A 115,343-nucleotide genomic window follows, 5' to 3' on the forward strand; every position below is an offset into this window, starting at 1 on the left:
GCATTTTATCCGTTTACCAAAACAAAAAGCAGGAATGTTTGTTTCGAATGAGGATAAGATTTATGCTTATTTGAAATACGAAGAAGACAAACGCGAAAAACCGTTTACATCGATTCGTAAAGATATGATTGCGCAGCGAACAGCAAACGGAACCCGAAAAGATTCGGCTGTAGCGATTGTAGAAGATTATCCGATGAAGTCGGTTAAGAAAACGAAAATCAAATATTATACTGTAAAACGCGGGGATAACCTTTCGGAAATTTCTTCAAAAAACAATGTGACTATTGCTGAGTTGAAGAAATGGAATAAACTGAAAAAGAATACAGTTAATGCCGGACAAAAATTAAAGATCGAATACGATACCAATGTTATGGTAGCTGATCGATCGGCAGCTAAAAAGAAAGCTCCTGAACCGAAAATTGCAGAACCGAAAATTGTTGAGCCAAAAGCCGGTGAAAATGATTTATATGTTGTTCAAAAAGGAGATAACCTAACGGCTATCGCTGAAAAACACAAAGTAAGTATTGATCAGTTGAAAGACTGGAACAATATGGAGAGCAATGAAATCCAGGCCGGCCAAAAGCTAACGATTCAGGAACCGGCTAAGGAAACCGTAGCGGTTGTGGAAAAAGAAGTAAAAAAAGAAATTATAAATAGAGATTCCAGTAAAGAACGCAATTACAACAAAGAAAGAATGTATGTTGTTCAAAAAGGGGATTCACTGTTTAGTATCGCTAAAAAACATCCGGGGATAACCGTTGCCGAAATAAAAAAATGGAATAATATCGATAACGAAAATATCAAACCGGGAATGAAACTTAAAATAAACGGATAGTTATTCGTCCTCAAAAAAATCTGTGAAAAAAGCAATCTTTTTTGCAATACTCTTACCAATGCTTTCTCTTGTTTCCTGTAAAGACAGATCGAAACAAGGGGAAGCATTTTTGCCTGAATCAAAAGGAAATAGCAATGAAATAGCAATTGTAATTGATGATGTGTTATGGAGTGGAGAAGTAGGTGACAGTCTACGTAAAAAACTAGCCTATCCTATTGACGGATTGCCGCAGGAAGAACCGATTTTCACGATTAACCAGTATTCGCCCCGAATTTTTGAAGGTGCCGTAACTCAAAGCCGAAATATCATTGTGGTATCCAAAGGACTCAATAAGGAGTTCAAACACGTTGAAAACAAATATGCTAAACCGCAAAATGTTTTCTATCTCACCGGTTATTCCGTTCACGAAATTCTGGATCTGATCGAAACTCATACCGAAACACTGACTTCGATCATTAAGTTTTCGGAAATCCATTATGTCCAGGGAAAAATTGAGAAAGCCCGACTTAAGGATGATAAGCTTCGCGGTGTTTTTATGATTAATATTGAGATTCCGGATACGTACCGCTATGCCGATGAAAAAGAATATTTTTACTGGATAAAAAAAGACATCCCTTCCGGTAGTTCCAGTCTCCTGGTCTATCAGGTTCCGATTTCACAGATTGAAAAGAACAATGATATTGTGGGGAATATCGTAAAAGTTCGCGATTCTGTCGGCGCTTTATATATTCGCGGTACGATGGAACATTCATCCATGATTACAGAAGAAGGTTATTCGCCCTATTTTATGAGTACGCGTATCGATGGGAAACCGGCCTATGAAACCAAAGGAACATGGGAACTTCAAAACAACTTTATGAGTGGTCCTTTTCTGAATTATGCGATTCGCGATGAAAAAAACCATCGTTACCTTATCCTCGAAGGATTTGTTTATGATCCGTCTAATGCAAAAAGGGATCTGGTTTTTGAACTGGAAGCAATCATGAAATCGGTACATATTCTACACTAATTTTTTTAAACCATACAGAAATGAATTTAAAATTCGAAATAAAGCGATTTAACGAACTTTCGCTGGGCGAACTGTATTCGATATTACAACTGCGTTCAGAAATCTTTGTAGTGGAGCAGGATTGCGTTTATCAGGATATTGACGGTAAAGACGAGAAAGCATTGCACGTAATCGGAACTTTTAACGGTGAAGTAGTGGCTTATTGCCGTTTATTTCAATCCGGCGATTATTTTCAAAATGCAGCATCGATCGGTAGAGTAGTGGTGAAACAAACGTATCGTGACCGTAAATGGGGACATGACCTTATCAGTGAAGCTAAAAAAGGAATTGAAACGTATTACGGAACAGATAAAATAACGATCTCAGCACAATTGTACCTGAAACGATTTTACGAATCACACGGATTTGTTAAGGCTTCGGAGGAATACCTGGAAGATAATATTCCGCATATTGAAATGCGGATCGAATAAACTTAAATTTTTGTAATCACTAATTCTACACGACGGTCCTGATCCGGGCCGTTTCCTAGTGGTTGTGTATTCCCGTAACCTTTAAACGTCATTCGTTTTTTGTCTATTTTTTTCTGAATCAGAAATTTATACACTGCCTGAGCCCGGTTATGGGATAACATTCTTTTTTTGGTGTCTTTGTCGATAGCTTCTTTCTGGAATGTTGGCGTACAACAAATATGCCCCTGAATTTCGAATTCCAGATTTTTATATTTGTGAAGTAGTTTAGCAACCCGCTCCAATTCGTTTTTGGATTTCAACGTTAAACGGCTACTGCCTTTGTCAAAAAGAATTTTCTCAAGGTAAATCCGGTCACCGACAATCATGTCTGCTTTAATGGTTGAATGAATGCCCGGTATCGGTTTCGGCGGTACGGGTTTAAAGTTCATTACAACGTCAACACGTCTGTTTTTCTGACGTACTTCTGGAAGATTGTCTACAATATCATCATCAATTAAAACGCGGCCTTTGCCTTCAATTGTTACGATAATCTTGTTTTTAATTCCCTTTTCAATCAACTTGCTTTTGATCGTATTAGCACGGTTATTCGACAGCTTATAATTATAGGCATCTTTACCGCGATCATCGCAATATCCGTAAATCTGAATGCTTTCGACACGGGAAGTATCAATCGCTTTTACGAACGCAACAACATCATTGGCCTGTTTTTCTTCCAGATTGTACTTGTCAAATACAAAATACACGGAGTGAACGACTTCTTCCTGAGCTTTCAGGAATTGTGTGGTCAGCAATAAAAGAAAAACAAGCGCAATACGTTTCATATTCAAATGTTATTTTCGGTCTTTAATTCGGGTAAGGCTTATATCTTCCGGCGGATGAATTACAATCGGGTATTGTTCGATTTTTACAGAACTACTATCCAATCCGAAAGCTTGTTCTTCTGAAAGACTGATCTTTTTCAGGAAGAAATAAATATCCAGGATAATACGTTGGTACCAAGGGAAATCATTGTCATAAGACATGAATTTTTCGATCAGTACAAATTTAAAATCACCCAATACATTGTTTCGGTTTAACGATTCATAACGACTGGTAATATCTACTTCTCCGTTTTTAACCATATCCTGAACTACTTTTTTAAACAGCAGGTTAATACGCGGTGCTACCCGGAATCCAAGATAAAAATCAACACGGATAATATCATCTTTCACTATTTCGCGAACGCGGTATTCCATTTCATAGGGTTCATCGACTACATTTACGTGAATCATCCAGTAAATATCCGCTCGCTTAGGGCGTTTCTGCAAGATAGAATAAATAATTTTAGATTCTACCTCATCACCGTGGCTGGCATTGGTCATATAAACCAAATGCGTGGCATATTTTGGAATCGAAAGATCATTACTCAATTCGGAAATGACATTCTTGAATTTGTCGATTTTAACGAATTCGGTATAATCTTTTCGGATCTTTTTAGCGGTAAACCATGCAATCATTATAATAGCAAGCAATCCGGCGATAAATACGGATACATAACCACCGTGCGGGAATTTTTCAATGTTTGCCAGGAAGAACGAAATCTCAATTGTAAGATATAGCGCGATAACCAGAACGATAAAAATCGGATTATAACGTTTTAGGACCATATAGAAGCCTAATAAAATAGTGGTCATGATCATACACATCACAATGGCAAGTCCGTATGCCGCTTCCATGTTTCCGGATTCTTCAAAATGAACAACGATAAATACACACCCGATAAATAACAACCAGTTAATCGAAGGGATATATAATTGTCCTTTTAATTCCGTTGGATATTTGATACGTACTTTCGGCCATAAGTTCAGACGCATAGCCTCACTGATCAATGTAAAAGATCCGCTGATTAATGCTTGAGATGCAATAACCGCAGCCATAGTAGCGATAGCGATTCCGAAAGGTAAAAACCAATCCGGCATAACCAGATAAAACGGGTTTCCGGGATTACTGGCGTTTCCGCTTAATTCAACCAATGTGCTTCCGGTATTTGAAATCAGGTAAGCACCTTGTCCGAAATAGTTCAGTACCAGCATACTTTTTACAAAAATCCAGCTGATACGGATATTTTTAATTCCACAATGTCCCAAGTCACTATATAGCGCTTCAGCTCCTGTGGTACAAAGGAATACATAACCTAAAACATAAAATCCCTCGTGGTGTATTTTTAATAAATGAAACGCATAATAGGGATTAATCGCTTTTAAAACGGAAACATTTCCTAATAAGTGAATAACGCCCAATGTTCCTAACATTCCGAACCAAAGCAGCATTAAAGGGCCGAAGAATTTTCCGACCAGTTTGGTTCCGAAACGCTGAATAAAGAACAATACAAACAGAATTCCGATTACGATCGGTATGGTGTTCAGTTCCGGATTATAGGTCCGAAGTCCTTCAATGGCTGATGATACGGAAATGGGAGGAGTTATAATACCATCGGCGAGCAAGGCACTTCCTCCGAGAATGGCCGGCACGATTAGCCAACGCTTTTTGAGTTTTTTAACCAGTGTATAAAGAGAGAAAATTCCTCCCTCGCCTTTATTGTCGGCACGTAAAGTAAGAATTACGTATTTAAAGGTTGTCTGAATGGTCAGTGTCCAGAAAATACAGGAAATCGCACCAAGTACTACATCCGGATCAATAGCCTGTTTGCCGACTATGGCTTTCATTACGTATAATGGAGAAGTTCCGATATCTCCATAAATAATTCCTAATGTGACAATTAGACCACCTAAAGTCACTTTGTTAAGGTGGTTACTGCTGTGTGTAGAACTCACGATGTGAAATATTTTAAATCACAAAATTATCATAAAAAACGAAAGTCATACACAATTCTTACGAAAATTAATTTTTAAGGATTTTATTGTATTCTACCGTATTATTCAATAAAGATTGCGCTTTTGTTATCTCAACATTACTTTTTGTATAATATTGATACAAACCTTCTTTATATTGATAGCGTTTTATGATTTCGTCGATGATAATTTTTCTGATTTCAGCTTTGTTTTTGTCGAGCTCTTTTTCTTCACTTCGTTGTAAAGCAGCTAGTAATTGCTGGTATTCGGTATTGATGCTTTCTTCTATTTTTTCTTTTTTGGCTGTAGCCAATGTGTTTTTTAAGGCCAATTCCGTTTCCGTATCGAATTCAAATTTTTCTTTTTTCAGATAGGCTTTAAAATCAGCAAAGTCGGTATCGGAAAAATTCGGAATATTGGTTCCCAGATTTGGATTTTTGTAATAATACTGCGTTACATAATTAAAAATACCGTCGTTTTTCAATAAAGCATCAGCAATTGTACTGGTTTTGGTTTCAGCCAGTTCAATGTCCGGTTGAATACCGCCACCATCGTATACCGTACGTCCCTTACGGGTTTTAAAAGCATTATACTGACTGGCATCGGTGCGGATTGCTTTTCCGTTTTTATCTTTTTTAGAATAATCAAGTGCCTGAATACACCGACCGGAAGGAGTATAATATCTTGATATGGTCACTTTAACCTGAGTTCCGTAAGTTAAATCCAACGGACGTTGAACCAAACCTTTTCCGAAACTTCTGGCGCCGACAATCACAGCTCTGTCGAGATCCTGTAGCGCTCCGGCTACAATTTCAGAGGCAGAAGCACTTTTTCCGTCGACTAAAACCGCTAACGGAATTGTCAGATCAACCGGTGTTTTTTGGGTTTTATAACTGTTATTATGTTTTTCAATTTTCGATTTTGTAGTTACAATCACCTCATTTTGCGGAACAAATAAATTACAGATATTCACAGCTTCATGAAGTAAACCACCCGGATTTCCGCGTAAGTCCAGAATAATTCGGGTTGCTCCCTGACTTTTTAATTTTTCCAATGCTTCTTTGGTTTCAGCGGAAGCTTTGGCATTAAATTGTGACAGTACAATATAACCGGTGGTTTTGTCATTTAGCAAGGCATAAAAAGGAACTGCTTTGATTTCTACCTCATCCAATACTATTTGGGTATTCATCATTTTGCCCTGACGACGGTATTGTACATCAATCTTGGAATTTTTTGCACCTTTCAGTAATTGGGCGGCATCGTCTTTAAAATCAACCAGATTCACATCACCGATCTGAACAATTTCATCACCGGCTTTTAAACCGGCTTTATCGGCCGGAAAGTTTTTATACGGTTCCCGGATAATCAAACGACCTTCTTTACGACTGATATAGGCTCCGATTCCGGTATATTCTCCTGTGGAATTGATTTTGAATTTAGCGACATCCTGTTCGTTAAAATAAACCGTATACGGATCAAGATCCATCAACATGTTTTTAATGGCTTTGTCCATCAGATCTGCCGGATTGGTCTCGTCGACATAATTCTGATTTACGGTTTTAAAAAGAGTAGTAAAAATTTCAATTTGTTTGGCAATTTCAAAAAAGTCATCTCGGAAACTGGCTCCAACAAACAAAAAACCTCCTGCAACGACAGGAATGATATATCTTTTTTTAAAGTGATGTAACATTTTTAAGCTGTTTTTTTCTTATATCTTTTGCGCAGATAGATCAAAAGTAACACGAAAATAAGGATAAATGGCCAAACTTGCAGTAAGTCAAGGAAGAAAGTTGAAATCCCGAAAAATCCTTCTTTAAATGAGTTCCACATTTTACCGCCATAGGAAACGGTTGCGCCGCTTTCGGAGGCATTACGGGTATACATTTCAATATGAATCGTACTCAGGGCAACACGACTCTGAAGGTATTTTAACCGGCCTTCTATTGATTCAATTTCTTCACGAACTGTCGCTAGTCCTTTTTCGATTTCCAATATTTCAGAAACTTTTGTGGCTTTGTTTAGCAAGTCCAGATAGCGTTTTTCCAATGTTTTTTTCGTGTTGACACGCGATTCGATATCGATATATTCTTCGGTCACGTCATCGGATGAAATTTCTTTGCGATCAAAATGAGAAACACCTTTGCTGATATCGTTGATAAACGTATCAAAAGCCGTATTCGGAATACGAACGGTTAAGTCCCGATAAGCAGAACTGTTGTTTTTTCCTGTAACATCGTTTTGTATTGTCGCTTTATATTTTATAACCGCTTTCTGTATGTCGGCATAAGATTGGTTGAGATCAGACGTTTCAAACCGAAGATTAGCATTTTTAATGATTTTGGATTCGATTACCGTTTCCGAACCGCCGCTATTCGATTGCGTAGCATCAGCCGCCGCTTCGGCAACCATTCCTTCTTCCGGTAACACTACGGATTCGACTATAGCGTGATTTTCAGAATGTTCGTTTTTACAACCAACAATAAGAAGCAATACGGATAATGCAAGGATAATTTTTTTCATAGGTCACCATTATTTTAGTTACAACGTGGAATTACTTTTAAAAGTACAAATTGTAAAAATAGGATGACTTTGAAAAAGAAGAATTTAATTAAATTTTAAAGCGGTTTGTCCTGTAAGGTTTCCGCAAACTTTTCGAAAAGACGTATCGTTTTTTCCGTTATTTCCTGATAGGAAAGCCGGTCTTTGGTTTGATAAAGAAACATAAACGCATACGGTTTGTCGATTGAATCGAGTAAAATGGACTTATTCAATCGGTAGGTTTCGCGTAAAACCCGTTTAAAATAATTACGGTCTACGGCTTTTTTAAAGTATTTCTTGGAGACGGAAACACCCATTTTGATTTTTTCTTCCGGATCCGTGGTTTCTAAAGGGACATAAACCAAGCGTAGCGGGTATTTCGATACCGATTTCCCTTCGGAAAAAAGGAGGTCTATAGTATTCCGGCTTTTGAGCTTTTCGGCTTTCGGATAGGTGTTCTTCATTCGGCAAAGGTACAAAAAGGTACCATAAAACTTGTCAGGTATTATAATACCCGACAAGTTTGCAATTGCTTATTTGTGTTTAATTAATTTTTTAGCTATTTCCCGTAGCGTATTCCGGTTTTGATCAACAAAAAACAAACCGGCTTGAATTAGTTCGTAAATGTTTTTTTGCGAGGTATCGTCCATTTCCGGTGATGCGTTTTTTAATTGCGGCATTAGTCGGTAATAATTTTTCTGGTTTCGCGGTCCTAATGTTTCATACATTTTCGTAAGATAATAATCTACGGTTTCAACGTTGGAAGATAACAAAATGTCAATCAATGGTCCGATCCATTTGATTTTTCCGGCGTTTTCAAATTTTTCGAAGGTGTACGGTTTGTGTACTTCCCCGGTTCCTACTGAAATAATCAACATATCGTTTATTGCCGGATAATCGATTTTTTTATCATCGTTTAATTTTTTTGAAAAGGCAATTTTACGGGCTTCAGCATAAGCACAAAGTGCCGGATTATTGGCATATACACCGCCATCGATTAACGTAAACTCCTGTCCGTATAGCGATTTTATTTTAGCCGGTTCAAAATAAGTAGGCGCTGCACTTGTGGCACGGCAAACGTCGTGTACATAAAAATTTTCCAAAGTTGAATCGGCTTCGTGACTGGTAAAGAACTTGGCTTTCCGTTGACCGATATCATAAGACGTTATCAAACAAGGTTTTGTGAATTCTTTTAATTGTAAATCACCAAAAACTTCCCGAAGTTGTTTTTCCAGATTGCGTTGCGAAATTTTTTCATTAAACAAGCCAAACGGATTGATAAGATGTTCCCAAAGGGAAACATTAAAAATCGTTTCTCCCTTTTTAGCATACAGATCCAAAGCGGCTTCTACTGAGAATTTAGCTTTTTTGTTTTTGTCGGGGAATAATAGAATAGAAGTTAACAATCCTCCGGTGCTACTTCCGGCGATAAGATCAAAATAGTCGCCTAATTTTGCTGTGGGATTATCCAGTTTTTGTAATTCTTCTTCAATGTATTTGAGAACAACACAGGTTATGATTCCGCGGATTCCTCCGCCATCGAGACTTAATATTCTAATTTTTTTTGACATGGCTTTTAAAATTAAGATTCTTTTTCAGGATTTTATTTGTGGCTAATTTATTACTATAGAATTATATAACCATTTTTATCGTGCTACATTTTCGATAATTTTTTCCGGTCGTTATAATCGCGTTTGTCAAATGAGTCAGATCTTAAAAAGTTGTCCTGTTCCTGACCCATTACTGTCTGTATTTCGAGCTGTTCCTACTCGTTCGATTATTCGGTTTTTGTATTTACTACATATAAATAAATTATTGATTATTACTCAAATAGCTTTATTCATCGATGTTTTTTCAACTGTTTTAATAATATAAAGATAGATGAAAATAATCTAACAAACAAGTTTAAAACGAAGAAAAAAATACTATTTATAATTGAGAATTAGATTGTGGTTGTTACGTTTTGGGTATAAAAAAACCGCTTTCAATTGAAGCGGTTTTATTGAGTAAAATAAACTATTCGTATTTTTCACAATCTTCCTGTGTGGCAATGCTTAGATAAAGCGGATATAATTAATTTATAAGCTTTCCACTTGACATTAGTTAACTATAACGGATCTCTATAATATCCTCATCATTGGGATCAAAGAATTTATTATATAAGGACATCGCCCTTACCAAGTCGCGCTCAGATTGGAAATCGAGTCCTTTAGTATTGGAACGATATGTTTTCCCTTTATAAATAACTTTGTTATAAGGATCATCTTCATTTGCATTTCTGAAACCGTTTAGTTTTGAATCAATGTGTTTTTCTAAAGCTTCAGATACTATTTTCTTTTCAGATTTGTCTAAAATAAAATCCTGACCATTCATTATTTTTTTTGCCAGAGATGTCTCTTTACCAATCAATGTAACTAATAATCCATTAACAGTAGTAGAACCTGTCTCCCGTAGTAATTTTTCATAATCAGAACTAAATCCTGAGGTTAATTTTACTTCGTTATTTCTATAAATATTAAAATCTTTCATGTTTGTTTATTTGGAGATAATTACATCAATACTATTTGTCTCATGATCAATGCTAATGGAATTTTTATTTAGTTTATTAATTCCTTTTTTGTCCACTATTTTGAAAAAATCAGTTTCTTTTACTGCTTTTACAGGATCTCCCGTTTGATCATAAATTTTCCAGAATTGTTTATATCCTAATGAAGATCCACCAGGGTATATAGAAAATTCAGTCCAACTTGCTTTGGCTCCTTTAATTTGATTTTTAAAAGCAGAAAAAGATTCTTCCAGAAAATGTTTTCCAAAACCTTTACCCAAAAGTTCATCAGGAATCCTGAAATCAAAACTAATAAAAAAATAATCATCTAGTTCCATTCTTTGATTTTTTGCTCTTTCCAAGTCTAAAAATCGCCACTCAATTTTTTTAGTATAAATAGATATTTCGTATTTCACATCTTTATGGAATCTTATTTCTTGTTTTATAAGTTTATTAGGAATATAAAGATCATCAGATAGAGATTTTAAATGTTCAATAATCTCATCAATTTCTTTGGCTTCATCGGCATTTTTAGCCGCACTTTTGAGTTCTTCGAGTTCATCAAGATGCTTTTCAAGAACCTCCCGAGCACTACTTTTTAACCGATTTCGAATTGCAATGGATATTTCACCGGAAAGCGCGACTAATTCCAGGTACAATAAATGTTTCTGTAACGCCAGTGCAAATTCGTTTTTCGTACCGCTAAGCTTCACCATAGCACTAACGGCTCCGCTACTGATTTCAATAGCTCCGGCCGCTAAACGAAAAGTTCCCATTGCTCCGGCTGCTTGTCCCAAACGATACAAATATCGGAATTTAGTGATGTTTCCAATACCGGAAAGAATCGTAAGAATATCCAAAGTATATTCGATACCTGTTATTACATTGGCCCAGAATGTCTTGTCTTCGTTTGCCTTAATAAAAAAAAGCCGGAACAATCTTCGGCAAATCTATTTCAGCTTCCTGTTCCGTTTCGGTTAGATAAACCGGTTGGAACGGATGATAGTGATATTCAATTTTGTCTTCAATAACATCGCTGATTACATTTCTGAAAGCAGGGTTCGCAACCGAAATGATTTCGTCAATATAATGATCGTCCGGAGTTACTAAAATTGTATTGTCTTTTTGAAATTCAAAGTTTTTATTACTATTGTAAAAACCTAAAAATTTATCCGACTTATACGGTAAAAACAAAGGCCCGTCACTGTTTTTAAAAACCGGATTGTCGATATCGCTAAATGCACTTTTTAACCAGAATTTATAAAGCAGCTGAATCGTTTGCTTAAAGTTTTCGCCGTTTATCTTCCTGTATAATAACAGAAAACGGCTTTCACCACCCGATTTGGGCTGAATCAGTTCGGATAGAAAAATGGTTGGTGTTCTTTCTACTTCCGACAAAGCTTCCAAAAGCACCAACACCAGATCTTCTTTATCCAATCCGATATTGGTTACTAAACCTTCCAACGAGCGATCTAAAAAGTTCCAAAGCAGGTTTTTATCGATTTCTTTGATAAAAGCTTTGGGTAAATAATAGAGAATTTCCAGAACATTTTCGATACTGCCGAAATTAGCAGCGGTTAAAGCGTTGTTGACAATTGTTTTATAACTGTCTAAAAAAGCCTTACGTGGTTTGGTTTCCCAGTTCAGTCCGTCATAATCATGCATAATGGTCTGGTTTAAGAATTCCAGACAGGATCCCAGATACGTGAACTCAAGTCGAATCGACCAGATTTCCTGAAAACGAAGGGTTTCCAACGGATCATCGGTTTTGATATGGTATTTTAAAATATACCGATTTGACATTTTTGAAACAATAGGAAATAAATAGGTTTTGTTGGAAAATGGGCTTTTGCCTACCGTTACATTTCTTTTGTAAGCCGAAACCGTAGCACTGATAAATTGCAGAAAAATAAGCTTTAACGGATCGTTTTTGGTATTGCCGTGATCATCTTTGTAGTCGAATCCGTATTCTCCGTCATTGATCATCGGAATATCGTTCGGATGATAGATAAACCAATCGGTGATCGGAAGGATTTCGTCTAATTGTTTTAAGATTACCGAGCGGTATACTTCGCTATAGAAATAAAGCTCTTTTGAAAATGGAACCGGAACACTGTACAATGTCTGATCAGAAAGCGTTATCCAGCCACCGGATAAAATATTGCGGTATTCGTAAGTGTTGTTCGCTGCTTCCCTACGAATATAATACGTCAAAGTGCCGGCATCGTTGGTGAAAAAAAGTTCCTCCTGACCTTCGAGAATATCGGCTAATGGCGTGATAAGTGCCGGGTTGTCAAAATCCGTTTTTAAGATATACTGAGTTGATTCCATTACTTCAATGTTATAATTCTCATTTACAATTATAACTTCAAAACGCAGTTCTCTTTTAGCGGCATCTTCCTGTCTTCGCCCGATCCTGAGGTATTCGATTAAATATGAAAAGTCGTTCATGATATTGCTTTAAAAAAGTGAATAAAAAACCTCAGCCAAACACTGGCTGGCTGAGGTTTAAGGAAAAGGGTTGTTTTTGGAAGGTGTTATTTTACATCCGTTGCATTACCGCCAATTAAGACATCGGTTCGGATAAATGCTTTTTTAGTAGTACCCTCGCTGTCGGTGATCCTGTTGTCGTTACAGTCACTGTCGCACGGCAAAGCATCCAGTACATCCAATCCGATACTTCCGGCCTGAAGAATGGTTAATGCTGTCGGTACACGGCTTTCCCATGTTTCTTCGACTTCCCCGTTTGGTTCCTGTAATTCCTGAATCAGATCTTTAAACAACGGATCATCCAGAGTAGGTACTTGTCCGCCGTTCCAAACCTGACGTGTTGCCATAAACCAGTTTACGGCTTCTTCAAATCCGGGGCGAACGGTTACCATGATTCGGGCCATACCGCTTTCCAGAAAAGCACGGAACAAAGGATTGTCAATGTCGGTGGAATTATACATTTTCTTCCAGTTGGCTTTTTCGCCCCAATAAAACGGATAGAAATTATAACTCATTAAATCCCACTCGAATGCCTGCTCCATAAATTTAACCCGATTGGCATATTGCTTTAACAAGGCATTTTCACTTGCTACGCGAACATCTGATAATGCATTTCGGTTGATAATTAAACCATCTTGTCCCAAATTGTCATTTTTGATCAGGTAAGTGATGCAATTTTTGCGTAAAACGGTGTTGACAATCTGTTCATAATACATCGGATTTACTTTTTCTTTTTCCGTTTGTTCGGCTTTTATTGCGGCTACTTTTTCATTGTATTCTTTTAATTTGACTTCATAGGCGCTGATAATCGCATTAAAGGTTTCGATTTGCCATTTCTGATACAAGTCCTGGCCGCGACGTACTTTAACGGAGAAGTTGGCGGTTCCCGTGAAGAAATTAGAAAAGGTTACTGCAACCGGAACGGTATCTCTGTAAGGTGCACCAAACGGTAATTCGGAAGAGGCTTCATTTCTAAATCCTCCGGAAAGAACGGTATAACGCTGATCTCCGATGCCGGTTAGAATCGCCACATTATGATTGTCGTAATCCTGAGTCGCCGAAACACTTACTTTTCCGCTTACGGCTTCATAGCCTTCCGGAATTTTAATTTCCTCTTTTAAGGAGAAAAATTCCACTTCAGATAAGCTTCCTACATAACTGCCGGATAATGATTTCCCGATATTGTATTCCGATTGCGGTACCGGATTAACTTCGGCATTATAAATAGCAGCCCAGTAAGCATATGTACTTTCTAACACTTTTGTGTGATCGGTTAATCGATTGGTGACGCCCACATTTCTAGGATCAACCGGTTTTTCTAATGTTTCAGTGCCGGTATCGTTCTTTTTAAATTCCTGCCAGGTTTTATGAAAAGCAGCCGGTTCCGGAACCATAAATTCATAAATCAAACGTTTACCATAGTTGACAATTTTGTTTTTGTAAATTTTATCGACCCAACGGTAAACCCCGGTTACGTGTTCGTCTCCTTTTCTGTTGTCAAAACCATGTGCGTTTTCCTCTGAATATTCTTCGATAACTTTGGAAATACGTTCTTCTTTTACTTTCTGAACAATTCGGTCCAGAGCACGTTCTGTAATTTCTTTGGCCTGCGTTACAGCCTGACTGTTTGATTCTTCGGTTGAGGTGTTATAAGCAAAATTACCGCCTACATTAAAATGGGTTTTGAAAGCATCAAAAGTAGCATTGGTATACGCTCCGATTGCGGTATTCTCGGCGATTACTTTTACCACTTCCTGATTCATTTCATAACGATCGGTTGTCGTCGAATCGGTTAATTTTTCACGTTCCGATTCCGAAGAAAGCGTTGTGGTATTCTCGGTTTTTCGGGAACGTTTTGTGGTACGATCCTTATACTCACGCGCCATAATGTTTTCAATGTGCGATACTTCTCCCGGAACATAACAACAGATTTCCTGTTCTACTTTACGGTAATCGGCAATTCCCAATCGGGTAATTCCATTTAACGGAACGGCTTCTTTATCCGGAATCGGATTCGTTGTGCCGGATGTGTCCGGTTTTATTTTCGTTTGATAACGATAAGAACCGCCGCCTTCAATAGTGTAGGATATAGAAAGGTGGAAACTTGTCATTCGTATCGATTTGATCTTAAAGTCGGCTGTAAAATCAATTAAATCACCATTGCTTAGCGTATAAGTACCGGTTAGTGTCCCATTGTTTTTTCCGGAGAAATTCAAAGAATCATTAAACAACTTTACGTTTAGCTTGTCGCCAATCCAATTGTCTTCAAAAGCGGTATGGCTCACAGTGGTGTTGTCATTAAAAACAGCAGTGTAGGTTGCGGCTACAATGTCTGATCCTAATGCGATTTCTCCTAAAGCCATGTATAACGAAATCGGCGTATTATTACTACCCTGACCGGTGATCGCTAAAGCGTTAGAGGAAGTCGGGGTTGAGTTGACAGCACTCTGAACCGGAAGGACGATTCCGTTAGCATTAACTACTTTCTGTGTAAAGACGGTGTTTTGAAAGATTTTAGCCGTTTCCGAATCGATGTTTTTCTTCAAAACTTCTTTCGCTTCAGCAAACGTACTGATACCGCCTTCTGTTAAACCGGTTAGCATCGCCAATGATTCAGCGGATAGAAAGGGGGCTAAATCCGTAAGGTTTAACTCCGGTTTGGCAGTGTAACTGAATTTCGGAATTTTTAAGTTAACATACTCTTTGATTGTTCTTTCACAACCGGTTTTACAATCGGTGATCGTTTTGGTCACCGTATCGGCATTTTGATATAAAAGTTCTACCGAATCCAGATATTCTTTATAGGCGGCATCATACGTTTTCTGTTCCTTTCTTTGGTACTGTTTTTCAACGACCTCCAATTCTTCCAGGATTTTGGTATAATTTGCAATGCTGATTTCGGATCGGATTAACTGAACGTCTTTTTCAAGATGTTTGGTGCTGATCGGAAGCTCTTCGCTATCATCGGATTGTTCTGCCGCTTTTGTGCCGAAAATAGGTTTTGGCATTACCACTTTACCCTGAGCCAGATTTTGTAAAACGTCAAGTGACAAATCGGTATCTTCGAATTTTTCAAGAAAAGCATCAGCCACTAAAACGGAGATAATCATATCTCTTACATAATCCGATTTAAATGTAAGACTTTGATAGATAAGGTTGTCCCATAATGCAACACGACTGCTTTCTGCTAGCGGAGCCAGTGTATGATGCTCTTCCGGTCCTTTTGAAGTTACCGGAACATAATCATGAAGCGACTCTTTTGTAAAGGATGTTCTGTTTTTGGCTAACCAGTTGGCAAATTCATATAAATCCGGCTTAACAAGATCCGTTTTCAGCTCATCCGGCGTTTGAATAGCTTTTGTTTTAAAACGGCTAATGGCAGCTTCCAACTGTTCTTTCCGGTTTTCGGCAAAATCCGGATTCGACATTGTTTTAGAAAATTCACCGTTCGGATTTACTACGATTCCGATTTCCGGATGTTTAACAAATAACAACTCATTTTTAGACTTGTCTGTCAATTGCGGGGCGCGCATCGTTACAAAGCGAAACAGCGTGTTTTTAAGTTCTGTACTCATGGTGTAAAAAGGATTAAATGTTGTTGTTTAAGAATAAGCGCTTATTATTTTGTTGTTGTTTGAAAAAAATCTTCTAATATGATCCTTTGAGTTGTGACTTTTAAACGATTTTTAAAGCCGTAAGTTTATTTTTTCGATCACTGTGCGGATTATTATCTTGCAACTACGGTACAAATATAGTTGAAAATAATCTAACAATCAAAATATTTCATATGATTTTTTTCATTTATCTTTTTCTTGCCTGGCAAAGCTCCTGTTTTAGATTTTTATCGGTTTAGTGGTGCTTTGTTCGAGAATAGTTAGAGATAAACGGAGATTTATTTCGTGGATAAACGGATAATTCAGACATAAATGAGTCATTTTGATGTTTTTTTTCCAAGCCCGGACAATAGAATTAGATTATTTTCATAATTTTGTATTATTAAAATCAAATATTATGGTTTCAGAACGATTAGGATTGTATATAGCGGCAAAAGATATTAGCTATTATGCTTTTGAAAACAGTATCGGTGCAAGTCGGGGAGCTATTTCGAAGGCGGTCAAGGAAAACAAGAGTATCGGATCGTCGATGCTGGAAAGTATTCTGGAAATTTATAAAGATCTGAATCCGATATGGCTATTAACCGGTCAGGGCGATATGTTTGTTACGACCGATTATGATTTTTTAGAGAAGCGAAGTGTTGAACCTTATACGTTAAAGACAGATCGCTCGATGGAACAGCAGCAAATTCCGCTTTATGATATTGAAGCTGTGGCCGGATTGGTTCCGCTATTTAAAGGGACGAATAATCAGGAGCCGATTGATCATATTTCGATTCCGCATTTACCGAAATGTGACGGTGCGATTTACGTAACGGGCGATAGTATGTATCCGCTGTTAAAGAGTGGTGATATCGTACTTTATAAAGAAGTAAGCGATATCCGAAATGAAATTTTCTGGGGCGAGATGTATTTGCTGAGTATTGATATGAGCGGAGAAGAATACATTACCGTTAAGTATATTCAGAAATCGGAAATAACCGGTTTTGTGCGATTGGTAAGTCAGAATAAGCACCACCAGGATAAAGATGTTGATATGACGAAAATAAAGGCGCTTGCGCTCGTTAAAGCAAGTATCCGGATTAACTCTATGAATTAATAAAAAAAGCGGCTCTAAGGCCGCTTTTTTGTGTTATAAAGTCTTTATGGTTTTACTTCATAAATATTGTTCTCTTTTTTAACATCGGCCATCAGATCACTCGGATCGATAACGATCGCTTTGATTGCTTTTTTCTCCTTATTGATTGTGAAATCATAAGTTGTAAAAGCCCAATCCCATCCGTTTAATATCGTTCTTTGAATGTCGGAATAAGGGTTTTCTTTGTTCCAACGCATCAAAGTATTCGGGATATAGAAACTTTCTTTGCTTCCGTCCTGATATACAACAAGAATATCTAAAGGCATCGGCATTCTTCCGATTCTTTCTAATGTTACTTTGGTATTTTTTCCGTCTTCACTAACCGATTTGATTCCATAATCGATTGTATTCGTTGTTTTGGTCCAGTCGTTCAGGTACCAGTCTAATGAAGCACCGGAAACTCTTTCGGCTGTACGTTTAAAGTCATTTGGCGTCGGATGTGTGAATTTGTAATCGTGATAGTAACGTTTTAAGGTTTCCATCATCTTGTCCATTCCGATTACATATCCCAATTGCGTCAGGAATACTTCTCCTTTGCTATAAGCGGAAATGCTATAAATCATATTTTCGTCAAATCGATCAGCATGTGTTGATTGTGGTTGCTCATGACCGGTATTAACCATATAGAAATAGTTGTTGTATGCCGATTGGAACGGGTTTTCGTCTTCCTGTAATTTTTTGTCCATTACTTTGATCATGGCCAGGTCAGAAATAAACGAAGTAAAACCTTCATCCATCCAGAAATGCTTGCTTTCGTTGGTTGCCAAAACATGCTGGAACCAGGAATGCGCCATTTCGTGAGCCGTTACACCAATTAAACTCGGAAGACTTCTATCGCCGGTAATTAACGTACACATTGCATATTCCATACCGCCGTCACCACCTTGAATCACCGAATATTGTTTGTACGGATATTCACCAACGGATTTGTTGAAGAAATCCATTAAGTCGGCCGTTTTAGGTTGTAACTCTTTCCATTTGTCTTTGTATTTCGGGTTGTTTTTGTAGAAAAAGTGTAGTTCTACATTATTAGGTCCCGGATAAATATCGTGGATAAAGTCTTTGTCGGCTCCCCATGCAAAATCATGTACCATAGGCGCTTTAAAATGCCAGGTCAATGTTTTTGCTTTTTTAGGATACGTAACGGTAACGCCTTTATCTTCGTATCCGTGACCGATTTCATTTTTGTTTTGTAAATAACCGGTCGATCCGATTACATAGTCTTTGTCGATTGTGATTTTTACATCAAAATCACCCCAAACACCGTGGAATTCACGTCCGATATACGGATCAGCATGCCATCCTTCGAAATCGAATTCGGCAATTTTCGGATACCATTGCGTCATCGAAAGCGCAACACCTTCATCGGAATTTCTTCCGGAACGACGAATTTGTAATGGAACCTGCCCGTCAAAATCCAAAGCAAAAGTTGTGGATTGTCCCGGTAAAAGCGGTTTAGTTAAGTCAACTTCAAGAACGGTTCCTACTACACGATTGTTAGCGGCAACACCATCCTGTTTAAAATTGGAAATTTTCAGATAACCGGTTTCATTCGGCTTTAAAGTGCTGATTCTACTTTCTTTTACCGTTTTATCTCCGGTTTTAAAACTTTTAACCATTCGTTTGTCCGGATCGGAAATTGTTTTTAAACGGGCATCCATTTCACTTCCCGGCTGGAAAGCGTTAAAATACAGGTGATAAAAAACCTTGCGTAATGTGTCGGGAGAATTGTTGGTGTAAACAAGTGTTTGTTTTCCTTTGTACTGGAAGTTTTTTACATCCATGTTTACCTCCATTTTGTAATCCACGTGCTGTTGCCAATAACCCGGATCCGGATTTTTTTGAGCCCACAAACTACCAATGCTCAGTAAAGAAAGTAAGAATAACTTTTTCATTTTGTGTCGTAATTGATTTGAGATCGTTTCCGATCGGAATAATGTTAAAATGGAAGGGTTTTCCCTTCCATTTCAGTATGATTTTGAATTATTTTTTAGAAGCCATCTTTTCAGCCATGATTAATGCGTTGTATGCATTTACCATTTTTCCGGATTTAGATACTTCATTAAAAGGTCTTCTGTTGTTCGGATCACCACCTAAAATCACTTCTTGTTTTACAGTGATACCGGAATCCATAATAATCTGTTTTACCTGTGCAGCGGTTAAGCTAGGGTAGTAAGAACGGATTAAAGCAGCTACTCCGGCTACATTTGGCGATGCCATAGAAGTTCCCTGAAGATACTCATAGCTTTGGTTTGGTGTAGTTGCGTAAATTTTTTCACCCGGTGCAAATACATCCACATCTGATTTACCGTAGTTCGAGAAATCAGCTACTAATTCCGGACCGTATACATAGTTTAATGCTCCTACAGTTAAGAAGTTGTTTGCGATTTCAGGTCCCATTTTAATGTTGTCGTTCGGGAAACGATCTACACCGCCGTCAGCATTCAGGTCTAATCCTTCATTACCGGCAGCCACAACGATTAATACGTCTTTTGAAGCGGCATATTTGATTGCGTCGTATACCCATTCCGGATGTTGAGCAAAATATTTTCCGAAACTTCCGTTGATTACTTTTGCACCGTTATCAACCGCATAACGAATACCTAAAGCGATATCTTTATCGTATTCATCTCCGTCCGGAACCGCTCTTACAGCCATAATTTCAACATTGTTGCTGGCAACACCGTCACCGCCAAGTCCGTTTCCTCTGGTTTGTGCAATGATACCGGCTACGTGCGTTCCGTGTTTTGCTCCGTCTTTTACCGGTCCGATTACATTGTTATCACCGTATTTTACATCTTTGATGTCGTCCGGATTGTCTCCGACCAGTTTTCTTCCGTTGAATTCAAGATTCAAGTGGTAATTTACCTGACTGTACACCTGATCTTTAAATTCATCGATTTTTTTCAGATCATTTCCGGTTTGCGGTAATACTTGCGACATAACCATTTTGGCCTGATTTAAAGCCGGATCGGTTGTCTGGATTTTTTGAAGATCCGCAATAGTATACGTATCTTTCTTTAAATGTTTTTTAATGGTATTGCTGGCATTCAGGATAAAATCCAATTGTTGTTTTGCCTGAATTACTTCATTATATTCTTTATCGTAAGCTTCTTTTGCTTTTTTATAAGCTTCAGAACCATCGTCTCCTTTTTTAAGGATACGAGTGAATTCCATGTTTTCATGTTCTGCTTTTCCTAAGAAGTTCCATCCGTGAATATCATCGATGTATCCGTTTTTATCGTCATCGATTCCGTTACCCGGAGTTTCTTTTGTGTTTTTCCAGATTACCGGTTTTAAATCTTCGTGATCAATGTCAACTCCGGAATCTACAACCCCTACAATCACTTTCTTGCTCTTTTTGCCTTTTAGGAAATCATAAGCTCTGTCTACACTCATTCCCGGAACCGTATCTTTGATTAGATCCAGGTGACTCCAACGTTTTAAATCATTTTCAGCAAGTTTACCCACTTTAACCGGCATGTTTTCCGGAGCGACAAGAGGGGTGTAAACTGTCGTTTTTTGTGTACTGCAACTTGCTAAAGCTAACACTAGAGCAGCAGATAAATACAGAGGTTTTATTAGTTTCATATTCTTTGTTTTTTCTGATTTTATAGGTCGAAAGTATTTGTTTTTGTTACAATTATGTCTGAGATTAACACTACTTTAATATTTCATCACAATGGAATACGTCTTTTAAGCGTACTCCTTTTTCGGTATGTTCTACCGTGATGATTTGGTTGTGTGCGTCGTGTTCCAGAAATAAAAGGTAGTTTTTATCAGCGGCATTGGTCATGAATTTGGTCTTTTCATCCAATGTAAGGAGCGGACGTGTATCGTATCCCATAACATACGGAATCGGGATATGCCCGGCAGTTGCAAGAAGATCGGCACAAAAAACAAGTGTTTGTCCGTTGTATTCGATATGCGGGATCATTTGTTTTTCGGTATGACCGTCTACAAAAAGAACTCCGAAGCCTAATTCCGATTTTTCAAGAAAATCGCCTTCCGGTCGCTCGATAAATGCTAACTGACCACTTTCCTGAATCGGTAAAATGTTTTCGTTTAAAAACGAGGCTTTTTCACGGGCATTGGGTTTTGTGGCCCACTCCCAATGGTTTTCATTGGTCCAGAATTTAGCATTTTTAAAACCGACTTCATATCCGGTGCGGTCTTTATTCCAGATTACACTTCCTCCGCAATGATCAAAATGAAGATGCGTCATAAATACATCCGTGATGTCATCGCGGTGAAAACCGTATTGTGCCAGTGATTTGTCAATCGTATGATCGCCCCAAAGCGAATAATAACCGAAAAATTTATCCGATTGTTTGTTGCCCATTCCGGTATCGATCAGGATTAATCGGTTTCCGTCTTCAATAAGCAAACATCGGGCTGCAATATCGATGAGGTTGTTTTCATCGGCAGGATTGGTTTTGTTCCAGATGGTTTTCGGAACCACACCAAACATAGCGCCGCCATCCAACTTAAAGTTTCCGCTTTCTATCGGGTATAATTTCATGACATTCGTTTTAATTGGATGGTAAAGATACTTTTTAAAGCTAAAACAGAAAAAATAAATCCGAAAAGAAAGTTGCCTGCGGATCGGAATAAAATAACTTTTAAAATGTTCACGACCGAATTGCTACCTTTATGTCCCGATAAGGGCAAAACGTTTTATAAGGCTATTATGATCGGAAAGTATTGGAACAAAATTTTTAAAAAGAAAGAAACGGTAACCGTCAATGCCGATCCGGATCCGGAAACCCTTTTTGCTCAGATTGATGCCTTTTGGAAGGAAGAATATCCTAAAATGAGTTTTGATCAAAAAGTTCGGCATTGGCTTCCGATAATTCACCGCGGGATGCGTGCGCAGGGCGAAGCCTTAGGTGATCCGTATTCTGAATTCTCTCAGGAAGGTTACGAAAAATGGAAACTGCTGGAACCGGATTTTGACCGGGTTTTTGAAGCGGTAATCCCGTTACTCGGCTCTGATTTCGATCGTGACGAATACGAACGGCGAATTCAGGCTCCTTTTTTTATCCGGAACGAAATGTAAACCTGTTTTTTGTTTCGGAGTGAAAAATCAGGCAATTTAGGTGCTAATTTTTTTCCGGAAGATGATATTTATCATGTTATAGCTATTTTCTATCAAGCTATTAGTTATAAAAATGTTAGGTAGCATGGCAAACCGCAATATTTGTAATATCTTTGCAGGAAATTAGAAATAATCTGTTTAAACATTATGATAAAAGTATCTGAAACAGCAAAAAAAAGAATCGTCAATTTAATGGAAGATGATGGTTTTGACGCTGCTACCGATTATGTTCGCGTAGGCGTAAAAAGTGGCGGTTGTTCAGGCTTATCGTATGACTTAAAGTTTGATAAAAGCTTAGGAGAAGATGATAAAGTATTCGAAGACAACAATATAAAAATTGCCGTAGATAAAAAAAGCTTTTTGTATTTAGTTGGTACTACTTTGGAATATTCCGGAGGATTAAACGGTAAAGGATTTGTGTTTAATAATCCGAACGCCAACAGAACCTGCGGATGTGGTGAAAGTTTTTCACTTTAAAAGATAAGTCATTACACTTTTACCATGCATCCGAACCGCGGATTCGTGGTAAAAGTATAAGAACAAGCATATAGAAATGAGTAAGTATACTGAAGAAGAATTAAAAAAAGAACTGGAAACCAAAGAATATGAATATGGTTTCTATACCGATATCGAATCGGAAACGTTTCCTGTTGGGTTAAATGAAGACATCGTTCGGGCAATTTCTAAAAAGAAAAATGAACCGGAATGGATGACGGAATGGCGCCTGGAAGCATTTCGTGCCTGGACTGAAATGACGGAACCGGAATGGGCGAATGTTCATTATGAAAAACCGGATTTTCAGGCCATTTCCTATTATTCAGCTCCTAAGAAAAAAGATAAATACGAAAGTTTGGATGAGGTTGATCCGGAATTACTGGAAACCTTTAAAAAACTGGGAATCTCTATCGACGAGCAAAAGAAACTGGCCGGTGTTGCGGTTGATATCGTAATGGACTCGGTTTCTGTTGCCACTACATTTAAAAAGACATTGGCTGAAAAAGGAATCATTTTCTGTTCCATTTCAGAAGCGATTCAGGAACATCCGGAATTGGTTCGTCAATATATCGGTTCGGTTGTACCGCAAAAAGATAACTTTTATGCGGCATTAAACTCAGCGGTTTTCTCAGACGGATCGTTCTGTTATATCCCGAAAGGAGTACGTTGTCCGATGGAATTATCAACCTATTTCCGTATCAATCAGGCCGGAACAGGTCAGTTTGAAAGAACACTTGTTGTAGCAGACGAAGGTAGTTATGTAAGTTATCTGGAAGGATGTACAGCTCCGTCACGTGATGAAAACCAATTACACGCTGCTGTTGTGGAATTGATCGCGTTAGACAATGCTGAAATTAAATATTCAACGGTTCAAAACTGGTTCCCGGGTAATAAAGAAGGAAAAGGTGGTGTGTATAACTTCGTAACCAAACGAGGATTGTGCGAGAAAAATGCCAAAATTTCCTGGACACAAGTGGAAACCGGATCAGCGGTTACCTGGAAATACCCGTCTTGTGTATTAAAAGGTGATAACTCGGTAGGAGAATTCTACTCAATTGCCGTGACAAATAACTTCCAACAAGCCGATACCGGAACGAAAATGATCCACCTGGGGAATAATACCAGAAGTACGATTATTTCAAAAGGTATTTCAGCCGGAAAATCACAAAACAGTTACCGTGGATTGGTTCAGGTTAGCGCCAGAGCCGAAAATGCCCGTAACTTTTCACAATGTGACTCATTATTGATGGGTAACAATTGTGGTGCGCATACTTTCCCTTATATCGAATCGAAAAACAGTACGGCTAAGATTGAACACGAAGCGACAACCAGTAAAATCGGAGAAGATCAGGTATTCTACTGTAATCAGCGTGGTATTCCAACTGAAAAAGCAATTGCATTGATTGTTAACGGATTCAGTAAAGAAGTATTAAACAAACTTCCAATGGAGTTTGCGGTAGAAGCACAGAAATTATTAGAGATTTCATTAGAAGGATCGGTAGGTTAATCGACGTTCCTCAAATAAATAAAAGAAGTAACGGTAAACGTTACCAAATAAAAATTAAACATTAGAAGCGAAATGTTAGTTATCAAAAATTTACACGCTAGCGTAGAAGATAAAGAAATATTAAAAGGGATTAATCTGGAAGTAAAAGCCGGTGAAATTCACGCGATCATGGGACCGAACGGTGCCGGAAAAAGTACACTTTCGTCTGTAATTGCAGGTCGTGAAGATTATGAAGTGACCGAAGGTGAAATCCTTTTGGAAGGAGAAGAACTGATCGAGTTGGCTCCGGAAGAAAGAGCGCACAAAGGAGTATTCTTATCATTCCAGTATCCGATCGAAATCCCGGGTGTTTCTGTAACCAACTTTATGAAAACGGCAATCAATGAAACCCGTAAAGCACAAGGTTTGGAAGAAATGCCGGCGAATGAAATGCTAAAACTAATCCGTGAAAAATCGGACTTACTGGAAATCGACCGTAAATTTTTATCCCGTTCGTTAAACGAAGGATTCTCGGGTGGTGAAAAGAAAAGAAACGAAATTTTCCAAATGGCAATGCTGGAGCCGAAATTGGCTATCCTTGACGAAACGGATTCCGGTTTGGATATCGATGCTTTACGTATCGTTGCTAACGGAGTTAATAAGTTGAAAAACAAGGATAATGCAGTAATTGTGATTACGCACTATCAAAGACTTTTAGAGTATATCGTTCCGGATTTCGTTCACGTTTTACACGATGGAAAAATCGTTAAAACCGGAGGAAAAGAACTGGCTTTAGAGCTGGAAGAAAAAGGATACGATTGGATTAAAAACGAAAACTAGATTTCGGTATAACCGGTTGTTCCGGTTTTGAAACGCAGTAAACATGGATTTAAAAGAGAAACTGATATCGTCTTTTATGGCTTTTGAAGAACGAGTGGATGTGCAGGCAACCTTGCATGATATTCGTACCGAAGCCCTGAAAAATTTTGAAAATAAAGGCTTCCCGACTAAAAAAGAAGAAGCCTGGAAATATACATCGCTGAATGCGATCCTGAAAAAGGATTTCAGCGTATTTCCAAAAGAAGAAAGTGCCGTTGATTTTAAAGACGTTAAAAAATATTTCCTGAATGACCTGGATACCTACAAAGTGGTATTTATTGATGGTGTATTCAGTTCGTTTTTATCATCAACCACACACGATGGATTGGATGTTTGTTTGATGTCTTCCGCATTGACCAAACCGAAATATAAAATGATAATCGATACCTATTTTAATCAGGTAGCGGAAAAAGAAGAAAGCTTAACGTCCCTGAATACGGCATTTGCCTACGAAGGTGCGTATATTAACATACCAAAAAGTAAAGTAGCCGACAAACCGATTGAAATTATCTATTTTTCTACCGGAAATGAAGCTGCACTAATGGTTCAACCCCGAAATCTGATTATCGTTGGGGAAAACGCGCATGTGCAAATTACAGAGCGTCACCAAAGCCTTAATGAGAATCCGGTATTGATCAATTCGGTTACAGAGATCTTCGCTCATAAACGCGCTATTGTCGATTTCTATAAGATTCAGAATGATGTACAAACGGCAACGTTAATCGATAATACCTATATTTCACAAAAACAGGAAAGTATTGTTTCGGTACATACGTTTTCTTTTGGCGGTAATATCACCCGTAATAACCTGAACTTCTATCATCAGGGAGAGCGTATCGACAGTACGTTAAAAGGGATTACCATTATCGGAGATAAACAACACGTGGATCATTATACATTGGTACACCATGCACAACCGAATTGTGAAAGCCACCAGAATTACAAAGGAATTTACGGTGATAATGCAACCGGTGTATTCAACGGGAAAATTTATGTTGAGAAGGAAGCGCAGAAAACAGATGCTTTCCAGCAAAATAACAATATCCTGTTGAGTGATAAAGCGACGATTAATGCGAAACCGCAATTGGAAATCTTTGCCGATGATGTGAAGTGTTCTCACGGATGTACTATCGGACAGTTGGATGAAAACGCGATGTTCTATATGCAACAACGCGGAATTCCAAAAAAAGAAGCTAAAGCATTATTGATGTATGCTTTTACAAGCGAAGTAACATCCAGTATTAAAATACCGGAATTAAAAAATAAGATTGCCCGAATTATTGCGACTAAATTAGGCGTAAACATGGGATTTGATCTTTAATAAATATCCAATAATAGTAGTATAGAAAGCCCTGCAATTGCAGGGCTTTTTTTATTGAAAATTCGCAAAATGTAAATTTTAAGTCGTTTTATTTGAGTATGTTACGATTTTTATTGTTAATTTTAGTTGGATGAACAATGCGGTTAATGAAAATCTAATAAAAATCTAATGAGATAAATTAGCTTTTATTTGGGTGAAGGTGGAATTTTGTCACAGAATTAGGATTCGTTGTTGAAAACAAATTTCAATACTGTTTTATATGAAATTGAAACTATTACTCACTTTTGCCCTGATCTTTTTGGCAAAAGATGTTATGGTATCGCAAACGGTTTACGATATCAGGTCGGCACTTCAAACGGCTAAAGCCAATAACCGGGAACTCAAATCGGAACAGCTCACCGTACAGGTAGCACAAGCCGATGTGGTTACGGCTAAACTAAGGCCAAACCTTACATTAAACAATCAAACACTGCAATTGGCCGAATCGGCACATTATGCTCCGGATACCAAATGGAGCAATTCGCAAAACCGTCAGGTATGGTGGCAGTTAACCAAACAATTCCAGCTTCCGGGACAACGGAAAAATAAAATTGATGTGGCGAATAAAAGCGTTGCGATTTCGGAAGCAACCTACAAGGATTTCGAACGAAACCTGCTTACCGATGTAGCAATGAAATGGCTTGATGTCTGGTTGGCGCAAAAGAAATGGCAAACAGCATTGATGGCGAAAAACAACTGGGATACTTTGGTTACAATCAATAAAAACAGATTGAAAAATCAGGTTATTACCACAACGGATTTTAACCGTACGGAATTGGTGGCCAATCAATATAACTTGCTATCCCAAACGTCCAAACAGGATTATCAGAACAAGCTGAATACGTTGAAATTCGCTTTAGGCGTAGGCAATGATATTGCAATTGCAAATGATGATGCAATTGAACTGTCAACGTTACAAAACCAGGATGAATTATTGCAAAATGCTATTGAAAACAGAAGCGACATTAGCGTACTGAAAAATAGTGTTGAGATGATGAAAAGCAATATTTCGCTACAAAAAAGCCTGGCGTATCCGCAACCGGAACTGGGAGCGGTATATAATCCGCAGAACAATGTTCCTTATGTAGGACTTTATGCTACGATTGATCTGCCGTTTTTTGATAGAAACCAGGGAGAAATTAAAAAATCACAGGTTACAAAAGATAAAGCGGAACAGGAACTGGCAACATCGAAAGAGCGTATTAAAACTGAAATTTCGAATGCCTATGCAAGTTATAAACAGTTTGAGCAGAATGCTTCGAATCTTAAAAAGATGAAAGAACAGTCGTATACGATTCTGAGCAATGTTAAATATGCCTATATGCGCGGCGGAACAACTTTAATTGACTTTCTGGAAGCACAACGTACCTGGTACGACAGTCAGGAAAACTACTATGAAGCGGTTTATCAGCATAAAGAAAGTTATATCCAATTACTATACACTACAGGTTTAATAAATCAAATTGCACAATAATGAAGCGTGTTTTTTCAATTTTAGTTTTAGCTCTACTGTTTTCCTGTCACTCTAAAGAGAAAAAGAAAACAGAAGACCCGCAGCCTCCGAAAGTAGAAAACGATGGCAGCCTTATCACGTTTAAAGACAAGAGTATATTCAGTCTCTTTAAAACCGAAACAATCGGAAGCGGTTCGTTAACCGGCGATTTGATGGCGGTCGGACAAGTGGGCGCAACTGTCCTGGGATCGGACTCCGGAAGTTCCAATAATATTATTCTGTTTGAAAACCCGGAACTGGCCTCCAATTATACTGAACTGATCAAACACCAGATTAATATCAAGCAAATCAGTAACGTGAATATCAAACAGCGTCAAATCGAATTGGCCCGGGCGAAAGACTTGAACCAACACGGTGCGATGACCGGTCAGGAATTATTAAATGCCCAAACGGCTTTGTCTATGGAAATAACCAACCTGTCAAACGAAAAAGCGGCCATTATCGAACATGAAGCCATGTTGAAATCGGCAGGATTTGATCCGGATTTGCTTAGAAGAGCCTCAAAAGGAGCGGCTTATCTGGTAAGTGATATTCCGGAAAATCAGATCAGCAAACTGAAAAAAGGAGATACTTGTAGGATTCAGTTTACAGCCTATCCGAATGAAACTTTTAGCGGAAAAATAGAAGCGATAGCTGATCGTGTGGATTTTACTACCCGTATGGTGAAATTGCGTATCGGATTAAACAATGCAGATGATAAACTAAAAGTAGGAATGTATGCTAATGTTGCTTTCGGATTAAAAAGCAATAACTCAATCAGTGTTCCGAAAAATGCTATTGTAACCGTTCAGGGGAAAAATTATGTGTTTATTCAGAAAAATGATTCCCAGTTTGAACGTAAAGAAATACAAATGGGACAACAAATAGGTGATCGCATCATCATTTTCGGCGGTGTTGAAAACGGAAGTAAAGTCGTAAAAGACGGGGTAATGCAGCTTAAAGGATTGTCATTCGGATACTAAAAAATCATACAATGGTACAGGCTCAGATTTTTATAGACAAAGACGAATTAAGAGGCACACGCCCTTTGTACGAATTCATCTTATTGTTTCTGTTGGAAAAGAATATAGCAGGAGCAACAGCATTTAACGGGTTTATGGGTTTCGGAAAACACCAGAAACTGAAAAGACCCAACAGAGAATTTTCTTTTGACGAAACACCATTGGTAATTTCATTCGTTGATACCAAAGAAAATGTAGAAGAGGCCATAAAAGAATTGCGTAACGTGTACAGCGGTGGTTTAATTATCACGCACGCTGTAGAACAATGGTAAAAAATGATTAAGAATTTACTTTTATTCTCACTCAGAAACCGATGGATCGTAGTGGGAATCAGCATTGCTTTAATGCTGGTTGGATATTTTTGCTTTACGCAATTAAAAATTGAGGCGTATCCGGATATTGCCGATACTAACGTAATCGTTGTAGCACAATACAAAGGTCGTGCTGCCGAAGAAGTGGAACAACAGGTAACGGTTGCAATTGAACGGGCCTTACAAAATACACCAAACGTATTAGACAGAAGAAGCCGTACAATTTTCGGTTTGGGAATTGTACAACTAACGTTTAAAGACGGAACGGATGATTATTTCGCACGGCAACAGGTGATGGAACGATTAGCAACTGCAGATCTTCCGGATGGTGTTGAGGTGGAACTGGCACCGTTGTCTACTGCTGTAGGTGAAATCTTTCGTTATGTGGTGGAAGCACCGCCAAGTTATACACCAATCCAGATCCGGGATTTACAGGACTGGGTGATCAAACCGTATTTATTGCAAACGGACGGTATTGCGGATATTACAACTTTTGGCGGACCGTTAAAGCAATTCCATATTCAATTGTCTCCGGAAAAACTGCGAAAATACGACCTGAAGATTTCGGATATCGAAGAAAAGGTGGTGGCTAATAATATCAACTCGGGCGGAAACACAATTGAACGTGGCGGACAGGCATTTGCCGTACGCGGACTCGGAGCAATTAAGAATGAAAAAGACATTGAAAATATTGTAATAAAAACAGCTAACGGACTTCCGGTATTTATTCGGGATGTAGGTGAAGTGGAGATCATGCCGCCACCGCCAAGCGGCGTTTTAGGATATACGTTCCCGGATGAAAAAGTGGATGTACACAATGGTGTAGAGGGAATTGTATTATTACGTCGTTATGAAAATCCGAGTGAAGTGCTAAAAGCGTTAAAACAACGTATCGCTGATCTTCAGGATCACGAATTACCGGAAGGTGTAAAGATCCGTACCATGTATGATCGTAGCTTCCTGATTAATCACTCGCTTGAAACCGTAGGAAGAACCTTGTTTGAAGGGATTAGTATCGTGATCATCGTATTGATCTTTTTCCTCGGAAGCTGGCGTAGTGCATTGGTTGTAGCGCTTACAATTCCGTTTTCACTGTTATTTGCCTTTATCATTATGCGACTAACCGGTATTCCGGCCAACTTATTATCATTGGGCGCAATTGACTTTGGTATTATCGTGGATGGTGCGGTTGTAATGGCCGAACACTTGATCAGGCGCTATAAGAAAGCCTCGATTGAGGAACGGAAAGAAGGAATTGTAAAAATTACGATGCTTTCGGCTCAGGAAGTAGGACGCGAAATTTTCTTCTCGGTAGCGATTATTATCCTGGCATATATGCCGATTTTATTGATGACCCGAGTGGAAGGGAAACTGTTCTCACCAATGGCTTTAACGTTGTCGTTTGCCGTTATCGGTTCGATGTTGGCGGCCTTAACGCTTATTCCGGTATTGATTTCATTTGTATATAACAAAGTGGTTTCGAATACGGATTCCGAGGTTAAAGAACATAAAAATATTGTACTGGATTATCTGGATAAAAAATACAGTAAGTTACTTTCGGGTTTACTGGGAAGCTATAAGCGTACGGTTTATATCGGTATGGCGGTAGTTGTTGTACTGATTGCTTTCGGATCAAAACTGGGATCGGAATTTTTACCGGAACTGGATGAAGGATCGATTTTTATTCGTGGAAATTTCCCGGCGGGGATCTCGATTCAGGAAAATGCAACGTATTCGCCTAAGATTCGAAAAGTGATTGCTAAATATCCGCAAATCTCGTATATCATTACGCAGGCGGGAAGAAACGATGACGGAACCGATCCGTTCCCGGCCAACCGTAATGAGATTTTAATCGGATTAAAAGATTATAAACTGTGGAGCGATACGATTGCTAAAAAAGAACTGGTAAAATTAATTCGTACCGATCTGGAACATGCGTTGCCAAGTGTGCGTTTCTCATCCGGTCAGCCGATTATTGACCAGGTAATGGAAATTGTAACCGGTAGTGCTGCCGATCTGGCTGTGAGTATTGTGGGTGATGATTTGCAAATGATGCGATCTAAAGCGGATAGCATTGTTTCGATTGTAAACAAAATGAAAGGAAGTTCGGCGGTAAACATCGAACAGGAAGGACCACAGGAACAATTGTCAATTCATATTGACCGGGAAAAAACAGCCCGTTTCGGAATTAATGTATCGGATGTTCAGGATATTATCGAAGCCGCTATCGGAGGTAAAGCGATTACAACTTTGTATGATGGTGTAAAACGATACGATATTATGGTTCGTTATCTGCCGCAACACCGTGCGAATATTGATGAAATTAAATCTTTGTTGGTAACGTCTACCAATGGTGCGTTAATCCCGATTGAGCAATTGGCCGATGTAAGTTTTATTCAGGGACAAACCAATATTTATCACTACAATGGAAAACGTATGATTACCGTACGTACCAATATTGTAGGAAGAGACCAGGTAAGTTTTGTGAAAGAACTGGAAGCTAAAATCAATAAATCGATTCCGGTTCCGAAAGGCTATCAGATTATTTATGGCGGACAATACGAAAATCTGGAACGTGCCGGAAAACAGTTATTGTTAACGATTCCGTTGACTATCGGATTAGTGTTTATATTGTTATTCTCCTTGTATAAAAACTTTAAAGATACCTTGATTACCATGACCTGTATCCTGTTCGCATTAGGTGGTGGAATCAGTGCCTTGTTATTGCGAGGCTATTATTTCAACGTTTCAGCCGGTGTAGGATTTGTTTCGATCTTCGGTATTTCGGTAATGGCCGGTGTATTGCTCGTCTCGGCGCTCAATAGGGCCAATGTGGGAATCAGCGATGAGAGTTCAAAAGATACTGTGGAAAAAGTTTCAAAAGAACAATTACGAGCCATTTTATCCATTCTGGTATTGGCGGTATTGGGTCTGATCCCGGCTGCAACATCAACCGGAATCGGTTCCGATGTACAACGCCCGCTGGCAACAGTTATTATCGGGGGACTATTAAGTACATTAGTATTTACTCCGCTGATTATTCCGGCTTTGTACTATTGGGTACATCCGACAAAGAAAATATAATACAAATTAAAATCTGACAGATTTACTAAGGGCCGCCTGTTTTCAGGTTGGCCTTTTTGGTTTTAAAAACGGGTGCCTTAAATCTGTCTTAATTTATGCGTCATTTAAAGAAACATCCCGTAAATTTGCAGTTAATAAAAAATGGAGCGACGGGTAATAGGCCTGTCGGGAATTCCATCTGACAAAAAAAGAACAGAATCAGATGAAAAAACTAGATATTCAGGCTGTTAGAGCTGATTTTCCGATACTATCTCAAACAGTAAACGGTAAACCACTGGTCTATTTTGATAACGGAGCAACCGCTCAGAAACCGAAAGTGGTAATCGATGCCATAACAAAATATTACGAAGAAATCAACGCCAATATTCACAGAGGTGTGCATACGTTAAGTCAGTTGGCAACAGATGCTTATGAAGTGTCACGAAATACAATACAAAAACACCTGAATGCGGAGCATAACCATGAAATCATTTTTACATCCGGAACTACACACGGGATTAATCTGGTAGCTAACGGTTTTGCGTCCCTGCTAAATGAAGATGATGTTGTAATGGTTTCGGCAATTGAGCATCATAGTAATATTGTGCCATGGCAAATGTTGTGTGAGCGAACCGGAGCGAGTCTGGCTGTAATTCCGATGAATGAGAACGGAGAATTAGTGATGGCTGAATTTGACAGATTGTTGAATGATAAAGTTAAGATCATCGCTGTTAATCATATATCCAATGCATTAGGAACAATCAATCCGATCGAGACGATTATCGAAAAAGCGCATCGGGTTGGAGCGGCTGTTTTAATTGACGGTGCTCAGGCTACGCCGCATTTACGTCCGGACGTACAAAAACTGGATTGCGATTTCTACGTCTTCTCCGGACATAAAGTGTGCGGACCAACCGGTGTTGGAATTCTATACGGAAAAGAAAGCTGGTTAAATCAATTGCCACCGTATCAAGGTGGTGGTGAGATGATTAAAGAAGTAACATTTGAAAAAACAACTTACGCCGAATTACCGCATAAGTTTGAAGCCGGAACGCCTAATATTGCCGGCGGTATTGTTTTGGGTACAGCAATTGATTATCTGAATACTATCGGTTTTGATGCAATTGAAGCTTACGAACAGGAACTACTGGCATACGGAACGGAAAAATTGCTGGAAATAGAAGGCGTTAAGATATACGGTTCCGGAGCACATAAGGCGTCTTTAATCTCATTTAATATCGAAGGAATACATCCGTATGATATCGGAACGATTGTAGACAAATTGGGTATTGCGGTAAGAACAGGTCATCATTGCGCACAACCGATTATGAGCTTTTTCGATATTCCGGGAACAGTCCGGGCATCGTTCGCCTTTTACAATACGAAAGAAGAAATTGATATCTTTGTAGAAGCGGTAAAAAAAGCAAAGCAAATGTTATCCTAAAAACAAGCCTATGAGACTAGTAACCCTTTTGGCAGCGGTTATCATCACCTGTACCGGTTGTAACTGTGCGCAGAAAAAAACGACCGATGTAACGGCCACTGAAAATAAACTCACAATGGAACAGCAACAGGGAAACCCGGTTTTTGAATATGATGCCTCATCAAGAGGTTTTTATCGAAAAATCGTTTTGGAAAATAAAGAATTGCGGGTGACTAAAAGTAGAGGTGATCAGGAACTGCCAACAGTAATTAAGCTTTCGGATACGGAATGGAATGAAATCATGACTAGCTTTAAAAAGCTGGATTTAAAAACGGTATCGGAATTAAAAGCACCTACCGAAAAACGGTTTTATGACGGTGCGGCAATGGCCAATTTTACAATACGGGCAGGAAATGAAACGTATACGGTGCCAACATTTGACCACGGTTTTCCACCGGCAGCCATTGAAAAAATTGTAAATAAGCTAAACGAATTAGCAGACAAAAAATAATAAAATGACAATAAAAGCGATTCAGGAAGAGATTGTAGACGAATTCTCGATGTTTGAAGACTGGATGCAACGATACGAGTACATTATTGAACTTGGAAAAAGTTTGCCACTTATTGAAGAACAGTATAGAAAAGACGAAAATACGATAAAAGGATGTCAGTCTAAAGTATGGTTGCACGCGGAAGAAAAAGACGGAAATGTTGTTTTTACAGCCGATAGTGATGCTATTTTGACAAAAGGAATCATCGCGATTCTGATCCGTACCTTTTCAAATCAATCACCTCAGGCGATCCTGGAAGCGAATACCGATTTTGTTGATGCGATCGGATTAAAAGAACACTTGTCGCCAACACGTGCCAACGGACTGGTGTCGATGATTAAACAAATTAAAATGTATGCTTTGGCTTTTCAGTCAAAAAAATAAAGGCTATGGAAGAATTTAACGATACTATAAATCTAGGGGAAAATGTAGTAAAAGTCCTTAAAGGAATTTATGACCCTGAAATCCCGGTAGATATTTACGAACTTGGACTTATCTATGATGTAATGATTAATGAGGATAACGATGTAAAAATCCTGATGACATTAACATCGCCGAACTGCCCGGTAGCGGAAACATTACCGATGGAAGTTGAAGAAAAAATCAAGTCGATCGATGCGGTAAAAAGCTGTGAAGTGGAAATCACTTTTGATCCGCCATGGAGCAAAGACTTGATGAGTGAAGAAGCAAAACTGGAATTAGGAATGCTGTAATGGAAGAGATTGTAAACAGAGTAGCAAACAGCGCCCTTCAGGTTTTTGATCTGGAGGATTATTTCCCGGAAGGACCTCGTTTCACTATTGACGTTTCGCAATGGTTGTATGAAGGTTTCGTTTTGCGTGAAAAAGATTTTCGCGAACAACTCAAAAATTACGACTGGGAGACCTATAAAAACGGTTTTGTTGCCTTATCCTGCTCAACAGATGCGATTGTTCCGGCCTGGGCTTTTATGTTGATTACAGCCTATCTGGAGCCGGTTGCTCAAAAAGTCTTCTGGGGAACGATTCCTCAAATGGAAATCGCACTTTATCAGGAATTATTACAAAATCTGGATTATACAGCTTATCAGGACAAGCCGGTTATTATAAAAGGCTGTTCTAAAAAGCCGGTTCCTCAGGAAGTTTACGTACTGGCAACACAAAAATTAATGCCGATTGCCAAGAGTATTATGTTCGGAGAGGCTTGTTCGGCAGTTCCCGTATACAAGCGTAAGTAATATTTGTCGGTTTTTACACAGTTTTTTGTGATTTTTTTATGATTTTTTGTTACTTTGTGTGAAACAGAAAATCTTAGCTATGAGAAAAATTGCATTAACACTGCTTTGTTTTATCGGTACTATAGCCGTTCAAGCACAGGAACCTGTTCAGGATACTACCAAACACTGGACAACCAAAGGAAATATTTCATTCCTTTTTAATCAATCGGCGTTTAATAACTGGGTAGCCGGTGGTGAAAACAATATTGCCGGTAATCTGGGAGTGAACTACGATTTTAATTATAAAAAAGGGGACTGGTCCTGGGATAATAAAATTATTGCCGCTTACGGTATTGTAAGAACGAAGAATTCGGCTTTTGAGAAAAAAACGGATGATCGACTGGAACTGAACTCATTGTTAGGTAAAAAGGCATCGGGATATTGGTATTATTCTGCGTTTCTAAACTTTAAAACGCAGATGACAAAAGGATATACTTACGGTACAGATGCTGACGGTGCCGAAATTCGAAATGAGTACACGAATATTTTATCACCGGGATATCTGTCTTTTGGACCGGGTATGCTATGGAAAAAAAGCGATAACCTGAAAGTGAATCTGGCTCCGGCTACTTCGAAAATCACCATTGTAAATAAAGACTTTACATTGCCAAATCAAGCCTATTTTGGTGTTGATGAAGGAAAGAGTATGCGATATGAGCTTGGATTCAATGCGTCGGCTTATTATAAGTTTAGCCTGATGGAAAATGTATCCGTTGAAAATATATTAAATCTGTATTCGAATTATCTGGAAGATCCGCAAAATGTAGACTTAGATTATCAGTTGAATGTAGTGATGAAAATCAACAAATATTTATCAACTAATCTGGCGTTCCAGACAATTTATGACGACAATGCCTTTAAAGGATTTCAGATCCGCCAGGTATTGGGAGTAGGAATCAACTACGGATTTTAACCTGACAGGTTTTTAAAACCTGTCAGGTTAAAAAAAGGCTATCCATCATGGATAGCCTTTTTTATTCGTCGTCTTTTTCAACAGCATCCTTATAGTCCGGATACAGGAAGTTGTTGTAAGGGAAACGGGTAATATGAATAGTACGTACCGCTTCGTATACTTTTTCACGGAACTCCTCAAAATTCTCCTTATTGGTTGCCGAAATAAATAAAGCATTGTTTTCGCCTACTTTCGACATCCAGGTATTTTTCCATTCAGTCAATGTGTAATGTTTGGTCGTTTTTTCGGTGATCAGGTCATCTGCAGCAATAGTCAGGTGTTTGTAAGCATCGATTTTATTAAAGACCATAATGGTTGGTTTGTCAGAACTTTTAATATCCTGTAAAATCTGATTAACAGAAGCGATATGGTCTTCAAAATCAGGATGAGAAATGTCAACTACATGTAGTAATAAATCCGCTTCACGTACTTCGTCCAGCGTACTTTTAAACGATTCAACCAATTGAGTCGGTAACTTCCGGATAAAACCAACCGTATCCGATAATAAAAAAGGTAAATTCTTGATTACCACTTTACGAACGGTAGTGTCCAGTGTTGCAAATAGTTTATTTTCAACAAAAACATCACTTTTACCGATTGCATTCATCAAAGTTGATTTTCCTACGTTGGTGTATCCGACCAAAGCCACGCGAACCATAGCGCCGCGATTACTTCGTTGTACCGACATCTGACGGTCGATGGTTTTGATTTTTTCTTTTAATAACGCGATTCGGTCTCTAACAATACGACGGTCTGTTTCGATTTCCGTTTCTCCCGGACCACGCATACCAATACCGCCACGCTGACGTTCAAGGTGCGTCCACATACCGGAAAGTCGCGGTAATAAATATTGACACTGAGCCAGTTCTACCTGTGTACGGGCGTATGAAGTTTCGGCTCTTTGAGCAAAAATGTCAAGGATGAGGTTGGTACGGTCTAATACTTTACATTCCAGTACTCTTGAAATATTTTTTTGCTGTGCCGGAGAGAGTTCATCATCAAAAATTACAGTTTTAACATCGTTATCTTTTATGTAATAGTTGATTTCTTCCATTTTACCGGTTCCCACAAAAGTTTTGGGATTAGGCTTATCCATCTTTTGAGAAAAGCGTTTTACAACTTCACCACCAGCAGTAAAAGTCAGGAATTCCAATTCGTCCAGATACTCGTTTAGTTTTTCCTCGTTCTGGTCTTTGGTAATAATTCCGACGATTACGGTTTTTTCAAAATTGATTACTTCTTTTTCTAACATTCTTTTCTAATAAAGCACAAAAATAAGCAATTCATCATTAATGCGTATAAATATTAAAAAGTAACAAAAATACATTGCGGAATTGTGTTGTAATTTGATGCTTTATCTGAGAAAAAACAGTAGTTGCAGTAAATAAAATTATGGAGCGAAAAGTCCAAATCATGTCTTTTATTTAGACTTTAATATTTATATTTTCTTTATTTCTTTGATTGGAATTTTTAGCGGATCACATAGGAAGGAAACATTCTGACGCTGATTTGTATAAATTCGGCTTTTTAGATACGATTAAAAAAAGGAGTTTTAAAAATTGAGAAATGTTAACAAATAGATAATAAAATAATTTAACAATAGTGAAAGAGTAGGCTGTATGATTGCTTTTTTTGTGAATTTTAACATATAACGTTAAGTTATTGCTAATTTTATTTTATATTTGGGGATTAAACTTATCAAAAATCATAGGATTAATTATGAAAAAAATTACATTATTAATTCTTATGTCATTACTGAGTTTTGTGAGTTATTCTCAGGTTTTTCCGGAAGGGTTTGAAGGAACTTTTCCGCCGTCAGGACCTGGAGGAACTTGGGTAGTCTCTCATAATGGCATAGGAATGGGGCCTGCAAATGCGAACCTTTGGGTACGCACACCGCTCAACTCTTCAACTTCACCTCCCCACACAGGCAATTATGCTGCCATGGTTGAAAGAGTAAATATTGGAAACGGGAACACCGAAGAGGATTGGTTAATCTCCCCTCTGGTTACTGTACCGGCTAACGGACAGTTACGTTTCTATGCACTTCACGGCCGTGCAGGGGATCAAGGGTCAAAACTTAAAATTAAGGTATCGACTACTTCTCAGACGAATTTAGCATCCTTTACTACAGAGATAGTAAGTTTGACTGAAACGCAAATCAATCCTAATGCAGGAGAGTACAGAGAGCAAGTAGTGAACTTTGGAACCGCAGTTCCGGCAAACCAACAAGTGTATATTGCTTTTGTAAGAGAGCATACTCAAGCTGGTACTGCTGCTGACGGAGATCGTTTTGTAATTGATGATATCAACATGGTTCAGCGATGTCTGGATCCTGCCAGTGGAGTAGCAAACAATGTTACGACAAACTCGGCTGTATTATCTTGGGCGAATCCAAGTGGTTCTACACAATGGGAAATCGAATTGATTCCTTCTGCGGATCCTTTAACCGGAGCGGGACAACTTATTAACTCGAATCCTTATACAGCGACTACAACATCAACAGGTGTGCCTATAGCACCAGGAACTGTTTACCAATATCGAGTGCGATCTATATGTACCGGTGGTGTTCCAAGTGACTGGGCAGGACCGTTCTATTTTACAACGGTAAGTTTAGGACAGACTTGTGCTGCTGCAATACCAATTGCCAATTTACCGTATTCAACAACAGATGATACAGGTAACTACGGTAATAATATTACCGGAAGTCAGGGTAATACTGGTTGTGGAACAACAACAAACTACTTAACCGGAAATGATGTAGTGTATTCTTACACGGCTACTTTTACCGGTATGATTGATATTTCGATGACTCCTACGGCAACGTATTCGGGGATTTTCGTATATAATAACTGTGCTAATATCGGAACAAGTTGTTTAGCTGGTATCGGTAACTCAACTTCCAATATCAGAAATATTCCTAACTTCCCGGTAACATCTGGTACAACGTATTATTTTGTTATCTCAACAAATGCTTCACCGCAAACAACGGGATATACTTTAGTAATTCAACAGGTAAGCTGTACACCTCCGGGTGCATTAGCTGTTGGAGGTATTACAACAAACTCAGCTAACTTAAGCTGGAGTAACCCTACTTCAGGAACAGAATGGCAGGTAGTTGTGCAAGGAGCTGGTGCCGGAATTCCTCAGGGAGCTGGAACAACAGTAACAGGTGGTCCGGCTTATACAGCTACAACTACTTTTGCCGGTACAGCGTTAACATCTGGAACAGATTATGAATATTATGTAAGAGTAAAATGTGCGGATGGTTCTTTTAGCCAGTGGTCAGGTCCAAGACGTTTCTCAACGTTACCGAATTACTGTGCCGGAGATCATTTCTATGATCCGGGAGGACAAAACGGTCAATATGGAAATAGTGCAAACGTAACAACAACAATCTGTGCACCAACACCTGGTGATATGGTTACTGTTACTTTTAGTATGTTTAATACAGAAGCAGGTTATGACTTCGTACGTGTTTACAACGGAGCAACTGCTGCTGCACCATTATTAGGAACATATTCAGGAAACTTAGAAGGTGCAAACTTACCAGGACCTTTTGAGTCAACTGTAGGTGGATGTTTAACATTCGTGTTTACATCAGATAGTAGTGGAGTTCGTGACGGTTGGGATGCAACGGTAACTTGTGGGCCACCGCCAACATGTCCGAAACCAACCAATTTCACAGCAACTTTACCAAATGCAAGTTCAGTAAGATTAAACTGGACAGAAGCTGGAACTGCTACAAGCTGGATCGTAATGGCTGTGCCGGCTGGTACACCTAACCCGAACAGTAACCCAATTCCGGGAACTGCTATTACTGCTACGGTAAATACACCGCCGCCATATGTGTTGAACGGATTGAGTTCTGATACAAACTATGATTTCTATGTAAGAGCGGTTTGTAGTCCAACAGACTCAAGTACATGGACTGGTCCTAAAACTGTAAGAACATTACCAAACTTCTGTGCTGGTGATCATTTCTTTGATCCGGGAGGACCTAATGCTGAATACGGAAATAATGCTAACGTAACGACAACAATATGTGCACCAACAGGAGCGGATATCGTTACAGTTAATTTCTTAAGCTTTAATACTGAATCAAACTTTGACTTTGTACGTGTTTATAACGGACCAAGTGCAACTTCACCATTATTGGGAACTTACTCAGGTAACTTAACCGGAGCGAATTTACCAGGACCATTTGAATCAACACTTGGAGGATGTTTAACTTTTGTATTTACATCTGACGGAAGTGGAACGCGTACAGGATGGGAAGCTACAGTAACTTGTGGACCACCGCCAACATGTCCGAAACCGACCAACTTAGCCGTTTCAAATGCTACGATGAACTCGGTACAATTAAACTGGACTGAAGCTGGAACAGCAACAAGTTGGATCGTAATGGCCGTTCCTGCAGGAACTCCGAATCCGAATACCAACCCTATTCCGGGTACAGCAATTACTGCTACTGTGAATACTCCGCCGCCATATGTATTAGGTGGATTAACTTCAAATACAGATTATGACTTCTATGTAAGAGCGGTTTGTAGTCCTACAGACTCTAGTACATGGGCTGGTCCTAGAAATAGTAAAACATTACCGAATTACTGTGCCGGAGATCATTTCTATGATCCGGGAGGACAAAACGGTGATTATGGAAATAACCTTAACGTAACGACAACAATCTGTCCGGTTAACCCGACTGATATCGTTACTGTAGAGTTCAACAGCTTTAACACTGAAGCAGGTTTTGACTTTTTAAGAGTTTACGAAGGAACAGGCACTACAGGTACATTATTAGGTACATACGCAGGTGATTTAACAAACAACTTGCCTGGGCCATTCGAATCAGCTGCACCGGGTCAGTGTTTAACATTCGTATTTACAACTGACGGAAGTGGAGTACGTAGCGGATGGGATGCAACAGTAACATGTGCACCGGTACCAACATGTCCGAGACCGAAAAACTTGTCTGCGGCTAATATGACACAAACTTCTGCTGATCTAAACTGGCAGGAAATGGGTACGGCTACACAATGGGAAGTAATTGTATTGCCAGCTGGTTCTCCGGCACCGGCACCTGGAGATACAGGAGTAATCGTAAATACACCGCCGCCATTTACATACAGTGGTCCACCGGCATTATTACCGGGAAGACCGTATGATTTCTATGTAAGAGCTATTTGTAGTTCTACTGATATCAGTGCGTGGTCAATTAAAGGAACATTCCGTACATTAATTTCGAATGATGAATGTACTGCTCCGATTCACGTTCCGGTAAATGAAGATTCACTTTGTGGTCAGACTACACCGGGAACATTAGCAGGTTCTACCGCTTCTCCATTACCAAATACATGTGGTGGAAACCCTAATGATGACGTTTGGTTTGAATTTACAGCAACACATACACAACACTATATTGCGTTATTAAATGTGAACTCTACAGGATTGAGTACTGATAATATGTTCCATTCTGTATACAGTGCATGTGGAGGAACTCCTATTGTTTGTAGTGATCCGAATAACAGTCTTGTAAACGGTTTAGTACCGGGACAAAACTATTTGATTCGAGTATATAGTAATTCAGCTACTGCGCAAAGTTTCTCATTTAACCTTTGTGTAGGTACCGTTATTACATGTGCTGATGCTCAGGCATTCTGTGCTAACAATACATCACCGTCTATTACCTTCCCAGGTTCTATCGGGGTACCAAACTTAGGAGCTGTTTCTTGTTTATCTACAACACCAAACCCTACTTGGTATTTCTTACAAGTACAACAATCCGGTAACTTACAGTTCCAGATTTCTCAAACAAGTACTACAGGACAGGGAATTGACGTGGATTTCATCGCTTACGGTCCGTTTACTTCGCCAACAGCGGGTTGTGGTAACTTAGGAGCGAATGTAGGTTGTAGTTATAGTTCGGCATCTGTGGAGAACTTTAATATCCCGAATGCTGTTGCCGGTCAATACTACTTAATTGAGATTACGAACTATAATGGTAGTGCAGGTAATATTACATTAGCACAAACCAACCAGGGACAACCGGGTGCAGGTTCGACAAACTGTGATATCGTATGTACTGTGGATTTAGGTCCGGATAAGATTTTATGTGGACAAACATCTTACACATTAGATGCAGGAATTGTTAACGCGACAACGTATACTTGGTATAACGGAACAAACGTTATTCCTGGAGCTACAGGTCAGACATTAACAGTTACACAATCAGGTGAATATAGCGTTGTGGTTACTAAACCATCATGTTCAAACAACCCTACGGATAGTGTTAATATTACTTTCGGACCGACTATTAATCAGGTTACAATGCCGGATTATAAAGTTTGTGATGATGTATCAAATGACGGTTTTGCTGATTTTGATCTGTCTACATTAACAAGTCAGGTTGTTGCAGGACAAAACCCGGCGTTTACTTATAACGTAACGTATTATGCTTCAGCTGCTGATGCAACTGCTGCTCAGGGTGCAATTGATGCAACTGTTCCATATAACAGTAACACAAAAACAATTTATATCCGAGTTGAAGGTGCAAATGCTGCTACTTGTTTCGGAGTGATTCCGGTGAATTTAGTTGTAAAACGAATGCCAATCACTACTATGCCGGCTACTTACTCTGTATGTACTGGTACTGTAACGATTATCGGAACACCTCAAAACTATACATCAGCTGATAACCCAGTATACACATGGTACTTCGGTACTAACGTTATTGCTGGTGAAACTTCTGAGCAAATCGTAGTATCACAACCAGGTACTTATACTTTAGAAGTTACTATAGACGGATGTACAAACTCTGTTAGTACAGTTGTAACAAACGACGGTGTTACAGTTACGGCTCCGGATGATGTTACAGTATGTAATTCGTATACTTTACCATCATTAACAAGCGGTACTTATTATACAGGTCCGGGAGCTTCTGGTACAGTATTGAATGCAGGTGATCCTATCACATCAACACAAACTATTTATGTATACTTACAGTCAACGGTTAACCCGAGCTGTTATGCTGAAGATAGTTTCGTTGTAAACATTACAACAACTATTGTAGCTCCGGTAGTGCCAAGCGCAACTGTTTGTGACAGCTATACATTACAACCGTTACCTTCATTCGCGAACTACTATACAGGTTCAGGAGGAACAGGTACAATGTTAACAGCTGGTTCTACAGTAACTACGTCACAAACTATCTATGTATATGCTCAGTCTGGTGTTGCACCAAACTTCTGTACAGACCAAAGTAGTTTTGTAGTAACGATCCAAACAGCAACTGCTGATGCTCCGGCTAACGTAGAATCTTGTGGAGCGTATACTTTACCGGCATTATCTGCTAATAATAATTATTATACAGGTCCGGGCGGTACAGGTACTATGCTTAATGCCGGTGATCCGGTTAACGCAACTACATTATTGTATGTTTACACAAGTACATCTGCAGGATGTAATGATGAAAATAGCTTTACTGTAACAATCTACAATACTCCTTCGGTTGTAACATTACCGGATGTAACTGTAGAATGTGAAGGATTTACATTACCGGCTTTACCGGCTGGAAATGCATACTACACAGGTACAGGAGGAACAGGAGCACAGTTACAAGCTGGACAAGTGGTTTCAACTACACAAACTGTTTACATCTTTGCTCAAACCGGATCCGGTGCTGCAACATGTACAAACGAAAGTAGTTTCGAAATTTCAGCTTCATGTATTATTCCTAAAGGTATTTCACCAAACAATGACGGATTGAACGATACATTCGATCTATCGAACTTCGAGGTAGAGAAATTAAGTATCTTTAACCGTTACGGTACTGAAGTTTACAGCCATGGTGCTGGATATACTAAACAATGGTTTGGTCAGTCGAAAGGTGGAAGTGAATTACCGGATGGTACCTATTTCTATGTGATCGAGTTAAAAGGTGGTGATACTAAAACCGGATGGGTTTATATCAGTAGAGAGAAATAAGCAGTAACATTATATAAAGACCTGCCTGATTAATCGGGCAGGGACTTTATTTACAAACAGTATACCAATGAAGAAAATATATTTGACCGCCTTTTTAGCCTTAATAGGATTAAATGAGGCCTCAGCACAACAAGACCCGCATTATACACAGTACATGTATAATATGAACGTCATCAACCCGGCTTATGCCGGTTCGAAGGAGACTTTATCATTCGGATTGTTGTACCGCAAGCAGTGGGTTGATTTGGAAGGCGCGCCGTCTACGGCTACCTTTTCGGGTCACAGTCCTGTAGGTAAGAATGTCGGATTAGGACTTTCCGTTATTTCCGATAAGATCGGTCCTGTAAAGGAGAATAATGTTTATGCGGATTTCTCCTACACACTTAACTTAGGTGGTGAGCACAAACTTGCTTTGGGATTAAAAGCAGGAGCGACTTTCCACAAAGTAGGATTACTATCGGATGTAAGCCCGTTTGTACCGGATGCCAATGACCCTGCTTTTGCAGAGAACACCAGCCGCACGTTTTTTAACGTTGGATCGGGTATTTTCTACTATACGCAGAAGTACTATTTAGCTTTATCGGTACCCAACATGTTAAAGTCGACGTATTTGGATTACAACGGTCGTAAATTCGGATCAGACACCCAACACTACTTTGTAACGGGGGGTTATGTCTTTGATTTGAACGAGAACCTTAAATTCAAACCGTTCTTTATGGTGAAGTCAGCATTCGATGCACCGACTTCCTTAGATGTATCGACCAATTTCCTGTTTCATGAGAAATTCGAAATCGGAGCTACTTACCGATTGGATGATTCCTTCGGAGCGATGGTAAATTATGCGATCACGCCAAGTCTTCGCATCGGTTATGCCTATGACCACATCGTATCTGATTTGAAAGTAACCACACCTTCTTCGCATGAAGTTATCTTATTATTTGATGTAAACTTCTCTAAGAAAGTGTCCCGATCTCCGAGATATTTCTAATATAAAAGCGACCTAAGACATGAAGAATTTATATATCACTTTAAGTTTTGTGATCGCTAGTTCGACACTATCGGCACAAAACAAAGACACCCAAAGCGCCGACAAACTCTTTAATCGATTTGAGTATGTCGATGCAGCAGATGCCTACCTCAAGTTGGTAGACAAAGGCAAAGCTGACGGATACGTTTACAAACAACTGGCCGACAGTTACTACAATGTATTCAACGCATCAGAAGCCAGTAAATGGTATGCCAAAGCAACCAGCGAGAAGCAGGATGCCGAGACGTATTATCGTTATGCTCAAATGCTAAAGGCAGAGGGGAAATACGATGAGGCGAACAAACAAATGCAGAAGTTTGCCAGTATGGCACCCAACGATCAGCGTGCGGTAGCGTTTAAACAAAACCCGAATTATTTACCGAAACTGAACGAAAAAGCGAAATCCTTTGATATCAAAAACATGGATATCAATAGTGATAAATCGGATTTCGGAGCGGTTTTAAGTAATGACAACACCCTGTATTTTGCCTCAGCCCGAAACACTTCCCGTAAAACCTACGGATGGAACGAACAACCGTTCCTGGATTTATACAGCGCTACCTACAATACAGACGGTACTTTTAGTCAGCCTACCCCGGTAGAGAGTATCAACTCGAAATACCATGACGGACCGGCTACCATTAGTGCTGATGGTAACACGATGTATTTTGCCAGTGAGAGTTTTAAGGAAGGTTTGTTTGAAAAAGACAAAGCTCAGAAACTGAAATTCGGACAGGTAAATTTATTTAAAGCGACTAAAAACGGAAGCCAATGGAGTAACATTACTTCTCTTCCGTTTAACAGCAAGGATTACTCTACCAGTAACCCAAGTTTAAGTAAAGACGGAAAAACCTTGTATTTCTCTTCGAACATGCCGGGCTCGGTTGGCGGAGTGGATATCTGGAAAGTAGCGATTAACTCAGATGGTACTTACGGAACACCGGAGAATCTGGGTAAAAAGATCAATACCGAAGGAAATGAGAGTTTCCCTTTTATTACAGATGATAACAAATTATACTTTTCATCAGATGCGCGTCAGGGCTTTGGAGGAATGGATGTTTATGTGATCGACTTAAACAAAGGAACGGATGCTACTAACGTTGGAAAACCGGTGAACTCGGAGAAAGATGATTTTGCATTTAGTTTTAATACGACTAAAAACATTGGATTTGTATCGAGTAATCGTGCGGGTGTAGACAACATCTATATGGCGATTCCGGTTTGTGGTGTTGAAGTAGTTTCGTTGGTTCGTGATGCTAAGACCGGAGCGAAATTATCCGGAGCACGTGTGGCAATCTTAGACGAGAAGAACAACATCATCTCTACTAAAACAACCGAAGCAGACGGTACAGTATCGTATGCTGTAGAATGTGATAAAGCTTACACGATTCAGGTAGCCAAAGACGGTTATGAAAGCAATACTTTCCCGGTTAATAAAACCAAAGGAGGTATCGTTAACGTTAGCGCCGACTTACAGCCGATCGATGTTATTGTTACGGAAACTGAAGTTATCTTAAATGATATCTATTTTGAATACGACAAGAGCAACATTACCCAACAGGGTGCTTTTGAGTTAGACAAATTAGTTCAGGTAATGAAAAATAACCCGGCAATGGTAATCATGGTTAAATCGCACACTGATAGCAGAGGTAGCGATAAATACAACATGAATTTATCAGATCGTCGTGCAAAATCTACAGTACAATATGTAATCTCTAAAGGAATTACTAAGGACAGAATCTCCGGAAAAGGTTACGGAGAAAGCGAGCCGAAAGTAAACTGTGGTGATAACTGTACGGAAGAAGAACACGCTAAAAACAGAAGATCAGAATTCCTGATCGTGAAGAAATAGTGAAATACATCTGACAGGTTTTTAAAACCTGTCAGATGTAAAAAAATTAAAGGCGGCCAATTAGTCGCCTTTTTTATTGGCTTTAAGAGCGTCTTTTTGTCCTTCTTAAAGGCATCGTTGTCTTGAGGGAAATGATGCAGCTTAGGGCTTAAAAATAATGTTTTGAAGTGTGATTGCTACATCTGACAGGTTCCGAAAACTTGTTAGGTGTTAAAATAGGTGTTATAAAGTTGTATGTAAACAAAAAACTACACCTTTTTTGGGGTGTAGTTTTATATTGATTCGAAGCGGATTTGTATCTTCAACGGTTATATAACGCTCTAATAATTTGCATAGAAATAATAAATTAAAACCCATTTGTGAGCTTTGAGTTTAAACTCATAGCGCATATCATAACCGGAGTTTTCTTTGTAAATCCTGTAAATCATAGAAGAATCGGTTTTAATGGTTTTGTTTTTAAGAAGGTCTCCGTTAGTCGGTTTTTGAAAATCTTCTTCTGATGAAAAATCAAAATCGGCTTTATCAAATAGGTATAATGTGTCTTGATCGGTTAATTCCGGATTCATGGCAGCGGAATTATAACCCCGCAAAGGAAAAGTAATCCGCTCGTGACGAAATGGTTTATCGGTGATGAATTTTGCTATAAATACTGAGAAATCTTCATCCGACATCGTTTGTTCTTTGTTGTTGGTAACGATATTGTTTTCGGGTATAACTTTGTTTTCATTGTTTTTGCAGCTTAAAAGCAATAGTAAAATTAAAAGAATGAAAGGGTTTGTTTTCATGGTGTGGATTTGGTTAAACGATCTTTTTATGTATTGCTAAAATAAAATAACAAAAGGCTGTCTCTATCTTTTGTGAGAGCCTTTTATAGATCAATTTTAATTACAAATCAGAGCTAGAACGAATTAAAAGGTTATAGATTACAAATTTGAATCGGTTATTATTTCATCATATTGTAATAAAATATTTATAGCTCGATCTTCATTGAGCCATGTGTTTTTACCTATAATATAGCCGGAAGCGATGATATAATGTTTTGTTTTGCCGGATTGGATTTTAAATGTCTTACGATTAAATTTACCATTGTATTCCTGTATCTTCTCAGGGATATCGATTGTTTCCGTAATAGTGAAATCACATAACCTATCTGGTATGTCGATATATGAGACATCAAAGAATTCAATATCAATATTAAAACTTTTATCTTCACTATAATTTTCCTGATCCGGAAACATCATAGGACATCGAAGTATCAATATACTATGACTAACGGTATATGACCATAATTTAAAGGTTCTATTTGTTGTTTTTTGCATGCTTTTCTGGATGTAAAATTATTATGCTATTTTCTGGATAGTATTATTGGAGAAAGATATAGCGTATAGTATGAGAGTTGTAATATTACACTTTTTCAATAGTCAAATCTAAAGAATCTTCTCCTAGGGAATTATAAGAGTCTAAATGGATATGATATCCGGTTGGAATACCATCTTGAGCTAAATTTAGTAAATGATTAGCTAAGGATACAAGCCCGGCTTTATTTGCAGTAATTTTGAAACCGATACCTTCTGCAGAAGTCTTAATTTCAAAATCATCTTCCCAGTTATAAATAATGCCATTCTCAGGATGATATTTTGGGATTTTTATTTTTACGGTTTCCATTATTAAGGAGATAAAATTATATAGATTGTTTTGTATAAAGATAATGGAAAGGGTGTATTGTACTACTGTTCTTAAACTAGATTAAAAGACCAAAACCTGTCTCGTGTAAATAAAAAAGCAGCCTATATAGGCTGCTTTAAAAATAGATTTTATATTTTTTTAGTTTACAGTGATATCATCAATCTGCATAGTAGTTGTAATAGTTGGTGTTCCTGAATGTTCGAACACAAAATAACCATTACCTGTTAAGCTACCCGGAAGGGTATAAACACCACTAGACTGGAATGTTGAAGCTGATTGTCCTGTAGCTGGAGTAGAAATACTAAATGAAGAAGTAATATCTACAAAATTACTAAGGTTAATCGGTCCGCCTGCAGTATAGTTAGCAGCTGTAACATAATATACTTTTAATACATTTCCTTGGTAAAAACGAGCAAGCGTTTTAAATGCAAATGTGTTAGCAGCAGTAAAGTCAACCGGAACAAAGAAATACGTTTTAGCAGTAACACCACCGCTTCCGAAAGAGGTCATCTCGATGTATTTGTTTCCTGTGTTAGCCGGGAACTGTTTTAACTGCCAGTATCTTCCTCCAACAGTTTGATCATTTACATATTTAGGGAATGCTGTTAAGTTAACTGCATAACTTGTAAAATCTTCAGTAAATGAACCGGTGAAGCTAATGTTAGTTCCACCTTGAGCTGTACTAATGTAAAATCTAGGATTTTCTAACATGATATCACGCTCTGTTCTGGCAAGAAATTGGAAGTCGCTGTTGTATTTTGTTAATACACCACGAATTTTTCCGCTTTTGTTAGGAACTGCTTTACCTGCGAATTTAGCGAATTCACTGGTTCTGAAAATAATTTCATGACCGGTGTTGTCTGTGATTTTCCAGTTAGTAGCACCTCCGATAGTTGCAGAACTGTTTGCATCGTAATAAGTAGAACCCATAGCAGCATCAGCAAACTGAACATTGTCAAACTCGATAAGTTTGTTAATGTGGTTGTTGTTTAATGCTTCAGCAATAGTCATGTGTGATACTAATTCATCTTCATTAACGAAATCACAAGAAGCTTTAGCAGTTCTTCTGAATTCTTCCGGAACCAAACGTCCTACAGAAGTACCTTGGTATAAATCACCGATAACTAAAGAACTATGTGCAATTGCGATATAACGATCTTTTAAGTTAACGTATACTTTTCTTCCCGGTTCGAATTCGGTATAAATGTTATACATATCAACAGGAATACTGAAACCACGTGATTTATCTAACGTTTCCAAAGAAACCGTTTTGTAGAAAGTACCACCTTCATCACTGGATACTACATACGCTTCGATAATATCATCAGTTGCAATTTGCGTAGGAGTAGCAGTAGCAACCGTGAAAATGTCAGCAACTGACTTCGTCGGTGTTAAGGTATAACATGGTGTATCCGCTTTAGGATAATGATCGCCGTTCACACAGCCGGTTAACATTCCAGCTGAAAGTGATGCGAATAAAAGGGATTTAATTGAAATTTTCATCGTTGTAATTTTTAGCTTAGAATATTTTTACGTTATCGATCATATAAGCTCCGGAAATCGCAGTGGCAGTACCACCGGTTGCTTTAAATCCAACATAGATCGTTCCGGAATAGTTTGCAAGATTGATTGCACCGGCTTTGAAAAAGTCGTAATTATTAGTACTTCCCGGTAATGGATTGGTGAAGGAAACCTGAGTCCAGGTAGCATCAGTTACATTTGTTCCGTCATAATCCGTTGAAATAAAAACTTCTAATTTGTTGTTTACCAAATCTACTACGTGGTGTTGCGCCACGTCGAATGTTAAACGTTTTTTAATAGCACCGTCAATGTTGATTCCAGGAGTTACGATCCACGCAACATTCGATGCTTGTCCGCTGTTAAATGGTGTGAATTCAGCATATCCGTTACCTTGATACGCATTCTCAATCCATTTTTTAGTTCCTACCTGAGCGAAGTTAGTCCAACCTTCAAAATCAAACGGAGTGTTTGCTACAGCAGTTTGGAAATCTTCAAAATAAATAGCCGGAACGATTGGCGGCAAATTGGTGTCCTCTTCTTTTGTACAGCTACTTAAAGCGCCTAAAGCTACTAAAGCAATACAAAGTGTTTTTATATTAAAATTTTTCATGAAAGTTCTCTTTTACTAGTTTAAATTAGAATGTTAAGTAAACGTTTACAAAATACGTTCTTCCGTAACCGTAGAAATATTTCGATCCGAATGAACGAGTACCGCTGGCATAATCCATATTTAACTCTCTGTAGTTAGCATTTCTCGCTTGTTCGAAACCACCTGTTTTGTAAGTAACATCGAATACGTTGTTAACACTAGCAAAGAAACCTAATGTGTTTCCGCTGATTCTCCATGATTTACCTCCTGTAAGGTTAACCAACATAAATGAATCGAATTTCTCCTGACTTAATAACTGACGTGCTCTGTCTTCTGTAACCTCAGGGTAAGATACTCCTGAACCTCCAGGTTGCATAAAGAAGTTGTTTGTACGGATTAACGGATCTACTTCAACATAACTGTCATCTAAGTAGTTTGCATTAGCTCCGATCCACCAGAATTTAGGATCTCTATATTCAATTCCAAGGGAATAAGCCTGTTGTGGCATACCACCTTGTCTGTAGTTTTTAAGGTAAGAATCTCCGAAGTTAACAATTGGGTTAAGTCCGGCTGCCTGACGTGAGTCGATGTTAAGAAGTACAGTTGGGTTATTGCTGTAGATGTACTCACCGTATGAAGCAGAACCTGTAATTTTAATAGTTTTAGATAATTGGTACTCTAAACCTAATTCTAAACCGATGTTTTGTTTGTCAATGTTTTTTGTGATTTCAGCCACAAAGTCATTTTCACTGTCATTTCCACCGTCATCAATAGCTCCTAAACCTTCAGCATAGAAGAAACCAACTTTAGTTGCATCTTCGATTTTAGAGTAGAAACCGGTTAAACGTGCTTTTAATTTCGGCGCTCTGATGATATAACTTGCGTCAACACTTGAAATTTTCTCGTCATCTAATCCGCTTACGATATTGTTGTTTAAACGTGCGTTAGTGAAAGCATTTCTTAGCATTGGTGCTTTTGTCATGTAAGCAGCGTTAACACTTAATAAGTGTTTTCCTGTAATTTTATATGTAAGACCTCCTTTGAAACCGTAGTTGTTAAACTCTAACTTGTCGCTTTTTCCGAAAGAATTATCTGCATATAATCCGTTTCTGTAAAGACCTTCTCTCTGATATCTTGTTTGAGAGAATGTTTGCGCTAAATAGAAATCAAATTTGTCATATGTAAATTTGAATTGTGTAAATGCGTCAGCAACGATAGCGCGCATAATGTAGTTGTATCCGTAACGATCTCCTGAATAAACAACACGGTTAGGGTTGTTTAAGTCACTTTGAGACTGACCCGGAGCAAATCCGCTTCCTTCGTAGAATAAATCCGTATCGATAAATCCGTAGTCACCTAGTGGATCTAACATTTTCTGGAAGTTTTCTGATTTTAATGAACGGAAGTTAATACCGGCATTTAAAGTAATGTTATCTGATAACTGTGAGTTTAAGATTGAATTAGCTGTCCATGAAACGTCTTCCATACGGTCTTCATACAAAGCATAGATACTACGTTTGTTGATGTCGTTAGCATGGTACATTCTTTCCCAGTTGATTTGGCTGTTGTTGATGAAATCCACTCTTGCGATTTCAGCTTGTGCATAGTTAGGTGTATGCGTTGGTAAAGATCCGTCAGCCGGGATATTGTGTAAATTTAAATAATAACTTGGTAAGTTTTTATAGTAAGTAGGATCAGGATTGTTACCTCCGTTATAGTCTAATCTTGAGTTTCCGATTCCTCCTGACTGGTAAGAAATATTAGTGTTTAATGTGTTTTTCTCGTTAATTTTCCAGTAGTGGCTTAACATTAAGATCGGCTCATCAACATTTTTATCTCTTGAGTTTCTCTTTTTACCGTTTTGCCATCCCCAGTAGGAGTTGTATTCAACACCCATTAAGTCAGTAACTTCCTGTGTATTCGGTGAATTTTTACCTCTGCTGTTTTGTGCATAGATAGAAGTGAAGTTGATACTGTGTTTGTCATTAAATTTTTTCTCGATACTTGCGAAAAGAGAGTTGGCAGAATAATCTGTTCCGTCAAAATAACCTTCTTTAGCCCATCTTCTGGATCCTGAAACTACAAATGCCCATCCGTCTTTGTTCATTCCGGAAGCATAAGTTGCCATAGTTCTCCAGCTGTAGTTTGAATTGGTTCCTGAAAAAGATACTCTCGTTCCGGGACGGTAAAAAGAAGCTCTAGTGTTTATCTCCTGCGTACCTAAAATGTTACCGAACGTGTAATCAGAAGGTGCTGAACCCATTGTGAATTCCTGGTTTCTAGTCGCGTCATTAAGACCTCCCCAGTTACTCCATTGTGGTCTTCCGTCAAAAAGTTTGTTCATTACGATACCATTGATCATTGTTGTACCGTATTCATTATCCAAACCTCTGATTCGGAATCTTGCCTGACCCCAGTTGAAAGCAGCAGCTTGCTGATAAGCGTCACGGGATGCCTGAAGCAATCCTGCTGTACTCTCAGATCCACTGTTGTCATCTCCAAGATCGTTTTCTGTGATTGTGATCAAACTCAATTGTTGTTCAGATGTAATGTCTTCTTCTAAGAAAACAACGCCCAAATCTAAAGATTGTCCTTTCACAATGCTAAGTGAGAAAGTCTGAGAGGTATACCCTGTACTTCCTACAGTTAACTTTTGTTGTCCTTCTGTTGCAATATCAAAGATAAATACCCCTTCTGCGTTAGTTAGAGCAGACTGATTGGTACTTTGAATGGTAGCAACAACATTTCTTAATGGTTTTTGCGTTTTAGAATCAACAACTTTTCCCTTTAGTGCTGGGGAGTGTTGTGACCAAACAAAAACGGCTTGCAGTACTAATAAGATACTAAAAACAAGTTTTTTCATAAATAAAATTAAGTTAATTTTTTGTTTGCTAAGTCTTAATAAAAACTTAACAGCCTGCAAATGTACATCTTTTAATAATATTATTTACTTTTGGCCCGGAGTTTGTCTCAAACTTGATGTTAATTTAATATACCTTACATGAAAATTAGAAATTTCATCGCGCTGGTAATCCTATGTTTCTCAATGAGTGGAGTTTACGCGCAAAACAAAAAATTTAAAGTGCACACTGTGGCGTTTTACAACCTCGAAAACCTTTTCGATACGATTAATGGGCCGAACAATGACGAAGAGTGGTTGCCTCACGGTGCACAAAGCTGGACCAGAGCGAAATACCAAAAAAAACTGGCTAATTTAAGTCGTGTATTGCCTGAAATCGGGACAGGAGAAAATCCTAATCCTCCGGTTATTATCGGATGTGCCGAAGTAGAAAACAGAGGTGTATTAGAGGATTTAGTAAAACAACCGGGTATGCTGGAAAAAGATTACGGAGTTATCCATTTTGATTCACCGGACAAAAGGGGTATCGATGTGGGACTTTTATATCAGAAGAAACACTTCCGACCGTTAAGCTATAAAAATATACCTTTATATATATATGAAAATGAGCAGGGTCTGAATAAAAAGGACAAAGAAGAAGGGGATGAAAAAGAAGTAAACGTTAACCTTGATGTTAAAACCAGAAGAATTTATACGCGTGATCAGTTATTGGTTACCGGATTATTGGATGGTGAAGAAATCAGTGTTATCGTAAACCACTGGCCGTCGCGTTCAGGAGGAGAGAAAAAAAGTAGCCCTTTCCGTGAAGCTGCCGGTGCTTTAAATAAAAAGATTATTGACTCTTTATACCGAATCAATCCGAATGCAAAAGTGATTACTATGGGTGACTTAAACGACGGTCCTTATAATAAGAGTGTAAAAGAAGCATTAGGCGCTAAAGGGAAAAAAGAAGAGGTAAAAGAATTCGGAATGTTCAACCCGATGGAGCAAATGTCAAAAGACGGAATCGGTACTTTAGCGTATCGTGATGCCTGGGATTTGTTTGACCAAATCATCGTAAGCGAACCGTTAATCCGAAAAGATTATTCTTCGTTACGTTTCTGGAAAGCAGGGGTTTTCAATAAACCGTATCTGATTCAGAAAACAGGACAGTACAAAGGCTACCCGCTACGAAACTCCAATGGTGAAGTCGGATTTAGTGACCACTTCCCGGTATACATTTATCTGATTAAAGAAGTGAAGTAAATAATTAAAGGCAGGTTTTTTTGACCTGCCTTTTTCATTTTTTGTACTTTAGTACAAACATTCAAGTTATGGCTATACAGAAACCTTTTAATCTTAATCAGTGGATTAATGATAACCGGCACCTTTTAAAACCGCCGGTTGGTAATAAAAATATATATGTGGATGCGGATGATTTTATCGTAATGATTGTCGCCGGTCCAAATGCAAGAAAAGATTACCATTATAATGAAACGGAAGAATTGTTCTATCAGCTGGAAGGCAATATCAAAATTGTGATTCAGGAAGACGGTCTTCGTAAAGAAATGGAATTAAAAGCCGGAGATATGTACCTGCATCCGGCAAAAGTACCGCACTCACCGGTAAGAAGTGAAGGGTCTATCGGATTGGTTATCGAACGAAAAAGAGCAGGAAAAGGTTTTACAGATGGTTTGTTATGGCATTGTGATAATTGCAATCACAAATTATATGAAGTGTATTTCGAACTAAAAGATATAGAAAAAGACTTCCTGCCGCATTTCCGCCATTTTTACAATTCGGAAGATTTAAGAACCTGCGATCATTGCGGTACCGTGATGGAAACGGATCCGAGGTTTATAGAAAAAAAATAAAACAGAAAATGTTGTTTCGGAAACATAAGCTTAAAAGTTAATGCGTTATGATCCTAAACAAAAAACAGTAACTTTGTGAAAAATAAAAACACACGAAAAATAACTTAGAATAATGGCAACAGCAATTGACCAATTCGGTATTCAGGAAGCACTACAACAATTAGGGCTTAAAGAAATAAACGAAGGAACATCAACCGGATCAAACTGGTTTTCAAATGGTAAAATCATTGAATCATACTCTCCTGCTACCGGAGAATTAATCGGAAAAGTAAAATCGGCTACAAAAGAAGATTATGAAGCTGCAATGGCAAAAGCAGAAGAAGCTTTTAAAGAATGGCGATTGATTCCGGCTCCGAAAAGAGGAGAAATTGTGCGCCAAATGGGTGAAGCACTTAGAAAATATAAAGAGCCTCTTGGAAAATTGGTTTCTTATGAAATGGGTAAAAGCCTTCAGGAAGGTTTAGGAGAAGTTCAGGAAATGATCGATATCTGTGATTTCGCAGTTGGATTATCCCGTCAGCTTTACGGATTAACAATGCACTCGGAAAGACCAATGCACAGAATGTATGAGCAATGGCATCCGTTTGGAGTGGTAGGAATCATTTCGGCATTTAACTTCCCGGTGGCTGTATGGAGCTGGAACTCTATGTTAGCTTGGGTTTGTGGTGACGTTTGTATCTGGAAACCAAGTTCAAAAACACCTTTATGTGGAGTAGCATGTCAGAACATTATTACGGAAGTATTACGTAATAACAACGTTCCGGAAGGTGTTAGCTGCTTAGTAGTAGGTAACGAATCAGGAGATTTAATCAATAATGATAAACGTATTCCGTTAGTATCGTTTACAGGTTCTACAAGAATCGGACGTCACGTATCGAAAACAGTAGCGGAGCGTTTCGGAAATACAATCCTTGAATTAGGAGGAAACAATGCTATTATCGTTTCTGAACATGCTGATATCAGTATGGTATTAGTAGGAGCGGTATTCGGAGCTGTAGGAACTGCGGGACAACGTTGTACTTCTACAAGACGTTTAATTGTTCACGAAAGTGTTTATGATAAAACGATCAACGTATTGAAAAACGCTTACGGTCAGTTAAAAATCGGAAACCCACTGGATTCAAACAATCACGTTGGTCCGCTAATCGACAAAGGTGCTGTTAACGATTACCTGAATGCTATTGAAAAAGCAAAACAGGAAGGTGGAAACATTATCGTTGAAGGTGGCGTTTTAGAAGGTGAAGGTTACGAAAGCGGATGCTACGTAAAACCATGTATCATCGAAGCGAAAAACGAATACCACATCGTTCAGGAAGAAACGTTTGCTCCGATTTTATATGTAATGAAATATACAACAATCGAAGAAGCGATTGCAATGCAAAACGGAGTACCTCAGGGATTATCTTCGTCAATCTTTACAAACAACATGAGAGAAATGGAATTATTCCTTTCTCAGGCAGGTTCAGATTGTGGTATTGCTAACGTAAACATCGGAACTTCAGGTGCTGAAATCGGTGGTGCTTTCGGTGGTGAAAAAGAAACCGGTGGCGGACGTGAGTCAGGATCAGATGCTTGGAAAGCTTATATGAGAAGACAAACGAATACAATCAACTACGGTACTGCTTTGCCATTGGCGCAGGGAATCAAATTTGATTTATAATAGAAAATCATATTATATAAAAAGGGCTGTCTAATTTTTTAGACAGCCCTTTTTTTACACCTGACAGGTTTAAAAACGATAACCGATACTTACGCCGGCATTAAATTCGATCGCACTGAAACGATCGTTTACAGCACTGCTAAAATTACGACCGATATTAGCATACGGAGCAATAGCAAATTTATTGTTCCAGGCCCATTTGTAACCGGTTCCTAATCCTACGATAAAACTGTTCATATCAGTAGTGTAAGTTACTTCCACATCATTAACCACTTCTTTTTCATTAAAATCACCGAAGCGGTATTTTAAAAACGGAGATACATAATAGCCGGAATTGCTTTCACCGTTGGCTCCGAAATAGAAATTATAGGAAGCCAAAATACTATTGGTTTTAAATTCTTTGGCGCCGCCGCTTTTTTCAGAGGTGTAAGAAAAACGATCGTTAATCAGGAATTCAACCCCGATTGACTGGTCATTGTCAAGGAAATGTTCGTAACCCAATTCGACTGATGCCAGAACGATTGTATTTAAAATATTGACCTTAACTTCGTTTTTAGATTGTGCATTGGCAAATAAGCTGCTTAATACTACACCGAAAAGAATAATGTGCTTTCTCATATATCAAATTTTTTGCAAAAATATAAAAATCAAAACTAACGCTTAGTTGCGCCCTTTTTCGTTGGCATATAACTCGTGTAACGGATCACTTTGCCAGAAAGCCTTGGAATCAACATCCATAATCGTCAATCGGCCTTTAAAAGCAGCTCCGGTATCGACATTCCAAACATTGGCTTTGTTGACGGGAACCGTTTCTCCGATCCGGGTAACCGGTGTGTGACCGATAAAAATCTCATGGTATAAGGTTAATCGTTTCGGATAAAACAAATCCTCTTTGGAAAGTTCCGGATTCAGGGACATTGCTGTTTCCCAAAGCGTTCGGTCCCAACAAAACATCCCGTGAAAAAACTCGTAATAAACCCCTTTCTGGTTTGTGAAACCGGCATGAACATATAAACGGTTCAGGTCGTCGATATAATAATCATTTAAACGGGCCAGAAAAGCCACATGACGGTCTTTTGTATGAATGTCCAGGTTTTGGTAGGCATCTACAGTCGATTGTCCGCCGTGAATACGCCATTCCGCATTATCATCACCGGCTGTTAACCAACGTAAAACCATTTCTTCGTGGTTCCCGCGGATAAAAAAACAATCGTGGGTTTTGTCCAGTTCGATTAAAAAGTCAATTACTCCGGGTGAATCGCTCCATCCGTCAATATAATCGCCCAGGAAAACTAATTTATCATTTGTGGTGACTTCCGCTCGCGCTATAATCTGGTGCAAAGCTTTTAGTCCGCCGTGTATATCTCCAATAACTAAAGTTCTACTCATTATTCATTCCGTATTTCATTTTTCGTAAAATGCGCATGGCTTCTTTGAAGGACACATAAACCGTTGGATTATCATACGATTTAAGTAACAGTTTGGCGTCGATCAGTTTTTGTTTGGCCTCCTCAAATCCGTTTAAATAACAGATCATCAAGGTTGAAGGAAGGTTTTCAAGATCTTTATTTTCTCTTTCCGACAACGGTAAACCTTTTTGCAATTTACGGATTAATGCCAAATTGGAGTTATAAATATGGAATAACATTTTACGATTAAACTCCGGTGGCTCAAAAAGCATTTCGGTATCCATTTTGTAATAGCCGTTGTCGTAAAAACGAATGCGAACCTGTTCCAACGGATAATAACTGGTCTTGTCATTCAATCCTAAAAGTAAGTATTCGGTGATCGTAAAACAATCGTCTGAATAATCTACGGTTACTTCATCCAAAGCCGAATAAAACAATTTGACCTGTTCGTTAATTAATTCGATATCAACGCGGGAGAGGAATGTTTTGCCCCGTATTTTCTTTTTGTTTCCGGCCCAGCAAACAATAAAAAGCTCCTTAAAAACTTTGTATTTGGGACTCATGTCTTTATGACGGTTATTCATAAAGTCGATTACCCCTTCCAATGTGTGTTCGATACTGTTTCGGGAATTGTTTTCAATGCTGATAACCGTTTCGGTATTCGAATAGTTAAGACCCGTATCGTAGTGGATATCCGGATCTTCTACCGGTATGGAATTACTTCCTCTACGAATAAAAACCGATTTGGACGGAATTGTATGAATTCCTTTTTTAAAAGATGAAATCTTATGTGTCGGTTTTATCGTTACTAATCCGACTACTTTGTCTTTCGGCAGATGCGGAAAGGGGACATTTTCATATTGAATACGCGGCGGATTGTCCAGAAAAGCATTCACCAGATTCTGAATCCGACTGTCGTCAAAGAAATCATCGCCTACAATCTCATTGTCCTGATCCTCAACGCCTACAACAATGTAGGAATTATTAGTCGGATTGGAATTTGATAAAGCGCAAATGTGTTTTAAAAATTTAGCTTTCCCTTCTTTGGTATGCAGATTTAACTGTCGTTTTTTATCATAAAAGCTGCTCTCATCATTGTGAGCTAAAAGATTTTTTATGAGCAGCCGTTTATTAATCATTTGAAAGAGAGAATTCCGGTATTAAAGCGTTTTATTAACAATTGTAGAAGTTGCCTGTGCAGTCGATAATACCATAAGATCCGCAATATTAATATGATACGGTCTTGAAATCACAAAGTGGATAATATCGGCAATATCTTCAGCTAATAAAGGTTGAAACCCTTTGTATACGTTATCGGCACGCTCGGCATCACCTTTAAAACGCACTTCTGAAAAAGCAGTATGAACCATACCCGGATGAATTCCGCCAACTTTGATCCCATAAGCATTCAAATCGATTCGCATGCCTTGAGTAATGGCGTCAACTGCATGTTTACTGGCACAATATACATTCCCGTTAGGATAGACTTCTTTTGCCGCCGTAGAGCCAATATTGATAATATGACCGGATTTGCGTTCCGTCATCTGAGGTATTATCGCTTTGGAAACATATAATAAGCCTTTTACATTGATGTCGATCATTGCATCCCAATCGTCGGTATTCCCGTTTTGAATCGGATCCAGACCATGAGCATTTCCGGCATTATTGATTAAAATATCAATTTTTGAAAAAGATTCCGGAAGAGAAGCGATAGCATTAAAAACAGAATCTTTATCTTTTACATCAAAAGCAAGTGAAGTAATTTGTGTATGTTTTGCTAAATCGCTTTCTAATGTTTCGAGAATTTCTTTTCTTCGTCCGCAAATAATAAGACGATATTGATTTCGGGCTAAAAGCTCGGCTGTAGCTTTTCCGATTCCGCTTGTAGCACCAGTAATAAGAACTGTTTTCATGGTAATTAAATTTCAGATCTTAAAAATATAAAAACAAAATCATAATTCAGGCTTAAAATGAAAGTGTTACCAAGACTTTTAACCAATTGTTAACAACAAAACACTAAATAAATTTTCAATTTGCAGTGTTAAAATAACTTATTTAATTTCACGGCTCAAAAAAACATAAAAATGGAAGACACCACAGCTACTTTAGACATTAGAGCAATTAATGAAAAAATAGAGAGAGAAAGTGCTTTTATTGACCTGCTGACAATGGAGATGAACAAGGTAATTGTAGGTCAGAAACACATGGTAGAACGATTATTAATCGGACTTTTAGGACAAGGACACATCCTGTTGGAAGGAGTGCCGGGATTGGCAAAAACATTAGCCATCAATACATTGTCACAAGCAGTTCAGGGTTCTTTCAGCAGGATTCAGTTTACACCGGATCTTTTACCGGCTGACGTAGTCGGAACCATGATCTATAACATCAAACAAAATGACTTCTCGATAAAAAAAGGACCGATCTTCGCTAATTTCGTATTAGCGGATGAGATCAACCGTGCACCGGCTAAAGTACAATCGGCATTATTAGAGGCGATGCAGGAAAAGCAGGTGACAATCGGTGATGAAACCTTTAAACTGGACAAACCGTTCCTGGTAATGGCAACGCAGAACCCGGTTGAACAAGAAGGAACGTACCCGTTACCGGAAGCACAAGTTGACCGTTTTATGTTGAAAACGGTGATCGACTATCCTAAAATGGAAGACGAACGCATGGTAATCCGTCAAAACCTGAAAGGAAGCTATGAAAAAGTGAACGCGGTTATTTCGCTGGATCAGATCAGACGCGCTCAGGAAGCCGTTCGTGAAGTGTACATGGATGAAAAAATCGAAAAATATATACTGGATATCATCTTTGCTACCCGTTATCCGGAAAAATACAAACTGGCCGAGTTAAAACCGCTGATCAGTTTCGGAGCTTCACCAAGGGGAAGTATCAATCTGGCAACAGCAGCTAAATGTTATGCCTTTATTAAACGACGTGGCTATGTAATACCGGAAGATGTTCGCGCAGTAGTACACGATGTATTGCGTCACAGAATCGGGATAACCTACGAAGCGGAAGCCGAAAACATTACTTCTGTTGAGATTATCAATAAAATTGTGAACGAAATCGAAGTACCTTAGAATATAGATTACTGATTTTTGTCCCCCTGTTGTTGACGTAATCATTAATCTGTAATCACTGTCAGAATGGATACCAAAGAGCTTTTAAAAAAAGTACGAAAAATAGAAATCAAAACCCGGAGATTGAGCGATCATATCTTTTCGGGTGAATATCATACGTCTTTTAAAGGAAGAGGGATGACCTTTTCGGAAGTGCGCCAGTACCAGTTCGGAGACGATGTTCGGGCGATCGACTGGAATGTAACGGCACGTTATAACGAACCTTATATCAAGGTTTTTGAAGAAGAACGGGAACTTACCATGATGTTACTGGTTGATATCAGCGGTTCGGAAAGTTTTGGAACTCAAAACCAACTTAAAAATGACGTTGTAACCGAAATTGCAGCAACCTTAGCCTTCTCAGCGACACAAAACAACGATAAAATCGGACTGATCTTATTCTCAGATCAGATTGAACTTTTTATTCCTCCCAAAAAAGGAAAATCACACGTGTTGCGCATTATTCGGGAACTGATCGAGTTTACTCCGAAAAGTAAAAAAACCGATTTATCTCAGGCACTGAAATTCCTGTCGGGTGTGATGAAAAAGAAAGCCATCGTATTTGTAATCTCGGATTTTATGACTTCCGATTATGAACAAACCCTGAAAATCGCCGGAAAAAAACACGATGTAACCGGTGTTCGGGTGTATGATCTCCGCGAAGAAAAAATGCCGAATATCGGAATGGTTCATATGGAAGATGCCGAAACAGGTGAAACCCTGCTGGTAAACACCAATTCGAAATCCGTTCGAATGGAATATGAAAAACACTATCAGGAAAATGTAAAATATTTTAAAGAAACATTTTCGCGATGCGGATCCGGTACGGTAAGTACCCGCGTTGACGAATCGTATGTAACCAAACTATTGGGGTATTTTAAAGCAAGAACCTAGAAATGATAAAAAATAAGTTTTACATACTGTTGTTTTTACTATTGGGAACTGTTGGTTTTGCACAGCAGAAACCGGTTCAGGCAACCATAGATTCTACGAAAATAAAAATCGGATCGCAGTTTAACCTGACTTTAAAAACAACGGTAGACAGTACAACACGTGTACACTTCCCGGAAAGCAAGACTTTCGGATATCTGGAAGTATTAGAATCCTATCCGGTCGATACCATTAAAAAAGAAAACCGTTACGAACTGATTAAAAAATACGGTTTAACGCAGTTTGACAGCGGAAAATATACAGTGCCGCAACTACCGGTTATTATCGGTAACAAACAATTCTTAACCGATTCGATGGCAATTCAGGTTATGGGCGTAACAGTAGATACGACCAAACAACAGATGTATGACATCAAGTCGATCGTTACGGTTAAAAAACCGATTAGTAATATCTGGAAATACAGTCTTATTCTGGCTTTGATAATCGGTGCCGGTTTTCTGGTGAACTGGTTGCTGAAAAGATATCAGAACAAAGACAAAAAAGTCGAGGAAATCTATTCAACACCTATTGAAAAGGCGACAAATCTGTTGCAAAATCTGGAGAAAAAGGAATTATGGCAAAACGGAGACGTAAAGTCATACTATTCTGAAATGACCGATATTACGCGTACTTACATTGAAGAAACGATTCAGGTTCCGGCGATGGAAAGTACAACGGCTGAATTGTTGACCGCGTTAAGAGAAGCGGTTGTTAAAAAGAAAATGGGAATCAAAAAGGAAACATTTGAATCCTTTGAAAAGATCCTGAAAAATGCCGATCTGGTTAAGTTTGCTAAATCAAAACCACTGGATTTTGAAATCGCAGATGACCGTAAAAATATTGAAAACGTAATCTTCACCATCGAAAAATCGATCCCGAAAGAGGTAGAAGAGGCTATAGTTGAAGAAAGACAACGCAAAGAAAGATTGCTTCGCAACCAAAAGGTAAGAAGAATATTAATTTCAACCGCTACGAGTATCGTCCTTTTTATCGCTGCCTTTACCTACTTCCTTTCTACTGACGGACTTGATTTTATAAAAGATAAGTTAATAGGACACAGTACGAAAGACCTGTTAAAAGGCGAATGGGTGAAAAGCGAATACGGAGAACCGTCTGTAATTATTGAAACACCAAAAGTACTGAAACGCTTCAGCGACGAACGGGTTCAGACCAATTTACCGGCGAATATCAAATCAACGCAGAAATTCCTATACGGAAGTCTGATCGATAATTTTAGTATTGCAGTCAATACAACCACGTTTAAAGATTCGTTACGAGCCGATAATGATGCTATTCTGAATGAGAATATTACCCGTTTTGAAAAGACGGTCGGAGCCAAAGGAATTATTGTAAAAACCGATGATTTTGAAATTAAAGACGGCTTTACCGGTAAGCGCGGATATGGTTCCATGACGATTTTTAATCCGGCTAAAAACGAAGACGAACGAATGGAATATCAAATTATCATCTTCTCTCAAAAATTCGGAATTCAGGAAATTGCCCTGGTATATCGCGAAGGAGATGAAAATGCAAAACAAATTGCAGACCGAATTGTAAACTCTATTGAACTCAGAAAAGTAAACGAATGATGAAGAATATCTCTTTTTTGCATCCCGAGTTTTTTTGGCTGTTTTTAATAGTGCCAATTCTAATCGGATGGTATTTCTGGAAAAGAAATAAACAAACGGCAACGCTGAAAATAAGCGCAATAAAAGGATTTAAAGCAACGACATCCTTATTGCCGAAGCTAAAGCCAATCTTATTTGTATTGCGAATACTTGCATTAAGCGCGATGATCGTGGCTTTGGCACGTCCGCAGTCAACCGATGTAACGAACAAAACCCGTACAACAAGAGGTATCGATATCGTAATGGCGATTGACGTTTCAGGAAGTATGCTCGCTAAAGATTTAAAACCGAACCGGATGGAAGCGCTGAAAAGAGTAGCATCTGAGTTTGTAAAAGAAAGACCCAACGATCGAATCGGTTTGGTGGTATATGCCGCAGAAAGTTATACAAAAACACCGGTTACCAGTGATAAAGCAGTTGTATTAGACGCGTTAAAAGGGGTAAAATACGACAATGTATTACAGGACGGAACGGGTATTGGTGTAGGATTGGCTACGGCGGTTAACCGTTTAAAAGATAGTAAAGCGAAAAGTAAAGTCGTGATATTACTAACGGATGGAGTTAATAATGCCGGATTTATCGATCCGAGAATGGCCTCTGAAATTGCTAAAGAATACGGAATCAAAGTGTATACGATTGGAATCGGAACTAACGGGATGGCCGAATTTCCATATGCTATTGCGCCAAACGGACAATTCCTGTTCCGGATGATGCAAGTGGAAATCGATGAAAAGCTGATGAAAGAAATCGCAGCAACAACCGATGGAAAATACTTTAGAGCAACCAGTAATAAGAGCCTGGAAAATATTTATAATGAAATCAATAAACTGGAAAAAACCGAAATAGAAGAAATGAAATATTTCAACTATGACGAAAAGTACCGACCGCTGGTATTCCTGGCTTTGGGCTTGTTGGTTTTGGAAATTTTATTACGAAAAACTATTTTTAGAAGCTTTATCTGATTATGTGGCAGTTTGAAGAACCAAAATATTTTTACCTGTTGGGAATCATACCGTTTTTGGTATTGCTTTTCCTGATTAACCTGTATTGGAAACGGAAAAAACAAAAACAATTCGGAGATCTGGAACTGATTAAAAAACTAAGTCCGGAAAAATCCGTTTTTAAACCCGTTTTAAAGCTGATAGTGGTAGCATTGGCATTAGCCGGTATTATCCTGGCATTGGTTAATCCGAAAATAGGAACCAAAATGGAAACGGTAAAACGACAGGGCGTTGATATCGTTTTTGCAGTCGACATTTCCAAAAGTATGTTGGCGGAAGATATCGCCCCGAACCGATTGGAAAAGAGTAAACAACTCGTTTCTCAGATCATTAATCAGTTGGGAAGCGACCGTATCGGGATTGTAGGATATGCAGGAAGTGCTTATCCGGTTTTACCGATCACAACCGATTACAGCGTTGCTAAAATGTACCTGCAAAGTATGAATACAGATATGGTTTCATCTCAGGGAACAGCTTTATCCGAAGCAATCAAAATGGCAACATCTTATTTCGATGATCCGCAAACCAGTAAGTTAATTGTACTGATTTCGGATGGAGAAGACCACGGAGAAGGATTTGAGGATGCAATAGAAGAAGCGAAGGAAAAACGAATCAAAATCATGACCATTGGTGTCGGAACTGAAAAAGGAGGGCCGATTCCGTTGCGCTATAACGGAAAAATTGAAGGGTTTAAAAAGGATTCCAAAGGCGAAACCGTTGTGACCAAACTGTATCCGGAAACATTAAAAACCATTGCCAAAAGCGCTGATGGCGGTTATGTTTACGGCGGTAATACAAAAGAAGTTGTGGAGTTTGTGAAAAACGGACTTGGGAATCTGGAAAAAACAGATTTTGAAAGCCAGCAGATAGCCGATTTTCAGTCGCAATATCAGTGGTTTTTAGGAATAGCATTTGCCCTGTTGTTATTGGATGTTTTCTTGTTGGAACGAAAAACAGCCTGGGTTAAAAAGTTGAATTTATTTAATGAAAAAGAATAATGAAGAAGTGGTTTAGTTATTATTTTTTGTTGTTTTCATTGGTGATGTCGGCTCAGGTAAAAGACCGAAACCTGCCGCGTGGTAATGAAGCATTCGATGAGAAAAACTATTCGGAAGCCGAAGCAGATTATCGTATCTCTCATTCAAAAGTACCGGCAAGACCTGCTTCCGCATACAATTTGGGGAATGCAATATACAGGCAAAATCAACCGGGTGAGGCGAAACTTGCTTATATGAAAGCGATCGAACATGCAAAAGGGAAAAGACAAAAACATAAAGCGTTTCACAATATCGGAAATGTTTTTATGTTGGAAAAAAACTATGAAGCAGCCGTTGAAGCTTATAAAAACGCCTTGCGCAGTAATCCGTATGACGAGGAAACCCGTTACAATTATGCCTTGGCGAAACAGAAATTAAAAGAAAATCCGCCGAAGAATAACAATAAGGATAAAAATAAAGACAAAGACAAGAATAAGGATAAAGATAAACAGGACCAAAAAGATCAAAACAAAGATAAAGGCGACAATAAGAAAGACCAGAACAAAGACAAAGGTCAGGATAAAAAAGACGATAAAGGAGATCCGAAAGACAAAAACGGTAATAAAGGCGACAAGGATAAACAAGACGCTCAGCCAAAACCTGGCGGAGCTTCCAAACAACGAATGGAAAACCTGTTGGATGCTTTGAACAATGAAGAGAAAAAAATTCAGGACAAAGTAAAAGCGAGAGAAGTAAAAGGAAGTCCTGTTAAAAATGAGAAAGATTGGTAATCGGTCAAAAAGATATAACTTGTCCGATAAATAGAAAGTAGTGTACGAATATAAAATGAATAGATTTGTTTTTCTGATATTATTATGCTTTCAGGGCCTTTTTGCTCAGGTACAGTTTGAAGCTGTTGTGAGTAAAAATTCGCTTGGAATTAATGAACGTTTACGCATTGATTTTACAATGAATGAAGACGGCGATAATTTTAGTCCGCCGGCATTCGAAGGGTTTCGGGTCGTAGGAGGTCCGAATCAGGCGGTGAGTTATTCCTGGATTAACGGAAAAAAATCGTTCAATAAATCCTATTCCTATTTCCTGATGCCGCTAAAAAAAGGAGCTGTAGTTATTAAACCGGCTTCTATCGAAATTGAAGGAAAGATCTATAAAACCAATCCGGTAAAAGTTACGGTGACCAATGCCGTTCAGGAAGAAGTAAATCCATACTATCCGCAACAAAAAATGGGTGAAGGTATTCATCTGGTTGCCGAAATTTCCAAAACGACACCCTATGTTAACGAACCGATCACGGTAGTGTATAAACTATATGTGAGCAATACAGCTAGTGTGCGAAACTGGAGAGAATTATCAAGCCCTAAATACAACGATTTCTGGAGCCAGAATATCGATATCAAAAAACTGGTTGTTGAAAACGGCAAATATAACGGAGAAGACTATCGTTATGTGGTCTTGCGAAAAACCGTGTTATATCCGCAAAAAGCCGGAAAACTGGAAATAGAACCGCTTTCATTGGATATTGAAGTGGATCTGCCAACCGGACGCCGGGATTTCTTCGGACGTATGGAATATGCCAGTGGTAACAAGACCGTTTCGGCCGGAGCTAAATCGATTAATGTAAAAGCATTGCCGGAAGCCGGAAAACCAATTGACTTTACAGGAGCTGTAGGTGATTTCGATTTTAAAGTAATCCCTTCTAAAACAACATTGAAATCAGGCGAATCACTGGATTTGGTTGTAAGTGTGTCCGGAAAAGGGAACCTGAAATTGTTTACCCTTCCGAAGCCGGTTGTGCCAAGTGCTCTGGAAATGTATGATCCGGAACATAAAGAAAAAGTGAATACACCGCTTTCCGGAATGCAGGGCGAAGTGTCGGATACTTATGCAATCATCCCGCAATACAAAGGGAATTATCAGATTAAACCGATTGTATTTTCTTATTTTGATTTAAGCGCCAACAAATATAAAACGATCAGTTCATCTGAAATTATGATTAATGTAACGGAAGGACCAACACCGGGCGCGGGGAATGGTAATGAAGTTGCTGCTGCTCCCGGAAAACAAAATGTGATAGCCAACGATCAGTTTCAGTTTATCAAGCTTCAGACGAATTTAACAGCAATACATCAAAAAGGCTTTTTAGGATCCGGATTGTTCTATACGTTATTGATAGCTCCGTTTTTGATTATTCCGGTCATTGTACTGGCTAAAAAGAAAAAAGAAGCTATTGATGGTGATGTGGCGGGTAATAAAATACGTCAGTCCAATAAACTGGCAAAACGATTCTTGTCGGAAGCGAAAAAACAATTGGGGAATAAAGAAGGATTCTATGTGGCTATGGAAAAAGCATTGCACAATTTCTTAAAAGCGAAATTGCATATTGAAACTTCCGAAATGAGTAAAGAAAATATACAGGAATTACTGTTGTCTAAAAAAGGATCGGCCGAAACGGTTCATGACTTTATTGCATTAATGGACAGTTGTGAATTTGCCCGTTATACGCCGGCTTCGGTTGGAACCATGCAACAGGATTATGATAAAGCTGTAACCGTTATTTCCGGACTGGAAAAACAAATCACGAATTAATCGCCATGAAAAAGCTATTTTACATCGTATTTTTAGTTTCTCAGGTATTTTGGGCACAAACTGCTTTTGAAAAAGGAAATGATTTTTATAAAAAAGAGAAATATGACGAGGCTATTGCCAGTTATGAACAGGTACTTCAATCCGGAAAACAGTCGGCGGAGTTGTATTTTAACCTGGGAAATGCTTATTATAAACTGCATAAAGTAGCTCCGGCTATTTATAATTACGAAAAAGCTTTGTTGCTGAATCCGGATGATAATGCAGCGCAGACCAATTTACGCTTTGCTCAGAAAATGACGATCGACGAAATTAAAGTAGCTCCGAAAGTAGGCTTTTCAAAAATGGTAAATGACTTACTTGATGTTTTCCATTATGAAGATTGGGCACGGATGGCTGTCGGATCATCGGCTCTTTTTCTGTTGTGTTTTATCGGCTATTATTTTGCGAGTCAGACCGTAATCAAAAGAATCTTTTTCTTCGGGATGTTTGTCGTGTTTCTGTCAATGTTGATTAGTGTAGCCGCAGCCATCGCTGAAAAAGATAATTATAATAGCGAACGTCCGGCTATTGTTTTTGCTGAGGTCACTCCGGTAAAAAGCGAACCGAAAGCAACTGCTGCCGATGCCTTTATTCTCCACGAAGGAACTAAGGTCTTTGTGATTGAATCGCTCGATAACTGGCGAAAAATCCAGCTTACCGATGATACTGAAGGCTGGATCGAAAAAGAAGCTATTAAAGAATTGAAATAAAAGAATTACGATGCCGGTGAAGTTGCTTTATCGGCATCGATCGTTTTAAAATCCTCATACCATTCCTGAACACTTGGGAAAATCATTTGGGAGGTTTTCTGAATCGGATTATAAAACAAAGAGTTGTCCATTGTTTCCTGCGAAAGGAAATAATTGTTGATGTTTATTTTCTGAAAAAGATTCAACAGAATGCTTAGGATCAGTGCCATTTTTAAGATTCCGAATACACCGCCTGCAATAGTGTTTAACCAACCCATTTGCGCAAAACTGGCAATTCCGGTAAATAATTTGGCCAATAGTATAATGCCTATTACAACCAGAATAAAGGTCAAGCCGAAAGCCGTAACTTCAATATATTTCGGATTCCAGGAAACATGATTTTCAATAACCGATCGAACCAGATGCGAAAATTTGATAGCTAGTATAATTCCGACAACAAGGGAAATCAACGAAGCGAAAGCAGTGAATAATCCCTGGCGGAAGCCTTGAATAAATCCATAAAGTAAAATAGCGGCGAGTAGAATGTCAAAAAAACTCATGAAGTATAGTGTAAAACAGCAAAGATAAAAGAAATAAGAAATGAGAAGAAGGAACTTAGTATCTTTGCGGCTTATTTTTGATGAAACACTTCTGTTAAGAAGTTAAAATATAAGCATATGTCAAGAGACGAACAATTAAAACAGCGTTGGGATACGCTTGTCGATATACTATCCAAACGTTTTGCCGATGGTGATATGTTGGATCTGGATGCCATCATTTATCTGATCGGTGTTCAGGAACTGGGAAAACTTAAAAAGAAATTCAAAAAAGACGAAAAGATCAATCTGATGCATATCGCGATCTGCCGTTTACTGGAGCCATATGGTTATTACGAATTTTCTTTCTTTGATGAAGACGGATGGCCGCACTACACCGTGAAAGAACAACTCCCGCCCTTAAAAGCAGGGGAACAATCGGTATTGATGAAAGAAGCCATAGTGAACTATTTTCTGGAAAAAGGAGTAATCGAATAAAGCATAAAAACAGACAAAAGGCACAATTTACCGGTAATTAATATGCAAAAAGCTATGGAAACTGAGTCCAAAATCCGTAAATTTGCCCTTTATTGACAGAACGATGATTGATAAGATTAAAGAATACATTGGTGAAGCGCAGGCTTTTACTACAGATAATAAAGAAACCCTGGAAACATTCCGAATTAAGTTCTTAGGAAGCAGAGGCCTTCTGAGAGACTTATTTGCGGAGTTTAAAAATGTTCCGAACGATCAGAAAAAAGAATTCGGACAGGTGATCAACCTGTTAAAAACGACAGCGGAAGAAAAAGTAAAATCCATTCAGGATGCCTTGGAAAGTAAAGAAGAGGCTAAAGGAATTTACGGAGATCTTTCCCGTCCGGGTGAACCGTTGGTTATTGGTTCGCGTCATCCGATTTCAATCGTGAAAAATCAGATCGTAGATATTTTTTCAAATATCGGATTCAACGTTTCAGAAGGTCCTGAAATTGAAGACGACTGGCATAACTTTACCGCGTTAAATTTACCGGAATACCATCCGGCCCGTGATATGCAGGATACGTTTTTTATTCAGACGAATCCGGATATCTTGTTGCGTACGCACACTTCATCGGTTCAGGTACGTTATATGGAAGGAAATAAACCACCTATCCGTACCATTTCTCCGGGACGTGTTTTCCGTAATGAAGCAGTATCATCCCGTTCACACTGTATTTTCCATCAGGTAGAAGGATTGTATATCGATCAGAATGTTTCGTTTGCCGATTTAAAACAAACCTTGTTATATTTCACAAAAGAAATGTTCGGGAAATCAAAAATCCGTTTGCGTCCGTCTTACTTCCCGTTCACTGAGCCAAGTGCAGAAGTGGATATCTATTGGGGATTGAAAACCGAAACCGATTACCGTATTACAAAAGGAACCGGTTGGTTGGAAATCATGGGATGCGGAATGGTCGATCCTAACGTTTTGAAAAACTGTGGAATCGATGCTGATAAATACAATGGTTTTGCATTCGGTATGGGAATCGAACGAATCGCAATGCTATTATATCAAATCGGAGACATTCGTATGTTCTATGAAAACGATGTCCGGTTTTTAGAACAATTCAAATCCAGCATTTAAAAATAAAAAGCGAATAGGTAACACTATTCGCTTTTACAATACTACCAATATCCCTTTAGCCTGTTTATTATTACGTCACAATGAAAAAAGACATCACAATCCCGAAAGTAGAAAATGTTTATGTAGCCGCGATCCAGGAATGGAACGATGACTTTATGGAGAATTCATGGTATGCCTATCTGATCAATGACAGTGATGTAAAACTTGAAATGGCATTAGTCGTTTCCAGAGCATACGGACAAATAAATGGGGAAGACCGTAAAACCGGAACGTTCCGACACGCTTTTAAAGAAGTGGAGCCGAACTCGGTTGTGAAAATCGAATTGTTGGAAAATAATGTACTGCAATTGAATAACGAGTTTATGGTAACCTATTTTCAAGATGGGAAATTATTCGATAAAACTTACGTATTCCGTACCAATACCATTAACGACAGAGCATTGGTCGATCTTCCGGTGTTGACAAAAAGAGGGATTTTAGGGAAGTAATTTCGCTACAGCTATTGGTCTGTTCGATAAAAATTTTCAACTTTATGGAAATTTTACAACACGACCGGAATGAGAAAAATTCTTTTTTGCCTCTTTTTACTTCAGACAGCTACGCTGTTTTCGCAAAAAAATAATTACGCACAATACGTTAATCCTTTTATCGGGACGGGTGGTCACGGCCATACTTTTCCTGGCGCTACTGTGCCGTTCGGGATGGTACAACTTTCACCGGATACCCGTATCGACGGAAGCTGGGACGGATGTAGCGGCTATCATTATTCCGATTCTGTTATTTATGGATTTTCCCATACACACTTAAACGGTACCGGTGTTTCCGATTTCGGAGATATCATGCTGATGCCCACAATGGGTGAGCCCAATCTAGATAATAGCCAGTACAGTTCTGTTTTTTCTCATAAAAATGAAAAAGCAACGGCAGGATACTACTCGGTTAAACTGGATAAACATAATATTGATGTCCGATTAACTACTACAACCAGAGTCGGATTGCAGGAATATACATTCAATCAATCCGGTAAAGCGAATGTTATTCTCGATCTGAATCATCGCGATAAACTTTTAATGGGTGAAGTTCGGGTAATTGATAACCAAACTATAGAAATACTGCGCAGAAGTGAAGCATGGGCGAGAGATCAGTATGTTTTTGCCCGAATTGTATTCAGTGTGCCGATGCAAATTACTACTATTCGCAATAACGGATTCGTCCGACCTAAAACTACCGATACCTTTTTTGCCGGTTCACAATTGGCCGTTAGTTTTTCGAAAGAAGTAAAAAAAGGAGAAAAGATTCAGGTAAAAGTAGCATTGTCGCCGACAGGATATGACGGAGCGAAAAAGAACCTGTTAGCCGAAATGCCCGATTGGGATTTTAATAAAGTAAAAGAACAGGCGGAAAAACTTTGGAATAAAGAACTATCCAAAATCGAAATTACATCTTCCGACAAAAATAAAAATACCATTTTCTATACCGCATTATACCACACCATGATGCAACCCAACATCGCTATGGATGTGGATGGCCTGTATCGCGGACGTGATAACCAGTTACACAAAGCAGAAGGATTTGATTATTATACCGTTTTTTCGCTTTGGGATACGTTTAGGGGAGCACATCCGCTTTACACGCTTATTGATAAAAAAAGAACGGCCGATTATATCAATACGTTTATTAAGCAATATGAACAAGGCGGACGTTTACCGGTTTGGGAGCTGGCGTCTAATGAAACGGATTGTATGATCGGATATCACTCGGTTTCGGTTATGGCCGATGCGATGGCTAAAGGAATAAAAGGATTTGATTACGAAAAAGCGTATCAGGCGGCTAAACATAGCGCGATGCTGGATCATTTGGGATTGGATGCCTACAAAAAAAATGGTTTTATCAGTATTGATGATGAACATGAGAGTGTGTCCAAAACGGTTGAGTATGCTTACGATGACTGGTGTATTGCACAAATGGCCATGTTGCTGAATAAAGTAGATGACTATCATTATTTTATCAAACGTTCCCAAAATTGGAAAAATATTTTTGACGATCAGACCGGATTTATGCGTCCGAAGAAAAACGGAAGATGGGACAAACCTTTTGATCCGAGGGAAGTGAACAATAACTTTACAGAGGGAAATAGTTGGCAATATTCCTTTTTTGTACCACAAGATGTACCGGGAATGATCGAAGCTTATGGAGGACAAGATAAGTTTGAAGCAAAACTGGACGAAATGTTTACAGCACCTTCTGCAACAACCGGAAGGGAACAGGTGGACATAACCGGTCTGATCGGGCAATATGCGCACGGTAACGAACCGAGCCATCATATGGCCTATTTGTATAATGCGATCGGAAAACCGGAAAAAACAGCAGAAAAAGTAAAGTATATTTTAGATACGTTCTATAAGAATACACCGGATGGTTTGATCGGAAATGAAGATTGCGGACAAATGAGCGCCTGGTATGTGCTAAGTAGTATGGGGATTTATGCCGTTACTCCGGGAATACCGGTTTGGAGTACTACGAAACCGTATTTTGATAAAATTATAATTCATCTGGAAGATGGAACTTCAAAAACCATCACCAAAAAAACAACAGCAGATACACTTAAAAATATCGGTTTGAATACAGACATTGTTGTACTGAATAGCAGTCCGAATGATCAGTTGGTTCCGGTTCCGGTTATTGAAGCTGATGGTAAGGCTTTTAAAGACAAGCAAACGGTAACGTTACAATCCGGTAATAAATCCGATAAATTGTTTTATTCCGACAGTTCGGATCCGCAAAAACAATTTCAATTGTATACAAAACCTTTTGTAATAACTAAATCGGCTACTATTAAAGCCTATGCTGAAAATAACGGAAGAAAGAGTAATACAGTAACAGCATCGTATTTTAAAAAAGAAAATAACTGGACAATTGCAATAGCTTCGAAAAATCATCCGCAATATCACGCCGGAGGTCCGGAAGGGCTTATCGATGGTATATTGGGAACGGAAAACTGGCGCAAAGGGGATTGGCAGGGTTATCAGGGACAAGATTTTGAAGCGGTAATCGATTTGAAAAAAGAGCAACCGGTTACAGAAATCAACGCTCGTTTTTTACAGGATAGCCGCGCCTGGATCTTAATGCCGGTTAAAGTGGATTATTATCTGTCGGATGACAATGTGAATTTTAAACCGGTCGCTTCTGTTGCCAATACGATGGAGGCAAAAAATACAGATGTAACGGTAAAATCGTTCAAAGCGTCACTAAAAAATAATAAAGCCCGATATGTTAAGGTTATAGCCCGATATTACGGGAAATTGCCCGAATGGCATCAGGGAGCAGGAGGAGAAGCTTATATTTTTATCGATGAGATTCAAGTGAAATAAAAAACACCTGACAGGTTTTAAAACCTGTCAGGTGTTTTCGTTTATATTGTTTCTTTTTACTCCTTAACCGGGAAAAGCAACGAGGCGATTACCGAAAGAACCAGAATACTGGCTACAATCATTAATGAAACAGGAGAGGAAATATGAAGGAACGGAGAGATAAGCATTTTAATACCGATAAAACTCAAAATAACGGCCAATCCATACTTTAAGCGACTAAACATATACATGAAGTTGGCTAGTAAGAAATAAAGCGCTCTAAGGCCTAAAATGGCGAAAATATTCGAAGTGTAAAGGATAAACGGATCGTTTGGTGCAATGGCGAAGATCGCCGGAATACTGTCAACCGCAAAAATAAGGTCCGTAAATTCGATTACAGCTACCACAACTAATAACGGAGTCGCCATTCGGATTCCGTTTTTAACCGTGAAAAATTTATCACCGTCATAGTTTTCGCTTACTTTAAAAAAGCGGTGGATAAGGCGGGCACCCGGACTTTTTGTAAAATCTTTGTCTCCGTCATCTCCGTCTTCTGCAAACCAGGATTTAATACCGGCTACAATCAGGAAGATACCAAAAATGGACAACACCACATTAATACTGGCTGCATGACCGAAAATCGTCATCTCCGGAAGATAGGTCATGTTAATTAATTCGACTCCGGTGAAAATAAAGATGGCTCTGAAAACCAATGCACCGATAATTCCCCAGAATAATACTTTATGATGCAGCTCTTTCGGAACATTAAAGAACCCGAAAACGAGGATAAACACAAAGAGGTTGTCTACCGATAAAGCCTTTTCGATCCAATAAGCCGATTGGAATTGGGTAAACTGCTCCAGACCCATAAAGTAATAAATAACGCCGCTGAATCCCATAGCAAGTGAGATCCATACAACAGACCAGATTAAAGCTTCTCTGTTGGAAACGACATGACTTTTTTTGTTGAAAACTCCGAGGTCAAGCAGCAGCATGACTAGGATGATAATTGAAAACGCGGTTAAAATACCCGGATGATTGATTAAATGGTCCATTACTATTATTTTTTTAATTTATGCGAAAATAAAAGTTCTTTTTTGCCCCAAGGGAAATCGATCTAAGTGGCTGTTTTTTAATGAGTTGTAAGCGTTTTTTTTGGCGGAAATAAAAGAGTGGAAAATAAAAAAAAAGAATTTAAAACAATGATAATCAGTATTTTAAATTCTTTTTTTGAAAGAAAAACCGGTATTTTTTCTTGGAACGGGTAAAAATGAAATTTTTTAATCTAATTTTTCCGTCAGTTTTTTAAATACTTTTTTAGGTTCTTTTCCTTCGTATAATATATCGTAAACAGCGTCAATTATAGGGGTTTTGGCTTTGTATTCTTCATTAAGCTTATGCGCACTTTTTGTAGCATAATAGCCTTCAGCGACCATACTCATCTCCATTTGTGCCGATTTTACCGTGTATCCTTTCCCGATCATGTTTCCGAACATTCGGTTACGTGAAAAAACAGAATAACCGGTTACCAGTAAATCACCCAGATAAGCCGAATCGTTAATATTACGTTTCATTTTATGCACTTTCTTGATGAATTTTTTCATCTCCCGAATCGCATTACTCATCAATAAAGCCTGGAAATTGTCGCCATATCCCAAACCATGAGCAATACCCGCAGCAATGGAATAGATGTTTTTTAACATGGCGGCATATTCGGTTCCGACAATATCATCGGAAATTTTTGTTTTGATATAATGGCTGTTCAGGTTTTTAGCCATCACTTTAGCGGTTTTCATGTCTCCGCAAGCTATGGTCAGATAGGATAAACGTTCTAAAGCAACCTCTTCAGCATGGCACGGACCGGTAATAACACCGATATTGTCATACGGAATATCGTAGGTTTTATGAAAATGTTCCCCTACAATTAAGCTCGTCTCAGGAACAATTCCTTTAATAGCCGAAAAAATGATCTTGTCTTTAAGACTAACGGTTAACTTTTCCAGTTCGCCGCTTAAAAAAGCCGATGGAATAGCAAAAATCACATAATCGGCATAGGCAACAGCCTCGTTAATATCGTTCGTTAAAATTAATTTATTGGTATCGAATTCAACAGAACTCAGGTAATTCGGATTGTGTCTGTTTTGTTTAATATGTTCAATGGCATAGGTACTTCTCATGTACCATGCTATTTCCGAAAGGTTTACACATAACATCTTTGCAATGGCCGTAGCCCAACTTCCCCCGCCTATTACTGCAAATTTTGGATGGTCACTCATTATCGTTTTTAGTTTGTGAATCCAAATGTACTTAAAAACATAGGAAGTACAAAGTATCGGCTATAAAAGTAAGCCGGACTGTTAAAATCAGCGTTATGAAACTGAAAAACAAAAAGTGGCATGTAAATTGGATAGCGTCTTGTAATTAAAACCCTGAATTATGAAAACGATAAAATTACTCTTAGTGTTATTGCTTGTTCCGATTGTGTTTTCATCGTGTACCGTTCGTTACAATGATGATTATATTGATGATGGATTGACGTTACCGCAATTAATGAATCGCTATGAATTATGGTATGTAGATTATGACCGGACGACCGGTAACGGAGATATTCCTTTTTTATCTCGTGCTTTTACGATTTCCTTTGCAAACGGAACGTTGTTTGCGAATAATAATCTTGTCGGAATCGGCTCAACCGGTAATGGCTATGGAATTAATGTTGGCTATTACGATTTCTATCCGGACGCCATCCGTTTTTTTCATAATGTTTACGGACAATATAATCTGGAAGTCCAACGGTTAAGTGCGAATGAAATCCGATTGTATGACAGAAGTCAGAATACATCCTATTATCTGGTAGGTTATCAGCGAAACGGTTTTGATTACAACCGATTGTTTTACGATAACATTTCTTATTTCTTACAGGAATATAAGGCTTGGGAAAAAGTATACACCAGTCAATATGGTGCTTTGAATGATTTCGACCGCGAAAATTTTGTTCAGTTTCTTTCATCCGGAAATAATTTCAGATCATCTCAGGATGCTTCCGGAACACCGGTTAATGCGATATATTGGGACTTTACAGGGCTTTACGGAATTTTTAATGTCCCGGGAAGACCCTACGAAAAAACTTTAACATTAGATTATGATTTCTGGGGCAATGAAGCCTTTAAATTGACCGTTATTAATGACAGTAGAATTCGATTGTTTCATCAGGCTTCGGGGACTACCTACGAATTTCAGGGAAGAGGATTTATCCAATATCTGAAAGAAGGCGGTATGAAGCGGGTGAAGCAAAATGAACTCAAGTTAAGTTAAGAATAAGTTACTATTTTTTGTTTTTGGTGAAGAAAGGCACTCCGGATTTAATTCAGGAGTGCCTTTCGTTTTATGGGTATTCCGATTGTTGTTAGTAGCTCATTTCAACAATTTCGCGAACTTTTTCCAAAGTGATGTTCTGACGTTCTCCCATCGCTTTCCATCCTCTTTCGTTAAAACGATCTACAATAAAATCGGCCGTCTTTTTATAGTCGGATGTATAGTTGGAAATCTTGGTGTCCATTCCCATTTTATGGAAAAACTGAACGGTTTTTTCGATAGCTTCTGTTGCTTTTTCTTCAACTGTAGTTCCGGATACCTTCCAGATACGTTCACCGTATTGTGCCAGTTTTTCTTTTTTAGTTTCAAACAAGGCGCGATACAAGTTCGGACCAATAATAGCTAACGTACGGGCATGGTCAATTTCGTATAAAGCCGTTAACTCATGGCCAATCATATGTGTCGCCCAATCCGTCGGAACTCCTTTTTGAATTAAACCGTTTAATGCCATTGTACAACTCCACATAAAGTTAGCTGCCAGTTTATAGTCGGTTGGATTTTCTACAACATCCGGTCCGATTTCGACTAAAGTTTGTAAAATTCCTTCAGCAATACGATCCTGTAATAAGGCATCGTGCGGATACGTCAGGTATTGTTCCATCACGTGTGTAAAGGCATCTACAACACCGTTTTGTAGTTGACGTTTCGGAAGTGATGCGATAACGGTAGGATCACAAATAGAAAATTTCGGGAATAATGCCGAACCGCCAAATGATAATTTTTCCTGAGTTTCATTAATCGTAATTACAGCACCGGAATTCATCTCACTACCTGTAGCCGGTAAGGTTAATACGGTTCCGAATGGTACTGCATTTTCCTTTATCAGTAATCTTTTGTGTAGAATTTCCATCGGATTTCCGTCAAAATGAACCGCCGCTGAAATGAATTTTACACCATCGATAACCGAACCGCCACCAACAGCTAAAATAAAATCAAGTTTTTGCTCACGAATAAGGGTTACCGCTTTCATTAAGGTTTCATAGCGAGGGTTCGGTTCAATACCGCCGAATTCTACGATTTCAAATCCTTGTAATGCATTTTTAACCTGGTCGTAAACACCGTTTTTAAAAATACTTCCACCACCGTAGGCTAATAATATTTTACTGTTTTGCGGAATTAGTTGGCCTAGTTTTTCTGTTTGCCCTTTTCCAAAAATTAAATTGGTCGGGTTATATAATTCAAAGTTTAGCATAGTATATTTTTTTAACAAAGGTATTTAACTCCACAGCGAATGAAGTTAATATAATGATAAATAAAACGGCATTTTATCGGTGATTTTATGAGTGTTGTCGATATAAAGTATTGGTTTTTAAAAGGTTGTGTTGTTATGCGTAAATTTGAGTATAACCAATTAAATACTTGATGATGAAGACAATAGTACGCACCCTGTTATTTTGTAGTGCTCTGTTTATGATGAGTGCCTGCGAAAATGAGCCGATGTCAAATGATGATGCGGCTGCTGCTAAAATAAGTCAAACGGAGAATGTTTCCTTTGATGTTTCTAATGCGTGTTATACAACCGATTTAATAGCCGGACAATATTATCTTGCCGGACATATTTATGTGACTATGGATGCAACGAAGGTGTATGTTACTTATAGTACGGTTGATAATTGGAGGATAAAAGGAACACATCTTTGTGTGGGAGATTGCAATAAGATTCCGCAAACGGGGACCGGAAATCCGATTCCGGGAAAATTTCCGTTAGCGACCAGTAATCCATCCGGAGTACAACAGGTTACCTTTACAATTAATAAATCAGATTTAGGGGATTGTTTTTGTGTTGCTGCACATGCTGATGTGTCCAGACCGGGGCAAAGTGAAACCGCATGGGCAAAAGGAGATAACTTTCCGGGAAGTAACTGGGCAATGTATTTTAGTTTGTGTAAATCCAATTGTGTGGACGAAGAACAACACTAAATTATTTTTTATAAAATAGATTATGATCGATGTATTCCCATACTTTGGACGGGAGCATCGGAATAATATTTTTCCCGTTTTTGATGTTATCCCTGATAAAAGTAGATGATAATTCGATTACAGGTGCTCCGACACGATGAATCTTAGGATGATTAATAAATTCACCGGAGATTATTTCGGAAGATATTCGCGGGTACACAAAAATATCGTGGTTTTGCAAAATCACCTCGTAGTTCTTCCATTTGTGAAGTGAATTCAGATTGTCTTCACCCATGATCAAGGCAAATTCATGGCTCGGATACTTTTCCTGTAAATGAGCCAGTGTATTTACGGTGTAATTCGGTTGCGGCAATTTGAATTCAATGTCGGAAGGCTTTATCTTATCGTATGTTTCGGTAGCCAGAAAAACCATTTGCAGGCGATGATAATCATCCAGTAAACTGCTTTTCTTTTTATGCGGATTATGCGGAGTGACTACCATCCAGATCTGATCCATATCGGTGTTTTCTGCCATATGGTTGGCAATAATCATATGACCGATATGAATGGGATTAAAAGTTCCGAAATAAAGCCCTATCTTCATTGATAATGGGTGTTGGAATTATTGTACAAAATCACGAACCAGTTCGTAAGCTTCCTGTTTTGCTGTGTCCAGATCGTAATTTTTAATGATTCTGTCAAATTGAGGTGCAGTTGCCAATTCTACTGAAGCTTTGGCAATACGCATATTGATTTTGTCTTCGCTCTCCGTAGAACGTTTTTTCAATCGGATTTTAAGTTCGTCTACACTTGGCGGTTTTACGAAAACGGCCAGAGTTTGTTCCGGGAATTTTTTCTTAATTCGTAAACCTCCGGCTACATCGATGTCGAAAATAACATTTTTGCCTTTGGCCCAGATCCGTTCTACTTCCGTTTTTAATGTGCCGTAAAAATTATCGCGGTATACTTCTTCCCACTCTAAAAAATCTTCCGCTTTAATGTGCTTTTTAAAATCTTCCAGTGACATAAAGTAATAATCGGTACCGTTAATTTCTTCTCCTCTCGGGGCACGGGAAGTAGCCGATATTGAAAATTCAAGGTTAAGATCTTCTTTTCCCAGTAGATGTCTGACAATTGTTGTTTTTCCGGAACCGGACGGAGCCGAAAAAACAATTAACTTTCCTCCTGTAGTCATGTGTTGTATTGTTGGGTACCGGTTTATAAAACGTTCAGTACTTGTTCTTTAATTTTTTCTAATTCGTCTTTCATCTGAACGACCAGTTTTTGCATACCGGCATGATTGGATTTGGATCCCATGGTGTTGATTTCACGACCCATTTCCTGCGTGATAAAACCAAGTTTACGTCCGTTTGCTTCTTTTCCGGATAAGGTTTCAAGGAAATAATCCAAATGATTGCCTAAGCGTACTTTCTCTTCGGTGATGTCCAGCTTTTCAAGATAGTAAATCAATTCCTGCTCAAAGCGGTTTTCATCAACGTTAGTTTGTAATTCGGCAATGGCATTTTGTAAGCGCTCTTTTATCAATTGAATTCTTTCCGGATCCAAAAGCAACGCTTGTTCCATAAACGAACGGATATTAGCAATCCGTAAGCGGAATTCTTTTTCAAGAGAAGCGCCTTCGTCTTTTCGGAAATTATTAATATTGATCAAGGCTTCATCGATTACCGATTGGATTCGCAGCCATTCATTTTCGTCGATTTCTTCTCTTTCTGTTTTTAGCGTATCCGGCATTCGAACGGCCATTTTCATTAGCTCTGTAGGATCGGCTTCCGGAAGGATATCACGCATCTGGCGAATATAAGCCTTTACAATCGGTGCATTTATCTTAGTAGAGGTTTCTTCTCCCGTCACTTCAATATACATCGAAAAATCAACTTTACCCCGTTCCAGTTGCTGAGCAATCTGATTGCGAAGTCCAAGTTCCATTTCGCGGAAAACAGAAGGCATTCGGACATTAAGGTCAAGTCCTTTGCTGTTTAATGATTTGATTTCTATGGTAATTTTCTTAGTTGGCAATTGCAAAGACGCTTTGCCAAAACCCGTCATCGATTGTATCATATAAAAATGTAATAGCTACAAATGTACTAAAAAGAGTTCAGTCTGTTAAAAAACTTAGTCAATGGCTTTTGTTATAACAGGTTTGTTCTTTTTTTGGGTAACAAGATATACGCCGGTAAAAATTAATAATGACGATCCTGTTTTAACCCAACTTAATTCGTCTTTGCCCATGCTAATTGCAAAAACAGATGCGAAAAAAGGTTGCAGGTAGATAAAAACAGCTACCGTAGTAGGTTTTAATTCCCGCATGGATAATAAGTTGAGAAGATAGGTTAAAAAAGTTGAAATAACAATTACAAAACCGATTTTCCAATAAATGTCAAACGGAATTGAAGGCCAGTCAATTGCGCGAAATTCCTGCCAACCGAAAGGAATAACCATGATAAAACCGAAAAGATAAATCCACTTAACAAAGGTATGCGGGCTGTATTTGTCCATTAGCTTTTTAACCAGAATAAGGTAAAACCCATAAGAAACAGCATTTACAAAAACCAAAAAGTTTCCGAGAGCGGCATTAGGAGCATTAACCATCGACCTTCCGTACAGAATCAGTAATAATGTACCGGCAAGACCGAGTAAGATACCCAGTATCTTTTGGCTTTGCATTTTTTCTTTCATTATAAAAGCCGATAATACCAGAACGATCATAGGAGTTGTTACCATTAATACAGCTCCCATTATAGGTGAAGTATAGCTTAATCCTTTAAAGAAGGTCAACATATTAAAAGCGACACCAAAAAAGGCGGCTGCAATAATTCTGGGGAAATCTTTTTTGTCGATTTTTTGTTTTTTAGCAGGATTCGCGAGCGCTATTCCGATGGCGGTTAGCCAGAATAATAGTGTGGAACCGCCAACGCGCATAAAAATAAAACCAAAAGGTTCAACATAAGCCGGCATTACGTCTTTTGCAACGGTAAATGTTACACCATAAATGATCGCCACCATCCAGGCAGCAATCAAAGCATAGGTTCGTTTGCTCATTTAGCTCAAAAAAGCAATGGCTGATTCCACTACTTTGGGACTGTTGCCAACAAACGCTTTTCCTTCAGCAATAATAACCGGACGATTTAAAAAAGTGTAATGTTCCAATATATAACGTTTGAAATCCGGTTCTGTTAAGGTTTCGTTTTTTAATCCCATCTCTTTATACAACTTGGCTCTTTTACTGAAAAGCACTTCGTAACTACCGGTTAAAGCGTGTATCTCTTCCAGTTGTTTTACCGTAATCGGAGATTCTTTAATGTCCTGAAGTGTAAAAGTGTCCAGATTAGGAAGTGATTTTAAAATACGTTTACAAGTATCACAGGTTTTTAAGTAGTATATTTTTCTCATAGTATATTGCGAAATAAATGAAGTTGCAAAATAACGACAAACCGAATAAATATTAAGTATAGTGTCCCATATTTAGTTAGTAAAAAGAACGTATTGTCGTTTTTTGAAAAAGACTTTTAGCTACATTAGCCAAAAAACAAAACATGAAAACAAGCTTTGAAATTACAAGAAAGAACCGTCAGAAGTTGTTGGATTTATTGCAAAACTGTAGCCTGGAACAGCTAAATAAAGTGCCGGAAGGATTTAGTAATAATCTGATCTGGAATATTATTCATACAGTAGTAGTACAGCAAATGTTGGTTTATAAACTGTCGGGATTACCGATGCAGGTTTCGGATGATATGGTGGAGAAATACAAAAGAGGAACCCGTCCGGAAGCGGATGTTACTATAGAAGAGGTAGAGCAGGTGAAAAATATATTGCTAAAGGTGATCGATCAGACAGAAGCCGATTATAATGCCGGAATTTTCCGGGAATACATGGAATTTGAAACAATGTCGGGATTTGTCATCACCAACGTCGAACAGGCTATTGAGTTTAACAATTACCATGAAGGGATCCATGCCGGCATTATGTTAGGCATCCGTAAATTTATTTAAGTATCAGGTATGATTTGATCGAATCATACGGTAATAGAAGTTCACGCGGACCGTCTACATATGGCGCAATTTCATAAGTGTTGTAATATAGTAGCAATCCTTTTTCGGAAAAAATATACGTTTCCGGAAGCTGGAAAACTTCATTTTCGAACATTAGCCCGTTTTCATTAATCGGGCTTTTGGCCGGAATGTTGAATTTCTCACGGAATTTCTTCTCGGCAAATGCTTTAAAGCCATTTTCGTCTTTCAGAAAGTCTTTTTTGGAAATTGTTTTTCCGGTGGAAGGACTTACGAATAGCGAACGAACACCGGCATATCCGTGTGCTCCTCCGGTAAAAGTATAATGGTTAATTGTGATGTTTATAAGGTTATCCGATTGATAAGCTACTTTTCCTTCAATTGTAGCTTCCCATGCCGGCATCGGATCATTCGGGAACTTAGCCTTAAGATCGGTATATGATTTTACGAATTTTTCCATTAAATCCGTATAATTTGAAGCGTTGTAAGGTTGCTCACCGAAATACACGATCTCCCGAACCGTTTTAAATACGGAGTTGTTAATGCTGTCTTCAACAACCGGGCTGTTTTCGGCAATCGGGACGTTTATTTTTACCGTTGTACAAGTAACAGAATCACAAGGCTTTTGACTCTGTTTTTCATAAGTGATATTTTCGAATTGTAATTCTTTTTTTTCGCAACCGGCGACTAAAAATCCGATGAGTAGAAAATAAATAAACTGTTTCATGGCAAAAATGTGTTAAGTAATATATAAAGGTACGGTTTTCTGTGTTGCCAACAGAAAATAAAAAGTAAATTTGCTTAGTTTACACGATAAAAATCAGAAAAAGAATATGAAATTTAATACAAAAGCTATACACGGTGGTCAACACCATGATCCGAGTACGGGAGCTGTTATGCCGCCTGTATATCAGACATCTACATATGTACAAACAAGTCCGGGTGTACCTTTAAATGAATATGAGTACAGCCGTGCTGCTAATCCGACAAGAACTGCGCTTGAAAATGCATTGGCCAGTATCGAAAACGGAACCCGTGGTTTGGCATTTTCTTCCGGACTTGCGGCAACCGATTGTGTTTTACGTTCGTTAAAAGCCGGCGATGAGGTGATTGCTATGGATGATTTATATGGCGGAACGTATCGTATGTTTACCCGTATCTATAAAGATTCCGGAATTGTATTCCACTTCGTAGATATGAATGATCTGGATAAATTTGAATCATTGATTAATGCGAATACTAAATTGGTTTGGGTAGAAACACCTACAAATCCGTTGATGAAATTAGCAGATATTGCGGCTATTGCCAAGATTACACAAAAGCATAAAATTATTTTTGCAGTTGATAATACCTTTGCTACGCCATACTTACAAAAGCCACTGGATTTAGGAGCGGATATTGTAATGCACTCAGCTACAAAATATCTGGGCGGACATTCAGATGTTATTGCCGGAGCATTAATCGTTAAGGATAAAGAGTTGGGAGATCAGTTGCATTTTCAACAGTTTGCAACCGGAGCGACTTTAGGACCTCAGGATTCATTTTTGGTTTTGCGCGGAATTAAAACGTTACACTTACGCGTACAAAGACATTGCGAGAACGGAGAGAAAGTAGCAGAGTTCCTTTTAAATCATCCGAAAGTAGACAAGGTGTATTATCCGGGATTGGAATCGCATCCGTTTCACGAAATAGCTAAAAAACAGATGATCGGTGGATTTGGCGGTATGGTTACGTTTACCTTTAAATCAGGTAAAAAGGAAGAGGCTATTGATTTCCTTGAGAAAGTAAAAGTGTTTACGTTGGCTGAATCGTTAGGAGGAGTAGAATCGTTAGCGAATCACCCCGCATTAATGACACACGCTTCCATTCCGGAAGATAAACGAAAAGAAATCGGAATCTCTGATGATTTGGTTCGATTAAGTGTTGGAGTAGAAGATATCGATGATTTGATTGAAGACTTAAAACAGGCTTTAGCTTAAATAAAAAATACAGACATAAAAAAACTGGGATTAAATTATCCCGGTTTTTTTGTAGAATATTGTTTGTGCGTGATCAGTTAATTTTGAAGATTAATTAAGATAATAGATATAACCTACGTTTAACCATACTAACCAGTCATTGTGTTTGTTTTCCGGGTACAATCTCGGATCCGGATTTAAACCGTCTACCCAGTTAGAGAAATAATATTGAAAACGAAAATCGACCATTAAATCAGACAATTCGGTAAGTTTATATCGTGTTCCTACGCTTGATACGATTGACCAGGTGGTTCCGCTATCGTTACGAACGGCATCAATATATTTAGTGGGTGTTACATTTGGATTGGTTCCTAAGTTTGGTCCTAATTCGGAATAAGCTTCTGTTGTAAAATAATTAAAATGCGCTCCTAAACTAATAAACGGTGCCCAGGCTCCCGGAGTTACAGAGAAATCACGGATACTAAGTGGATAATATTCTAATTGCATTCCCAAATCCGTTACGGCTGTAGAACCGCGCATTCCTCTTAGCTGTTTAGCCATAGTCGATTGACGACTGTCTTCTACCCATTTACCAAAATGTTTTAATTTGGTTTTATTATAAGATAATTCAGATCTTAATTTGAAATGATCATTAAAATAAGTTTCCGGAGTATAACAGCTACAGTCAGCTCTGTAAGAAAAATTCAGATAGTGTATGATCCCGATTCCATACCCGGAATTTCCGGCATCGGTACTTAAATCGCTTCTTTCTCCATAATCAGATTGGAAAGCTACAGGACCTGCTATAACTCCTATCTCGTGAGAAAAACCAAATTGAGCTTTAACAGGAGTGATGGTTCCCAAAGCCAGTATAAAAAGTAGGAGGAGAATTTTTCTTCGCATTTTTAACTAAAAGGTATAACTTTTCCTGACAAATATATAAAAACATAATTTCATTGTGATAAAAAAAAGCGATATATTGAAAATATAATCGATGAACGGAAAAAAACTTTTTTAGGAAATCGTTGAAAGTCGAAACACCGCGGATAAGTAGCATACAAAAAATAAAATAATTGCGTTTTAGTCTATATTTGTAAATCAATCTGACGATTAATGAAAAAAACATTATATATCATTTTTACACTACTGTTTACAACCCCATTTTTGGCACAACAAAACCAACTTTGGAGAGGTTTTTTCTCCTATGCTGAAATTACGGATATTGCTGCAACGCCTATACGGGTTTTTGCAACTTCAGAGAATGCTGTTTTTTCTAAAAGTCTGATAAATAATGAGCTGAAAACAACTACGTCAATTAACGGGTTTAAAGCGGAGACGATTACAGCGATGCATTTTAGTGTTACTCGTAATAAAACATTTGTAGGTAATGATAATGGATTGCTTTTAGTCGTTAATGAAGCAGACGGAAGCGTTTTTAATGTTGTAGATATTGTAAATAAACCGTCTATCGCACCGAATAAGAAAAAGATCAACCATCTTTATGAAAATGACGGGAAGCTTTATATTTCCTGTGATTTCGGATTATGTGTGTATAATCTGGCAACTTCGGAATTTGGTGATACCTATTTTATAGGTCCGGCCGGACAGGAAGTGGAAGTGTTGCAAACAGCAGTCTACAATGGTTTTATTTATGCGGTAACCCGAAATAACGGAATCAGAAGAGCGAGTGTAGCCAATCCCAACTTAGTTGATTTTACACAATGGCAGGAATTTGATTCCGGTAGTTGGTTGGGTGTGGTAACATTAAATAACCGACTAATGCTGGCGAATTCCAATAATCGAATTTATAGTTATACGAATGCTGCTATTCAGGAAGTGTACACAACAGTGCAACCGGCTGTGGATTTTAAAAGTTTTAACGACAGGTTGGTCTATACTTCAGCTAATCACGTATATGTTTTTGATCCGGCAATGGTACTATTGTCGCATATTACCCAAATACCGGATATCACGACAACATTTACCTGTGGTGTCGCTGCGGGTAACAATATTTTTATCGGCACAAAAGACAAGGGAATGTTTAGTACATCGGTGAACAATAGTATGACCTTTGAAAATAATACGCCAAGTGGTCCGGTACGAAATAATATTTTTTCACTAAAAAAAGCACCGAGCGCACTTTGGGCTGTTTATGGTGATTATAACCGGTACTATAATCCCTATCCGTTGGACGCATACGGAATTAGTAAATTTGTAGAAGGAACCGGTTGGTCACTGATTCCGTATGAAGAATTAAGCGGAGCCAAATCGTTAAGTAGGATTGCTGTAAATCCGAACAATGAAAATCAATTGTATGTAAGTTCCTATTATTCCGGACTTTTAAAAATAGAAAATAATGCTCTGGTAATACTCTATACGCAGCTTAATACCGGAACAACCGGATTAGAATCGTTACCGCCACCTAATAATAATGATATCAGAGTAAACGGACCTGCTTTTGATAGAAGAGGGAATATTTGGATGACGAATAGTTTGGTAGCAAAAGGGCTTAAGGTTTTAAAAGCCGATAATCAATGGGCGTCCTATGATTTGACTAATGTGATTGCAAATCCGGAATCAGAGAATTACGCACCGCTTATTGTTGATAAGAATAATACAAAATGGATTCCGTCGCTGAATAACGGATTGATCGGATTTAACGAAAATTACGGAAATAAGTTTATTGTAATTAAAACCGGAACGGATAGCGGAAATTTACCGGATAATGATGTTAGAACGGTTGCTGTGGATACCCGAAACCAACTTTGGATCGGTACCAATAAAGGATTGCGTATTCTGCCAAGTGTAGATCGTTTTTTAACGGAAACGACACTAACGACAAATGCGATTATTATTCTGGATGATGATTTAGCTCAGGAGTTATTTTATCAACAGGTAATATTGGATATTGCAGTTGACGGATCGAATAATAAATGGGTGTCGATAGCCGGCGGAGGCGTTTTTCAGGTGTCACCGAACGGACAAAGTGTACTGCATAAATTTACAAAAGAAAATTCCCCTTTACCCAGTAATAATGTTAATGATATAGAGATTGACGGCGTAACCGGTGAAGTTTTTTTTGCAACGGATAAAGGGTTGGTTTCTTTTCAGGGAACGGCAACCAAAGCCAATGAAAATCTGAATAATGTGTATGTGTTCCCGAATCCGGTTCGTCCGGGATTTGAAGGAGAAGTCAACATTAGCGGATTGATCGATAAAGCAAATGTCAAGATTACCGATATCGAAGGGAATCTAGTTTTTGAAACGACTTCACAAGGCGGAACCGTGATGTGGGATACGCGTGCCTTCGGGAAATATAAAGTAGCTTCCGGAGTGTATATGATCTTTATCTCATCAGAAGACGGATCCGAAACAAAAGTGAAAAAAGTGATGATTATTCGTTAATCAAAAAAACGAAAATCCATATCCTATCATGCTTGTAAAAACCAAAGCAATCGTATTAAGTGCGATAAGATTTCAGGAAAAAAGTCTTATTGTAAAATGTTTTACCCAATCAGACGGGTTAAAGACCTATTTTGTACAAAGCGCCTTTTCCGGAAAAAAAAGCAATCAGAAAATAGCCTATTTTCAACCGTTGACCCTGTTGGAAATTGAAGCCAGTCATAAAAATAAAGGAACACTGGAACGTTTTAAAGAAGTGAAACTTGCAACGCCCTATATTTCTGTTAATGTTGATATTATAAAAAGTACGATTGTACTTTTTGTGTCCGAAATGCTTCATAATTGTATCAAGGAGGAGGAGCAGAATGAAAACCTGTTCTCCTTTTTAGAAACAGCACTACTTTGGTTGGATAATCACGATGAGGTAGCTAATTTTCATTTGATGTTATTGATGGAAATGACAAAATTCCTGGGGTTTTATCCCGATGTTTCGAATGATGAATTGGCCTTTTTTGAAATGATAGAAGGGATGTTTGTTCCTTTTCACGGAATCAGTTGTCTCACCGAACAGGAAACCCTGCTGTTTAAAAAGTTAAAAGACCTGAAGTTTGATAGTAATCAAAAGGTTTTTAACGGAAAAGAAAGACAAACCTTACTTAAAATACTACTCGATTATTACGCCTTTCACTTCGACGGATTCAAAAAACCAAAGTCACTTGAGGTATTGAAAGAAGTTTTTCAGTAAAAAACAATAAAAAGTCCTTGTAAACCATCTATTTTCTAATTGTCTTAACTAAGAATTATTCAAAAATCCTTACTTTCGCAAATTGATTAGAAAAAACGATAAAATGAGTACGAAATTTACTGAATACAAAGGACTTGATTTGCCAACAGTAGCATCTGAAGTGCTTGATTTTTGGAAAAAACAGAACATCTTTGAGAAGAGTATTACTTCCCGGGAAGGGAACCAACCTTACGTGTTTTTTGAAGGACCGCCGTCTGCAAATGGTCTGCCGGGAATTCACCACGTGATGGCACGCTCGATTAAGGATATTTTTTGTCGTTATAAAACCCAAAAAGGATATCAGGTAAAACGTAAAGCCGGATGGGATACTCATGGGCTTCCTGTTGAATTAGGAACCGAAAAAGAACTGGGAATTACCAAAGAAGATATCGGAACTAAAATTACCGTAGCCGAATACAATGAAGCGTGTAAACGTACAGTAATGCGCTATACGGATGTGTGGAATGATCTGACCGAGAAAATGGGTTATTGGGTAGATATGGAAAACCCGTATATCACCTACAAATCCAAATATATGGAAACCGTTTGGTGGCTTTTAAAACAAATCTATGATAAAGATTTGTTGTACAAAGGCTACACCATTCAGCCGTATTCGCCAAAAGCGGGAACGGGATTAAGTTCGCACGAAGTAAATCAGCCGGGAAGCTACCGCGATGTGACAGATACCACTATCGTAGCACAGTTTAAGGCTGTCGAAGAGACACTGCCGGAGTTTTTACAAGGATTCGGAATTGTACATTTCTTAGCGTGGACGACTACGCCATGGACATTGCCTTCGAATACCGCTTTGACTGTTGGTCCTAAAATCGATTATGTTTTAGTAAAAACTTTTAACCAATATACATTTGAGCCGATCAACGTGATTTTGGCTAAACCGTTATTGGCAAAACAATTCGCCGGGAAATTTTTCCAGGCTGAAAGTGAAGACGATTTTACCAATTATAAAAAAGAAGATAAAAAAATACCGTATACCATCTTAGCCGAAGCAAAAGGAAAAGAATTGGTAGGAATTCGTTATGAGCAATTGTTGGAATATGCTTTGCCGTATCAGAATCCTGAAAATGCATTCCGTGTTATCTCCGGTGATTTCGTAACAACGGAAGACGGTACCGGAATTGTACATACGGCGCCTACATTTGGTGCGGATGATGCGAAAGTAGCAAAAGAAGCAACTCCGGAAGTGCCGCCGATGTTAGTGTTAGACGATGCCGGAAACCCGGTTCCGCTAGTGGATTTACAAGGTAGATTCGTAAAGCAGATGGGAACGGAAATGGGAGGTAAATACGTTAAAAACGAATACTATAACGATGGAGAAGCACCTGAAAAATCGGTGGATGTCGAAATCGCGATCCATTTAAAAGAAGCGAATAAAGCATTTAAAGTAGAAAAATACGTCCATAGTTATCCGCATTGCTGGAGAACGGACAAACCGATTTTATATTATCCTCTGGATTCCTGGTTTATTAAAGTAACCGAGGTTAAAGATCGTATGTTTGATCTTAATGAAACAATCAACTGGAAGCCGAAAGCAACCGGAGAAGGACGTTTCGGAAACTGGTTGAAAAATGCAAACGACTGGAATTTATCACGTTCCCGTTATTGGGGAATTCCGTTGCCGATCTGGAGAACGGAAGATAAAACAGAAGAAATGATTATTGGTTCGGTAGAAGAACTATATAACGAAATAGAAAAAGCTGTTGCTGCCGGTGTTCAGACAGAAAATCCGTTCAAAGGATTTAAAATCGGTGATATGAGTGAAGAGAACTACGAATTAGTAGATCTTCATAAAAACGTAGTAGATACGATTGTATTAGTGTCTGCAAGCGGAAAACCGATGAAACGGGAAACGGACCTGATCGATGTTTGGTTTGATAGTGGTGCAATGCCGTATGCACAATGTCATTATCCGTTTGAAAATAAAGAGCTTGTTGATGATCAGTTGGCTTTTCCTGCCGATTTTATCGCGGAAGGTGTTGACCAAACACGCGGTTGGTTCTATACATTACATGCAATTGCTACTTTAGTATTTGATAAGGTGGCCTATAAAAATGTAGTATCCAACGGATTGGTATTAGACAAAAACGGACAAAAAATGTCCAAACGATTGGGTAATGCAGTAGATCCGTTTGAAACTTTAAAAGAGTACGGACCGGATGCAACAAGATGGTATATGATTGCCAATGCAAATCCTTGGGACAACCTGAAATTTGATATTGAAGGAGTTGCAGAAGTGCGCCGTAAGTTCTTCGGAACCTTATATAATACCTATTCGTTCTTTGCTTTATATGCCAATATCGACGGTTTCCGATATGAAGAAGCAGAAGTGCCGTTATCGGAAAGACCTGAAATTGACCAGTGGATTTTATCGGAACTAAATACCCTGATCAAAAATGTAGATGAATATTATGCCGATTACGAACCGACTAAAGCAGCCCGTGCGATATCCGATTTCGTTCAGGAAAACCTGAGTAACTGGTATGTGCGTCTGTGTAGAAGACGTTTCTGGAAAGGAGAATATGCGCAGGATAAGATCGCGGCATATCAGACTTTATATACTTGTTTGCTGACAGTAGCGAAGTTAAGTGCTCCGATAGCACCGTTCTTTATGGACAAGCTTTACAAAGATTTAACGCAGGCAACACAATCGGAAAACTACGATAGTGTACATTTGGCCGAATTTCCGGTTTACGTTGAAAACTTTGTTAATAAATCGCTGGAAAGCAAAATGCAGAAAGCGCAAACCATTTCGTCACTTGTATTGTCATTGCGTAAAAAAGAGATGATAAAAGTACGTCAACCATTGCAAAAGGTAATGATTCCGGTACTTGACGAAGAACAAAGAGCTGAAATTGAGGCGGTTTCTGACTTGATAAAAGCGGAAGTAAACGTGAAGGAAGTTGAGTTGTTAGACGATGCTTCAGGAGTATTGGTAAAACAAATTAAACCGAATTTTAAAGCGTTAGGGCCTCGTTTTGGAAAAGATATGGGATTGATTTCCAGAGAGATACAGAATTTTTCTCAGGAACAAATCAGTCAATTGGAGAAAGAAGGTTCGTTAACCCTTGCTATATCAGAAAAAAGTGTTAATTTAACAACTGAAGATGTTGAGATTTCTTCACAGGATATTGAAGGTTGGCTGGTAGCAAATTCCGGTGGAATTACAGTGGCATTGGATATTACAATTTCCGATGAATTAAGAAAAGAAGGTATCGCCAGAGAATTAGTAAACCGCATCCAGAATATCCGTAAAGATTCGGGATTAGAAGTAACGGACAAGATTAAAGTGCATTTGCAAAAAAACCTGCAGTTGGAAAACGCAGTCTTGAGCAATGAATCCTATATTAAAGCAGAAACGTTAACCGAAACTTTAATTTTTGAAGAAAATATCAATAATGGTATAGAAATTGAGTTTGATGACATTAAAACTAGAGTATTAATTTCAAAATAAAAAGAAATTATGGTGGATGAAAAAATAAGATATTCCGATGCCGATTTAGCCGAGTTCAGAGAGATCATCTTAAAGAAAATGGAAAAAGCAAAAGCTGATTTAGATTTGATCAAAAGTGCATACCTGAATGACCTGAATAATGGAACCGACGATACCTCGCCAACGTTTAAAGCCTTTGAAGAAGGAAGTGAAACGATGTCGAAAGAAGCTAACTCGCAGTTAGCCATCCGTCAGGAAAAGTTTATCAGAGATTTGAAAAATGCGTTGATTCGAATTGAAAACAAAACGTATGGTATCTGTAAAGTTACCGGTAAATTAATAAGTAAAGAAAGATTAAAACTCGTGCCGCACGCTACTATGAGTATCGAAGCGAAGAATTTACAACGTTAATCTTTTCAAAATATCTTAAAAACGCTCCTTAAGGGGCGTTTTTATTATAAATAATTCTTTTATTTTTGCTGTCAAATTAAAAAAAATGTCCTTACGTAAATCCTATTTATTAGTAATACTGATCCTGCTTATAGATCAGCTTTCAAAAATCTATATTAAAACCAATTTTGCATTAAATGATGAAGTTTATGTTTTCGATTGGTTCCGAATCCATTTTATAGAAAATGAAGGAATGGCATGGGGTGTTGAAATACCGGGTGCCTACGGAAAGCTGTTTCTGACTTTATTCCGGATTGTCGCAGTATGCGGGATAGGCTATTGGTTATATGATTCGGTAAAGAAAAAAAGCTCAAACTACCTGATTGTAGCTGTCGCTTTAATCATGGCCGGAGCTTTCGGTAATATCATTGATTCTATTTTCTACGGTGTCATTTTTAATGACAGTGTTCATGAACCGGCAACATTGTTTGCATCTGAACCTTACGGAACCTGGTTTCACGGAAAAGTAGTAGATATGTTGTATTTCCCGATCTGGGAAGGAAACCTTCCGAAATGGTTACCGATCTGGGGCGGAAAACACTTTACCTTTTTTAACGCGATCTTTAATGTAGCCGATATGGCGATATCGATAGCAGTAGGTATTCTGATTGTATTTAATAAGAAAGCCTTCGGTAAATAAAATAAAAAGCGTCAGTGATGACGCTTTTTTTATTTCTTCTGTTGTCCCGGTGCAAAAGGTTTGGCACTTTTTGTTCCGTATATTTTCTTGGCTTGTCCCGGAGGAAGCGGTTTGTCGGAATTTTTGTTTCCGGTAGTGTGTACAGTTGTGCTACAGCCGGAAACGGCTAAAGCAATACTGAATGCTAAAAGTAGGGTTGCCGTTTTCATAATCTAAAACTATAAATTTTATCAGGGGTTACACAATAATCCAAGGCAATATCACTTTCGAAAACATCGGAAATCGATTCTTCGGCTTCAAAAAAGGAAAGTCCGACTTTAACGACGTCCTTTTTGCATTTGGAAAGAAAACGGTCATAAAACCCTTTCCCGTAGCCTACACGATGCCCGTGAGTGTCAAAAGCCAATAATGGAATAAATACGACATCCATTTTCTGTGTAGGAACTTCAATCCCGTCTACCGGTTCCGGAATGTTGTATTCGTTTTTTCGGATCTTTGTATTATCGGTTAACAAATAGTGTACCATTTCGCCGGTTTTAAAATCGGATTTTGAAATGATGGTCTCTTTGTCCTTACCGGCAAGAATCTGTAAAATAAATTCGGTGTCTACTTCATTCTGCTCAACTATAGGGAGAAATAAATGATAATAGGTATGGTTCCAGATGTCCAATTGTAGTAAACGATTGGCTATAGCCAGACTTTGCGTTTCAACAGCTTCTGTAGTCAGTGTTTTACGCATTGTCTTGTATTTTTTTCGCAAGTCGCTTTTACTGATCATGACTTAAAGAGGTTGTAATATGATAAATGGCGTCACCCTGATATACAATCGGTGATTCGTTTACATTAATGATATAGCCGGAATTCGGCGCTTTTAATTTGTGTTCGACTTTTCCGTACGGATCGGAAACTACCGCAAGAATATCGCCTTTTTCGACATAACTGCCAATAGTAGTGTGGCCGTGAAATAAACCCGAAAACTTCGCCCGTATCCAGGTTGATTTTTCAATATAAATGCTTTTGTTTTCCGGAATATTGGTTTTTTTTCTGTCATTTAGCATATGGAAATGTTCCAGTAATCGCTTGGCTCCTTCAACACCCTGATCGGTTATCGAATTGTTGATATCATTGGATTTACCACCTTCAAAAAGTAACATCTTAACCCCTAGTTTATGGCAGGCACTTCGGAACGAACCGCTGATGTTTTTTGAGAACAGGGTAAACGGCGCGTGGAAAACATCGGCCAGATCCTTTAGCTCGGTATTGTCCGGAATGATTCGGATCTGAGCAGCATTGAAACGACTGGCGCCTCCGGCATGAAAATCAACCGCATAATCCACATGAGGAATGATTTCTTTTAACAGGTAATACGCAAACCGACTGGCAAGGGAACCGTTTCGGCTTCCCGGAAAAACCCGATTCAGATCGCGGCCGTCCGGAAATTCGCGGGTCTTATTAACGAATCCGAAAATATTGATAATCGGAATGCAAATAATTGTCCCGATTTTAGGCTTGTTTATTTTCTGAACGATCAGTTGTCGTACGATTTCGGTTCCGTTAATTTCATCGCCGTGTAATCCGGCAGTAAATAAAACTGTAGGTCCGGCTACTTTGGAACGCTCTACAATAATGGGAATCTTTAATTTAGTCATCGTGTGGAGTTTGGCAATTTCCATGTTGATAGTTTTGCTCTCACCCGGTAAAATAGTCTCTTTTAGTATAGTGATGCCTTTGTGCTGATAACTCATAAGTGTATTAAAAAGATAAAAGTAGCTATTTATCGCGTATGCTGCTAAGTTGTAACACGTTTTTCGTTTATCAGAAATGTTATTTGTAAATTTGAAGTCAATTCCGAAAACTAGCAGACCACAATGAGTATTCCTTCTTTAGAGCTTCAGATACAAACGTTGCCCGATAGTCCGGGCGTGTACCAATATTATGACAAAGACGGGAAAATTCTATATGTTGGAAAAGCGAAAAACCTAAAAAAAAGAGTCGCTTCCTATTTTAATAAAGTGCATGATACGGCCAAGACAAATGTTCTGGTGAAAAAAATCGTATCGATCAAGCATATCGTAGTGCCAACTGAAACGGATGCGCTTTTACTGGAAAATAATTTGATTAAAAAATTACAACCACGGTATAACGTTCTCTTAAAAGACGATAAAACCTATCCGTGGATTTGTATTAAAAAAGAACCGTTTTCGCGAATATTTCCAACCCGTAATATGATAAAGGACGGATCGGAATACTTTGGTCCGTATACGAGTTTTAAAACGGTAAATACGTTGTTGGAGCTGATCAAAGAATTATATCCGTTGCGAACCTGTAATTACGATTTGAGTAAAGCGAATATTGACAGTGGAAAATATAAGGTTTGCCTTGAATATCATATCGGAAATTGCAAAGGACCTTGTGAAGGATATGAAAGTCTGGAAAATTATCAAAGACAGGTCGATGCAATCCGCGAAATCCTGAAAGGGAATTTTAAAGAGAGTTTAAAAGACTTCAAAAAACACATGACGGCATTGGCTATGGAAATGAAGTTTGAAGAAGCGCAAAAAATAAAAGACAAAATAGAAGTATTGGAGAATTACCAGGCGAAGTCAACCATTTTAAATCCGAAGATTTCCAATATCGATGTCTTTTCTATCGTATCCGATGAAAGTATGGCGTATGTCAACTTTTTACAGATTTCGCACGGAGCAATTATTCGCTCACATACAATGGAACTGAAAAAGAAGTTGGAAGAAACCGATCAGGAACTTTTGGAACTGGCAATTGTGGAATTACGGGAACGTTTCCGACTCAATTCAAAAGAAATTATCGTACCGTTTGAAATGGATTTCGGTGATGCTTTAAGGGTAACTGTTCCGAAATTGGGCGATAAAAAACAGATTCTGGATTTGTCGGAACGCAATGCAAAATATTACCGACTTGATCAGTTAAAGCAAATCAAGATCGTGGATCCGGACCGACATACCAATCGGATTATGGCACAAATGCAAAAAGACCTGCGTTTGTCGGTTGAGCCGCGTCATATCGAATGTTTTGATAACTCGAATATTCAGGGAACCAATCCGGTTTCCGCCTGTGTTGTTTTTAAAGACGGAAAACCAAGTAAAAAAGATTATCGCCATTTTAATATTAAAACGGTTGAAGGACCTAATGATTTTGCTTCAATGGAAGAAGTGGTATATCGCCGTTATAAACGATTACTCGATGAAAATCAGCCGTTACCACAATTGATAATCATTGATGGTGGGAAAGGACAGTTGTCTTCCGCATTAAAAAGTCTGGAGGAATTAGGATTACGGGGAAAAATAGCAATCATCGGTATTGCTAAAAGATTGGAGGAAATCTACTATCCGGGCGATTCGGTGCCGATGTATCTCGATAAAAAATCAGAAACCCTTAAAACGATCCAACATTTAAGGAATGAAGCACACCGTTTCGGAATTACCTTTCACCGTGATAAAAGAAGTAAAAATGCCTTGCAGACTTCTATAGAATCCATTCCGGGGATTGGTGAAAAAACCATGATTACGTTGTTAACACATTTTAAATCGGTAAAAAGACTGGCTCAGGCATCAGAAAAAGAAATTTCTGATGTGGTTGGGCTTTCAAAAGCCAAAAAAATTACCGAATTTTACAAGGCAACCAATTCTTCCGAGTGATATGAAAAAAATACTACTACTCTTGCTAAGCTTGTGTTTTATACAGGGGATGCATTCGCAGAATAAAAGACCTAAAGTCGGTGTAGTGTTGAGTGGTGGCGGAGCAAAAGGATTGGCTCATATAGGAGTATTAAAGGTTTTGGAAGAAGCCGGTGTACAGGTCGATTATATCGGAGGAACCAGTATGGGAGCGATTATCGGCGGATTGTATGCCTCGGGTTATTCGGCCCGGCAATTGGATTCGATCTTCCGTGAAGTCGATTCAGATGCTTTACTTCAGGATTATATTCCGCGTACGTCTAAAAGCTTTTTTGAAAAACGAAATGACGAAGTATATGCTTTATCACTTCCGTTTAATAAATTTAAAATCGGTGTTCCTACCGCGCTTTCCAAAGGGTTATATAACTACAATCTGTTAAGCCGTCTGACCAATCATGTACGGCATATTCGTGATTTTAATGATTTACCGATTCCTTTTGTTTGTATCGCAACCGATATTGAAACCGGTGAGAAAATAGTATTGCGAAAAGGGATTCTTCCGCAGGCGATATTAGCGAGTGGTGCTTTTCCGTCTTTGTATTCTCCCGTAGAAATCGATAACCGAATTCTGATTGATGGTGGTGTTGTAGATAATTATCCGATTGAAGAAATCAAAAAGATGGGTGCGGATATTATCATCGGAGTGGATGTGCAGGATGGATTGAAAGATCGAAGTAATATCGGAGGTGCGACAGGAGTGTTGCTACAAATCACGAATTTTTCGATGATCGGACAAATGGAAGCCAAAAAGAAAGCAACCGATATCTATATCAAACCCAATATTCACGGTTATTCGGTGATTTCGTTCGATCAGGGAGGTGAAATTATAAAAAAAGGGGAAGAAGCGGCTTTTTCGGTTTACGAAGAATTGGCAAAATTGGGCGAAATAGCCAGTAAATCAGTTTTGTTTGAACCAAGAAGATTAACAGATACGTTGCAGATTTCCCGTATTGAAATCAACGGACTTGAAGGATATACCCGGGCTTATGTTCTGGGGAAACTACGGTTTCATCAGAATTCTAAAATAACAAATGCAGTTTTGGATAAAGGAATTAATAATCTGAATGCCACGCAGAACTTTAGCTCGATTTCGTATTATTTTGAAGAAGCGGAAAAAGGAGATAATCTGGTTTTAAATCTAAAAGAAAACCCGGTTAATCGCTATTTGAAATTCGGATTGCATTATGATGAGCTGTATAAAAGTGCCGTACTACTTAATGCTACTCAGAAAAAATTTCTGCTGAAAAATGACGTGGTATCATTGGATGTGATGCTGGGTGATAATTTCCGATATAACCTGAATTATTACATCGATAACGGTTTTTACTGGAGTTTCGGATTTAATTCCCGATACAATCATTTTAATAAAAATGTAGCAACTGATTTTAGTGAAGGGGTAATATTGAATAACCTCGGACTAAAGTCTATTAATGTCGATTTTTCGGACTTCACCAATCAAATTTATCTGCAAACCGTTTTTGCGCAAAAATTCCTGATCGGAGCCGGATTCGAACACAAACACTTAAAAATTAAATCGTCAACGCTCGAAAATGTTGGCGGACTTATCAGTAGTGATGATTATTTTTCGGTTTTCGGAAATCTGAAGTATGATTCATTTGATCAAAAATATTTTCCCAAAAGAGGATGGTATTTTGCCGGTGATTTTCATACAACGCTTTATACCAAGAACGGAGCAGATCATTTAAGTCAGTTTTCTATCGCTAAAGCGGATGCCGGTATTGTAAAAACATTTTATAAAACAATTTCATTGAAATTACAGTCGGAAGCCGGATTTACAATCGGACGGGAAGGCGTGCCGTATTTTAACTTTGTTCTCGGAGGTTACGGCTATCAGATGATTAATAACTTCCGCCATTTCTATGGGTATGACTTTCTAAGTATTGCAGGTGATAGTTATGTCAAAGGAAGTGCAACATTGGATTATGAATTTTATAAAAAACACCATATTAACTTCACGGCAAATTATGCCAACGTCGGACAAAAGATTTTTAATACTACCGACTGGTTTTTAAATGCTAATTATTCCGGGTACGCTTTGGGTTACGGTTTTGAAACATTAATCGGTCCGATAGAAATAAAATACAGTTGGTCACCGGAAACGAAAGACGGACATACCTGGTTTAGCGTAGGTTTTTGGTTTTAATCTTACAGAAAACGTTTAAAATGAGCCTTTTTTTGGATTAAAGTGTATTTTATATGTGAATGTTTTTAAAAAATTATATTTTTGGAAACTAAAAAAAACCGAAAAACTATATTTATGTCAATTTGGAAGCGTAAACCGCTGGGGCAACTAATCGAAGAAGCCTCGGAATCAGAGAAAGGATTAAAGAAAACATTAACAGCACCGGGACTAACGGCATTGGGAGTTGGAGCGATTATTGGAGCGGGATTGTTTTCGATAACAGGTTTAGCTGCGGCAACAAATGCAGGTCCGGCGATCACTATCTCCTTTGTCGTGGCAGCCATAGGTTGTCTTTTTGCAGGTTTGTGCTATGCTGAGTTTTCATCGATGATCCCGGTAGCAGGTAGTGCTTATACGTACTCGTTTGCTACTATGGGTGAGTTTATTGCCTGGATTATCGGTTGGGACTTAGTATTGGAATATGCCGTAGGTGCGGCCACCGTTTCCATTAGCTGGTCGCGATATCTCACCAAGTTTTTAGATGGCTATGGGATACATCTTAGCGAACAGCTTACACATTCTCCGTTTGAAGGCGGTATAATTAATGTACCGGCGGTATTAATCGTAATGGTAATGTCATTAGTGTTGATGCGGGGAACGAAAGAATCGGCTTTTGTAAACGGTATTATCGTGTTGTTAAAAGTGACTGTAGTTTTGGTATTCATCGCATTAGGATGGCAATATATCCGTCCGGAAAATTATACACCGTATATTCCTGAAAACACAGGTACTTTCGGAGAGTTCGGATTTACCGGAATTATTCGTGCAGCCGCTATCGTATTCTTCGCTTATATTGGTTTCGATGCGGTTTCTACAGCAGCTCAGGAAGCTAAAAATCCGAAAAGAGATATGCCAATCGGTATTTTATTATCGTTAGTTATTTGTACTGTATTATATATTCTTTTTGCCCATGTAATGACAGGAGTAGTGAATTACTCTGCGTTTGCAGGTGCCGATGGTATTGCGCCGGTAGCTATTGCAATCGATCATATGGGAACAGCAGATGCTTCCGGTATGATAACGCCGGCGTTTCCATGGTTAAACAAAGCGATTATATTAGCGATTCTTGCAGGTTATGCTTCGGTAATTTTAGTAATGTTAATGGGACAAAGTCGTGTATTCTTCTCGATGAGTAAAGATGGTTTAATGCCGAAAGTATTCTCAGAAGTGCATCCTAAATACAGAACTCCGGCTAAAAACAACATGTTGTTTATGTTAATCGTGAGTTTATTCGCTGCCTTTGTACCGGCACGAGTGGTTGGAGAAATGACCAGTATCGGAACTTTATTCGCCTTTATCCTGGTTTGTTTGGGTGTTATTGTAATGCGTAAAACAATGCCGGATGCACCAAGAGCTTTTAAAACGCCATTAGTGCCATTGGTTCCGGTTTTAGGAGTTTTAGTGTGTTTGTTTATGATGGTTTTCCTTCCGTTAGATACCTGGATTCGTTTAATCGTTTGGATGATGATCGGATTTGATTTGTATATCTTCTACGGAATGAAACACAGTATTCTGAATAACGGTACTTTCGATGCTAAAAGTTATAAGGTAGTAAGTCTTTCGGGACTTGCAATGGTGGTGGCATTAGCTATTGTAGCAGTTGTACATCATTCGAACCCTGAAGTAGACGATACGTTTATTTATTACTTCTCGCTGGCGTTTGCTGCAATTCATGCGGTAGTCTATGCGATCAGTTATAAAAAAAACAAATAAGAAAAAAATAGTTTAAAATTCCCAAAAAAAGGCAACTTGTCATTTTTTTGGGAATTTTTATTTTAAACAAATGTGATAAAATCCCGATATTTGTATGATTATGAGTTTACATTGGGAAGGCTTGTTAGGACTGCTAAAATACCTCATTAAGAGAAATCCGGAATGAGGGTATTGTTTATGTTAAAATATTTCAACAGCACGGTGTATCATCCGGGTTGCACATTTTAAATTTTTAAAATTAAGAACTATGCCATTTTACCATAAATTAGGACAGATTCCACCAAAAAGACATACCATTTTTCGTAAACCAAACGGCGATTTGTATTACGAACAACTTTTTGGTACCATTGGATTTGACGGAATGTCAACCAATATGTATCATGAACATCGTCCGACGCAAGTAAAGGAAATCCGTAAACAGTATAGTGTTGCGCCTAAAATTGCTAAAGGAAACAATATTCAGTCGTACCGGTTAAGAGGATTTCAGGTTACACCTGAAAACGATTATCTGGAAAGCCGAAAAGCAGTGCTGACAAATAGTGACTGTACTATTATTCTGGCGGCGCCAAAAGAATCTACCCGTGATTATTTTTACAAGAATACCGATGCCGATGAAATGATCTTTATCCACAGAGGTACAGGTAAACTAAGAACAATGTTAGGAAATCTGGATTTTAAATACGGAGATTACCTGATTGTGCCACGTGGAATGATCTACAAAATCGATTTTGATACCGATGATAACCGTTTGTTTATCGTAGAATCCAGAAGACCTATTTATACACCGAAACGATACCGTAACTGGTTTGGTCAGCTTTTAGAACATTCTCCGTTCTGTGAGCGTGATATCCGTCGTCCGGAAGAATTGGAAACCTATAATGAAAAAGGAGATTTCGTAATTAAAGTAAAGAAGAAAGACGAAATTTTCGAAATGGTATATGCAACCCATCCATTTGATGTGGTTGGTTATGATGGATTTAATTATCCTTATGCGTTGTCGATTCATGATTTTGAACCGATAACAGGACGTATTCACCAACCGCCACCGGTACACCAAACTTTCGAAACGGATGCTTTTGTGGTTTGCTCGTTTGTGCCAAGACTATATGATTATCACCCGCAAGCCATTCCGGCGCCATACAATCACAGTAATATCGATAGCGATGAAGTACTGTACTATGTGGACGGTGATTTTATGAGTCGAAACGATATTGAAGCGGGACACATCTCATTACACCCGGCTGGTATTCCGCATGGACCGCACCCGGGAGCTGTTGAAAGAAGTATCGGCAAAACGGAAACACAGGAATTAGCCGTAATGGTAGATACCTTTAAACCGTTAATGCTTACCGAAGAGGCTATGAAAATTGCCGATGAGAAATACTACCAATCCTGGTTGGAGCATTAATATTATTTAAAAACAAACAAACATTAATAAACACGACGCAGATTCATTCGCATTGAAATGAATCCGCTGAATAAAATAATAATACCATGAGTAAAGAAGTTAAATCGGTTGAATACGGATTAGAAAAAATATTTGAAGGAGCGCAGGATTTTCTTCCGCTATTAGGAACAGATTATGTTGAATTTTATGTAGGAAACGCAAAACAAGCGGCGCATTACTATAAAACAGCATTCGGTTATCAGTCATTAGCATATGCCGGATTGGAAACAGGAGTAAGAGACAGAGCGTCATATGTGTTAAAGCAAGATAAGATTCGTTTAGTGTTAACAACGCCTCTAAATGCTGATTCGCCAATTAATGAGCACATCGTAAAACACGGAGATGGTGTTAAGGTTGTTGCTTTATGGGTTGAGGATGCTACGAAATCGTTTGAAGAAACAACAAAAAGAGGAGCCCGTCCGTTTATGGAGCCAACAGTTGAAAAAGATGAGTTTGGTGAAGTAGTGCGTTCCGGGATTTACACTTATGGGGAAACCGTACACATTTTTGTGGAACGTAAAAACTATAACGGTGTATTCTTGCCAGGTTATAAAGAATGGAAATCGGATTATAACCCGGAATCGGTTGGCTTAAAATACATTGATCACATGGTTGGAAATGTGGGATGGAATGAAATGAATACGTGGGTAAAATGGTACGAAGATGTAATGGGATTTGTAAACTTCCTTTCATTCGACGACAAACAGATCCATACCGAATATTCAGCTTTGATGAGTAAGGTAATGTCTAACGGTAACGGACGTATCAAATTCCCGATTAACGAGCCGGCTGAAGGAGCAAAACGTTCTCAGATCGAAGAATATTTAGATTTTTATAACGGACCGGGAGTGCAGCACATCGCAATCGCAACCGACGATATCATTTCTACGGTTTCTCAGTTAAAAGCAAGAGGAGTGGAATTTTTATCAGCTCCGCCAAAAGCCTATTATGAAGCTATTCCGGAAAGATTAGGTGAGCATATGGCAATGATGAAAGAAGATATTGCTGAATTAGAAAAGCTGGCGATCATGATCGATGCGGATGAAGAAGGATACTTATTGCAGATTTTTACGAAGCCTGTTGAAGACAGACCAACGTTGTTTTATGAAATTATCCAACGTATGGGAGCTCGCGGATTCGGTGCAGGTAACTTCAAAGCGTTATTTGAATCGATTGAAAGAGAGCAGGAATTGAGAGGAACTTTGTAAAAAGTTCGATTTAATGATAATGTTTCAAAAATAAGGCTTGAAAAGACCTGTTTTTTGCTAATATTGTGTTAAAGTTGAAATTTCGTTTGTAAATCAATAAAAAAACTAGCTACATTTGCACTCGCAAAAATGAGGTACTCATAAGCCTCAGATTTGTGAAATAAATTTTCATAATTTATAGTTTTTTGGTTGGTTAATAGCATAAAAACTCAGTCATTTTTTTGGCTGAGTTTTTTTGTTTCTTATTTTTGGAACAGAAATTGCAATTTGTTATTACGAATGTTTAAAATGAGATCCAATGAAAAAAACGGCAATATTATTTTTCCTTCTGATAACTGCGGTTACATTTGCCCAGAAAGACTCTGCTTTTACAACGGGCGAATGGTTTAAATTCCGGATCCATTACGGTATTGTAAATGCCGGTTATGCAACACTGGAAGTGCAAGACGCTGTTCGTAACAACAAAAAAGTACATCATATTATCGGAAACGGTTATACAACCGGGATGACCAAATTTTTCTTTAAAGTCGAGGACGATTATCAAAGTTATATTGATAAACAAACCGGTCGGCCATATCAGTTTGTCAGAAAAATCAACGAAGGGGGCTATAAGAAAAACCAGGAAGGGTTCTTTAATCAAACAAAAAAAACAGTTTTTGTGAAAGATTATGAAAAGAACACCGAAAATACGTTTTCTGTGCCCGAGAATGTTCAGGATATCGTATCTTCATTCTATTATTTGAGAAACCATCCCCGTATAGATAACCTAAAAGAAGGGGAATCTATCGTGATCGACATGTTTTTTGATGACGAAACCTTTAAATTTAAGCTAAAGTTTCTCGGTAGAGAAGATTTAAAAACTAAATTTGGGACCATTTCCACGATGATATTCCGACCGTATGTTCAGGCTGGCCGTGTTTTTAAAGAACAGGAGAGTTTAACAGTTTGGATATCAGACGATGAGAACCGTTTGCCGATACGAATCAAGGCAAGCTTGGCTGTAGGTTCTTTGAAAGCCGATTTAGATGAATTCAAAGGACTGAAAAATTCTTTCAAAATTAAAGTGAAATAATAATGAAAATTACCTCAGAGATCCAGAATAAGATTGATGAAATAGATGCAAAATATAAAGCGATAAATCAGAAAACAGAAACCCATTTAGAGGGATTGCTTTGGTCAAAACCGATAACCTATTGGGATTATATACAAACAGATCCGCTTTTAAGTCTCCAGGTACAACGGACTACATTGCCCGATGAAATGGTATTTATTATGTACCATCAGGTGAATGAATTGCTTTTTAAAATGATCCTTTGGGAAATCAACCAATTGGCGCATTGCAACGAACTGACAACATCGTTTTTTACCGAAAAACTGATGCGGATCAGTCGTTATTTTGATATGCTAACGACTTCTTTTGATATTATGAAAGAAGGAATGGCTGTTGATCAATACCTAAAATTCCGAAATACACTTACACCGGCCAGTGGCTTTCAAAGTGCGCAATACCGTTTGATCGAATTTGCGTCGACTGACCTGATTAATCTGATCGATAATCGCTTCCGTGCTACAATCGACAGAAACACGCCTTATGAACACGCTTTCGAACATTTGTACTGGCAAGCTGCCGGAAAAGATTACAGAACAGGAGAAAAGTCATATTTGATCAAGGAGTTCGAGAAAAAATATAAAAAATCCTTCCTGGCGCATATGGAAGAATTTAATACTATTAATCTTTGGCGAAAATTCAAACAATTGCCGGAGGAAGACCAGAAAAATGAAGCTTTGGTCGAAGCCATGCGCCACTACGATAAAACGGTAAATATTACCTGGGTTATGGGGCATTATAATGCAGCAGTCAAATATATTGAAAGTGTACCGGGAACACAGGAAGCAACCGGAGGAAGTGATTGGAAAAAATATATGTTGCCCAAATATCAACGAAGAATTTTCTTCCCGGAACTTTGGTCGGATGAAGAATTGGAGAAATGGGGAGAATAAATGAATAACCGCTAAACCTACTAGAATTGAAATATATTGCCATCATATTAGTATTAACAACATTATTTGCCTGTAATAAAAAAGAAGAAAAGGAAGTTAAAGCACCCGCTGTTAAAAAAGAAAAAATCCTGGTGGAATACGGTTTTACACTTAACGATTTTAAAGTCGTTAATGATACCGTTAAATCAGGAGACAGCTTCGGGAAGATTCTTGGGACGCAAAATTTTGACGCAGCCCGGATTCATGAAATTAACGAAAAAATAAAAGACAGCTTTAATGTTCGAGATATCAGGATTGGCAAGCCTTATACTTTATTGCAGAATAAAACCGCACCTCACGATCTGAAAGTCTTTATTTATCAACCGGATCGAATGACATATTATGTGGTTGACCTTCGGGATTCGATCGTGGTGCATAAAAAACAACGCCCGGTAACGATAAAAAGAAGAACGATTGCTGCCGCTATTGACGGATCGGTTTCTGAAACCTTAAAAAACGCAGGCGTATCAGCAGCATTGGCACCGGAATTATCCCGTATCTATGCCTGGTCAATCGACTTCTTTAAAATTCAGAAAGGCGATAAATTTGCAGTAACGATCAACGAAAAATACATTAGCGATACAATTTACGCGGGAATTGAAAGTATTGATGCGTCCTACTTCGAATACAAAGGGAAAAAAGTTTATGCGTTCCCTTTTAAACAAGATCCGAATTCCAAAAGAGTCGATTATTTTGATGAAGAAGGGAAAGTGCTGAAAAATATGTTCTTAAAAGCACCGCTAAAATTTGTTAATATTACATCACGTTTTACCAAAAGCCGTTTTCACCCGGTGCAATTAAAATGGAAAGCGCATAACGGAACGGATTATGCTGCGCCAACAGGAACTCCGATTATGACAACTGCATCCGGTGTTGTAGAACGTACCGGATATACCGCAGGAAATGGTAACTTTGTAAAAGTAAAACACAACGGAACCTATGCAACGCAATACTTGCATATGTCAAAGATTTTAGTTCGACAGGGGCAACGGGTGCAACAAGGTGATGTGATCGGAAGAGTAGGTAGTACCGGATTGGCAACAGGACCGCATGTGTGTTATCGTTTCTGGAGAAACGGAATTCAAGTGGATCCGTTGCGTCAGAAACTTCCGAATTCGGAACCGATGAATGCTAAATATAAAGCGCGATATATGGAATATATCAAACCGCTTAAAAAAGAATTAGACAGTGTCTCAATAGCTAAGTTTGGAGAATAAATGTTAGAGAATACAAATCCTACAGGAACAGTTGCCTGGCAAAAACTGCGTACGCATTTTAGTGAAATGCAATATGTGAAAATGCAAGATCTTTTTAAGTCCGATAATAACAGGACGGAAAAGCTGCATATTCTATGGAACGACTTTTTGCTGGACTATTCTAAAAACCGCATTGAAAAAAAAACGCTTGACCTTTTTGGCGAATTGGCGGAAGAGGTTGATCTGAAAGCAGCAATCCAAAAGTATTTTTCAGGAGATAAGATTAATCATACCGAAGAACGGGCCGTATTGCATACAGCATTGCGATCGGATGAAAAAGAAATCCTTGTAGACGGAGTTAATATTATTCCGGAAATCAACACGGTTAAAAACCAAATCCGGGTGTTTTCTGAGGCTGTGATTAACGGAACTAAACGAGGTTATACCGATAAAACCTTTACTGATATTGTAAATATTGGTATCGGAGGGTCTGATCTGGGACCGGATATGGTAGTCGAAGCGCTTCAGTTTTACGGAAATCACTTGAAACTTCATTTTATTTCAAATATCGATGGTGATCATATTGCTGAAAAACTAAAATATCTTAACCCGGAAACCACTTTGTTTGTGATTGTTTCCAAAACGTTTACTACGCAGGAAACGCTTACGAATGCTCAAACAATAAGAAAGTGGTTTTTAAAAGAGGCTTCTGAAACAGATATTGCACATCACTTTGTAGCAGTTTCCTGTAATCTTGAAAAAGTAGCAGAATTCGGTATTTCGGATACCAATGTTTTCCCGATGTGGGATTGGGTTGGCGGAAGATTTTCCCTTTGGAGTGCCGTTGGACTTTCAATAAGTCTGGCTATCGGATATGAGAATTTCGAATCGCTGTTAAAGGGAGCGAATAAAATGGATGAACATTTTAAAACAGCTGCTTTTGATGCGAATATTCCGGTGATTTTAGCTTTTATCAGTATTTGGTATAACAATTTTTTTGAAGCCGAAACCGAAGCGATAATCCCGTATTCTGATTACCTGAAGAAGCTGATTCCGTATTTGCAGCAAAGTTGCATGGAAAGTAATGGAAAACAGGTAAATCGGGATGGTTATCCGGTAAACTATCAAACCGGAACCATTATCTGGGGCGAACCGGGAAGTAATTCACAACATGCTTTTTTTCAATTAATCCATCAGGGAACCAAATTAATTCCGGCCGATTTTATCGGATTTAAAGAGTCACTTTACGGAAATAAAGAACATCATGATATACTGATGTCAAATTTCTTTGCGCAGACAGAGGCATTGTTAAACGGAAAAACAGAAGCAGAAGCGACAAATGAATCGTCAGAAAACAGCTATCTGATTCCGTTTAAAACGTTTGACGGTAACCGACCAACAAATACATTGTTAATAAATAAACTCACACCACAATCGTTAGGAAGTCTAATTGCCATGTATGAGCACAAAATATTTGTACAAGGTGTTATCTGGAATATCTTTAGTTTTGATCAGTTTGGTGTGGAATATGGCAAGTCGTTAGCTAATACCATCTTGGATGAGATTCTTCATCATAAAGCCGGATCTCATGATTCGTCGACTAATTTTCTTTTAAATCAGTATTTAAAATAGCCTATTGTTATTTTGAAATCTATTATTTGATCATATTTTACGTGTTAAATATAAGTTAAAAACCAGTCTTTTTAGATTGGTTTTTTTAATTTAACAATCTGATTATTTGATTTTATGAAAGATTGAATTTTCAAAATCTCCCCTTTTATATGTTATTATCATTGTTTTTATGATGATATGCCAGCGTATAATTACGCCAAATCCCCGATAGTTGATTCCTAAAATACTTTTGAATGAAATAAGATTGGAAAAATATTATTTCTTGAGTTGATTAAGCTGTATTGAACATAAGAGACGTATGCTTAAATCGAAGTGGATATACGGAATAAAATTGCTTTTAGAGCTAAATTTTAAATTAAAAAATATGGATTTACAAAAATTAAAGATGATTGAGTTAAGTACTCATGAAATGATGTCTGTTAGAGGAGGAGGGGAAATTGCGTATTGGTTGGGTTATGCGATGGGCTATGCTTCAGGTAAAATTGAACAGGCGAAAGAATGGCTTGAAGAAACTATGAGAGATTAGGTTGTATGGTGTTTAGTATCGAAATTCTGAATAGGATATACCGGTTTCATAAAACATTAAGTAAAGCAAAGTTATTTATAACCGCTTTCGGGGTGTTGTATTTTATAACGACTTTGATTTCTGTAATCGGTAACTTTATTCAGGAAGATGCATATCAAATTGAAGCATTAGAGGGAAAGAGTTTGATTTTGGTTTTTTTTCTTCTTGTTGTAGTGGCACCGGTAGTTGAAACCTTTATTTTTCAATATGGTATTATAGAGTTATGTCTTTTGGTGCGATCAAAATATAACAAACAAATAGCATTGTTTGTTTCGGCATTGTTGTTTGGACTGTCTCATAGCTACAATATAATATATATTGTTTTTGCTACAATTATGGGAGTATCATTGGCTTTTTATTACCTGTGCTTTCGGAAATATGAAACAAAATATGCAATATTGGCTGTCATGATATTACATGCGTTGTTAAATGGTATTACTTTTTTCTTCAACTATGTGTTGGAAATCGAAATATAATGTTAGTTCCGGTGTGGTTCTACTGCTTTTATTTTGAGAATAATACGGCATTTCCGTTTTTCAGAGATTTGAAATAACAGCTTTTGTAATTTTATGGTGTTATAATTTTGATTCTTTTATTGTTTAAGTTAAAAAGAAGTTAAAAAATAAATATTTCTCTTCTACGGGTTTAAAAAGTGATAATAGTTTAATCTTTTAACGTTTCTTAACATTGAGTTAACATTGTGTGAAAATAAAAGGCTAAACTTTGTGGAAAATTTTAAAACACAACTGCAGCATGAAAAATTTGAAAAATTGGTTATTACTGATGCTATTCTCTTTAGTGTCAACGGTAGCCTTTTCACAAACCAAAATTACAGGAACCATCACTGATGGCGAATTGAAAGGTTCGCTTCCCGGAGCAAGCGTTATTGTTAAAGGAACTAACGAAGGTACTACTACCGATTTTGACGGAAAATTTACATTAACTACCAATGCAAAATCAGGTGAATTGATCATTTCATTTATCGGATATGCTTCAAAAACCGTAACTTTTAAAGGGGAATCCGGAAAAACGGTGAACATTGGAAGCGTAGAATTACAATCGGATTCCAATACCTTAGAAGACATTGTTGTTGTTGGTAAAGGAGTAATCGACTTAGCAAAAGATCGTAGAACACCGATTGCCGTGTCTACTATCAAAGCTTCTGAAATTCAGGCTAAAGTAGGATCAGCCGATATTACACAAACATTGGTAAATACACCTTCAGTTTACGTTGCCGGTCAGGCAGGTGGATTCGGTGATTCAAGAGTAAATGTTCGTGGTTTTGCACAGGATAATACGGCTTTCTTATTGAACGGTCAGCCAATCAACGGTATGGAAGACGGTAAAATTTACTGGTCTAACTGGTCCGGAATGTCTGATATCGCAAATGGTATTCAAATTCAAAGAGGTTTGGGATCTTCTAAATTAGCCATCTCTTCAGTGGGAGGTACGGTTAACTTTATTACCAAAGCTACAGATAAAAGACAAGGTGGATTCGCTTCTTTCGGATTGGCGAATAACGATTATTTCAAATCGACTATCGGTTACAATACCGGTATGAATGCAAAAGGATGGGGAATGAGCGTTATGTTTACACATTGGCAAGGAGACGGATATAACTACGGAACAAAAGGTGAAGGGCAAAGCTACTTTATCTCTGTGGGATATCAGCCGAATAGCAAACATAATTTTAACTTCTTATTGACCGGTGCACCACAGGAGCACGATCAGAACTTTACCAAAACAATTAAAACGTATTTGGATAAAGGAAGAAGATTTAATGATAACTGGGGTACTTTAAACGGAAAATACCTTTCTGAAAGAACAAACTTCTATCATAAACCGGTTGCCAACTTTAACTGGGATTACACAATCAGTGATAAAACACAATTGTCTTCTGTATTATATGCTTCATGGGGACGTGGAGGAGGAACTGGAAACTACGGAAAAAGTAGTGCCAAGCTAAGAACTCCGGACGGACAAATCGATTTTGACGGTATTTATGCTTTCAACCAGACGGCTCCGAACGGAGACGGAAATCCGAATAATAACTACCTGATCCGTTCTTCTATGAACAACCACTCTTGGTATGGATTGGTGTCAAACCTAAAAACAGAATTGACGAAAAACCTAAACCTTAACTTTGGTTTGGATTTAAGAACATACAACGGAACACACTACAGACAAGTTTCGAATTTCTTAGGATTAAACAGCTGGACAGAATCCAGATCTTTAAGAGATAATACACACCAAACGGTTACACCACCTGTATTTAATACAGTAACAGATCAAATGGGAACAAACCCATGGACATCAATGTTTAATACTACTCCGGAAAACCAAAGAATTGATTACGATTATAGCGAAACCATTTCGTATGGCGGATTATTCGGTCAGTTAGAATATTCGGATGAAAAAGTATCGGCGTTCTTCCAGGGAGCGGTATCAAACCAATCACACAAACGTGAGGATCGTTATGATTACCTACCGCAATTTAAAGATTCTGAAAAAGTAAACAATTGGGGATATAACGTTAAAGGAGGTGGTAGTTACAACATTACCGAAAACAACTCTTTTTATGTGAATGCAGGATATTACTCAAGACAACCTTACCATGATAATGTGTACCTGAACTTTACAAATGCAGTGAATCCGTTATCTTCTAACGAAAAAATTCTAGGTTTGGAAGCAGGTTATAGCTTTAAATCGAAATTTTTAAGTGCTAACCTTAATGCTTACAGAACATCTTGGAAAGACAGAGTAACCACAACATCTAGTACAACAACTGCTGATGGCGTTATCGGAACAACACCTGTAGCTGCGGGAAGTCTAATCTACAAAACAAATCAGGGAGTTGAACAAATTCACAACGGTTTGGAATTAGATGTAATTGCAAAACCATTCAGTCAATTAGAAATTAAAGGTTTTGCTTCTGTTGGAAACTGGAAATACAAAGGAGAAGTAGTAACGACACAGCGAGATGAAAGTTTAAATACATTAGATGAAAAGAGAGAAGATGTAGACGGAGGTAAAGTGGGTGATGCTGCACAAACTACTTTCGGTGCAGGATTCAAATACGAAATCGTTGAACGTCTGTCTTTTGATGCAGACTGGAGAAACTACTCTAAATTATATGCTAACGTTGGTGCTGTAAAAGACAACTTGGAATTACCATCTTATAACTTGGTTGATGCAGGTGTATCTTACAAAATGTTAGTAGGAAAAGATAAAAAGAACTCAGTTCAGTTCCGTTTAAACGTTAACAACTTGTTTAATGAAATCTATTTGACAGAGTTAACAAGTAATATTAAAACAACAGCAAATATCAATAATGCCAACCCGGCTCAGGGAACATATCAGTCAACTGGTAGAGTTTACAAAGGTATTGCTGACGGAAACCAGGGATATTTCGGATTCGGAAGAACATGGAATGTAACACTTCGATATAACTTTTAATTAATTATCCGTGACTAGTCCTAAAATAACGATACAGGATTAATACTAGTAAAAATAGCTTTTTTAGACAGAAGTAGCTTCCGAGTTACTTCTGTTTTTTGTTTTATAAGTTTTTATTTTAATACTTCTTTGTAAATGCATTTGATTAGGTGTTAGCATATAGTTTGACCAATGTGGTCTAATCTGGTTATATTTTTTAATAATCTCATCTATGAGTTTCTTCATTAAATATAGTTCAAGATGATAGGTATCAATTCTAAACTCTTGTTTTAATATTCCGTTTATTCTTTCAGCCACTGCGTTTTCATACGGATCTGAGTTTTGTGTCATACTGCATTTTAGACTGTATTTCTTTAATAAATACTGATACTCATCCGAAC

The 115,343-nt window shown here is 38.3% G+C and carries 97 protein-coding genes (2 of these 97 only partly in view); 58 read left to right on the forward strand and 39 right to left on the reverse strand.

Features of this window, described 5'->3' with window-relative positions:
* The 3 genes in view from NOX80_RS03765 to NOX80_RS03775 are tightly spaced (at most 22 nt apart) and all read left to right on the forward strand, a layout consistent with a single transcriptional unit that may run on beyond the window.
* Positions 1-835: the end of a LysM peptidoglycan-binding domain-containing protein gene (locus NOX80_RS03765; RefSeq protein ID WP_256551990.1), read on the forward strand. It extends 1,025 nt beyond the left edge of the window; 835 of the gene's 1,860 nt are visible here — the last part of the coding sequence; the start codon falls outside the window, past its left edge; its stop codon occupies positions 833-835.
* Positions 836-857: 22 nt separating this feature from the next.
* Positions 858-1,844: a DUF4837 family protein gene (locus tag NOX80_RS03770; RefSeq protein WP_256551991.1), complete on the forward strand. Its 987-nt coding sequence runs from the start codon at positions 858-860 to the stop codon at positions 1,842-1,844.
* 20 nt (positions 1,845-1,864) lie between these two features.
* Complete coding sequence (locus NOX80_RS03775; RefSeq protein WP_256551992.1) at positions 1,865-2,314, forward strand: GNAT family N-acetyltransferase; 450 nt, start codon at positions 1,865-1,867, stop codon at positions 2,312-2,314.
* A 2-nt stretch (positions 2,315-2,316) separates the two neighbouring features.
* On the opposite strand, the gene NOX80_RS03780 is transcribed toward NOX80_RS03775, so the two are convergent.
* The 10 genes from NOX80_RS03780 to NOX80_RS03825 form a co-directional block, all read right to left on the reverse strand.
* On the reverse strand, positions 2,317-3,135 hold the full coding sequence (locus NOX80_RS03780; protein ID WP_256551993.1) for an OmpA family protein: 819 nt from the start codon (positions 3,133-3,135) through the stop codon (positions 2,317-2,319).
* Between the two features lie 9 nt (positions 3,136-3,144).
* Positions 3,145-5,130 carry a KUP/HAK/KT family potassium transporter gene (locus NOX80_RS03785; protein WP_371926086.1) on the reverse strand — a complete coding sequence of 662 codons (1,986 nt, stop codon included), beginning with the start codon at positions 5,128-5,130 and terminating at the stop codon, positions 3,145-3,147.
* A gap of 64 nt (positions 5,131-5,194) precedes the next feature.
* On the reverse strand, positions 5,195-6,835 hold the full coding sequence (locus NOX80_RS03790; RefSeq protein WP_256551995.1) for a S41 family peptidase: 1,641 nt from the start codon (positions 6,833-6,835) through the stop codon (positions 5,195-5,197).
* Between the two features lie 2 nt (positions 6,836-6,837).
* Entirely contained in the window at positions 6,838-7,665 is an 828-nt protein-coding gene (locus tag NOX80_RS03795) for a DUF4349 domain-containing protein (RefSeq protein WP_256551996.1), read from the reverse strand.
* A 95-nt stretch (positions 7,666-7,760) separates the two neighbouring features.
* The gene (gene rnpA, locus NOX80_RS03800) at positions 7,761-8,147 is read right to left on the reverse strand and encodes a ribonuclease P protein component (RefSeq protein ID WP_256551997.1); all 387 of its coding nucleotides are present in this window, start codon (positions 8,145-8,147) and stop codon (positions 7,761-7,763) included.
* A gap of 69 nt (positions 8,148-8,216) precedes the next feature.
* Positions 8,217-9,254, reverse strand: a complete 1,038-nt coding sequence (locus NOX80_RS03805; RefSeq protein WP_256551998.1) for a patatin-like phospholipase family protein — start codon at positions 9,252-9,254, stop codon at positions 8,217-8,219.
* 532 nt (positions 9,255-9,786) lie between these two features.
* The gene (locus NOX80_RS03810; RefSeq protein WP_256551999.1) at positions 9,787-10,212 is read right to left on the reverse strand and encodes a hypothetical protein; all 426 of its coding nucleotides are present in this window, start codon (positions 10,210-10,212) and stop codon (positions 9,787-9,789) included.
* Positions 10,213-10,218: 6 nt separating this feature from the next.
* Positions 10,219-11,025 (reverse strand): hypothetical protein, encoded by an 807-nt coding sequence (locus tag NOX80_RS03815; RefSeq protein WP_256552000.1) that lies wholly within the window; start codon positions 11,023-11,025, stop codon positions 10,219-10,221.
* A gap of 118 nt (positions 11,026-11,143) precedes the next feature.
* Complete coding sequence (locus NOX80_RS03820; RefSeq protein WP_256552001.1) at positions 11,144-12,679, reverse strand: hypothetical protein; 1,536 nt, start codon at positions 12,677-12,679, stop codon at positions 11,144-11,146.
* 86 nt (positions 12,680-12,765) lie between these two features.
* Positions 12,766-16,293 (reverse strand): hypothetical protein, encoded by a 3,528-nt coding sequence (locus tag NOX80_RS03825; RefSeq protein WP_256552002.1) that lies wholly within the window; start codon positions 16,291-16,293, stop codon positions 12,766-12,768.
* A gap of 436 nt (positions 16,294-16,729) precedes the next feature.
* Between NOX80_RS03825 and NOX80_RS03830 the strand changes: the two genes are divergently transcribed.
* Complete coding sequence (locus tag NOX80_RS03830; protein ID WP_256552003.1) at positions 16,730-17,431, forward strand: S24 family peptidase; 702 nt, start codon at positions 16,730-16,732, stop codon at positions 17,429-17,431.
* 44 nt (positions 17,432-17,475) lie between these two features.
* Here NOX80_RS03830 and NOX80_RS03835 read toward each other — a convergent pair whose 3' ends face one another.
* The 3 genes from NOX80_RS03835 to NOX80_RS03845 all read right to left on the reverse strand — a co-directional run bounded on the left by NOX80_RS03835 (position 17,476) and on the right by NOX80_RS03845 (position 21,992).
* Complete coding sequence (locus NOX80_RS03835; RefSeq protein ID WP_256552004.1) at positions 17,476-19,365, reverse strand: M1 family metallopeptidase; 1,890 nt, start codon at positions 19,363-19,365, stop codon at positions 17,476-17,478.
* Positions 19,366-19,453: 88 nt separating this feature from the next.
* A complete protein-coding gene (locus NOX80_RS03840; RefSeq protein WP_256552005.1) occupies positions 19,454-21,061 on the reverse strand; it encodes a S8 family peptidase in 1,608 nt (535 codons plus the stop codon).
* 70 nt (positions 21,062-21,131) lie between these two features.
* The gene (locus NOX80_RS03845; protein WP_256552006.1) at positions 21,132-21,992 is read right to left on the reverse strand and encodes an MBL fold metallo-hydrolase; all 861 of its coding nucleotides are present in this window, start codon (positions 21,990-21,992) and stop codon (positions 21,132-21,134) included.
* Between the two features lie 18 nt (positions 21,993-22,010).
* Here NOX80_RS03845 and NOX80_RS03850 point away from each other — a divergent pair, with 18 nt between their 5' ends.
* From NOX80_RS03850 to NOX80_RS03920, 15 genes are all read left to right on the forward strand, one after another.
* Positions 22,011-22,529 carry a hypothetical protein gene (locus NOX80_RS03850; protein ID WP_256552007.1) on the forward strand — a complete coding sequence of 173 codons (519 nt, stop codon included), beginning with the start codon at positions 22,011-22,013 and terminating at the stop codon, positions 22,527-22,529.
* A 186-nt stretch (positions 22,530-22,715) separates the two neighbouring features.
* The gene (locus NOX80_RS03855) at positions 22,716-23,045 is read left to right on the forward strand and encodes a HesB/IscA family protein (RefSeq protein WP_256552008.1); all 330 of its coding nucleotides are present in this window, start codon (positions 22,716-22,718) and stop codon (positions 23,043-23,045) included.
* A gap of 76 nt (positions 23,046-23,121) precedes the next feature.
* A complete protein-coding gene (sufB, locus tag NOX80_RS03860) occupies positions 23,122-24,570 on the forward strand; it encodes a Fe-S cluster assembly protein SufB (protein ID WP_256552009.1) in 1,449 nt (482 codons plus the stop codon).
* Positions 24,571-24,642: 72 nt separating this feature from the next.
* Positions 24,643-25,389, forward strand: a complete 747-nt coding sequence (sufC, locus tag NOX80_RS03865; RefSeq protein WP_256552010.1) for a Fe-S cluster assembly ATPase SufC — start codon at positions 24,643-24,645, stop codon at positions 25,387-25,389.
* Between the two features lie 43 nt (positions 25,390-25,432).
* The gene (gene sufD, locus NOX80_RS03870) at positions 25,433-26,749 is read left to right on the forward strand and encodes a Fe-S cluster assembly protein SufD (protein ID WP_256552011.1); all 1,317 of its coding nucleotides are present in this window, start codon (positions 25,433-25,435) and stop codon (positions 26,747-26,749) included.
* 259 nt (positions 26,750-27,008) lie between these two features.
* Complete coding sequence (locus tag NOX80_RS03875) at positions 27,009-28,262, forward strand: TolC family protein (protein WP_256552012.1); 1,254 nt, start codon at positions 27,009-27,011, stop codon at positions 28,260-28,262.
* Positions 28,262-29,263: an efflux RND transporter periplasmic adaptor subunit gene (locus NOX80_RS03880; RefSeq protein WP_256552013.1), complete on the forward strand. Its 1,002-nt coding sequence runs from the start codon at positions 28,262-28,264 to the stop codon at positions 29,261-29,263. The genes NOX80_RS03875 and NOX80_RS03880 overlap by 1 nt, the downstream gene beginning before the upstream one ends.
* 11 nt (positions 29,264-29,274) lie before the next feature.
* Positions 29,275-29,574 carry a DUF190 domain-containing protein gene (locus tag NOX80_RS03885; protein WP_136404379.1) on the forward strand — a complete coding sequence of 100 codons (300 nt, stop codon included), beginning with the start codon at positions 29,275-29,277 and terminating at the stop codon, positions 29,572-29,574.
* A gap of 3 nt (positions 29,575-29,577) precedes the next feature.
* The gene (locus NOX80_RS03890; RefSeq protein ID WP_256552014.1) at positions 29,578-32,697 is read left to right on the forward strand and encodes an efflux RND transporter permease subunit; all 3,120 of its coding nucleotides are present in this window, start codon (positions 29,578-29,580) and stop codon (positions 32,695-32,697) included.
* Between the two features lie 202 nt (positions 32,698-32,899).
* A complete protein-coding gene (locus NOX80_RS03895; RefSeq protein ID WP_256552015.1) occupies positions 32,900-34,120 on the forward strand; it encodes an aminotransferase class V-fold PLP-dependent enzyme in 1,221 nt (406 codons plus the stop codon).
* A gap of 10 nt (positions 34,121-34,130) precedes the next feature.
* Entirely contained in the window at positions 34,131-34,610 is a 480-nt protein-coding gene (locus tag NOX80_RS03900) for a hypothetical protein (RefSeq protein WP_256552016.1), read from the forward strand.
* A 4-nt stretch (positions 34,611-34,614) separates the two neighbouring features.
* Positions 34,615-35,034: a SufE family protein gene (locus tag NOX80_RS03905; protein WP_256552017.1), complete on the forward strand. Its 420-nt coding sequence runs from the start codon at positions 34,615-34,617 to the stop codon at positions 35,032-35,034.
* Between the two features lie 5 nt (positions 35,035-35,039).
* Positions 35,040-35,363 (forward strand): SUF system Fe-S cluster assembly protein, encoded by a 324-nt coding sequence (locus NOX80_RS03910; RefSeq protein ID WP_136404384.1) that lies wholly within the window; start codon positions 35,040-35,042, stop codon positions 35,361-35,363.
* Entirely contained in the window at positions 35,363-35,866 is a 504-nt protein-coding gene (locus NOX80_RS03915; protein WP_256552018.1) for a DUF2480 family protein, read from the forward strand. Before NOX80_RS03910 ends, NOX80_RS03915 begins: the two co-directional genes overlap by 1 nt.
* A 79-nt stretch (positions 35,867-35,945) precedes the next feature.
* Positions 35,946-36,818, forward strand: a complete 873-nt coding sequence (locus NOX80_RS03920) for a DUF3078 domain-containing protein (protein WP_256552019.1) — start codon at positions 35,946-35,948, stop codon at positions 36,816-36,818.
* Positions 36,819-36,879: 61 nt separating this feature from the next.
* On the opposite strand, the gene hflX is transcribed toward NOX80_RS03920, so the two are convergent.
* A complete protein-coding gene (gene hflX, locus NOX80_RS03925; protein ID WP_256552020.1) occupies positions 36,880-38,109 on the reverse strand; it encodes a GTPase HflX in 1,230 nt (409 codons plus the stop codon).
* A gap of 467 nt (positions 38,110-38,576) precedes the next feature.
* On the opposite strand from hflX, the gene NOX80_RS03930 reads away from it, so the two are divergent.
* From NOX80_RS03930 to NOX80_RS03940, 3 genes are all read left to right on the forward strand, one after another.
* Entirely contained in the window at positions 38,577-44,843 is a 6,267-nt protein-coding gene (locus tag NOX80_RS03930; RefSeq protein ID WP_256552021.1) for a fibronectin type III domain-containing protein, read from the forward strand.
* Between the two features lie 67 nt (positions 44,844-44,910).
* Positions 44,911-45,831: a PorP/SprF family type IX secretion system membrane protein gene (locus NOX80_RS03935; RefSeq protein WP_256552022.1), complete on the forward strand. Its 921-nt coding sequence runs from the start codon at positions 44,911-44,913 to the stop codon at positions 45,829-45,831.
* A 19-nt stretch (positions 45,832-45,850) separates the two neighbouring features.
* The gene (locus NOX80_RS03940) at positions 45,851-47,722 is read left to right on the forward strand and encodes an OmpA family protein (RefSeq protein WP_256552023.1); all 1,872 of its coding nucleotides are present in this window, start codon (positions 45,851-45,853) and stop codon (positions 47,720-47,722) included.
* A 320-nt stretch (positions 47,723-48,042) separates the two neighbouring features.
* Here the strand turns inward: NOX80_RS03940 and NOX80_RS03945 are convergent, their stop codons facing one another.
* The 6 genes from NOX80_RS03945 to NOX80_RS03970 all read right to left on the reverse strand — a co-directional run bounded on the left by NOX80_RS03945 (position 48,043) and on the right by NOX80_RS03970 (position 54,381).
* Entirely contained in the window at positions 48,043-48,507 is a 465-nt protein-coding gene (locus NOX80_RS03945) for a hypothetical protein (RefSeq protein WP_256552024.1), read from the reverse strand.
* A gap of 138 nt (positions 48,508-48,645) precedes the next feature.
* The gene (locus NOX80_RS03950) at positions 48,646-48,963 is read right to left on the reverse strand and encodes a hypothetical protein (protein WP_256552025.1); all 318 of its coding nucleotides are present in this window, start codon (positions 48,961-48,963) and stop codon (positions 48,646-48,648) included.
* 163 nt (positions 48,964-49,126) lie between these two features.
* The gene (locus tag NOX80_RS03955) at positions 49,127-49,387 is read right to left on the reverse strand and encodes an Imm32 family immunity protein (protein ID WP_256552026.1); all 261 of its coding nucleotides are present in this window, start codon (positions 49,385-49,387) and stop codon (positions 49,127-49,129) included.
* A gap of 159 nt (positions 49,388-49,546) precedes the next feature.
* Entirely contained in the window at positions 49,547-50,911 is a 1,365-nt protein-coding gene (locus NOX80_RS03960) for a DUF5689 domain-containing protein (protein ID WP_256552027.1), read from the reverse strand.
* A 16-nt stretch (positions 50,912-50,927) separates the two neighbouring features.
* A complete protein-coding gene (locus NOX80_RS03965) occupies positions 50,928-51,539 on the reverse strand; it encodes a DUF5017 domain-containing protein (protein WP_256552028.1) in 612 nt (203 codons plus the stop codon).
* A gap of 25 nt (positions 51,540-51,564) precedes the next feature.
* Positions 51,565-54,381 (reverse strand): TonB-dependent receptor, encoded by a 2,817-nt coding sequence (locus NOX80_RS03970; protein WP_256552029.1) that lies wholly within the window; start codon positions 54,379-54,381, stop codon positions 51,565-51,567.
* A 138-nt stretch (positions 54,382-54,519) separates the two neighbouring features.
* On the opposite strand from NOX80_RS03970, the gene NOX80_RS03975 reads away from it, so the two are divergent.
* From NOX80_RS03975 to amaB, 3 genes are all read left to right on the forward strand, one after another.
* The gene (locus NOX80_RS03975) at positions 54,520-55,623 is read left to right on the forward strand and encodes an endonuclease/exonuclease/phosphatase family protein (RefSeq protein ID WP_256552030.1); all 1,104 of its coding nucleotides are present in this window, start codon (positions 54,520-54,522) and stop codon (positions 55,621-55,623) included.
* Positions 55,624-55,691: 68 nt separating this feature from the next.
* Complete coding sequence (locus tag NOX80_RS03980) at positions 55,692-56,231, forward strand: 3-hydroxyanthranilate 3,4-dioxygenase (protein ID WP_256552031.1); 540 nt, start codon at positions 55,692-55,694, stop codon at positions 56,229-56,231.
* A 112-nt stretch (positions 56,232-56,343) separates the two neighbouring features.
* Positions 56,344-57,891, forward strand: coding sequence for an L-piperidine-6-carboxylate dehydrogenase (gene amaB, locus NOX80_RS03985; RefSeq protein ID WP_256552032.1), 1,548 nt, complete (start codon positions 56,344-56,346; stop codon positions 57,889-57,891).
* Between the two features lie 69 nt (positions 57,892-57,960).
* On the opposite strand, the gene NOX80_RS03990 is transcribed toward amaB, so the two are convergent.
* From NOX80_RS03990 to NOX80_RS04005, 4 genes are read right to left on the reverse strand one after another with little or no spacing between them, the layout of a single operon-like run.
* The gene (locus tag NOX80_RS03990) at positions 57,961-58,509 is read right to left on the reverse strand and encodes a DUF3575 domain-containing protein (protein ID WP_256552033.1); all 549 of its coding nucleotides are present in this window, start codon (positions 58,507-58,509) and stop codon (positions 57,961-57,963) included.
* Positions 58,510-58,551: 42 nt separating this feature from the next.
* Positions 58,552-59,280 (reverse strand): metallophosphoesterase family protein, encoded by a 729-nt coding sequence (locus NOX80_RS03995; RefSeq protein WP_256552034.1) that lies wholly within the window; start codon positions 59,278-59,280, stop codon positions 58,552-58,554.
* Positions 59,273-60,439 (reverse strand): ATP-binding protein, encoded by a 1,167-nt coding sequence (locus NOX80_RS04000; protein WP_256552035.1) that lies wholly within the window; start codon positions 60,437-60,439, stop codon positions 59,273-59,275. The genes NOX80_RS03995 and NOX80_RS04000 overlap by 8 nt, the downstream gene beginning before the upstream one ends.
* A gap of 21 nt (positions 60,440-60,460) precedes the next feature.
* The gene (locus NOX80_RS04005) at positions 60,461-61,213 is read right to left on the reverse strand and encodes an SDR family NAD(P)-dependent oxidoreductase (protein ID WP_256552036.1); all 753 of its coding nucleotides are present in this window, start codon (positions 61,211-61,213) and stop codon (positions 60,461-60,463) included.
* Positions 61,214-61,384: 171 nt separating this feature from the next.
* On the opposite strand from NOX80_RS04005, the gene NOX80_RS04010 reads away from it, so the two are divergent.
* From NOX80_RS04010 to NOX80_RS04045, 8 genes are all read left to right on the forward strand, one after another.
* Positions 61,385-62,389 carry an AAA family ATPase gene (locus NOX80_RS04010; protein ID WP_256552037.1) on the forward strand — a complete coding sequence of 335 codons (1,005 nt, stop codon included), beginning with the start codon at positions 61,385-61,387 and terminating at the stop codon, positions 62,387-62,389.
* 66 nt (positions 62,390-62,455) lie between these two features.
* A complete protein-coding gene (locus tag NOX80_RS04015; protein ID WP_256552038.1) occupies positions 62,456-63,322 on the forward strand; it encodes a DUF58 domain-containing protein in 867 nt (288 codons plus the stop codon).
* 5 nt (positions 63,323-63,327) lie between these two features.
* Positions 63,328-64,947 (forward strand): hypothetical protein, encoded by a 1,620-nt coding sequence (locus NOX80_RS04020; RefSeq protein WP_443134978.1) that lies wholly within the window; start codon positions 63,328-63,330, stop codon positions 64,945-64,947.
* Positions 64,947-65,948, forward strand: coding sequence for a vWA domain-containing protein (locus NOX80_RS04025; protein ID WP_256552978.1), 1,002 nt, complete (start codon positions 64,947-64,949; stop codon positions 65,946-65,948). The genes NOX80_RS04020 and NOX80_RS04025 overlap by 1 nt, the downstream gene beginning before the upstream one ends.
* Positions 65,949-65,950: 2 nt before the next feature.
* On the forward strand, positions 65,951-66,985 hold the full coding sequence (locus tag NOX80_RS04030; RefSeq protein ID WP_256552040.1) for a vWA domain-containing protein: 1,035 nt from the start codon (positions 65,951-65,953) through the stop codon (positions 66,983-66,985).
* Entirely contained in the window at positions 66,985-67,755 is a 771-nt protein-coding gene (locus NOX80_RS04035; RefSeq protein ID WP_256552041.1) for a tetratricopeptide repeat protein, read from the forward strand. The genes NOX80_RS04030 and NOX80_RS04035 overlap by 1 nt, the downstream gene beginning before the upstream one ends.
* A gap of 55 nt (positions 67,756-67,810) precedes the next feature.
* Positions 67,811-69,571: a BatD family protein gene (locus tag NOX80_RS04040; protein ID WP_256552042.1), complete on the forward strand. Its 1,761-nt coding sequence runs from the start codon at positions 67,811-67,813 to the stop codon at positions 69,569-69,571.
* A 5-nt stretch (positions 69,572-69,576) separates the two neighbouring features.
* Complete coding sequence (locus NOX80_RS04045; RefSeq protein WP_256552043.1) at positions 69,577-70,320, forward strand: tetratricopeptide repeat protein; 744 nt, start codon at positions 69,577-69,579, stop codon at positions 70,318-70,320.
* A gap of 5 nt (positions 70,321-70,325) precedes the next feature.
* Here the strand turns inward: NOX80_RS04045 and NOX80_RS04050 are convergent, their stop codons facing one another.
* A complete protein-coding gene (locus NOX80_RS04050) occupies positions 70,326-70,859 on the reverse strand; it encodes a CvpA family protein (RefSeq protein WP_256552044.1) in 534 nt (177 codons plus the stop codon).
* A 117-nt stretch (positions 70,860-70,976) separates the two neighbouring features.
* Here NOX80_RS04050 and NOX80_RS04055 point away from each other — a divergent pair, with 117 nt between their 5' ends.
* The 4 genes from NOX80_RS04055 (at position 70,977) to NOX80_RS04070 (ending at position 75,827) form a co-directional block, all read left to right on the forward strand.
* Entirely contained in the window at positions 70,977-71,333 is a 357-nt protein-coding gene (locus tag NOX80_RS04055) for a hypothetical protein (protein WP_256552045.1), read from the forward strand.
* A gap of 103 nt (positions 71,334-71,436) precedes the next feature.
* Entirely contained in the window at positions 71,437-72,456 is a 1,020-nt protein-coding gene (gene pheS, locus NOX80_RS04060) for a phenylalanine--tRNA ligase subunit alpha (protein WP_256552046.1), read from the forward strand.
* A gap of 80 nt (positions 72,457-72,536) precedes the next feature.
* A complete protein-coding gene (locus tag NOX80_RS04065) occupies positions 72,537-72,944 on the forward strand; it encodes a hypothetical protein (protein ID WP_256552047.1) in 408 nt (135 codons plus the stop codon).
* Between the two features lie 69 nt (positions 72,945-73,013).
* Positions 73,014-75,827, forward strand: a complete 2,814-nt coding sequence (locus tag NOX80_RS04070; protein ID WP_256552048.1) for a GH92 family glycosyl hydrolase — start codon at positions 73,014-73,016, stop codon at positions 75,825-75,827.
* 56 nt (positions 75,828-75,883) lie between these two features.
* Here NOX80_RS04070 and NOX80_RS04075 read toward each other — a convergent pair whose 3' ends face one another.
* Both NOX80_RS04075 and NOX80_RS04080 read right to left on the reverse strand, forming a co-directional pair.
* Entirely contained in the window at positions 75,884-76,861 is a 978-nt protein-coding gene (locus NOX80_RS04075; RefSeq protein ID WP_256552049.1) for a TerC/Alx family metal homeostasis membrane protein, read from the reverse strand.
* Between the two features lie 225 nt (positions 76,862-77,086).
* Positions 77,087-78,082 carry an NAD(P)H-dependent glycerol-3-phosphate dehydrogenase gene (locus NOX80_RS04080; protein ID WP_256552050.1) on the reverse strand — a complete coding sequence of 332 codons (996 nt, stop codon included), beginning with the start codon at positions 78,080-78,082 and terminating at the stop codon, positions 77,087-77,089.
* A gap of 160 nt (positions 78,083-78,242) precedes the next feature.
* On the opposite strand from NOX80_RS04080, the gene NOX80_RS04085 reads away from it, so the two are divergent.
* Positions 78,243-79,121, forward strand: a complete 879-nt coding sequence (locus tag NOX80_RS04085) for a nicotinic acid mononucleotide adenyltransferase (RefSeq protein ID WP_256552051.1) — start codon at positions 78,243-78,245, stop codon at positions 79,119-79,121.
* Positions 79,122-79,212: 91 nt separating this feature from the next.
* Here the strand turns inward: NOX80_RS04085 and NOX80_RS04090 are convergent, their stop codons facing one another.
* Positions 79,213-80,373 (reverse strand): iron-containing alcohol dehydrogenase, encoded by a 1,161-nt coding sequence (locus NOX80_RS04090; RefSeq protein WP_256552052.1) that lies wholly within the window; start codon positions 80,371-80,373, stop codon positions 79,213-79,215.
* 170 nt (positions 80,374-80,543) lie between these two features.
* Between NOX80_RS04090 and NOX80_RS04095 the strand changes: the two genes are divergently transcribed.
* Positions 80,544-81,101 carry a hypothetical protein gene (locus NOX80_RS04095; protein ID WP_256552053.1) on the forward strand — a complete coding sequence of 186 codons (558 nt, stop codon included), beginning with the start codon at positions 80,544-80,546 and terminating at the stop codon, positions 81,099-81,101.
* Position 81,102: 1 nt separating this feature from the next.
* On the opposite strand, the gene nadD is transcribed toward NOX80_RS04095, so the two are convergent.
* Genes nadD through NOX80_RS04120 form a run of 5 tightly spaced genes read right to left on the reverse strand, consistent with a single transcriptional unit; the run spans position 81,103 to position 84,491 of the window.
* Entirely contained in the window at positions 81,103-81,684 is a 582-nt protein-coding gene (gene nadD / locus NOX80_RS04100) for a nicotinate (nicotinamide) nucleotide adenylyltransferase (RefSeq protein WP_256552054.1), read from the reverse strand.
* Between the two features lie 18 nt (positions 81,685-81,702).
* Complete coding sequence (gene gmk / locus NOX80_RS04105; protein ID WP_256552055.1) at positions 81,703-82,275, reverse strand: guanylate kinase; 573 nt, start codon at positions 82,273-82,275, stop codon at positions 81,703-81,705.
* A 23-nt stretch (positions 82,276-82,298) separates the two neighbouring features.
* On the reverse strand, positions 82,299-83,159 hold the full coding sequence (locus NOX80_RS04110; protein WP_256552056.1) for a YicC/YloC family endoribonuclease: 861 nt from the start codon (positions 83,157-83,159) through the stop codon (positions 82,299-82,301).
* 54 nt (positions 83,160-83,213) lie between these two features.
* Positions 83,214-84,140, reverse strand: coding sequence for a DMT family transporter (locus NOX80_RS04115; RefSeq protein ID WP_256552057.1), 927 nt, complete (start codon positions 84,138-84,140; stop codon positions 83,214-83,216).
* Positions 84,141-84,491 (reverse strand): arsenate reductase family protein, encoded by a 351-nt coding sequence (locus NOX80_RS04120; RefSeq protein WP_256552058.1) that lies wholly within the window; start codon positions 84,489-84,491, stop codon positions 84,141-84,143.
* Positions 84,492-84,634: 143 nt separating this feature from the next.
* Here NOX80_RS04120 and NOX80_RS04125 point away from each other — a divergent pair, with 143 nt between their 5' ends.
* Complete coding sequence (locus NOX80_RS04125) at positions 84,635-85,090, forward strand: DinB family protein (RefSeq protein ID WP_256552059.1); 456 nt, start codon at positions 84,635-84,637, stop codon at positions 85,088-85,090.
* Here the strand turns inward: NOX80_RS04125 and NOX80_RS04130 are convergent.
* Positions 85,083-85,835 carry a DUF3298 and DUF4163 domain-containing protein gene (locus NOX80_RS04130; protein ID WP_256552060.1) on the reverse strand — a complete coding sequence of 251 codons (753 nt, stop codon included), beginning with the start codon at positions 85,833-85,835 and terminating at the stop codon, positions 85,083-85,085. The two genes, NOX80_RS04125 and NOX80_RS04130, sit on opposite strands and share 8 nt — an antisense overlap.
* Before the next feature lie 70 nt (positions 85,836-85,905).
* On the opposite strand from NOX80_RS04130, the gene NOX80_RS04135 reads away from it, so the two are divergent.
* Positions 85,906-87,087, forward strand: a complete 1,182-nt coding sequence (locus tag NOX80_RS04135) for a cystathionine gamma-synthase (protein ID WP_256552061.1) — start codon at positions 85,906-85,908, stop codon at positions 87,085-87,087.
* Positions 87,088-87,177: 90 nt separating this feature from the next.
* On the opposite strand, the gene NOX80_RS04140 is transcribed toward NOX80_RS04135, so the two are convergent.
* A complete protein-coding gene (locus NOX80_RS04140; protein WP_256552062.1) occupies positions 87,178-87,969 on the reverse strand; it encodes a THC0290_0291 family protein in 792 nt (263 codons plus the stop codon).
* A gap of 210 nt (positions 87,970-88,179) precedes the next feature.
* Between NOX80_RS04140 and porZ the strand changes: the two genes are divergently transcribed.
* The 5 genes from porZ to NOX80_RS04165 all read left to right on the forward strand — a co-directional run bounded on the left by porZ (position 88,180) and on the right by NOX80_RS04165 (position 95,790).
* A complete protein-coding gene (gene porZ / locus NOX80_RS04145; protein ID WP_256552063.1) occupies positions 88,180-90,471 on the forward strand; it encodes a type IX secretion system anionic LPS delivery protein PorZ in 2,292 nt (763 codons plus the stop codon).
* A 28-nt stretch (positions 90,472-90,499) separates the two neighbouring features.
* Complete coding sequence (gene recO, locus NOX80_RS04150; protein WP_256552064.1) at positions 90,500-91,213, forward strand: DNA repair protein RecO; 714 nt, start codon at positions 90,500-90,502, stop codon at positions 91,211-91,213.
* Positions 91,214-91,316: 103 nt separating this feature from the next.
* Positions 91,317-94,721, forward strand: coding sequence for an isoleucine--tRNA ligase (gene ileS / locus NOX80_RS04155; protein WP_256552065.1), 3,405 nt, complete (start codon positions 91,317-91,319; stop codon positions 94,719-94,721).
* 9 nt (positions 94,722-94,730) lie between these two features.
* Complete coding sequence (locus NOX80_RS04160; protein ID WP_136404069.1) at positions 94,731-95,111, forward strand: TraR/DksA family transcriptional regulator; 381 nt, start codon at positions 94,731-94,733, stop codon at positions 95,109-95,111.
* Between the two features lie 85 nt (positions 95,112-95,196).
* Complete coding sequence (locus NOX80_RS04165; RefSeq protein ID WP_256552066.1) at positions 95,197-95,790, forward strand: lipoprotein signal peptidase; 594 nt, start codon at positions 95,197-95,199, stop codon at positions 95,788-95,790.
* Positions 95,791-95,819: 29 nt separating this feature from the next.
* Here the strand turns inward: NOX80_RS04165 and NOX80_RS04170 are convergent, their stop codons facing one another.
* From NOX80_RS04170 to NOX80_RS04180, 3 genes are read right to left on the reverse strand one after another with little or no spacing between them, the layout of a single operon-like run.
* Positions 95,820-95,999, reverse strand: a complete 180-nt coding sequence (locus NOX80_RS04170) for a hypothetical protein (protein ID WP_256552067.1) — start codon at positions 95,997-95,999, stop codon at positions 95,820-95,822.
* Positions 95,996-96,568: a 5-formyltetrahydrofolate cyclo-ligase gene (locus tag NOX80_RS04175; RefSeq protein ID WP_371926078.1), complete on the reverse strand. Its 573-nt coding sequence runs from the start codon at positions 96,566-96,568 to the stop codon at positions 95,996-95,998. The genes NOX80_RS04170 and NOX80_RS04175 overlap by 4 nt, the downstream gene beginning before the upstream one ends.
* Positions 96,558-97,535: a succinylglutamate desuccinylase/aspartoacylase family protein gene (locus tag NOX80_RS04180; protein ID WP_256552068.1), complete on the reverse strand. Its 978-nt coding sequence runs from the start codon at positions 97,533-97,535 to the stop codon at positions 96,558-96,560. Before NOX80_RS04180 ends, NOX80_RS04175 begins: the two co-directional genes overlap by 11 nt.
* 123 nt (positions 97,536-97,658) lie before the next feature.
* On the opposite strand from NOX80_RS04180, the gene uvrC reads away from it, so the two are divergent.
* From uvrC to NOX80_RS04240, 12 genes are all read left to right on the forward strand, one after another.
* Positions 97,659-99,464, forward strand: a complete 1,806-nt coding sequence (uvrC, locus tag NOX80_RS04185; protein ID WP_256552069.1) for an excinuclease ABC subunit UvrC — start codon at positions 97,659-97,661, stop codon at positions 99,462-99,464.
* A gap of 1 nt (position 99,465) precedes the next feature.
* The gene (locus tag NOX80_RS04190) at positions 99,466-101,667 is read left to right on the forward strand and encodes a patatin-like phospholipase family protein (protein WP_256552070.1); all 2,202 of its coding nucleotides are present in this window, start codon (positions 99,466-99,468) and stop codon (positions 101,665-101,667) included.
* Between the two features lie 114 nt (positions 101,668-101,781).
* A complete protein-coding gene (locus tag NOX80_RS04195) occupies positions 101,782-103,419 on the forward strand; it encodes an amino acid permease (RefSeq protein ID WP_256552071.1) in 1,638 nt (545 codons plus the stop codon).
* A 247-nt stretch (positions 103,420-103,666) separates the two neighbouring features.
* Positions 103,667-104,827, forward strand: a complete 1,161-nt coding sequence (locus tag NOX80_RS04200) for a homogentisate 1,2-dioxygenase (protein WP_256552072.1) — start codon at positions 103,667-103,669, stop codon at positions 104,825-104,827.
* Between the two features lie 86 nt (positions 104,828-104,913).
* The gene (gene hppD / locus NOX80_RS04205; protein WP_256552073.1) at positions 104,914-106,074 is read left to right on the forward strand and encodes a 4-hydroxyphenylpyruvate dioxygenase; all 1,161 of its coding nucleotides are present in this window, start codon (positions 104,914-104,916) and stop codon (positions 106,072-106,074) included.
* 298 nt (positions 106,075-106,372) lie between these two features.
* Positions 106,373-107,146 carry a DUF3108 domain-containing protein gene (locus NOX80_RS04210; RefSeq protein WP_256552074.1) on the forward strand — a complete coding sequence of 258 codons (774 nt, stop codon included), beginning with the start codon at positions 106,373-106,375 and terminating at the stop codon, positions 107,144-107,146.
* 2 nt (positions 107,147-107,148) lie between these two features.
* Complete coding sequence (locus NOX80_RS04215; RefSeq protein ID WP_256552075.1) at positions 107,149-108,075, forward strand: tryptophan 2,3-dioxygenase family protein; 927 nt, start codon at positions 107,149-107,151, stop codon at positions 108,073-108,075.
* Positions 108,076-108,101: 26 nt separating this feature from the next.
* On the forward strand, positions 108,102-109,331 hold the full coding sequence (locus tag NOX80_RS04220; RefSeq protein WP_256552076.1) for a M23 family metallopeptidase: 1,230 nt from the start codon (positions 108,102-108,104) through the stop codon (positions 109,329-109,331).
* A complete protein-coding gene (pgi, locus tag NOX80_RS04225; protein ID WP_256552077.1) occupies positions 109,332-110,942 on the forward strand; it encodes a glucose-6-phosphate isomerase in 1,611 nt (536 codons plus the stop codon).
* Positions 110,943-111,306: 364 nt separating this feature from the next.
* Positions 111,307-111,468 carry a hypothetical protein gene (locus tag NOX80_RS04230; RefSeq protein WP_256552078.1) on the forward strand — a complete coding sequence of 54 codons (162 nt, stop codon included), beginning with the start codon at positions 111,307-111,309 and terminating at the stop codon, positions 111,466-111,468.
* 5 nt (positions 111,469-111,473) lie between these two features.
* Positions 111,474-111,983, forward strand: coding sequence for a CPBP family intramembrane glutamic endopeptidase (locus NOX80_RS04235; RefSeq protein ID WP_256552079.1), 510 nt, complete (start codon positions 111,474-111,476; stop codon positions 111,981-111,983).
* Between the two features lie 277 nt (positions 111,984-112,260).
* Complete coding sequence (locus NOX80_RS04240) at positions 112,261-114,963, forward strand: TonB-dependent receptor (RefSeq protein WP_256552080.1); 2,703 nt, start codon at positions 112,261-112,263, stop codon at positions 114,961-114,963.
* A gap of 63 nt (positions 114,964-115,026) precedes the next feature.
* Here NOX80_RS04240 and NOX80_RS04245 read toward each other — a convergent pair whose 3' ends face one another.
* Positions 115,027-115,343 carry the final stretch of an IS3 family transposase gene (locus NOX80_RS04245; protein WP_256552081.1) on the reverse strand. 535 nt of this gene lie beyond the right edge of the window, so the window shows 317 of its 852 coding nt (coding positions 536-852); the start codon falls outside the window, past its right edge; its stop codon occupies positions 115,027-115,029.

Origin of the sequence: Flavobacterium cerinum, from assembly GCF_024496085.1 — a bacterium.
Lineage (GTDB): Bacteria > Bacteroidota > Bacteroidia > Flavobacteriales > Flavobacteriaceae > Flavobacterium > Flavobacterium cerinum_A.

Excerpts from the sequence above, each read along its gene's own strand:
- NOX80_RS03775 (WP_256551992.1), top strand. The coding sequence starts at position 1,865 with ATGAATTTAAAATTCGAAATAAAGCGATTTAACGAACTTTCGCTGGGC.
- NOX80_RS03780 (WP_256551993.1), bottom strand. The coding sequence starts at position 3,135 with ATGAAACGTATTGCGCTTGTTTTTCTTTTATTGCTGACCACACAATTC.
- NOX80_RS03790 (WP_256551995.1), bottom strand. The coding sequence starts at position 6,835 with ATGTTACATCACTTTAAAAAAAGATATATCATTCCTGTCGTTGCAGGA.
- NOX80_RS03795 (WP_256551996.1), bottom strand. The coding sequence starts at position 7,665 with ATGAAAAAAATTATCCTTGCATTATCCGTATTGCTTCTTATTGTTGGT.
- rnpA (WP_256551997.1), bottom strand. The coding sequence starts at position 8,147 with ATGAAGAACACCTATCCGAAAGCCGAAAAGCTCAAAAGCCGGAATACT.
- NOX80_RS03805 (WP_256551998.1), bottom strand. The coding sequence starts at position 9,254 with ATGTCAAAAAAAATTAGAATATTAAGTCTCGATGGCGGAGGAATCCGC.
- NOX80_RS03810 (WP_256551999.1), bottom strand. The coding sequence starts at position 10,212 with ATGAAAGATTTTAATATTTATAGAAATAACGAAGTAAAATTAACCTCA.
- NOX80_RS03820 (WP_256552001.1), bottom strand. The coding sequence starts at position 12,679 with ATGAACGACTTTTCATATTTAATCGAATACCTCAGGATCGGGCGAAGA.
- NOX80_RS03825 (WP_256552002.1), bottom strand. The coding sequence starts at position 16,293 with ATGAGTACAGAACTTAAAAACACGCTGTTTCGCTTTGTAACGATGCGC.
- NOX80_RS03830 (WP_256552003.1), top strand. The coding sequence starts at position 16,730 with ATGGTTTCAGAACGATTAGGATTGTATATAGCGGCAAAAGATATTAGC.
- NOX80_RS03835 (WP_256552004.1), bottom strand. The coding sequence starts at position 19,365 with ATGAAAAAGTTATTCTTACTTTCTTTACTGAGCATTGGTAGTTTGTGG.
- NOX80_RS03840 (WP_256552005.1), bottom strand. The coding sequence starts at position 21,061 with ATGAAACTAATAAAACCTCTGTATTTATCTGCTGCTCTAGTGTTAGCT.
- NOX80_RS03845 (WP_256552006.1), bottom strand. The coding sequence starts at position 21,992 with ATGAAATTATACCCGATAGAAAGCGGAAACTTTAAGTTGGATGGCGGC.
- NOX80_RS03850 (WP_256552007.1), top strand. The coding sequence starts at position 22,011 with ATGGTAAAGATACTTTTTAAAGCTAAAACAGAAAAAATAAATCCGAAA.
- NOX80_RS03855 (WP_256552008.1), top strand. The coding sequence starts at position 22,716 with ATGATAAAAGTATCTGAAACAGCAAAAAAAAGAATCGTCAATTTAATG.
- sufB (WP_256552009.1), top strand. The coding sequence starts at position 23,122 with ATGAGTAAGTATACTGAAGAAGAATTAAAAAAAGAACTGGAAACCAAA.
- sufC (WP_256552010.1), top strand. The coding sequence starts at position 24,643 with ATGTTAGTTATCAAAAATTTACACGCTAGCGTAGAAGATAAAGAAATA.
- sufD (WP_256552011.1), top strand. The coding sequence starts at position 25,433 with ATGGATTTAAAAGAGAAACTGATATCGTCTTTTATGGCTTTTGAAGAA.
- NOX80_RS03875 (WP_256552012.1), top strand. The coding sequence starts at position 27,009 with ATGAAATTGAAACTATTACTCACTTTTGCCCTGATCTTTTTGGCAAAA.
- NOX80_RS03880 (WP_256552013.1), top strand. The coding sequence starts at position 28,262 with ATGAAGCGTGTTTTTTCAATTTTAGTTTTAGCTCTACTGTTTTCCTGT.
- NOX80_RS03885 (WP_136404379.1), top strand. The coding sequence starts at position 29,275 with ATGGTACAGGCTCAGATTTTTATAGACAAAGACGAATTAAGAGGCACA.
- NOX80_RS03890 (WP_256552014.1), top strand. The coding sequence starts at position 29,578 with ATGATTAAGAATTTACTTTTATTCTCACTCAGAAACCGATGGATCGTA.
- NOX80_RS03895 (WP_256552015.1), top strand. The coding sequence starts at position 32,900 with ATGAAAAAACTAGATATTCAGGCTGTTAGAGCTGATTTTCCGATACTA.
- NOX80_RS03900 (WP_256552016.1), top strand. The coding sequence starts at position 34,131 with ATGAGACTAGTAACCCTTTTGGCAGCGGTTATCATCACCTGTACCGGT.
- NOX80_RS03905 (WP_256552017.1), top strand. The coding sequence starts at position 34,615 with ATGACAATAAAAGCGATTCAGGAAGAGATTGTAGACGAATTCTCGATG.
- NOX80_RS03910 (WP_136404384.1), top strand. The coding sequence starts at position 35,040 with ATGGAAGAATTTAACGATACTATAAATCTAGGGGAAAATGTAGTAAAA.
- NOX80_RS03915 (WP_256552018.1), top strand. The coding sequence starts at position 35,363 with ATGGAAGAGATTGTAAACAGAGTAGCAAACAGCGCCCTTCAGGTTTTT.
- NOX80_RS03920 (WP_256552019.1), top strand. The coding sequence starts at position 35,946 with ATGAGAAAAATTGCATTAACACTGCTTTGTTTTATCGGTACTATAGCC.
- hflX (WP_256552020.1), bottom strand. The coding sequence starts at position 38,109 with ATGTTAGAAAAAGAAGTAATCAATTTTGAAAAAACCGTAATCGTCGGA.
- NOX80_RS03930 (WP_256552021.1), top strand. The coding sequence starts at position 38,577 with ATGAAAAAAATTACATTATTAATTCTTATGTCATTACTGAGTTTTGTG.
- NOX80_RS03935 (WP_256552022.1), top strand. The coding sequence starts at position 44,911 with ATGAAGAAAATATATTTGACCGCCTTTTTAGCCTTAATAGGATTAAAT.
- NOX80_RS03940 (WP_256552023.1), top strand. The coding sequence starts at position 45,851 with ATGAAGAATTTATATATCACTTTAAGTTTTGTGATCGCTAGTTCGACA.
- NOX80_RS03945 (WP_256552024.1), bottom strand. The coding sequence starts at position 48,507 with ATGAAAACAAACCCTTTCATTCTTTTAATTTTACTATTGCTTTTAAGC.
- NOX80_RS03950 (WP_256552025.1), bottom strand. The coding sequence starts at position 48,963 with ATGATGTTTCCGGATCAGGAAAATTATAGTGAAGATAAAAGTTTTAAT.
- NOX80_RS03955 (WP_256552026.1), bottom strand. The coding sequence starts at position 49,387 with ATGGAAACCGTAAAAATAAAAATCCCAAAATATCATCCTGAGAATGGC.
- NOX80_RS03960 (WP_256552027.1), bottom strand. The coding sequence starts at position 50,911 with ATGAAAATTTCAATTAAATCCCTTTTATTCGCATCACTTTCAGCTGGA.
- NOX80_RS03965 (WP_256552028.1), bottom strand. The coding sequence starts at position 51,539 with ATGAAAAATTTTAATATAAAAACACTTTGTATTGCTTTAGTAGCTTTA.
- NOX80_RS03970 (WP_256552029.1), bottom strand. The coding sequence starts at position 54,381 with ATGAAAAAACTTGTTTTTAGTATCTTATTAGTACTGCAAGCCGTTTTT.
- NOX80_RS03975 (WP_256552030.1), top strand. The coding sequence starts at position 54,520 with ATGAAAATTAGAAATTTCATCGCGCTGGTAATCCTATGTTTCTCAATG.
- NOX80_RS03980 (WP_256552031.1), top strand. The coding sequence starts at position 55,692 with ATGGCTATACAGAAACCTTTTAATCTTAATCAGTGGATTAATGATAAC.
- amaB (WP_256552032.1), top strand. The coding sequence starts at position 56,344 with ATGGCAACAGCAATTGACCAATTCGGTATTCAGGAAGCACTACAACAA.
- NOX80_RS03990 (WP_256552033.1), bottom strand. The coding sequence starts at position 58,509 with ATGAGAAAGCACATTATTCTTTTCGGTGTAGTATTAAGCAGCTTATTT.
- NOX80_RS03995 (WP_256552034.1), bottom strand. The coding sequence starts at position 59,280 with ATGAGTAGAACTTTAGTTATTGGAGATATACACGGCGGACTAAAAGCT.
- NOX80_RS04000 (WP_256552035.1), bottom strand. The coding sequence starts at position 60,439 with ATGATTAATAAACGGCTGCTCATAAAAAATCTTTTAGCTCACAATGAT.
- NOX80_RS04005 (WP_256552036.1), bottom strand. The coding sequence starts at position 61,213 with ATGAAAACAGTTCTTATTACTGGTGCTACAAGCGGAATCGGAAAAGCT.
- NOX80_RS04010 (WP_256552037.1), top strand. The coding sequence starts at position 61,385 with ATGGAAGACACCACAGCTACTTTAGACATTAGAGCAATTAATGAAAAA.
- NOX80_RS04015 (WP_256552038.1), top strand. The coding sequence starts at position 62,456 with ATGGATACCAAAGAGCTTTTAAAAAAAGTACGAAAAATAGAAATCAAA.
- NOX80_RS04025 (WP_256552978.1), top strand. The coding sequence starts at position 64,947 with ATGAAGAATATCTCTTTTTTGCATCCCGAGTTTTTTTGGCTGTTTTTA.
- NOX80_RS04030 (WP_256552040.1), top strand. The coding sequence starts at position 65,951 with ATGTGGCAGTTTGAAGAACCAAAATATTTTTACCTGTTGGGAATCATA.
- NOX80_RS04035 (WP_256552041.1), top strand. The coding sequence starts at position 66,985 with ATGAAGAAGTGGTTTAGTTATTATTTTTTGTTGTTTTCATTGGTGATG.
- NOX80_RS04040 (WP_256552042.1), top strand. The coding sequence starts at position 67,811 with ATGAATAGATTTGTTTTTCTGATATTATTATGCTTTCAGGGCCTTTTT.
- NOX80_RS04045 (WP_256552043.1), top strand. The coding sequence starts at position 69,577 with ATGAAAAAGCTATTTTACATCGTATTTTTAGTTTCTCAGGTATTTTGG.
- NOX80_RS04050 (WP_256552044.1), bottom strand. The coding sequence starts at position 70,859 with ATGAGTTTTTTTGACATTCTACTCGCCGCTATTTTACTTTATGGATTT.
- NOX80_RS04055 (WP_256552045.1), top strand. The coding sequence starts at position 70,977 with ATGTCAAGAGACGAACAATTAAAACAGCGTTGGGATACGCTTGTCGAT.
- pheS (WP_256552046.1), top strand. The coding sequence starts at position 71,437 with ATGATTGATAAGATTAAAGAATACATTGGTGAAGCGCAGGCTTTTACT.
- NOX80_RS04065 (WP_256552047.1), top strand. The coding sequence starts at position 72,537 with ATGAAAAAAGACATCACAATCCCGAAAGTAGAAAATGTTTATGTAGCC.
- NOX80_RS04070 (WP_256552048.1), top strand. The coding sequence starts at position 73,014 with ATGAGAAAAATTCTTTTTTGCCTCTTTTTACTTCAGACAGCTACGCTG.
- NOX80_RS04075 (WP_256552049.1), bottom strand. The coding sequence starts at position 76,861 with ATGGACCATTTAATCAATCATCCGGGTATTTTAACCGCGTTTTCAATT.
- NOX80_RS04080 (WP_256552050.1), bottom strand. The coding sequence starts at position 78,082 with ATGAGTGACCATCCAAAATTTGCAGTAATAGGCGGGGGAAGTTGGGCT.
- NOX80_RS04085 (WP_256552051.1), top strand. The coding sequence starts at position 78,243 with ATGAAAACGATAAAATTACTCTTAGTGTTATTGCTTGTTCCGATTGTG.
- NOX80_RS04090 (WP_256552052.1), bottom strand. The coding sequence starts at position 80,373 with ATGCTAAACTTTGAATTATATAACCCGACCAATTTAATTTTTGGAAAA.
- NOX80_RS04095 (WP_256552053.1), top strand. The coding sequence starts at position 80,544 with ATGATGAAGACAATAGTACGCACCCTGTTATTTTGTAGTGCTCTGTTT.
- nadD (WP_256552054.1), bottom strand. The coding sequence starts at position 81,684 with ATGAAGATAGGGCTTTATTTCGGAACTTTTAATCCCATTCATATCGGT.
- gmk (WP_256552055.1), bottom strand. The coding sequence starts at position 82,275 with ATGACTACAGGAGGAAAGTTAATTGTTTTTTCGGCTCCGTCCGGTTCC.
- NOX80_RS04110 (WP_256552056.1), bottom strand. The coding sequence starts at position 83,159 with ATGATACAATCGATGACGGGTTTTGGCAAAGCGTCTTTGCAATTGCCA.
- NOX80_RS04115 (WP_256552057.1), bottom strand. The coding sequence starts at position 84,140 with ATGAGCAAACGAACCTATGCTTTGATTGCTGCCTGGATGGTGGCGATC.
- NOX80_RS04120 (WP_256552058.1), bottom strand. The coding sequence starts at position 84,491 with ATGAGAAAAATATACTACTTAAAAACCTGTGATACTTGTAAACGTATT.
- NOX80_RS04125 (WP_256552059.1), top strand. The coding sequence starts at position 84,635 with ATGAAAACAAGCTTTGAAATTACAAGAAAGAACCGTCAGAAGTTGTTG.
- NOX80_RS04130 (WP_256552060.1), bottom strand. The coding sequence starts at position 85,835 with ATGAAACAGTTTATTTATTTTCTACTCATCGGATTTTTAGTCGCCGGT.
- NOX80_RS04140 (WP_256552062.1), bottom strand. The coding sequence starts at position 87,969 with ATGCGAAGAAAAATTCTCCTCCTACTTTTTATACTGGCTTTGGGAACC.
- porZ (WP_256552063.1), top strand. The coding sequence starts at position 88,180 with ATGAAAAAAACATTATATATCATTTTTACACTACTGTTTACAACCCCA.
- recO (WP_256552064.1), top strand. The coding sequence starts at position 90,500 with ATGCTTGTAAAAACCAAAGCAATCGTATTAAGTGCGATAAGATTTCAG.
- ileS (WP_256552065.1), top strand. The coding sequence starts at position 91,317 with ATGAGTACGAAATTTACTGAATACAAAGGACTTGATTTGCCAACAGTA.
- NOX80_RS04160 (WP_136404069.1), top strand. The coding sequence starts at position 94,731 with ATGGTGGATGAAAAAATAAGATATTCCGATGCCGATTTAGCCGAGTTC.
- NOX80_RS04165 (WP_256552066.1), top strand. The coding sequence starts at position 95,197 with ATGTCCTTACGTAAATCCTATTTATTAGTAATACTGATCCTGCTTATA.
- NOX80_RS04170 (WP_256552067.1), bottom strand. The coding sequence starts at position 95,999 with ATGAAAACGGCAACCCTACTTTTAGCATTCAGTATTGCTTTAGCCGTT.
- NOX80_RS04175 (WP_371926078.1), bottom strand. The coding sequence starts at position 96,568 with ATGATCAGTAAAAGCGACTTGCGAAAAAAATACAAGACAATGCGTAAA.
- NOX80_RS04180 (WP_256552068.1), bottom strand. The coding sequence starts at position 97,535 with ATGAGTTATCAGCACAAAGGCATCACTATACTAAAAGAGACTATTTTA.
- uvrC (WP_256552069.1), top strand. The coding sequence starts at position 97,659 with ATGAGTATTCCTTCTTTAGAGCTTCAGATACAAACGTTGCCCGATAGT.
- NOX80_RS04190 (WP_256552070.1), top strand. The coding sequence starts at position 99,466 with ATGAAAAAAATACTACTACTCTTGCTAAGCTTGTGTTTTATACAGGGG.
- NOX80_RS04195 (WP_256552071.1), top strand. The coding sequence starts at position 101,782 with ATGTCAATTTGGAAGCGTAAACCGCTGGGGCAACTAATCGAAGAAGCC.
- NOX80_RS04200 (WP_256552072.1), top strand. The coding sequence starts at position 103,667 with ATGCCATTTTACCATAAATTAGGACAGATTCCACCAAAAAGACATACC.
- hppD (WP_256552073.1), top strand. The coding sequence starts at position 104,914 with ATGAGTAAAGAAGTTAAATCGGTTGAATACGGATTAGAAAAAATATTT.
- NOX80_RS04210 (WP_256552074.1), top strand. The coding sequence starts at position 106,373 with ATGAAAAAAACGGCAATATTATTTTTCCTTCTGATAACTGCGGTTACA.
- NOX80_RS04215 (WP_256552075.1), top strand. The coding sequence starts at position 107,149 with ATGAAAATTACCTCAGAGATCCAGAATAAGATTGATGAAATAGATGCA.
- pgi (WP_256552077.1), top strand. The coding sequence starts at position 109,332 with ATGTTAGAGAATACAAATCCTACAGGAACAGTTGCCTGGCAAAAACTG.
- NOX80_RS04230 (WP_256552078.1), top strand. The coding sequence starts at position 111,307 with ATGGATTTACAAAAATTAAAGATGATTGAGTTAAGTACTCATGAAATG.
- NOX80_RS04235 (WP_256552079.1), top strand. The coding sequence starts at position 111,474 with ATGGTGTTTAGTATCGAAATTCTGAATAGGATATACCGGTTTCATAAA.
- NOX80_RS04240 (WP_256552080.1), top strand. The coding sequence starts at position 112,261 with ATGAAAAATTTGAAAAATTGGTTATTACTGATGCTATTCTCTTTAGTG.